Below are 115,343 nucleotides of genomic sequence, written 5' to 3' on the forward strand. Positions count from 1 at the left end.
TCAATTTGGGTGGAACCGCGGAAGCTAATTACAAGCTCTCGTCCCTTGCATACGCAAGGGGTGGGAGCTTTTTTGTATTTCCGTTGAACTGAAACAGACGAGAGGGGTTTACTAATGAAGTTTAAAGTGCCAAGAGGAACACAAGACATTCTGCCTTCCGAATCATGGAAGTGGCAAAAAGTAGAGCAACTGATCCGCGAAGCGTGTGAAGTGTATCGCTATTCAGAAATACGTACACCGATGTTTGAGCAGACTGAACTTTTCCAAAGAGCGGTTGGCGATACAACAGATATCGTGTCGAAAGAGATGTATACATTTAAAGATCGCGGAGATCGTTCCATGACTTTGCGTCCTGAAGGAACAGCACCAGTCGTTCGCTCGTTTGTTGAACATAAGATGTTTGGCTGGGTAGACCAGCCTGTCAAATTGTACTACATTGAGCCGATGTTCCGATACGAACGTCAACAAGCAGGACGGTATCGCCAATTTGTTCAATTTGGAACAGAAGCAATCGGCAGTGCTGATCCAGCAATCGATGCTGAAGTAATTGCCCTGGCACTCGAGGTATATAAACGTGCAGGCTTGAAAGACATCAAACTGGTATTGAATTCTCTAGGGGATAAAGATTCGCGCACAGCACATAGAGATGCATTAGTTGCACACTTCACACCCCATATTGATGAGTTTTGCGGTGATTGCCAAACTCGCTTAGAAAAAAATCCTTTGCGAATTCTGGATTGTAAAGTAGACCGCGATCACCCGCTCATGAAAACAGCACCATCGCTAACAGACTATTTAAATGATGAATCCCGTGCATATTTTGAAGCGCTGAAGGAATTGTTAACGAAAGCGGGCATCTCCTATGAATTAGATCCAAATCTAGTACGCGGCCTTGATTATTACAATCACACTGCTTTTGAAATCATGAGCACCGCTGAAGGTTTCGGCGCAATTACAACGCTATGCGGCGGCGGCAGATATAATGGACTTTCTGAAGAAATTGGAGGTCCGTCAGCTCCGGGTATTGGCTTTGGAATGAGTATCGAGCGTTTACTGTTAGCACTTGAAGCGGAACAAGTTCCGCTGACAAATGATGACGCACTGGATGTGTATGTCGTGACACTTGGTGAAGCAGCGAAGAAAGAAGGATTCCAAGTCCTTCAGCAATTACGCACAGCAGGTATCCGTGCAGATATGGACTATCTCGACCGGAAGATGAAAGCGCAAATGAAGTCCGCGGACCGATTACAATCCAAATGGGTTACTGTTATCGGGGAAGAGGAAGTCGAACAACAGATTGTCCAGCTTAAAAACATGGCGGAAGGTACACAGCAATCCGTTACCATCACCGAACTAATCGAACTTATTAAAGGCTAATTGAAGAGAGGCAGTGTTGAATGATGCAGCGAACACAATATTGTGGAGAACTAAATGAGCAACATATCGGTCAAGAAGTAACGTTAAAAGGATGGGTTCAAAAACGTCGTGACCTCGGGGGACTAATTTTCGTGGATATGCGTGACCGCACAGGAATCGTACAAGCGGTTTTCAACCCTGCAATTTCTGAAGAAGCACTAGCAATTGCAGAAAAGTTACGTAGCGAATTCGTCATTTCAATTACGGGTAACGTAGTAGAACGCGAAGAACGGACAAAGAACAAGAATTTGAAAACGGGAGCTATCGAAGTCCAAGTGACCGATCTCACAATAATCAATGAAGCGAAGAATCCTCCATTCTTAATCGAAGATGACACAGATGTCAGTGAAGAGCTGCGTTTGAAATATCGATATCTAGATCTTCGTCGTCCACAATTAGCACGTACATTCAAAATGCGTTCGGACATTACGAAGACAGTCCGTAACTTCTTGGATGGAGAAGGCTTCCTAGAAGTTGAGACACCAATCCTAACAAAGTCGACACCTGAAGGCGCACGTGACTATCTCGTACCAAGCCGTGTCCATGATGGTGAGTTCTATGCACTTCCACAATCACCTCAGCTCTTTAAACAGATGTTGATGGTATCCGGTTTTGATCGCTATTTCCAAATTGCACGTTGTTTCCGTGATGAAGACTTGCGCGCAGACCGTCAGCCGGAATTCACTCAAATTGATATGGAAATGAGTTTCATGTCTATAGAAGAAATTATTGAATTAAACGAACGCTTGATGCAAAAAGTTATGAAAGATGTGAAAAATACTACAATCGATGGACCATTTAAACGGATTACGTATACAGATGCAATGGCTCGTTACGGTTCGGACAAGCCGGATACTCGTTTCGCGATGGAACTTATCGACGTTTCAGAAATAGTTAAGGAAACAGCATTTAAAGTGTTCACTGGTGCTTTGGAAGCTGGCGGGCAAGTGAAATTGATCAACGTAAAAGGCGCTGCTGCTGATTACTCACGTAAAGATATCGATGGCTTCGGTGAATTTGCAGCGGTTTACGGCGCAAAAGGATTAGCATGGTTGAAATGTGAGGAAGATGGTCTCAAAGGACCGATTTCCAAGTTCTTTGAAGGCGAAACTGCTGAAGCACTTAAAACAGCTGCAGATGCACAACCAGGCGACTTGTTATTATTCGCTGCTGATAAAAAATCTGTGGTCGCAGACACGCTTGGCGCACTCCGTATGAAGTTCGGTCGCGAACGAGGACTAATCGACGAAACTCTTTATAACTTCCTATGGGTTACAGATTGGCCATTGTTTGAATACGACGAGGAAGATGGACGTTATTATGCAGCCCACCATCCATTCACAATGCCAGCTGACGTTGAGGAACTTGTGTCTAGTCCAGAAACAGTCAAAGCGTTAGCGTATGACTTAGTGTTGAATGGATATGAATTAGGTGGTGGTTCACTCCGCATTTACGAACGCGATGTTCAGGAAAAAATGTTCAAAGCACTTGGATTTACAGATGAACAAGCGCGCGAACAATTTGGATTCCTACTCGATGCGTTCGAATACGGAACGCCACCACACGGCGGAATTGCATTCGGTCTAGACCGTCTTGTCATGTTGCTTTCTGGTTCCACTAACCTACGTGACACAATTGCATTCCCGAAAACAGCAAGTGCAACAGACTTGCTAACAGCAGCTCCAGACGTCGTCGACCCTAAACAACTGAAGGAATTGCACATCCAATTGGCGGACGAACAAAAATAGGAAATTAGGACTTTTCTGAATTATACAGGTAATTTCATAAGCAAATTATTGAATCTCAAGAAGTCGTATGATATGATACATCTAACAACAAATCCTGAGGTGTTCGTTATTTGCCAGACAGTTTTGACCGAACACTTTAATCGTCGGGAGTCTAGATTCTTCTTATGATGACACGCCTGTCATGGGACCTCAGAAGTAAGAAGATCGGACACCCACCTGCACCGTGCGGGTTCAAAACGATATTACAAAGACGGCACATTTGGGATTTGTTTCTTATGTGAAAGTTCACCTCTCGGCAGTCTTGCTGAGGGGTTTTTATATGTGAATTCCGAAAAAGAAAGGTCGTTAGAAAATGCTAAATCAGTTTTCAAGAAACGAATTGTCCATAGGTAAAGAAGGTGTTAAGCGAATGTCCGACACGACAGTTGCGATTTTAGGAGTTGGAGGAGTCGGTTCTTTCGCTGCTGAAGCATGCGCACGTAGCGGCGTTGGTAAAATTATTTTAGTAGATAAAGATGATGTAGATATTACCAATATCAATCGCCAATTAGTAGCCTATTTATCTACAGTTGGACGTTCAAAAGTGGAAGTGATGGTCGAACGTATTCAAGATATTAATGAGAATTGTGAAATTGTGCCACTCCATATGTTTTATACAGAAGAGACTGCAGAGCGCTTTTTCGACCAAAAGCCGGATTATGTGATCGATGCATCCGATACGATTAGTTACAAAATTCACTTGATTGAACAATGTCAAAAGCGTGGTATTAAAATCATTTCAAGTATGGGTGCAGCGAACAAAATCGATCCAACTCGATTCCAAATTGCCGATATCTCAAAAACACATACCGATCCAATTGCAAAAGTGATTCGTACGCGACTGCGTAAACTAGGGATCCATAAAGGAGTACCTGTTGTGTTTTCAGATGAAAGCCCAATCATTGTTCGTCCGGATGTCGTAGAGACGGTTGGAAAGCCTGACGCTGAAATCCGAAAAGCGAAAATGCCACCCGCATCGAATTCCTATTGCCCATCTGTAGCGGGGCTTGTCTGTGCTAGTTGGGTATTGAATGACATCACAGCAGATATCCCATTGGAACGAGTGAGTGACGCAAAGAAGTAATGTGAAGGCGGGGGAGTATTGACAAGTGATCATAAATCATGAGATCTACTCATAAGTCCATTCAGCGTATCCAATGAATTGCTCTAGCTATATTGCCTAAGCAATAGCCTGAAAGAAACAAGCGAAGCGCCACCAACTAATCCCTTAAAAAGGAAGAATGGTGGAACGCTATCGTTGGTTTCTACTAGATGAAAAAGATATTAAAAGATTTGATTGGTTAAGTGCACTTTGCTAGGGAAGTCTCGTATTTTCTAGTCCGCATATTGCCCAACCTGCCAACTTACTGGCAGGTTTTTGATTTCGCCTATCAAAAATAGTTTGGAATGATCATAAATCAATGGATTTGCTCATAAAAAATGAAACGTGATCATAAATCGTGGAATGTGATCATAAACTCTCAAAAGTGCTCATAACCCCTCAAAACTGATCATAAACACAAAAATATGCTCATAACCTAAACAATCCACCTAACAAAAAAGCATGCGCGCCTAGAAGAAGTCCAACGACTCTCTGAGGTGTGCATGCTTTCCTTATTATTTCTTCATATATTCCCGCTTCCAAGTCAACACTTTCTCAAATGCCTCGTCCACAGTGTCCGCTTCAATCGCTACTTTCAAGTCATCATCCACTTTTCCAGTTGAATGTTGATAGCGGGGATCATAGTAATGCTCAAGTAGCAGTAGAGTAGCCGTCTCAAAATCACCAGTTTCCAACGCGATTTCGATTTCCTTCGCAATCGGAACGTGTATCCTACGCCGGATTTGTTCGAAAGCAGCTTTGAACTCTTCAGGTCGCTCCGTTGGTTTGTAGTCTTCCAACGTAATTCTTACACGCTCTTCAATCGGTAGTTTGATGATCAACTGTCGACTGTGTTCTTTTTTATCGAACAAGAACCCAGGCATCGTCACTTTACCGATACGTTTACTTTCACCTTCAATGAACACAACTTTTTCATCCTTAGTCCGTTTCAAATCATGTAAAAGTAACGACTCAAAGTTTTTCTGATTACTGCCAGCTAAACCAATCTGACCGAAAATTGACCCTCGGTGACCTGCGAGATGTTCTAAGTCTACTATAGGTTCATCCGCTTCTGCTAACTTATGCAAAATAACTGTTTTGCCTGAACCAGTATAGCCATTTAACACAATCAGCTCAGGTGTATACTCTATATTATTAAGCTCTTCCACAACCCATTGGCGGTACGTGCGAATGCCACCAGTCAGCCTGTGAGCATGTATTCCCATTAGATCGAGAACCGTCGCTGCGGTTTTACTGCGCATTCCTCCACGCCAACAAAATACCGTCATGGATGTATCGATTTTTTCAAACTCAGCAATGAATGCAGGAAGCTTTTCTGCAAATATGGCAAGTCCTCTTTTTTTCGCTTCTGCCTGACCGATTTGCTTATAAATCGTCCCGACTTCTGCGCGTTCTTCATCATTAAATAGAGGAATATTCAAGGCTCCTGGAATACTTGCCTCTGCAAATTCTTTAGGAGATCGGACATCGATCATTGTATGGGGCTCTTTTGCGTGGAGCCCCATTAAATCCCTTAGCGTTATATCTCGAAACATACATGCACCTTCTTATAGGACAGAAATGTGTCCAGGATTGTCAGACGTAACTGTACCAATTTGTTTTGCGTCCACACCATTCTTCTGGAGTGAAGCGAGGAGCTCATCGGCTTCGTCAGGGGAAACAGCGATCAGTAAGCCGCCTGAAGTGACAGCGTCGCACAAAATCCATTGATCAATTTGGTCTAAGTGACTCGCAAATGTGACATCATTTTCAAGGTGTGCAAAGTTATTTTTCGTACCACCTGGAACACGACCACCTTCTGCTAATTCTTTAGCACGAGGGAGGACTGGAACAGCACTAGCCTCTATTGTGATGCCCGCGTTACTGCCTTTTGCCATCTCAGAAGTATGCCCAAGTAGACCAAATCCAGTCACATCTGTAACTGCATGAACGTCGAAATCAGCCATTGTCTCAGCAGCCGTTTTGTTCAATGTTGTCATGATTGACGTAACGTGCTTGATTTCTTCATCAGATAATTCACCGTGTTTCAGTGAAGTTGTATAGATGCCAACTCCGATTGGTTTCGTAAGAAGGAGTACATCCCCAGGCAGAGCCCCTGCATTTGGTCGGATTTTGTCAGGATGAACAGTACCTGTAACGGCAAGGCCAAACTTCGGTTCTTGGTCGTCAATTGAGTGTCCACCAACGAGTGCTACACCTGCTTCTTTCAATTTGTCACCAGCGCCACGAAGAATTTCTGTCAAAATTGTTTTGTCTAGTGCCGCAATAGGGAATGCAACTATATTAAGGGCAGTTATTGGAGTCCCTCCCATAGCGTAGACATCACTGATTGCGTTTGTCGCAGCAATTTGACCGAAGTCGTACGGATCATCTACGATTGGTGTGAAGAAATCCAGTGTTTGCACGATTGCAAGATCATCTGTTAACTTGTAAACACCAGCATCATCGCTTGTATCCAATCCTACTAATAGGTTCGGATTTGGTGTTGCGGTAGGGAGTGTGCGCAAAACTTCAGCTAAATCCGCTGGTCCAATTTTGCAGCCACAGCCGCCTTTTTTTGTAAGTGTCGTCAGTTTAACTGTTGTTTCCATATATTCGTCGCCTCACAATTCTTGTTTTGTTCAGTAAGCCGAAAAAGCTTGCTATCGTTCAGTTTATCACAAAACACGTAGTTATCTGTTGTGAAGCATTCAAAAAATGACAACAACCGACAAAACTTATTTATATTCCACCTCAAGTGAGGACTCAAAATGATAAGTAACATCGATACTGAAGGAGGAATTTTTAATGGAAAGCTATGAAATGATTATTGGAAAACAAGACTTCGGTGAAAAACTAGAAAAAATCCCTGTCGTCAATCCATTTACACAAGAAGAGATTGCGGACGTACCTAATGGTGGAGAAGTCGAAGCCACTCGAGCTGTCGATGAAGCCTATAAGGCTTTCCCTGAATGGGCTGCACTTTCTGCATATGAACGTAGTGAATTGATCATGAAATGGCATGATCTAATTGAACGCGACAAAGAGAATCTAGCGAAAACGATGACGCTGGAACAAGGGAAACCGACGAAAGAAGCTGTTGGTGAAATCGATTATGCGAATGGTTTTAATAAATGGTATGCAGAAGAAGGGAAGCGTCTCTATGGGGAAACGATTCCTGCCACTCAACAAAATAAGCGTATGTTTGTCATCAAACAACCGATTGGTGTCGTCGTGGCTATTACACCGTGGAACTTCCCAGCAGCGATGATTACACGAAAAGTGGCACCTGCGCTTGCTACGGGATGTACAGTTGTTATAAAACCATCCCGTCAAACACCTCTCACGGCTATCAAGCTCGGGAGACTTGCTTTAGAAGCAGGGATTCCTCCGGGAGTAGTAAATGTCGTAACTGGTGACTCCAAAACGATTAGTGATGCATGGCTTGAAGATGGACGTGTAAAAAAGATCACGTTCACTGGTTCTACAGAAGTGGGTCGAGGACTCATGAAGAAGGCGTCAGATACTGTGAAAAAGGTATCGCTTGAACTGGGTGGATTAGCTCCAGCAATTGTGATGGAAGACAGTGACCTCGAGAAAGCGGCGGATGGTGTCATTGCTACGAAATTTAGAAATGCTGGACAAACATGTGTCTGTGCGAATCGGATCTATGTCCAGGAATCGATTGTCGAGGAGTTCTCGAAAATATTCACTAACAAAGTAAAAGCTTTAAAAGCAGGAGATGGTCTCGAATATGGTACTCAAATCGGACCATTGATTGATGAAAAAGCGGTTGAAAAGGTGGAGATGCATGTACAAGATGCTCTCAAGAAAGGAGCGAAAGTGGCGACAGGAGGTCAAAAGTTAGAGGGACTCATCTATGAACCGACTGTGCTAACAGGTGTAACTGAAGATATGTTGTGTATGAACGAAGAAACATTTGGGCCAGTCGCACCGATTTCCACTTTTAAAACGGAAGAGGAAGCGATTCAACGGGCGAACGATACGATTTATGGTCTAGCAGCCTATCTATTTACCGAAAACCTTAGCAGAGGAATCCGAATGAGTGAACAGCTTGAATATGGCATTGTTGGTCTGAACGACGGTTCTCCATCTTCACCACAAGCACCATTTGGAGGATTCAAGCAAAGTGGTTTAGGTCGAGAAGGCGGTCACCATGGTATCGACGAATTTGTAGAAGTTAAATATATTTCAGTCGGATTGTGAGACCCGAAAAAACAGGCAGAGCCAAAAGGGCTTTGCCTGTTTTTGTTCCGTTAAATCAATAAATCGAACAACGTACTGTCATTATTCACTTCAGTAAACGAGAACCCGTTCGAACGCATCCGATCCAGCAATCCGCCATAATCCTCAGGAAGCTTCAGTTCGATACCAACGAGTCCTGGACCGTTCTCTTTGTTATTCTTCTTCGTGTATTCGAAAGTTGTAATATCATCATTTGGACCGAGCACGTTATCTAGGAATTGTCGTAACGCACCCGCACGCTGCGGGAAATTCACAATGAAATAATACAATAGTCCCTGATGGATTAAAGACTTTTCTTTGATTTCCTGCATTCTCCCAATATCATTATTTCCTCCACTAATGACGACGACAATTGATTTCCCTTTAATTTCTTCCTTATAAAAATCGAGTGCTGCAATTGGGAGTGCGCCAGCCGGCTCTGCAATGATTGCGTGCTTATTATACAATTCGAGAATGGCTGTACATACCTTACCTTCAGGAACTGCTACTATGTCTTCGACCAATTCAAAACAAATATCAAAAGTCTTCTGACCCGGGCACTTCACCGCCGCTCCGTCAACAAACTTATCGATTGTAGGTAACGATGTTAACTTTCCCTTTTCAAAGGAAGCTTTCATGCTAGCCGCACCAGCGGGTTCCACTCCAATCATGCGGGTTAACGGAGACAGGTTTTTAATATACATGCTCATACCAGAAAGGAGTCCACCGCCGCCAACGCTTGAAAATACAAAGTCAATGGGCTCTTCAATGTCATTCATAATTTCAACAGCGACCGTAGCTTGACCAGCGATAATATCAAAATCATCAAATGGATGAATGAAGATTCGATCTTCTTCATCTGTACAAAGCATGGCACTTGCAAAAGAATCGTCAAATGTATCTCCTGTCAATAAAATCTCAACAAAGCCTTTACCGAACATTTTCACTTGGTCAACCTTTTGTTTAGGTGTGGTTAACGGCATGAAAATCTTCCCGTCAATTCCAAGTTGCGCACACGCGAATGCCACGCCTTGAGCATGATTACCAGCACTGGCACAAACAATACCCTTATCCAATGCGTCGGATTCAATCCGCTTGATTTTGTAATAGGCGCCTCTTAACTTGAAAGATCGAACGTGTTGCAAATCTTCTCGTTTAATGTAAACCGTACATCCATATTCTTCTGACAACCGTTCGTTTTTTTGAAGAGGTGTATGTGCCACGATATCTTTTAATACCTGATTCGCAATTAAAATGTCTTCAATACCTAAATTTTTCTTTTCTACTTCTTGAACGTTTGTCAATGGGTCGACCTCCTCAACACTAGCATTTTTCAATACTAACACGTGTTGAAGGAGAAACACAACCACTAAGTCTAAATAGTTAGAACATTTAGTTCGAGAATTATATGTAAGCGTTTTCTTTATGAAAATATATATTATTCACTTGTGTCTACAAGTTTTAGCGCTTCTGATTGTAATCGAATTGTAAAATGCGGGGCATGGATAGGTTCGCCATCTAATATGAGCAAGATGTTCCTATTTGCTTCTAATGTAATAGTAGTACCTGTTAAATAAGTGATTGAAGGACTGTGAATCAGATTTCCTTGAAGAAGTTTAGGAAACAAACGAAGTAGAAGGGAAGGCAGATTTGCTGTATGAGCAACGGTGATATGCATCAACCCATCATTTGTAAGTGCTTCCGGACAGACTCGCAGGCCACCCCCATAAGAGGGGGTATTGCCGACAGCAATCAGCCATGTGCGCTGCCAGAAATACGGTTCATCATCGATAGACAAATTCACTTCGAATGGTGTAAAGGTGCTTATTGTATGGATAGCTGCAAATGGGTAGGCAAGCCCGCCTAATCCAATTTTGTTGAGCAGTGATTTGTAAAAAGAGTGGTTGGCTTTGTCTCCGATTTCTGCATCTACACCAGCAGCAGCAATGGTAATTCCGAGTTTTCCATCCACATCCAGTAAATCGACTTGTTGGGTAGAAAAATCTCTGAGTCTCTCTACGAAAACAAGGGGATCATGGGTAAGGCGAAAAGCTCTCGCGGCATCATTTCCAGACCCTGCGGGCAGAATGGCGAGAGGGATGGACTGTTCTGCTGCAAGTTGAACGATAGATCCCGTCGTTCCGTCACCACCGATGACTACAACCGCTGAGAGTTTCCTGCTTCCCAACAGATTTTCAAGGAACTGATTAGACGCTTCTGTTGAATCGCTTAGCAGTGCTTCGTATGGCATATTATGCTGGATCAGCAATTGTTCGACTCGTTGAAATAGCTGAGTTGCTTTTCCACGACCAGAAGAAGGATTGACAATGATTGCATACATAAATCACACCCCATCCCAATAGTTTAGTTCGAAGGTTTTGTAAGTGCTTCATCAAGCTTTTTATAAATCACTAACATAGCTTGCTGTTCTTCCGGTGAAATGTGTGAAAACAACTCTCGACGCACTTCAATTCCATCATTATAAGCTTTTTCGACAAGCACTTTACCTGCTTCAGTAATGGATAAATACTTAGTTCTTTTGTCTTCTTCAGCTTGTCTTCTTTCAATTAAACCTTGTTTTGTAAGCTTCATTGAGAGGTGAGTAAGTGAAGCTGGGGTGAAATTCAGTGTCTTAGCAATATCTGAAGGTCTGCTTTCTCCCTCGTTCAATAATTCTTGAAGAACGAGGATATGGGAAATACCCAGATCGTTATCAGAGCGCTGTTGCCATTTGACAATCATTTGATAGCTAACTTTTTCAATCGTGTGGAGCAGTTCGAAAATATTCTTATCATCATTATTATTAGTCATATTGGGAAACCTCCGGTGGTAATAAACTTGCTAAGGAAACGATTGCAAGTTATTAAAAGTAAAAGACTATTTTATCATACCTCAACGATGATGAAAAATAGAGAAAAATGACTTCGAAATATAGAATTTAGGTCGATATATAAATGTGCGACCAGAGTGAAGTTTGTGTGACAGATTATGTTTGTATAGTTTTTTACTCAAATCTAAGGTAAGGTTATAGGTAGTAAAGTCCTTATTAAAAGAAATCGAAAAGAGGTATTATGTATCATGAAGGTAAGAAAGTCATTAACATTTCAATTAGGTAGTTTGATTATTGGAATTCTTGTTGTCATGCTTGCTATCACGTCCGTAGCTACTTACAAAACGGCATATGACAAACTCTTCGAAGCAGCTGGTATCGAAGCGTATGGTTGTGCAAATATTACTACCGGTCTTATTTTACCGGAAGATATGAACAAAGCACTGGCAGGAGACACTTCCACACAAGACAAAGTAGGAGAACAACTTAACTGGACAACTGCTCATAAAGACATCTTTGAAACACAATACATTGTCGAGTTAGACGGAACTTTAGTGGCTGTTGATGATAATCTTAAAGCTAAAGGATTCAAGCCAGGAGATAAGTTCAAAGTGGATGATGAAGCGATTGCTATGCTTGCTGACATGAAACATCCTACCTACTCTAAAGCGTATAACTTTGCAGGCATGAAACGTCTGTCAGGATATGCCCCGATTTTTAAAGATCAGGATCCAACTAAAGAAGTTATCGCCGTTAGTGTAATTGACTTCGACGCAGGAATTGTCACTTCACGCACATGGGGAGTTGTTCGAAACGGTATTTTAATTAGTATCGTTCCATTACTGCTCGCAGCGCTGTTGACGATTTTCTTACTTCGTAAAAAAACTAAACCTATTTCGAAGCTCATCGAGCATTCCAAACAGTTGGCTTCTGGTAACTTAGGGATTGCGGATGTACAGGTTTCTAGTAAGGATGAGGTTGGAGATCTAGGGACAACATTAAACACACTCGCTTCAAATTTACGGAATATGATTGGGACCGTCAAAACGTCTTCATCCAAATTAACAATAAGTATGACACAAACAGTGGACTCCTTAGAAGAAATGGAAGGCGCCGCTCATATGGTTTCTGAAAATATTAATGAAGCTGCGAGCTCCGTAGTGGATGGGAACGCGAGTGTGGAGCAAGTTGCTCAACTTATCCAGGATTTAGCACATGATCTTCATCAAGCGGATGAGCGTGCAAAAAAAGCTACATCTATCTCATCAAACACGATGGTATTAGCAGAAGAAGGTAGAGAACGGGCAATATCTCTTAATGAGGATATGAAAAAGATATCAGTCTCCTCATCGAGTACGAAATCTGCGATTCAAGGGCTTATCAATTCTGCGAAAAAAATCCAGATGATTACTGAATCGATTTCTGATATTGCAGGCCAAACCAACTTACTAGCATTGAATGCTTCCATTGAAGCGGCTAGGGCCGGTGAACATGGTAAAGGATTTGCAGTCGTTGCTGATGAAGTACGTCGTCTTGCAGAACAATCCAACCAAGACGTTCAGGAAGTGGGGCAACTGATTAAAGATATATCTTCTAGTATTGCAGACGTGGTGTATTCAACTGAAGAGAGTGGCAAACTGATTGAAATGGGATCAGAGACAGTAAGCCAAACCGCTCTAACATTAAGTGGTATTTCCGCAGCTGTTGAAGATACAGTTGCTGAGGTTTCGGCAATCTCAGAAAGTCTGATGCGTGAGGCGCAGAAGTCAGAGGAAGCAGAGCGTTATATTCGAATGTTAGCAGATGCACTTCGTTCTTTGGAGGAAATGACTTCGAACATATCAGCATCAGGTGAAGAAACGTCAGCTACGATTAGTGATGTCGCAGAACAATCCAATGATTTGAAACGACTTGCAGAAGACTTAGATGGAAGTGTTCAACTCTTCCAATTGACTGAAGAAGAAGGAGACTCCTCTTCACGCGTAAGACCTCGTGAACAGAGCTAAGGTTACTGTGGAGCGTATCTCTTTTCACGTGTCAGATCATGTTGTATTCGTGCGATATATGATATAATGAAGTGGTGAAAAATTTTAGTTCTGAGGAGTTATCGACATGCTAAAAGATTTATTTATGGGCCTCTCCCAAAACCAGACATTAAACAGCGCAGCGAAAAAATACGGTCTAAAGCTGGGAGCTCAAAACGTAGTAGCGGGGACGAATGTTCCTGAAACAATTGAAAGTATTAAGGAACTGAATGCGCACGGTATTTCTTGTACTGTCGACAATCTTGGTGAGTTTGTTTACAATCGAGAAGAAGCAACTGCTGCAAAAAAACAAATTTTAAGCGTAGTTGAAGCAATTCATGAAAACGGCGTCGATGCGACGATTTCACTGAAGCCTTCTCAACTCGGACTGGATATCGATCCAAGCTTCTGTGAAGAGAATTTGCGAGAAATCGTAAGTAAAGCTAATGAATACGATATTTTTGTTAACTTTGATATGGAAGACTATGATCGCTTGAAGCCTTCATTCGATTTACTTGATGATTTATCAAAAACATATAAAAATGTCGGAACTGTCATCCAAGCATACTTCTTCGAAGCGGAAGACTATATGAAGCAACATAAAGATTTCCGTCTACGCATTGTAAAAGGGGCATATAAAGAGTCTCCTGCTGTTGCGTATCAGGACAAAGCGGATATCGATGAAAACTTTGTTAAATTAATTGAATGGCATTTGTTAAACGGAAAGTTCACTTCAATTGCGACGCATGATCACCATGTGATTAACCACGTAAAGCAATTTGTGAAAGAAAATGATATTTCTTATGATAAGTTCGAGTTCCAAATGCTTTACGGATTCCGTAAAGATATGCAATTAGAGCTTGCGAAGGAAGGCTACAACTTCACAACTTACGTTCCGTTTGGTGAAGACTGGTATGGATACTTCATGCGCCGTCTCGCAGAGCGTCCACAGAATATGAACTTGATAGTAAAACAAGTGTTCAACAAAAAGACGAATACATTTATCGGATTGGCTGCGGGTGCATTTGCCCTAGGTCGCATGACGAAGCGAAATAAATAAAAGATACAAAGGCTGCTCAAAACTTCAGTGAATACTGAAGCCTGAGCAGCCTTTTTTTGATTGTAGTTTGTAAAGTATTAATGTTTTGTTACTCAGTTGCTTTCTTATTAGTAAACAACAACAAAAAAGTAAACAATCATCGCGATTAGTCCGAAGGGGAAGCCGAAGCGAGCCCATTCCTTGCTAGTGATGGACAGTTTGCCAGCAGCAATAATATTTGGAATGTTACCTGGAATCAGCATCCCTCCGCTAATTAATAAGCCCATAAGAATAGCGCGTATGGTTGGTTCATCCATGGTTGGGCCAAGTTCGATTGAAGCAAGTGTGGCGTTATCTAAGACAGCTGATATCATGTTGGTCCAATAGAGGAAAGTAGGGCTTTTCCCTTCTAAAGCAGGACTCAATAACGGTTCAAATCCAGTCCCTAGAAGAGAGAGAGCCATGACAAATATGTATACTTTAACACTTCTGATGATAATAGCAGTCCAAGATTCTTTCTCTAATTTCTTTTCTTTCCCGCGTTTTACGTGAGGGGGGGCTATGACAATTCCTGTTATAATGCCAAGAAGAAGAATTGCAGTGATGACATCGCTTCCTAACAAATTGAATAAGTAGAAAAATGATTCGTCTAATCGACTGGTTGCAATTGTCGATAAAGGCTCACCAAGTGGGGTCAGGACTGCCCCCAACCCGATAGCGTAGCAAGATAGAATAACTAGGCGGATTTGAGTCCGTCTGTCATAATCGAGCAAACTAATGATTGAGACGAGTAAAACTGCAGCAATGATGGCTGTTATGAAACTAGCTACTAATCCGATACTGATTACAATTAGTGCAACAAAAACCCTGGATGGCATGAGGCGCTCTGCAAAGCTGATCGACTGACTGAATGGTTGTTGAAATACACGAAATAGCCACCCTGCGAGTAGTACCGCGCACGTTATTGCAATAGGGTCAGTAACTACAGTATGAAGCAACGCTTTGTTCCAATTACCGGCTATGAAAACTGCACCGATTCCTAATGTGAAAAGATAGAGTTCCAATTGTCGCTCTGCGAAAGAAAATAGAAACGGTCCTAACAAAACAGCGAAAAGCAAAATCAGCAACAAAACTGTCATTTAACATCCCTCACTTCAAATAACTCATCTAGTTATTTAAGTTATGCAACGACGTTCCGTGAAATCACAGCACACAAAAAGCGGTTTTCTCGAGGGAGACCGCTCAGACTGTAGACAAAAGGGTTGGGAATCAATTTGAATTCCATCCCTGTTTTCTTTTTGCATCGTTTTCTCAGAAAATGAAGGATAACAACAGGTCGTTGATCTCCGTTCCGGACGGGCGCTTTCCGGGGGCTTACCCTCAGCCTCCTCGTCGCTTCGAAAGCAAAGATGTGCTCCCAACGTTTCACTTATGCTCGCAAAAGCCGTTCTTCGTTACGGCTTTTCCTGCGGGGTCTTCAAAAACACGTGCTCCTAACGCTTCGCTTTTACTCGCAAAAGCTGTTCTTCGTGACAGCTTTCGCTGATCCCCAGGAGTCGCCGTCCTGCACTTCAATCAACTGAATGTCCTTTGACACATTCACATCATTCAAGCAGAGAATGCAATTGGAGAACTCCATGTCCAGCTGGCAAGACTAACTAGATGTAGCGGAAGATTTGGAACACCGATATGAAATTAAAGAAGTCTATAAAAGTAAGGAGGCAGTTGAACGCGTCTTTGTCGATGCCAAGGAAAAGCATAGCGTCCGCTCGCAGCGTAAATTAACTTTTCATAGTTAAACCTATTGTAAAAGAAAAAAGACTGTAGGCAACCCCAAAGATTACTGGAGTTTGTCTACAGTCTTGAGCGGTTTCAATCTAAGGAAACCGCTTTTTACTGATAGAATTAATGAACACCCTTCATATAACGAGAAATGATAGGGGAGATAAAGAACACAATGATAGAAAGCACGATTGCAACCCCACCGATAATTCCGAAATAGAGCATTTCAGTATCAGCAGAATAGAATTTAACAAGCTGTGCATTCAATGCCTGTGCTGCCGCATTCGACAAGAACCAAAGGCTCATCGTCTGTGCAGTAAACGCTGAAGGCGCAAGTTTCGTTGTAGCTGATAATCCGACTGGTGAAATACACAATTCACCGAGTACGAGCGTAAAGATACTTAATGCCAGCCAAATTGGGCTTACTAATGCATCTGTACCACTCATAACGCCAGGAAGCAGGATGACAATAAATGAAATACCGGCAAACAGCAATCCAAGCGAGAACTTGTGAGGGATTGAAGGCTGGCGGTCACCAAGCTTAACCCAAAGCCATGCAAAGACTGGTGCGAAAATGATGATGAATAATGGGTTCAGTGATTGGAACCATGCAGGCGAAATGTGAATTCCTAAGAAATCCAAGTTCGTTCTTTTATCTGCATACAAAGCTAAAATCGTTGATCCTTGCTCTGCAATGGACCAGAACATAACAGCTGCTAAGAACAGCGGAATGTAAGCGAGTACGCGTGATTTTTCAACAGATGTTGTTTTAGGACTGCGATACATGACAACGAAATACGTTGCAGGAATGGCGAATCCGAGAATACCGACTAAAGCTGTGAATGAATTCAAAGTTAGATATCCAGTTGGAATTGCGATTGCAACTAGAATTGCTAATATAATAACTGCAATTCCGACAATTTTGATCGTTGTTTTCTTCTCAGCAGGAGATAATGGGTTTGCGACATAGGTTCCTGCAAGACCTAAGTTCTTTTTCTTAGTGATTACAAACATAACAAGACCAAGGAACATACCAAATGCAGCTACACTAAATCCTAGATGGAAATTGTATTCTGTTCCGATTGTTCCGGCAGTAAGTGGTGCAATGAAGCTACCTAGGTTGATTCCCATATAGAAGATACTGAATCCAGCATCTTGACGATTGTCACCTTCAGGGTAAATATCTCCAACCATGCTTGAAACGTTAGGCTTGAGTAAACCTGTACCAATGACGATTAATGCCATTGAGAAGAAGAGCATTCCAAGATTTCCAGGGAAAGAAAGTACAATGTGCCCGAGCATTATGAAAATTCCGCCTATAAAGACAGAACGTGAGGTGCCGAACACTCGGTCCGCCAACCAGCCACCAATGACCCCTGACATGTAGACGAGGGAACCATATAGCGAAACAATAGCAAGTGCGGTTCCTTGTTCAATTCCTAGACCGCCTTCTGATACTTCGTAATACATATAGAAAACGAGAATAGCTCGCATCCCGTAGTAAGAAAAGCGCTCCCAGAATTCTGTGAAGAACAACGAGAACAATCCTTTTGGATGACCGAAGAAGCCTTTTTGTGGAACGCTTTCAACGATTTCCTTTTTTGACAGCTGTGACATGATAAATCCTCCTTTTATCTATGAAGAACATAGTACCACTTTTAGTGGTAGTCTGAAAATAATATATTCTAAAATAAAATAAGTCTTATAATGCTGATTTACTTGACTTTTATGTTTGTTTGAATAGGCTGAATTAATTTTGAAGGTATTTTTAGATAATAAATACTTCAAATTATGCACAGTCAACTTATGTACCCTTAAAAGAATCAGTTGTAACACTTGAACAATAAGGCTTTTCCTACAAAAAGGTACGAAGATAAGGTATTATGAAAACAGCAGGTTATAGAATGGAAGTGTTATCATGAGTCAAATGATTATAGAAAACCTCACAAAAACGGTTGGCGAGAAAACATTATTTCGCGCAATAGATTTCACCATTACGTCAGGAGAAAAAACTGGCTTGCTTGGCATAAATGGAACGGGAAAGTCGACACTGCTCTCTATTATCGCCGGTACCGAAGATGCAGATACAATATCAAAGGATCATCCAAATAATTATCGAATCGCTTATCTGCCACAAGATCCGATAATCGATCCCTCTTTAACCGTAATGGAAGCCGTATTCCAAAGTGATGCTTCCATCATTAGGTTGAACTTGAATTATGAGTATGCTCTACAAGCACTCACTGAAAATCCAGATTCAGAAGAAAACCAAGCACATTTTGCAAAGTATCAAACACAGATGGACGAGCAAAATGCATGGGATATTAATACACAAGCAAGAATGATTCTATCTAAGCTCGGAATTGAGACGTATGACAAAAATATGAGCGAACTTTCTGGTGGCCAACGAAAGCGTGTGATGCTTGCGAAAACCCTCATTGAACCAGCTGACCTCTTACTCCTAGATGAGCCTACCAACCATTTGGATGTAGCTTCAATCACCTGGTTGCAAGACTTCATCAAGAATTTGTCTGGCGCTGTATTATTCGTCACACACGATCGGTATTTCTTGGATGCAATTTCTACTTCTATTTTCGAACTTGCGGATAAGACGCTTTATGCCCATAAAGGCAACTACGGAGATTATATTGAAGCGAAAGCACTTCGTGAGGAAATGAATGCTGCAACAGAAGATAAGCTTAAAAACCGTTATCGTTCCGAGCTGAAATGGATTCGACGCGGCGCTAAGGCACGTTCTACAAAACAGAAAGCGCGGATTGGAAGATTTGAAGAACTTGAACAGAAAGTGAAAAGTGGGACCGTCAAAGAAGAGATGGACGCTGGGCTTAAAACTTCACGCTTAGGAAAAAAAGTACTTGAAGCGAAAGATATTTCCAAATCGTTCAACGGCAAAACAGTGATCCATCAGTTTTCTGCGCTTCTTCAATCAGGAGACCGTATTGCAATTGTAGGTCCTAATGGTGCTGGGAAAACAACGTTAGTCAATATGTTTGACGGCTTATTGGAACCTGATGAAGGAATCATCGAACGAGGAACGACGGTTAAAATTGCTTATTTCAAACAACATTTACCAGAAATGCAAGAAAAGCAACGCATCATTGAATACATTCGGGAGACTTCAAATGATATCGAAGATGGAGAGGGCAACCGGATTTCTGCTTCCCAAATGTTGGAACGCTTTTTATTCCCCGCATCTGCTCACGGAACACCTATTGGTAAACTTTCAGGAGGCGAGCGAAAGCGCTTGTATTTACTGAAGTTACTCATGGAACAACCAAATGTCCTGTTATTGGATGAACCGACAAACGATTTGGATTTGGAAACGCTTTCGGTTCTTGAAACGTTTATAGATACTTTTCCCGGAGTCGTTTTGACGATTTCCCACGACAGGTTCTTCTTGGACCGAACGTCAACGAAACTTTGGGTACTTGACGGGAAAGGTAATATAGAGACCGTTTTCATGTCGTACACGGATTATTTAGAGAACGCACGTTTCAAGGAAACTCCAAAACAGGTCACTGAACCAGTTGTGACTGAGGAGAAACCGACTGAACACGTAAAAGAAACATCCGTTAAGAAGAAACCGACCTATAAAGAAAAACGCGAATGGGAAACCATTGAAAAAGAAATTGAAGAAACTGAGGTAGCAATCGGTACAACGGAAACGGAAATGAGTACGTGTGGTGCGGATTATGATAAGTTAAATGATCTGACAAAAAAACTGGACGCACTGAATGAAAGATCAGAAAATTTAATTGAACGATGGTCTATTTTAGAAGAATTGATGGAACCCTAAAGGAGGTCGCAAGTTATGAATATTGTATCGATCGAACCGACACCAAGCCCAAATTCCATGAAAATTGTGTTGGATACGGAACTCCCGATGTTGGAAACGCACAATTATAAAAAAGAAGATGCTGCAACAGCTCCAGAACCTGTGGCTCAATTATTACAGGTTAAGGGTATTAAAGGGATTTATCACGTTATGAACTTCATGGCAATTGAACGCGCAGGTAATGTCCAATGGGAAACAATCTTAGCGGAAGTTCGAAATGTATTCAGTAAGGGAATTTCCGAACAGACTGAAGTTGAGTCAGAAGCTACGGAACATTACGGCGAAGTCTATGTCCATGTCCAAACTTATAAGGAGATTCCGCTTCAGGTCAAAGTTTTCGACAGCGACAGTGAACAGCGGTTTCCGTTAAGTGAACGATTCGAAGTAGCTATGGAGAAAGTTCATAGCGCTGAAGTCGAGAATTATATCCTTCTTCGCAAGTGGGCGGATTACGGAATCCGCTATGGCAGCAAAGAAGAAATAGGAGAAACCGTGGTGAACGAAGTCGAAGCCGCGTATCCTGAGGAGCGTTTGTCTGCAATTGTAAATAGCTCGCTTCAAGGGACTACGCAAAGTAGACATGAGCGTAAAAAGGTTTCGTTAGCAGACTTTGAAACAGATGAGTGGGAAACACGTTTCCGGTTACTCGACCAAATGGAAGATCCGACGATTGGCGACTTACCATTGCTCGATTGTGCATTAACAGATGAAAAGATGTCAATCCGACGACTAGCGGCTGTTTACTTAGGAATGATCGAGTCACTTGAAGTCGTTCCATATATTGAGAAAGCATTACAGGACAATAGCTGGGCCGTACGACGGACAGCAGGGGATTGTATGAGTGATTTGGGTTTCCCCGAATTTGAACATGCAGCAATAGAGCTGTTAAAGGACAAAAATAAACTCGTGCGCTGGCGTGCGGCGATGTTCTTGTATGAAACAGGAACTGAGGAATCATTACCTGCACTCCTGGAAGCAGCTGAAGACCTTGAGTTTGAAGTGAAATTGCAAATCAAAATGGCAATTGAGCGTATTGAAGAAGGTGAAGATGCAAAAGGTTCCATTTGGAAGCAGATGACGGAATTGAGAAGCTCTCCGAAGTAAAGGGTGTTAGCTTAAGAAGTACTCAGGATCAATTACATCTTGATAATCAGATTGCCAATAAGCAAGCTACAAGCGATTCAATAAAAAAACAGTGCCGACTGATTAAGATTCAGTAGGCACTGCTTTTTTTATACATGTGATGGTATTTCCGGGAATGTTACGATAAGTTTGCCTTCGTTTGAGACGATTTCTGCAATTGTTGTTTCAAACAGGTACGGACTGTCAGCATCATCTTGCTTCTGAACATTTTCATACTCGTTTTTAACAGCGAGTATCGGGAATGTGACAGGAACGGAGCGTCCGCGAACAGTTGTCTTAATAGTACCCATTAGGAGGAGCTCTTTATGAGACGCTCCGAAGCATAAACTTCCTGATACGCGACGATTCTTTCCGCTATGAATTTGTATTCCTTGAAGAAGTGAAATTAAACAGAGGAGTACATCACTGACTGCGCCAATCTCCAATTTTTCAAAACCGTTGTCTGTGAAATAATGGTTGAGTCCATTTCGGATTTCCTTGAAGGAAAAAAGAAGTTGGATTTTCTCTTTAGGTCCCCCTGAACCAAGTCGACTAATGACGTCATGGGCTCGATCGAAATAGGGTTTGACAGAGTTCGTATCTGTATCGCGCGTTGTTACAAGTTCCTTTAGTGCAAACAACACTTCAAATTGAGGATCGTTACCAGCTACAGTTAAAAAGCCGAGTACATCTTTTTCGTCAAAATTCCTTTGAGTAAAACGTTGGTAGTAATAAGCATTAAGTTGTTGGTGTTTAATATCCATGAAAATTCTCCTTGCGTGTAAAGTCTGTATGTAGTGTATCACAGGTAGAGTCTTTTCTGGTTTCAAATGCCGTTCGTTTTCATTCGCGAGTTTTCCATGTAGAATAGGAATGAGCGGTGTTTCGCATAGAACACCACTGATCATGAGGGAGGCTATTTACAATGAATGCTTATGAAGAATACATGCAAGGCATTGTTCAACCAATGCGTCAACAATTAGTTGCTACTGGCTTTAGAGAGCTACTAACAGAAGAAGATGTGACATCTGCGATGGATGAACATAAAGGAACTGCACTTGTCGTTATCAATTCGGTTTGCGGATGTGCCGCTGGACTTGCTAGACCTGCTGTACGTGAAGCATTGAGTCAAGTGGATCAGCAACCAGACCACTTATTTACTGTGTTTGCAGGTCAGGAAAAAGAAGCCACGGCTCAAATGCGTAATTACTTTCCTGAAGTGCCACCAAGTTCACCTTCAATAGCAATTGTAAAGAATGGCGAACTTGCATACTTCATACCTCGAGAGCAAATTGAAGGGTTTGAAATGGAACAAGTAAGAGATCACTTGACAGGTGCTCTGAACCAAGTCACCGTGTCGTGAAACGTATACTGATTACAACCGCTGGACGACCGGATGAGGTAACAGAAACTCGTGCTTTGGCTGCGCAACAAGCACTCGGATACGAGCGAATTGCGCGCAACAAACGATCTGTGAAAAATCTAATGGTAACCAATTCGTGTGATCTCCTAGTAGCAGGAAAAGAACGTTATGAGTTGTACAGACAGACAATGAGTGAACCTTTTTTCTTTCACCCGGATACAGCTGCTTTTCGATTGAAACGTTTGCTAAAAGGGGAAACAGATCCACTCGTTGAAATGTGTCAGTTAGAACCGGGGAACTCATTTTTAGATTGCACGCTTGGTTTAGCGACAGATAGTATTGTGGCATCTTTTGCAGTTGGAGCTACAGGTAAAGTAAAGGGGATTGAAGCAGATCCTGATGTCGCATTCATCACGGCAACAGGATTGACACAATTCCAACCTAAATTCCAAGAATTGAAGGACGCGATGCAGAGGATTTCTGTGGTACACGAATCAGCACCCACATTCTTAACAGGATTATCTGATGATACATGGGATGTGGTCTATTTGGATCCTATGTTCTCACAAACCATCTCTGAGTCATCTAGCTTTGCACCATTGCGGCAAGTAGGGGTTCATGGGGGTCTGACAGAGGAGTGGGTTTCCGAAGCAAGGCGTGTTGCTAGAAAACGAGTTGTAGTGAAAGCGCATTTCAACGATCCGGTCTTTGAACAATTTGGTTTTACACAAATTATAAGACCCAATACAAAGTTCCATTTCGGGTTTATAGAAAAATAAAACGCCAATCGGTCTCGTTAGAAACCGATTGGCGTTTTGTGAATTAATGCGTGAAATTAAATGAACTTAAGTATAGGATGAATACTAGCATGCCGATTCCGGCGATTAATTGAAAATCCATCTGAGTAACCTCCTTAAAAAACATACACGTACTCTAAAGTTTATTGTACAATGAAATTAGAAAAGAGGGAACCTTTTCGGTTATTTTTCGTACTGTTCAGAAAGCGGTTGTTTAAAAATACATAAGTGTAGGTGATGGGATATGAAAAAATGGTTACAGCAACTGATGATCATATCAGTCGCATTCGTGACATTTGGTGTCATTTCTCCTTCTCATGAAATCTGGTCGACTCTTCATGAAAAGGAAGATGTAAAAGAAACTGACCAACCTCAGCATACAACTCAGTATGCCGTTGATTTTGACGATTCGTATTTTAATAGACTTGAAGCTACTGAAGATTTTCTTACTGAAGAAGACCTTGTAAATGGGGCACACACACTCGCATTCACAAAATTCGGTTCAAAAATCGGACCTATTATTGAAGATGAATTTGACGAAGTGATTTTCCCTCAAATCGAGCAAGTCATTCGTGAAAAAATTGGTGAACATGTACAAATGAATCGAAAATTAGCTATTTCAGAACAACCTTCTGGCGGAACCGCTGAAAAAATATTTAATATTAAAGATGTAGATGCAGATAAAAATTTGCTTCTTTTCCACGTGAGAACAGAGAAACGTCCGCAAGATGGGTACTTCTTTAACTTCCATTACCATCTACCTGAAGACGACTATCAAACGCATCACACGCTCGGAGATGTTTACTGGTCCAAAAACACACCACCAAGGTGGCTGTCCTAACAGCTGACTGGGTGGTTTTTTGTTGACTTCTTGGAATTTGTAATAGGTAACCTTCACTTGGTATAGTAAGACTAGAGAGTAACAGGAGGGTGTACAATGAAACAATATTTAGAACTTTGCCAGCACGTGCTGGATACAGGCATTCAAAAAGGGGATCGCACAGGGACTGGCACTATGAGTGTATTTGGTTATCAGATGCGATATGACCTACAAAAAGGGTTTCCATTAATGACTACTAAAAAGACGGCGTTTCGCCTGATTGTATCAGAACTTCTATGGTTTTTAAAAGGAGACACAAACATCCGCACATTAGTGGAAGAAAACAATCCGATTTGGGATGAATGGGCGTTTGAAAAATGGGTCAAGAGTGAAGAGTATACTGGACCTGATATGACGGACTTCGGAAGACGTGCTCCAGTTGATGATGAATTCCGTGCAAAGTATGAAGTTGAAATGGCACACTTTAAAAAGCGGATACTTGAAGATCCATCATTTGCTGAAAAATACGGCGACCTTGGTCCTGTATATGGAAAACAGTGGCGAAGCTGGGGGAATGGATCGGCTGAATCTGGACAAAAGCCAATCGACCAGATCGCAAAGTTGATCGAAGGGTTAAAAAATAATCCTGATTCGAGACGACATATTGTGACAGCATGGAATCCGACGGAAATGGAAGACATGGCATTACCACCTTGCCATGCGTTGTTCCAATTTTACGTAGCGGATGGGAAATTGTCGTGCCAACTGTATCAGCGGAGTGCAGATATCTTTATCGGTGTACCTTTTAACATTGCATCGTATGCGCTACTGATTCATTTGATTGCACTAGAAACAGGACTGATCCCAGGAGAATTCATCCATACATTAGGCGACGCTCACATTTATTCGAATCATGTCAACCAAGTAAAAGAGCAATTGAGCAGGGAACCAAGAGAGTTACCAACAATAAGTGTCAACATGGAAGGCAAGTCAATATTCGATCTAACGACATCTGACATTGTCCTATCGAATTACAATCCACATCCAAGGATCAAAGCACCGATTGCTGTTTAAAAAAGGAGGCACACTATGATTTCATTATTGGCAGCGCATGATGAGAATCGTGTTATTGGGGTAGACAACGAAATGCCTTGGCATATCCCAGAGGAGTTAAAATATTTCAAAGAAAAAACGATGGGAAAAGGAATCATTATGGGTAGGAAAACGTTCGAATCTATTGGTAGGCCACTACCTGGACGTCTGAACATCATCCTTACACGTGATCAGGATTACCAAGCTGAAGGTGTCGTCATTGTCCATTCGTTGGAAGAAGCCATTGCGCGTGCTGAAAGCTATGCAGATGAAGTCATGGTAATTGGTGGCGCTCAAATCTTCGAAATGGCAATGCCATACGCTGACCGACTCTACACGACGATTATTCGTCGTACATATAAGGGAGATACGTTTTTCCCACCATATAACATGGGATGGAAACTCATCTCAGAATCCAATGATCATCTCACTGAAGACGGTCTCGCTTACGCTTATCACATTTATGAACGCGAAACAGCAGCATGAAAAAAGGCAGCCTTTTTTGGCTGCCTTCCCTATCTATACAAAGAACAAAACACTAAAATACATGGAAGCGCTGCCAGCTAAAACGAACAGATGCCAAATAGCATGGTTGTATGGGAGACTACGCCATGCATACACTAAAGCACCAAGTGTATACAACACACCGCCCACAACGAGCAGCGCAATTCCAGTTCCTGTGAGTGTATCGTATAATGGTTTTATAGCAATAACGATTAACCATCCCATAACGATATAAAGGATGAGGGATACAATTTCGAAACGATGGATGAAGAATACTTTAAAAAGCGTTCCAAAGATCGCTAACCCCCAAACGATACCGAAGAGCGTCCATCCGAAACTACCGCCGATTGCAAGTAAAACAAATGGGGTATAGGTACCTGCAATTAAAAAATAGATGGCAGAATGATCGAAGATGGAGAAAAGCTTTTTGAACTTTTCCGGTAAACTATGAAGAAGTGTACTCATCGAATACAACAAAATCATGGAGACACCAAAAATAATGTAACTGACGAGCGCGAGTGCATCGCCTTGCTGAACCCCTTTTAAAATGAGGAAGACAAGAGCAGGAATACTTAAGAGTACTCCGATACCGTGCGTTATGGCATTCCATCGCTCCTCTTTACGGGTTTTATAGTCAAATGCGCTTTCCATTGGCGAAAAGCCTCCTTTTCGTTCATTATACTAAAATAGAAACATGGTTTCCACTGACAGAGGAGAGAATGACATGAGCAAAATCAAAATCGTAACAGATTCAACAGCAGATTTATCAGAAGAAGAAATTAAAAAATACGGGATTCAAGTTGTCCCTCTATCCATTCATATTGACGGAGATATCTATCAAGATCAAATCGACATCAAACCACTGGAATTTCTAGAAAAGATGGCGGCGGCAAAAGAGTTGCCAAAGAGCTCTCAACCTTCATCAGGTATCTTTACGGAGTTATACGATGAACTCGGTAAAGATGGGAGTGAAGTGATTTCCATCCATATGACGGGCGGAATGAGTGGAACTGTAAAATCAGCGGAAGCGGCTGCTGAGATGACAGAGACTCCTGTTACAGTCATCGATTCCCGATATATTTCACATGCATTATCTTTTCAAGTGATTGAGGCAGCTAAATTAGCGCAGCTCGGGAAAAAGATGGATGAAATTGTTCAACATTTGAACGAAGTACGATCTAAAACAATGCTTTATGTAGTCGTTGACAAATTAGATAATCTTGTTAAAGGTGGTCGTATTGGTAAGGGGAAAGCTGTCATTGGATCGTTACTTAACATTAAACCAATTGCCTCTCTTCAGGATGGTGTCTATACGCCTGTTGGCAAAGCGAGAAGTCATAAGCAAGTTGCCGCACAACTTTTCACCTCGTTTAAAGAAGATACAGCGGGGAAAATAGTGAAAGGTGTAGGGATTTCCCATGCACACGGTTTAGCAATGGCAGAACCATTGAAACGTCTAATCGAAGAAAGTGGTTTCACTGATATAAGGTTTTCGTTCACTTCACCTATTGTCAGTACGCACACCGGAGCAGGCGCAATCGGTTTTATGTACTACACTGAATGAGAACATGACTCTATTGGTAATTCATGAGTCTGATAATATAAAGGAAATGAGGAAACTTAAAAATGAGAAGAAGAGCATGGATAATTTTACTTGCCTTCTCATTGGTACTAACGGGATGTGATCAGGTGTTCAGAAATAATGCAGAGCCTTTTACCGAAAGACGAGACATAGAGTTCTCCAATTGGGATATCCCAACTAATTTTGTGCCGAAGTCGTTACACGTTGTGGGACTGGGAGATTCATTGACACAAGGTGTAGGAGATGAAATGAAAAAGGGCGGTTATTTTGAACGGGTAGCTTCAGATCTGACTGAATGGGAAGGTATTTCTTTCGTGGAAACGGAAAACTTGGCAAAACGAGGTCGTCGAAGTGACCAGCTTGCCCAACAGCTTGAGGAAGCTGATATTCAGGCTTCAATTGAAGACGCAGACGTAATATTCATTACTATTGGCGGAAATGATATTATGAAAGTATTAAAAGCCAATTTGTTTAAGTTGAAGACAAAACCTTTTTATAAAGAACTCGGCAAGTACGAAGAACGGCTAGATAAGATTTTTGGAACAATTCGAGCCCTCAATCCGGATGCACCTATTGTCATGTCAGGGTTATATAATCCAATATTACTTATTACCGACGAGGTAAAAGAATTTGACGACATCATTGTTGATTGGAATGCGGCAATTGAAACAAGGATCGAATTGGACGGCAATAGCTGTTTTGTACCCGTCGCAGATTTGTTTGAAGAAAATACAAATATTGTCTATCATACAGACTTTTTTCATCCGAATGCTCAAGGCTATACGTTGATGGAAGAACGCTATATGAAATACTTGGAGGATTGTGGTTTGCAAGAACTGTTCCAAGGGGAAATGGACAGGTAGGAGATGATCGCTTGAACCGATGGAAAATTGCTTTTTTCACATTATCAGGAATGGTAGCAGCAGGATTTGCAGGTGTTCTCTTTTTATTAGGTTCTGCGGGGAGCTCAGAGCCGTTACCTGAAGCAGAAGTGATCGAAAAAGGCGATGCTAATATCCTTACAGTCCGTACGACAAAAAAGGATTTTGAAGGAATTGCAAATACGTATATCCGTGAAGCTATGAAAGGTGAAGAATTACCTGTTCAAATGAAAGTGAAGGATGACGTAATCCTTTATTCAGAGCTAACGGTGTTTTCCTTTACGCTACCAGTTATTATGCATTTTGATCCCATCGTGCAAAAAGATGGGAATTTGATATTAAAACAGTCTTCCATGGAATTGGGTCAATTAAACATTCCACCATCAACTGTTTTAAAGGTTTTACGGGATTCCGTAAAATTGCCTTCTTGGATGATGGTTCGACCAAAAGAAGAAGAGCTTTTCATTGATTTATCGAAAGTACCAGTTGCGAAGGATGTATCGGTGCGTGCAAAATCGTTCAACCTAGAAAAGGATGAAATCTTACTTGAAGTATCCATCCTCAAAAAATAAGGAGTGGTTTACGTCATGAAGCAATATGCAACGTTTGCGGGTGGCTGTTTTTGGTGTATGGTAAAGCCGTTTCATAAGTACGATGGTGTCTATTCAGTTGTCTCCGGCTATACTGGCGGAGACGTGCCGAACCCATCTTATGAACTTGTCTGTTCAGAAACAACAGGTCATCGAGAAGCGGTTCAAATTGAATTTGACAACGAAGTCATTTCATATCAAGAATTATTGGATATCTTTTGGCGTCAGATTGACCCCACAGATAGTGGGGGACAATTTTTCGATCGTGGGGAGTCGTACCGAACCGCAATTTTTTATCATTCAGCTGAGCAACAGAAAGAAGCTGAACAATCTAAGCTTGAACTAGAACAGTCAGGAAAATTTTCGAAGTCCATAGCTACTGAAATTCTACCTGCTAAACCGTTTTATTTGGCAGAAGAGGGGCATCAAGATTATTATAAGAAAAATCCAGGACATTATAAGCGCTATTCAGTTGGGTCTGGTAGAGAACGATTTAAATCAGAGAATTGGAGTGAGTGATCATGAAAGAGGATTTGAAAAATCGATTAACCGAAATGCAATATCATGTCACACAGGAACAAGGAACTGAACCTCCATTCCGTAATGAGTTCGACAACCATTTTGAAAATGGAATCTATGTAGACATTGTTTCAGGAGAACCTCTATTCAGTTCAAAAGATAAGTATGATGCGGGATGTGGGTGGCCAAGTTTTACAAAACCTATTGAAAAAGAAGAAGTGACTGAGCACTTCGACACTACACATGGAATGCGTCGAACTGAAGTACGTAGCAAAACAGCAGACTCGCATTTGGGACATGTCTTCCCGGATGGTCCTGGGGAAGCGGGAACTCGTTACTGCATTAACTCAGCAGCGCTTCGTTTTGTACCTGTTGAAAAATTCGAAGAAGAAGGTCTGGGCGACTACAAAGCTCAATTCCAATAAGAAAGGGGGTCCGCGGATGGACCGCTCTTTTTATCAATTTGTTTTATCCTATCGTGGTGGCGAAAAAAACGATCCTCATGCTATTTTTGCTGAAAGCATGTTTAAGGATCAAAGTTTTCCAAGGTATGAACGTTCTTTCGATACGTTATCACGGTATATAGAAGAAAAAGCCGATCCACAAATGCCTTCAGTTCTGTTTGACGAACTGTATCGTCATTTCGAAGATCGATTCCTTTAATCGGGCGGTGGAACCGTTGCAATACCGCCTGTTTAACTGTATGATAAGTACAGAAAATGAAAAAAGAGGTGCTATGTAGAGATGAGTATACATATTAATGCGAAAAAAGGCGATGTCGCCGATACGATCCTACTTCCTGGAGATCCTCTCCGCGCGAAGTATATTGCAGAAACATTCCTTGAAGATGTAGTCCAATACAACGAAGTTCGTAATATGTTCGGTTACACAGGAACGTACAAAGGAAAGCGTATTTCTGTTCAAGGAACTGGAATGGGTGTTCCATCGATCTCAATTTACACGACTGAACTAATGCAAGAATTTGGCGTGAAGAAACTGATTCGCGTTGGAACTTGTGGTGCTATTCAAAAAGACGTGAAAGTACGTGACGTCATCCTTGCTCAAAGTGCGACAACAAATTCTCCAATTAACCGCACGTTCTTCAACGATGTGGACTATGCTCCAACAGCAAACTTCGATTTGCTTTTGAAAGCTTATAACGCAGGTAAAGAGAAAGGTTTACACCTGCAAGTAGGAAATGTTTTCACTGAAGACTTTTTCTACAACGAGCACGCAGAACACGAGAAGCTTGCTTCTTATGGAGTTCTAGCTGTAGAGATGGAAACCGCTGCATTGTATACTCTTGCTGCAAAGCATGGTTGCCAAGCTCTTTCTGTTCTTACAGTAAGCGATCATATTCTGACAGGTGAAGCAACAACTTCTGAAGAACGTCAAACAACGTTCAACGAAATGATAGAAGTTGCTCTAGAAGCCGCTATTCAGGAATAATCCAAATGGGGCCGCCAGCCAGTTAGCGGCCCTTTTTCGACTATATACGTAATAAGAAGTAGAAAGTGGGATCGCGAATGGACGAAAATGAACAAAAAGAGCAAAACCGGCCACCAGAGCCGGAACAACATCCTGCTCACAATCGATATTTTAAGATCAAGCCGTTCTCATTCGTCATGTTGATTTTCACATTAGTCATTCTTACTGCAGGAATTACGTTTTTTGCACTTACGTTTGGTGATGACAAAGTTGTCGAAGTGGTAAGTCCTCAAAAAAACGATCGTCAGGAATTCCAAAAGTTTTATGACGCTTATGACGAAATTAAGAAAAAATATTTTGAAGATATTGACGACAAAGCTGTATTGGATGGTGCGATAAATGGGATGGTAGATGCTTTAGATGATCCGTATTCAGATTACTTGAATACAGAAGAGACTGAACATCTGATGGAGAATATTTCATCCAGCTTCCAAGGTATCGGTGCTGAGATCCAAGAAGCGGACGGCTATATCAAAGTTGTTTCCCCAATAAAAAATTCACCTGCTGAAAAAGAAGGCTTGTTGCCGAACGACCTGATTCAAGCGGTCGATGGTAAAAGCATTCAAGGCATGTCTTCTTCAGAAGCTGTCATGCTCATCCGCGGTGAAAAAGGGACGACCGTTACATTAACGATCAAGCGTGGAGAAAAAGCAGAACCTTTCGAAGTGAAAATAAAACGTGATGACATTCCGGTAGAAACTGTTTATGCAGAAATGCTAGACGGTGGAATTGCGCATATTCGTATGACAACATTCTCGGAGCATACGTACGACGAGTTACTAACAGCATTAGACGATATGGAAGCCAAAGGAATGAAAGGGCTAGTACTCGATGTCCGACAAAATCCCGGCGGTGTCCTAGATGGTGCTCTGAAAATTTCTGATCTATTCTTGGACAAAGGAAAAACAATCCTTCAAACTGAAGAAAAAGGTAAGAAACCAGTACTCTATCCAGCATCTGAAGGTCGAAAAGTAGAAGTTCCTGTTGCTCTGGTTGTCGATGATGGAAGTGCATCGGCATCAGAAATTCTAGCGGGTGCTTTAAAAGAATCCTCAGACACTCCGATTGTAGGAATTAAAACATTTGGTAAAGGTACAGTTCAATCTCCGTTAGATATGAAAGACGGTTCCAATTTGAAAATCACTACTGCAAAATGGTTGACACCGGACGGCAATTGGATCCATAAAAAAGGAATTGAACCAGATGTAAAAGTAGACTATCCTTCTTATGCGGTGTTGCCTTTCCTAGACCCATCTGAAGAAATGAAAGAAGGACGGGTTTCCGCTAATACTGAAACTGCTAAAGAAATGTTGAAAGCAGTTGGGTATGATGTAGGGAAAGTTGATGGCCTATTCGATGCAACAATGACACAAGCTGTAAAAAAACTTCAAGCCGATCTTAAACTTGAGGAAACTGGTGTTTTGACAGGAGATACTGCAATAGGTCTCATGAACAAACTCCGTGAAAAAATCGAAAAAGACGATCCACAGTTGTTGAAAGCAAAACAAGTTGTGGTCGACAAAATCGGTAAATGAGCTGAAGGCGCCCAATCCAACCGGATTGGGCGCCTTCTCTACTAGAAAGGACTGAAGGTAATGATTGATGTGTATCTATATAGCGGTTTCCTAGGGAGCGGTAAAACTTCGCTCCTTCTACATTCAATTGCACAACTAAAAGCGGCTGGAAAAAAACCGGCTGTTTTGATGAATGAATTCGGGGAGTTACCAGTGGACTCAGATTCCGTATCAGCATCTGGGGATGTGCCGTTGAAAGAATTATTGAGTGGTTGCATTTGTTGTACGGGGTCTGAAAAGACAGAGGCGCAATTACAAGCGCTATTGGAAGACTACGAAGGCATTGATGTCATTCTAATTGAAACTACGGGCGCTGCACATCCAGTGGAAGCTCTGGACGCGGTGTATTCACCCTTATTTGCAGATCGACTTCAAGTAAAAGGTATTGTTACAGTGGCAGATGCACCCCGCTGGCTCCATCGTGAAGAGCTTTCACCTAGAATTCACTCATTAATGTTGGAACAAATTCGCCACGCGCATATCATTGCTTTAAACAAGTCTGACTTAGTGACTGAGTCTCAATTAGCAACAATATCTATGGAACTTGCTAACTTAAACACGTCTGCACCTATTGTTCAGACGGTTCAAGGCAAATTGGATTTTTCATTCATCAAAAAAACATTGTCATCTGAAAAATCTACTCAACAACCAATCATCTCAGGTAAGAATTTACCACTTTCATCGAAAGTCATTTCGTTTTCTCGTCCTGTAAAAAAAGAGGATGTAGAAGCATGGACTGTATCACTTCCGGACACCGTTTATCGTATGAAAGGATATATTCCTATTGAAGGTGTCAAAAATCCGATGTTGTTCCAATATGCTTACGGTATGGTTAATTGGATGCCCGAATATGTAAAGATGCCTGAGCGTCTTGTCATGATTGGGGAAGGCATTGAACAGATTGACTGGAACGATTAAATATACGCTTTATAATGGTTTGTCAACACGATATGATATCCAATAATTCATCCGGAATCCATAGATATCCAATGGACTCACTCTTGAACTCTCTTTTCTTAGTCTGCGAGATATGGAGTGGGGATGTCTCCAAGGTATTCCAGTTTTCCATCAGCCTTCTTCGTTTACGATAGTTTCGAAGGGAGGCGTACAAGATGAAAAAATCGATAGCAGTCATCTTACTCGGTTCGGCACTCGTATTGCCGAACACTAGCCAAGCAGAAGCTTCTACTCTAGATTCTGTTCAAGTCAACAAAGTAGTAAAAACAATTACAGTGGAGGGGAATCTACACCAACTCCCAACACAACTCAAATACAACAAGGGGGATCTACAGGCCTATTACAAAGGGTTAGCTAGTTGGTTAAAGAAACATTATGTTAAGCCACAAGAGAAACCTGTAGAAAACCCAGATACGCCTGTAGAAAAACCGGACACACCTGTAGAAAAGCCGGATACGCCAGTTGAAAAACCGGACACACCTGTAGAAAAGCCGGATACGCCAGTTGAAAAACCGGACACACCTGTAGAAAAGCCAGATACGCCAGTTGAAAAACCGGACACACCAGTTGAAAAACCAGATACACCAGTTGAAAAACCGACACCACCAACTAATCCGACACCTGAAGAAAAACCCGATCAGGGTCAAGGACAAGTTTCTGCAAGTCAGATCGAAAAAGCGGTCTTAACGCTTACCAATGCAGAACGTCAAAAAGCAGGTTTGAAACCTCTTCAAATGGATGATAAATTAATGAAGACTGCTCGTGCAAAATCTGCAGACATGGCTTCGAAAAATTACTTTTCTCATACGAGCCCAACATACGGCTCACCGTTTGACCAGATGAAAGCGAACGGTATTACGTACCGTGCTGCTGCTGAAAACATTGCAATGGGACAACGTAGTGCAGAAGAAGTCGTCAAAGGATGGATGAATTCTCCTGGACACCGTCAAAATATCTTGACTCCTGGCTTCACTCACATTGGAATCGGTTACGATGCAAAAGGTAACTATTGGACACAACAATTCATACAAAAATAAAATAAAGGGCTGTCCGGAAAAGTCGAAATATGACTTTCCCGGACAGCCTTTTTATATATGAAGTCGTTCATGTAACTAAAATACTCATTTATTTCACTTGAAGTTCATGTCTTTTCTGAACAACTCTTAGTCTAATACTTAACGCAATTGCTCCAACTGTTAATCCGGCAATTAAACCTACCCAAAATCCAAAGGGTCCAAGATCGGTATAGGTTGCTGATACATATCCAACAGGAAGTCCAATCACCCATAGGGAGATAAAGCCCATCAGGAATGTGGTGTTGACATCCTTGTAACCTCGTAACGCCCCTTGTATTGGTGCTTGAACAGCGTCCGACAACTGAAATAGCGATGCAAATATGAAAAACTGGGAAGCCAATGTAATGATTGACTTGTCTGTCGTGTATAACGAAGCGATTGGTTCGCGGAATCCTAATAATATTGCGATGCCTATAAAGCTAAAAATCACAGCAAAACTAATGCCAAGCAAGCTATACTTCTTCGCATCATTAGATTGACCTGCGCCAATCGACTGTCCGACTAGTATGGTTGCACCCATTGATATACTAAGTGGAATCATATACAACAAGGATGTGAAGTTTAGTGCGACTTGGTGCGCAGAAATCACTTCGGTTGAATAAGAACTCATCAATAACGTAACGACTGAAAAAATACTGGTCTCAATAAAAATGGACATTCCAATCGGTACACCAATGAACAAAATCTCTTTCCAATATGACCAACTTGGCAACTGCCAATGGTTCATAAGCTCATATTTCTGAAAAGGTTTACCAGTCACTGCAACTACTCCGGCGATGGCAAACACAATCCAATATGTAATTCCTGAAGCATACCCAGCGCCAGCTCCACCCAACTCAGGGAAGCCGAAATGTCCGTAGATTAATAAGTAGTTCAATAACACGTTGATGGGAGCAGAAATTAGGATAATGAACATCGACACTCGAGTAGAACCGAGCGCATCGAAGAACGATCGCAATACGGTATATGCGAACAATGGTGCAAGACCGACACTCATCCCTTTTAAATAGTCAATCGCAACAATACTCACTGGTGCTTCGAGTGACATGGTACGGATAATTGGGAAGAATACGAAAAGAATTAATCCAAAAACGACTGCTGCTAATGCAACGGATACATAGATACCTTGTTGAACAGACGGTCGCACATGCTCACTCCGACGAGCTCCGACGTGTTGCGCAATAATCGGGGTAAGCGCCATAAGGATTCCTGCAAGACCTGTATAAACGGGTACCCAGAACGATGAGCCAATCGTTACCCCGGCTAAATGGTATGTATTGTATCTCCCGGTCATAAGGATATCAAAGAATGTTACTAAGTACAGTGCAACCTGTGTGATTAAAATCGGCATGACAATCTTGGCAAAACGGAATGATTTTCTTTCCTGAGGAAGAGAAGATTCCATCGATTTCCCTCCTTTTTTGTTTCAATCCTTATTGTATCATGCTTATTTTGGTATACTATCAAAAGAAACATTTGAGAATGACTTAAATTTTTAACGAATAGTAGAGGTGAACGGCCCCAATGAAACGGCCAGTAATCGTGTTAACAGGTGGAGGAACGGCGGGTCATGTCTCGGTTAACGAAGCAATTATCCCAACATTTATAGAACGAGGATACGAGATACATTACATCGGATCCCATGAAGGAATTGAACGAGACTTAATCGGTAAAGGTCATCCAGAAGTGACTTACCATGCAATTGATAGTGGAAAATTTAGACGTTATTTTTCAATGAAAAATTTCACAGACCCTTTCAGAGTAGGTGCAGGTGTTCTACAAGCCTTTTCGATTTTGCGTAAGTTGAAACCGGAAATCATTTTCTCTAAAGGAGGTTTTGTATCGGTTCCTGTAGTACTTGCGGCTAAAATTGCACGTGTTCCAGTCGTTGCACACGAATCAGATGTATCTCCTGGTTTAGCAAACAAAATCGCACTTCCTTTTGTGAAGCACATATTTACTGTGTTTGAAGAAACACTTTCTTATGTACCCTCAGAGAGATCTTCATGTACAGGAGCCATTATTCGTCCTGAGCTATTTGAAGGGGATCGGAAGACTGGGTTGAGAATGTCCGGATTATCCGAGGGGAAGCCGGTTGTCATTGTAATGGGGGGGAGCCAAGGCTCTGCAGTTCTCAATGATGCATTACGAGGGAACTTACCAACTATTTTAAAGGACTTTCAAATCATTCATCTATGCGGTAAAGGGAATCTAGACGAGTCACTAGACCAAACAGTAGGGTATATTCAGTTTGAGTATGTTACTGAAGGATTACCACACCTGATGGCAGCATCAGATTTAGCACTTTCCCGTGCAGGCTCGAACGCAATATTTGAATTACTTTCCATTCGTATACCGATGCTTCTCGTGCCGCTGTCTGCTGAAAAAAGTCGCGGAGACCAAATATTGAATGCCAAGCACTTTAAGAAACTTGGTTTTGCGCACGTAATTAACGAAGAAGACATCACGGAAGCATCTTTACTATCGGGTCTTATTAGTCTAGCTGATGACAAATCGAATATTGTATCGACTATGGAACAGACAGATGCAACAAAAACTCCCGAAGAAATGGCGAATCTAATTCTCTCTTGTCGAATGAGTGTATAAAACCATTTATCCACAAAATAGACACTTGCCTTTTATAAATTCTTGCATAGAGAGTCTACAAGGTGTAAACTAGTCCGCGGATAATACATGTAGTTACTAGAACGAAACCCTTTCAGTTCAAGTGTTTGCATGGTAACATAGAAATGGATATAAAAATTTGCGCAACATGCCAAAAGGCAAATGTGGAGGTAATAACTCATGTCGAACAGTGTTGGTTCCGAGCGTTCACCGTATGCAACTTTTTCAGGTCCGAACCTTGGCTATGTAATGGAAATGTATGAGCTTTATAAAAATGCACCAGAATCCATCGATCCGGAACTTGCTGAATTCTTTAAGCGAAACGGTAGACCTGAAACGGGAGGCGATAGCTCCTCAAGTTTAGCGACAGCAGATGGAGCTCAAGGAAGTCCAGCTGATTTCCGTAAAGTACTTTCCGCATACAAACTCATGGATGCAATTCGGGCATACGGACACCTAAACGCTGATATTTACCCGCTGAATGACCGTCCAAAAGACGCTTCACGAATTGAACTTTCAGCTTATAATTTATCTGAACGTGACCTAGAAGCAATGCCTGCATCACTCTTCTTAACAGAAGTGCCTGTACAAGTAGAGAATGCGCTGGATGCAGTGAACTATTTAAAATCCCTTTACACGGGCAAAATAGCTTACGAATTCGCTCATTTGATCGAAGTAGAGGAAAAACAATGGATCAAAGACAACATCGAATCTGGTAAATTAGCTGTTTCCCTTACAGCCGATGATAAAAAGCAATTGTTAGATCGTTTAACTAGAATCGAAGGTTTCGAGAAGTTCATTCACAGAACGTTTGTAGGAGCGAAGCGATTCTCGATTGAGGGCCTTGACACGCTTGTCATCTTCCTTGATGAATTGGTGAGACGTTCTGAAGAAGCAGAAACGAAAAAAATGCTAATCGGAATGGCACACAGAGGACGTTTGAACGTTCTTACGCACATTTTAAACAAACCTTATGAAATGATGTTTGCAGAGTTTGCAGGTGTACCATCAGGACCGTTTCTGCCTGAAGATGGTTCAGTTGAAGTGACACGTGGCTGGTTTGGCGATGTGAAGTATCACCTTGGTGCTTTGTACAAAGGTAAAACAGGCATGGATCGTTTCCTAGCGTACAACCCATCCCACTTGGAAGTCGTAAATCCAGTGATTGCAGGGCAAACACGAGCTGCACAAGAGAATACAGATCACCCTGGAATTCCCGTGCAAGACACGAATGCTGCTTATGCGGTCATGGTTCATGGAGATGCTGCGTTCCCTGGTGAAGGAATTACACAGGAAACATTTAACTTCAGCCGTGTTCGCGGATTCCAGACTGGCGGATCCATTCACGTCATTGCGAACAATATGATTGGATTTACAACAGAGTATTACGATTCACGTTCAACACACTATTCTTCAGATATGGCAAAAGGATTCGAAGTACCGATTCTGCACGTGAATGCAGATAGTCCAGAAGATGTTATCGGCGCAGCATTATTCGCGTTTAACTACCGACAGAAATTTGGTAAGGACGTTCTAATCGATCTTCTCGGTTACCGTCGTTACGGTCACAACGAAATGGATGAACCAATGGTTACAAACCCTGTTATGTACCATGACGTGCACAACCATCCGACTGCTCGTCAGTTGTATGGAGAAAAACTAGCGAAAGAAGGCATCTTAACCGCTCAAGACGTTGAGAACTTGGATGCTGACGTATTTGCTGAGATGCAACGTGCTTATGACAAAGTAAAAGAGTCTTCATCGGATACTAGCAATAGTTCCAATGCGACTCCTGATGCTGTACTTGCAGGATATCCAAGAGACCTTCAAACGGGCGTGTCGGAAGAACGTCTTCGTCGCATGAATGAGGAATTGCTCTCTTATCCAGAAAGTTTCAATGTGTTCGGTAAGTTGGATCGTATATTAAAACGACGTCAAGATCCGTTCAATGGAAAAGGAAAAATCGACTGGGCGCATGCAGAACAACTTGCATTCGGTTCAATTCTTCAAGACGGCAAGCCAATTCGGATGTCAGGTCAAGACATTCAGCGCGGTACTTTTGCCCATCGTCATCTTGTGCTTCACGATGAGAAAACAGGTGAAGAATTTGTACCACTTCATCACATCAGTGACTCAAACGCATCATTTGTCGCTTACAACAGTCCGTTGACTGAAGCGGGAGTTGTTGGTTATGAATTCGGTTATAATCTAGAAGAAGAGAAGACCGTTACAGTTTGGGAAGCACAATATGGAGATTTCTCCAATATGGCTCAAGTGATGTATGACCAATTTATCTCTTCTAGTAATGCGAAATGGGGTCAGCAATCTGGTTTGATCATGATGCTGCCACATGGTTACGAAGGGCAAGGTCCTGAACACTCAAGCAGCCGTATCGAGCGTTATTTACAGCTTTGTGCTGAAAACAACTGGACGGTAGCGAATATTTCAAGTGCCGCAAACTACTTCCACGTACTTCGCAGACAAGCGGCAATACTTGGAGATGAAGCAGAACGTCCACTCGTCATTGCAACACCTAAATCACTACTGCGTCATCCACTCGTGGGTGCTGATCTTGCTGATTTGACGGAAGGTCACTTTGAAACAGTACTCGAAGAACCGAATACTGGTAAGAACGTAGACAGCGTGAAGAAAGTAATTATGACTAGTGGTAAAATGGCAATAGACCTAGCAGAAAAAGTGAAAGAGGGAGAAGGATTCGACCACTTGCATATAGCACGCGTGGAACAATTATATCCATTCCCATCTGACAAATTAGCTGCTATCATTCAACGATATCCGAACGCTGAAGAAATCGTTTGGGTACAAGAAGAGCCGAAGAATATGGGCTCATGGTCATTTGCACTACCATATTTGTATGAGATTTCTCAAGGTTTAAAAGTGAATTACGTGGGGCGTATTCATCGTGCAAGTCCTTCAGAAGGAAATGGCACAATGCATAAGCTTGAACAGCAGCGTATCATTGAAGAAGCACTTAAAAACTAATTACAGCAATTCCTAAACGATTGAACGATATTAGAGGAGGAAATTATTGTGGCAGAGATCCGAGTACCTGAACTGGCAGAATCGATTACTGAAGGAACTATTGCAAAGTGGCTAAAACAACCAGGTGAATCAGTAGATAAAGGTGAATTCATCGTTGAACTTGAGACAGACAAAGTAAACGTTGAAGTAATTTCAGAAGAAGCTGGAACAGTTCAAGAACTAATGGCGGCTGAAGGCGACACTGTCGAAGTCGGTCAAGTCATTGCGATTGTTGGAGCAGGTTCTGGAGCACCTGCACAGCAGCCTGCTGCTCCCGCTCAAGCTGCACAAGAACAGCCTGCACCAGCAGCATCTGAACCAGTTGCTGCGCAAGCACCTGCTGAAGAAGCAACTTCAGGAGATCGTTTGATTGCAAGTCCTGCTGCACGTAAACTTGCACGTGAAAAAGGCATTAACTTAGCTGACATTTCACCTGTAGATCCAATGGGCCGTGTACGCGTTCAAGACGTAGAAGCACACGGTACTGCTCCTAAAGCACAACCTGCAGCACCTGCCTCTAAACAAGAAGCAAAAGTGGACGATGGACGCGTAGAACGCGTGAAAATGAGCCGTCGTCGTCAAACGATTGCGAAGCGGTTGCTTGAAGTTAAGCAAAACACAGCAATGCTTACAACGTTCAATGAAATTGATATGACTAACGTGATGGAACTTCGTTCACGTAAAAAAGATGAATTCTTTGATAAGAACGATGTACGCCTAGGCTTTATGTCATTCTTCACTAAAGCAGTAGTCGCTGCACTTAAGAAATACCCTAAAGTCAACTCAGAGCTTGATGGAGATGATTTGATAATGAAAAACTACTTCGACATCGGTATCGCGGTTTCTACAGATGGCGGACTAGTTGTACCAAACGTTGTCGATGCAGACCGTAAAAACTTCGCTGAAATCGAAGCAACTATCGGAGAACTTGCTAAAAAAGCTCGCGACAACAAATTGACGCTTGCTGACATGTCAGGCGGTTCATTCACAATCACGAACGGTGGAGTATTCGGTTCACTTCTATCTACTCCAATCCTTAACGGAACGCAAGTAGGTATTCTTGGAATGCACACAATCCAGAAACGTCCGATTGCTGTCGGTAATAACGTTGAAATCCGTCCGATGATGTATGTGGCTCTATCTTATGACCACCGTGTTATCGATGGTAAAGATTCAGTTGGATTCTTGAAAATGATTAAGGAATTAATTGAAAATCCAGAAGATCTTCTTCTTGGATCTTAATCACTAAATTACACCTCCCGCGTTTTGCGGGGGGATTTACTCTTACACTTTTCTATAGGAAGGGCGGGGTCCTAGAATGTCTTCGTTCAAAGAATGGCTTCACGCACCAGCAATCCGGCAAGTCGTCTGCAAACACGCAGATGCTGAAAAATATTTAGTAACAAACGTCCTCACGCCTGGAAAAACTTATGATGTGAAAAACGAAACGGAAGAATTTCTTTTCGTTGTTGACAACACAGGTAAAGTCGGCGGATATTACAAAACATATTTCGAGTGACATGCAGGTAGCCTTACGTAAACACTGATCCATGAAACGGCCTGATGCTATAATTGCATCAGGCCGTTTTATATAGAAGGAGACAAGAAGTCATGAACCTGTTAATCGAAGAAACTTTAAAAAATCGTGCAAATAGATCGTATACAGAAGAAGAGCAACTACTCATTCAAGTAGGTGGATATGTAAGCCCTACTCCAAACTTGTTCGAGGATATTTTAATTGCCATTTCGTTAAAAAAACCGATTCTTTTGAAAGGACCTTCTGGCAGCGGGAAAACTCGTCTTGCTCAAAGTATATCAGCAATGTTCCAGCAGCCCATGCAAAGCGTCAACTGTTCAGTGGACCTGGATGCTGAAGCGTTACTAGGTTTTAAAACCATTGTGACAAAAGACGGTCAAAGTGTTATTGAATTTGTAGACGGCCCAGTAGTGACTGCTATGAAGCGTGGCCATATTTTATATATAGATGAAATCAATATGGCCAAACCTGAGACGTTGCCAATTTTACATAGTCTATTGGATCATCGGCGCATGCTAACGAATCCTTTTACAGGAGAAGTCATCATAGCACACGAAGATTTTTCCGTCGTCTCAGCTATCAATGAGGGCTATATTGGGACATCACCGATGAACGAAGCACTAAAAAATCGTTTCGTATCATTTTCTATTCCGTACTTAGAAGCAGAGCAATTACGAACGGTATTGGAGAATGCAGTCCCAGAAGCGAAAGCATCTATAGTGGATACGATGATGAATCTATCAGAGGACTTATCTAAACAAGCTGCTAACGGATTGCTTGCTGACGAAGCAGCTTCTGTAAGAAGTCTAATCGATGCCCTCCAACTCGCTGTTCATATGCCTTTAGATCGCGCTGTAATGTATGCAATCGCTGAACTGTTGGAAGATAAAATGGAACGAGATCTCGTGAACGAATTGACAGCTACTTGGGTGAAATGAGGGATCGTGATGGATAAAGTCAGTCGGTTCATACAGTTTAATGATGAATCCGTAGAGACACGAAAAATTTTGCTTTACGAGAGAATTGCACAATCGTTAGCGAACGCTCCATTTGTGAAAATAACAGAGCGTCAGTTAATCGAGTATCAGCCAAAAGATGCAACTCTTGCGATGAGCGTATTTTGGCGACATCGTTCAGAACAGGTAACTCATCTTGGTCGTCTTTCGGATATTTATCTGCTTGCTGCAGGTTTTTATCGACACTTTGACTTAGCGGCCTGGAGAGCTTTCACGTTGGATATGAAGTCTAGCCGACTTCCTAAATTAGCAGGTCAACTATTGATGATGATTGAAGAATTTAGACTAATGGAATCCATTCAAAAGTCTCGCATGGGGACACAGAAAGCTTTTGCAGTGCGCAGTAAAGTCTATGCGGAATTCCATAGAGATCGTCTTCTGTCAAACACACAGCGGGGGTTCTCAGCGGATGCATTAGTTAACCAGCTATTTTTAGATATTCATATGGGGATGACAGCTGCATCTCACGAATCGTTGAATCATCTGCCTATGGATAGGGTTCGGCAAATTGTACAACAGGCTTACGACTTGGAAACCACAAGTCAAAGCGGTTTTCTAGCAAAGCGAATTATAGAACTCGTAGAAGAGCAATTGACTGGGGACATCGTACTTCCCATATACACGTTTGGAGACTACTTCGAAGATGGTACAGAGATGAATACCGATGTACGAGCAATGTCAGATCCGAGTGATTCAGAAGATCAGGAAGTGAAAGAGACAATTGAAGAGGAGTTTCGTACGTGGCACCAGGAGACCGAAGAAGATAAGGGGACTTATCTTGAATTTGAGCTGCAACAAGGAACCCAAGGTGCTGCAGATGCAACGGATGCGAGTCCTGGAGATGACAACGCAGAGGTTCAACAGTTTGGATTGGGAAGCTCGGAAGGTAACGATAAAGAGGGGATGCCGAAACAGGAGGCAGACCTTGGGGGGGACAGGGCAGAGGAGACATCAGCTAAAGCGGGTTCCGATTATGGTCCAGCACATACTCATGTCACGTTTAAAACAACAAAAATGCCAAATACGGAAGAGGCGTCCTCAACAATCCTGCTCAATGAATGGCGAAATAATCATTTACCGATTGTTCGTGCACTTGTTACCGAGATGAAAAAAAGATTAGAGCGAAAAAAACACCATAAGCGTGAGAACTTAACGAAAGGGCGCCTTTCATCAAAGCTAACAACCATGCTGACAGATGAACGGCCAAAACCCTTCTATCGGAAACAAGCACCTTCACCGGAACTCGATGCTGTATTTGGATTACTCGTAGATGGCTCGGCGTCTATGATTGACAAAGTCCAGGAGACAAAAGAAGCAGTTGTTCTTTTTCATGATGTCTTACGGAAACTTAACGTCTCCCATGAAATTACTTCTTATTACGAAGATGCATTTGAAGCAACGAAAGAAGAGCAACCGAATTTTTTCGAAGTCATGCATACGTTCGACGAAACGCATATCGACAGTGGCCCAGCAATTATGAACTTTGAAGCACATGAAGATAACCGTGATGGATTTGCGATCAGATGGATGGCGAATCGCTTGGCGGATCGATCTGAACAGCATAAATTTTTACTCGTATTCTCTGACGGTGAACCATCAGCTTTCGGATACGATCGCAATGGGATAGTTGATACAGCGGAGGCTGTTTGGGAAACAGAGAAGCGGGGGATATCGGTCGTTCATTTATTTTTATCTTCACAACCTCCGACAGAAGAACAGAAAGAACTGTTTGCGACGATGTTTGGGAACAAAACCGCTGCGTCTGATTCAGTGCAAGAATTCGCTAGCCAGACACTGCGTATCCTTAGAAAGTTACTCGCGATAGCAGCCCAATGAAAAACGCAAAACCACCTTATAAAGGGCGGTTTTGCGTTTTTTCGTGGATATTTAGAAGGCGTTGCTTCAATTCTTCTTCCATTCTACCAATTTCTCGTTCTGCTTCTTTTCTCTTAACCCGGCCATCTGCCTGAATCACAAGAGTTTCCTCGATTGTTTGGATTAAGTTTTCTTGAGTCTTTTTCAACGTGTCAATTTCAATGATGCCTCGTTCGTTTTCTTTTGCGGTTTCAATTGAATTCAATTTTAGCATTTCAGAATTACGAAGTAATAAATCATTTGTTGTCTTCGTTACAAGACGTTGAGATTCGACAGCTTTCTTTTGGCGATTCAGAGTTAATGCAATCGCAATTTGGTTTTTCCATAAAGGGATTGACGTCATGATTGATGATTGAATCTTCTCAGCAAGTGTTTGGTTTGTCTGCTGAATCATACGAATTTGAGGAGCACTTTGGATTGTCAATTGACGGGATAATTGTAAATCATATAACCGCTTTTCCAAGCGATCCAAAAACTGACTCATATCATTTACTTCTTGAATTGCCATTTGGTCATTGGAATTTTGAGCATCTGCACGCATCTGAGGAATCGTAATGTTAGCGAGTTCGTCACGTTTTATCTCTGCAGCGGCAATATAGACGTTCAATGCCTGAAAATACGTCTTGTTTTGCTCATATAAATTATCGAGCATGTGGACATCTTCTATCAAACCCCGTTTAGAATGTTCTAACTGGACACCGATACGGTCAATTTGTGTACTTAGTTTTTGATACTTCGTCATCATTTCTTGAATAGAACGGGATGCTTTATTGAAAAGGCGGCTCAAGCCGGTCTTTTTCTTTTCCGAAAGATCGTCAGGATCGATTTCAGATAGCTTCCCCATTAAATCGTTTAAGACATCTCCAACAGGACCAATATCCTTACTTTGAACGTGATCCAACATTTTATGGGAAAAACGGGACAGTTCGTTTTGTGCTGTAGCACCGTAGGTTAAAATCGCTTCATAATCACCAACAGGAATTTGATCGGCAAGTTCCTTAGCTTTTTGCTGTTCCTCAGGTGATAGTCGATCCATTAGTGCTACAGAAGCATTGTTTTCAGTTTGCTCTGTTTGCATTTCTTTCGGGAGCATCGGTTCACTTCTATCAAATGGACTACTGAGTAGATCATCAAAAGATTTCACATCATTATTCATTGGCTGATTTTCGGTCATCTAGCGTTTCCCCTTTCGTGTTCGGCAAGGCTTTTTTACGTGCCATTGTAATATCTACATAGTCGAGTTCAAGTTGCAGGGCTGCTAAATCAGTAGCAAGGGCATCCTGCAAATCACTTTCCAACTGATGGGTGACATCAGTAATAGTTTCTCGAGTATGCTGCAGAGCAATACGAACTTCTTTTTCTTTCAGTTGTTGATTGGCAAGTAGTGCATATTTAGAGGTCAGTTCAACTGCAGAATCCAGATGTGCGTAAAAGAACTGTTCGGTCTGATAAAATTTCTTTGGATCGTTACGTACAATCGCGAGCACTTTTCTAGATAGATTACTCAGCTCATACACTTGACGGAAAGCCTGAACCGAGCGAACCTGTCCATATAGACTATTCAATTTTTTAATTTTTTGCTTGGCTTCATGAAGTTGTAATTCAATATGTCGATACTCAGAACGTGTCATTCCGAGTTCTTTCACTGATGAGCTGATTTGGACTTGTTTAATAGCAAAAGTACCTCCTAGGTACATCGTTATGAGAATCCCCGTTGCTGCCAAAAAAGGAATGCCAGTTCCCAGCAGTAAAAAGAGGTATGTTCCAAAACTGACGGGCGCCACGATGAAGTGCCGCGTAAAAAACTGTTTGACTTTTTTCATCTTCGGTCAGCCCTCCTTATCGTTAGTATATATATCATTATTACGTGTGAATGGCAGTAAAAGTTTCATCGATTCACTAATCTCTCTTTAGTATACCGTATTAGACCCATTCAGACGAACATTTGAAATGCAAATTAGTACAGATTGCTTGGAAAAACTCTAAGTGCTTTGTATAATTGTCAACTGTATAGGAAAAGAGGTTTTAGCATGTACGAGGTTATTTATATGAAAGCAGATTATGAACCTTGGTGGATGTTTGAAGGATGGGAAGAGATGGTTCGTTTAAGAAGGTCGTTTGAAGAAATGGACGAAGCAATAGAATTTGCACACTCGCTTATGGATGAAATGAGAGGCTGCTTTTCAAAAGAAAAAACTCGTAAAGGAGCATTTACCGCTTTTTGGAATCCTGGGGAAAGAACGTATTGTGATGGGTGTGACGATGATATGCAATTGTATCATGGGATCTTTTTATTGAAGGGCAATGAAACTATTTCTTTTATCGAGGAATAATAATTTGAATATTTCATAATGTTTATTTGACATTTAAAAGTGGTATGGTATAGTAGTACTAAGCTTAATAGCAAGCGCTCGCGACGAGAAACGTATTCACGTATTACAAAAAGTGATCGGCGACGTCGGTACTTTTTGTAATACGTGAATTTTCTTTTTTGTAGCAGGTTCATGTATTAGCAATTATTATTTGGAGGTTTTCATTTATGAAACAAGGTACAGTTAAGTGGTTCAACGCAGAAAAAGGTTTCGGTTTCATCGAGGTTGACGGAGAAGACGACGTATTCGTACACTTCTCAGCTATTCAAGGTGAAGGATTCAAATCTTTGGACGAAGGCCAGCAGGTTGAGTTCGAAATCGTAGAAGGTAACCGCGGTCTACAAGCTGCTAACGTTACGAAACTCTAATAACACAAAAAAGGGAACCCGCTTAAATAGTGGGTTCTATTTTTTATGCTTTACGGTTTAGTAACAGACTCCATAGAAGAGGTGACAAGTATATCTGCTTGACCTTTTGCAGTCATAACGGACTCCCGTTTAACTTCTCCGAAACCTTCAACAAAATATTTTCTATTTGTATAATTGTCACCTTTCTCTTCAAGTACAATCGCATGCTCGAACTTTTTATAGGGAGTTTCAACAGTAGCGTCTGTATCCACAATCGTCCATTTCCCAAAAGTAGCACCTTTTTCAAAAGGCTTCTGTAAATAAACACCTGTCACTTCCATCTTTTTAAGTTCGGCAACTGGCGGCACATTTCCTTCCACATCAACTTGTTTCTCTTCTAAAGTTAGAATCCGATCTTTCTCCACTTTGTAAATCTTTCGCAATAGAGCGCCTCCATTGTTCTCATATATCATCACGTATTCCTCGTATGGATGATATACCTGGACATCCAGCTCCGCATACTCATTTCCTTGACCTTCATAATGAGCTTTTGAACTGTCGGGTAGCAAATAGTCGAGCATTGCGGGATCTTTGACTTTGCCATTCGGATCATCCAGTTCCTCATAGCCATCATCATCATGATCCTTGTCTTTTATTTCACCACCGGCATCCGAATCAGCTTTTTCAACGGGACTCTGTTCGCCGCTGTTCCCAGAATTATTAGGTGCAGTAACGTCTTCACCATTCAGTTTGGAGCAAGCGGAGACGACGAGTAGACTTATGAGTAAAAAAAGCACAAATTTAAATTTCTTCATAGTCAACCACTCCTTTTCCAATAGTATTACCGATTTCAAGAAAAGTATGTGCAACTGAAATTCTTAAGATTTATGTAAAGAAATACAAAAAAGCAACCGCTAAAAATAGCAGTTGCCTTTTTTGTAAAACCTACATGTACTGTGAACTTATTTTGAAGATGGTTGTGCTTCTTTCCATTCCAAATACTCATCATAGTTCATCATTTTGTCGAAAATTGTACCGTCATCGTTAATTTCAATAACGCGATTTGCAATTGTCTGTATGAACTGGTGGTCATGTGAGGTGAATAACATAACCCCTTTGTAAGCAATCAGACCGTTGTTCAACGCTTGAATTGATTCGAGATCCAAATGGTTAGTTGGCTCATCTAACAACAAGACGTTTGAATGAGTGAGCATCATTTTAGAAAGCATACAACGAACTTTCTCTCCTCCAGAAAGAACAGATGGCTTTTTGTTTACTTCTTCACCAGAGAAGAGCATTCTACCGAGGAAACCACGTAAGAACGTTTCTGTTTCATCTTCAGGTGAATACGGACGTAACCATTCAACGAGTGATTTCTCGTTACCTTGGAAAAATTCGTTGTTATCGATAGGGAAGTATGCTTGTGAAGTGGTAACGCCCCATTTAACAGTACCGGAATCCGCTTCTTGTTCTTCCGCTAAAATTTCTAGAAAAGCAGTCTTAGCTAATGGATTTCCGATCAAGATGACTTTATCTTCTTTGTTCAATGTGAAAGACGCATCTTTCAATAGTTGAACGCCATCTTGAGCTTTAGATAAGTCACGAACCATGAGGACATCATTTCCGATGTCGCGGCCCATTTGGAAATTAACATAAGGATAACGACGTGATGAAGGTTTGATATCGTCTATGTCGATTTTATCCAATGTTTTCTTACGTGAAGTTGCTTGCTTCGATTTCGAAGCATTCGCACTGAATCGCGCGATGAACGCTTGCAATTCCTTCACTTTTTCTTCTTTTTTCTTATTCTGTTCTTGAGAAAGCTTGAGTGCTAATTGACTAGACTCGTACCAGAAATCATAGTTACCTGCATAAATCTGGATTTTACTGAAGTCCAAGTCCGCTATATGCGTACATACTTTGTTCAAGAAATGACGGTCGTGGGATACGACGATTACAGTATTCTCAAAGTTGATCAAAAATTCTTCTAGCCATTGGATTGCTTTCAAGTCCAAGTGGTTTGTTGGCTCATCCAGTAATAAGACATCCGGTTTACCGAACAGGGCTTGAGCAAGTAAGACTTTCACTTTGTCAGAACCTGTGAGCTCAGACATTTTCATCGCATGCAATTTCTCTGAGATTCCAAGACCTTGCAAGAGGATTGCAGCTTCGGATTCAGCTTCCCATCCGTTTAGCTCTCCAAATTCACCTTCGAGTTCAGCTGCACGCATACCATCCTCATCAGAAAAATCTTCCTTCATATAAATAGCATTCTTTTCGGACATAATATCATAGAGCCTTTTGTGACCCATAATAACAGTCTCAAGAACTTCTACACCTTCAAACTCGAAGTGATCCTGTTTTAATACTGCCAGGCGATCGTCATTATTTAAAATGACATTACCTGTTTGTGGTTCTATTTCACCGGAAAGTATTTTAATGAATGTTGATTTACCGGCACCATTCGCACCGATTAGCCCATAACAATTCCCTGGGTTAAACTGTATATTAACATCTTCAAAAAGTTTCCGGTCTCCAAAACGAAGACTTACATTACTTACTGCTAACATAATTGACCTCCTAAAATTCACACTTTGCCCATTATAGCACGGATTGTCGCTAGGGTGGGGGAAATTACAGTGGTAATAATCAATTTTCAAGCTTACAATACAATCATAAGTCTTTCGACAGTATTTAAAAGAAACTGTTTAGGAACTTTCTCTCTTTTGCAGAGCCTTACGATTTTTATAAGCCGATAAAGTACCGAGTTCTTTATTGATTAGATATTCCATTTGCACATAATGTTTACGAGAAGGTAATTCAATCGAATCCAGACCTTTCATCGTGTAAATGAAGTAGTATCCATTGATTTGCCGGAACACAGCGACTATGTCGGGAAATGAGTCAAATACACTTTTCACTTGATACTTCCGTGTATAGGACCAATGAATTATTTTCATGAAATTTCATCCTTTCACAGAAAATTATACGACCTTAAAAAAACAAACGCAAGTTCGATGAAATATTATTAGAAAGGAATCCTTATGAATTCTATTTCTCTGACTACTAAAAAAACAATGCTTCTGATTTTCGCTATTTTTGCAGTGTCTATAAATATGCGACCTGCTATCACGTCAATTGGTCCGCTATTGGATACAATCCGGGTCCAATTATCATTGACGAATGCACAAGTTAGCTTACTTACTGCGTTGCCTGTTATATGTATGGGAGTGTTCGCTTCACTAGCACCAGTATTAAATCGGCGGTTCGGATTGAATGCAACCATGGTTTTTATGGTTGCAGTTATTGGTGTGATGACAGCTCTCCGTGAATTTGTCCCCACCTATACAATGCTTTTAGTTTCTTCTATTGGAGTCGGGGTTGCGATTGCGGTTACTGGACCATTACTTTCCGCGATGATCAAACAAAACTTTCCGCATCGGGCCGGACCGATCATTGGGATCTATTCGTTCGGGCTCGGGGCAGGCGCTACAGCAAGCACTGGTTTGTCTGCATACTTTTATGAAATGACTGGATCCTATTCGTTTGCACTCAGTATTTGGGCTGTATTAGCTTTGGTAGGTATTGCAGCATGGCTGGTATCAGGAACCGATCAGCTGGTAGTTCATCAGCAGCAAGGAGCGTCATGGAAAGAATCTTCTAAGGCGGTTCGTTCTCCCTGGAAAAACAGTAAAGCATGGTTGATCCTATTGTTCTTTGGACTACAGTCTGCAGGTTTTTTCTCAATTGTTATCTGGCTCGCACCAATCGCGATTGAAAAAGGGATGACACTTGTTCAGGCAGGTACACTGGTGAGTCTTATGACGGCAGTTCAAATTATCTTGAATATTACAATCCCGCTTATGATGGAACGTTATCCGGGTCGTAAAATGTGGCTACTATTTATTCTCTCAATAGGATTAGTTGCAGTTATGCTATTCTGGACAGATAATCTACCATTGCTATGGGTGGGAGCGCTACTTATGGGAGTTCCTTTAGGCGGCATCTTTCCAATTGCGCTCGTTCTGCCTCTGGATGAGACTGCAAATGCGGTAGAAACGAATTCTTGGACAGCGATGATGCAAACTGGTGGATATATCATCGGTGGGATTTTCCCATTAGTCATTGGGGTATTGTACGATGCAACAGGAAACCATCAAGTGACAATTGCGCTATTTGGTTTGTTATTTTTAGGAATGATTGTTTTGGCCTTTTTTATAGGAGATAAAGAAGAGTAGAGGAATTGGAAAAGGGACGCCCGATTGGGCATCCCTTTGTTTTTTTGTATAGCCGATTATTGAATATGAGAAAAAAGTTACTTCTTTTTATAATCAAGAATTGTGTACTTACTCACAACGATCATTGCCGCGGTCGTTGTTCAGCAGTTGTTTCCTAACATAAGCAACGCAAACCCTACCTACTTTTGCGTCCTTGCGGCCCTATAGCCGCGCCAGTTTGAATACGTATAATGGGTAAACATTCCGCAGAATGCCAGTATTCAAGAATCAGCTAACTGGTTATAACCAATTAATCATACCATCACGTTAAGACTATGTCAACAAGAATTTATAGGGAGTTGGAGTGAATAAGCAATCTGGTTCTAAAAGGAAGGATAGTTTCTTACAGTAACCTATAAGCTACAGAGAGGTGGAGAAAGTGTGGAAATTGATGGCGTCTTTTCTGGTGGAGGATTAAAAGGGCTAGCTTTGGTGGGAGCATGTAAAGTATTCGAAGAAAAAGGATACACATTTAAGCGTACTGTAGGAACGAGCGCGGGTGCAATTGTTGCTGCCATGTTAGCCGCAGGGTACACGGCTAATGAAATGGAACAGATTATGCAGCAACAAAACTTCCCAGAACTCCTCGATGCAAGGAAGACATTCATACCGATTCCATTTATGAAGTGGCTTCAACTATATTGGCGCATGGGGCTTTACCAAGGAACGGCTCTGGAAAATTGGTTCAGTGACATTCTAGCTGAAAAAGGAGTATATACTTTTGCAGATTTACCTGAAGGGTCTCTTAAGATTATTGTATCCGACTTAACGAACGGAAAACTAATCGTACTTCCTGATGATTTAGGTGAGTATGGCTTGAGACCAGACTTTTTTCCAGTGGCACGTGCGCTAAGGATGAGCACGTGTATTCCTTTCTTTTTCGAACCAGTCGTTCTTCATTCATTAGCAGGAAACTCTGTGACAGTAGATGGTGGTGTCCTTAGTAATTTTCCTCTATGGGTGTTCAATGAACCCGAAAATGGTGACTCCCGACCAATTGTCGGCATGAAATTGAGTCATAATCCAGCAGATAAGAAAAAAACAGTCATTCGTAATGGATTAGGACTTTATGAAGCGCTATTTACGACAATGAAAGACGCACATGATGAAAAACACGTCTCCAAAAGACTTGAAAAAGACGTTTTATTCATTCCGACTGACGGGATATCCGCTGTCCAATTCGATTTGTCAGACGAGCAAAAAGAGACCCTCGTCATTAGTGGAGAAGTATCAGCTACAAACTTTTTGAAACAGTGGGGCAAGACGTCGATTTTAACTAAAGTTATTTGAATAATAAAGTAAATCTGTATATTGTTTCTTGTCGGAAAATGGTATAATAGTCATAAGGAATTATGACTGTGTCGTTGGAAGGGCGGTGTTCCGTGTGAAGATATCCTTAAAACATTTGCTATTAGCAATCGCTTGGCTTTCAATCGCCTTAACACTCGCTAGTAGTCTTTATGCAGGATACCGTGCTGACCAACAAACACTAGAAAAAACCACTTTGGAAACAAATTTTGCATACGCGCAAAAATTAGCGAAAATGACAGAAGACTACTTTTTGAGGACTGAACGAATCCTGGCATACTCAGCGAGAGAGTTGTCTTTATCATTTAACCATGTCAATCAGGAGCAATTAAATCATGAGGCAGAAAGGTTAGTCGTTCAAGCGGAATCGTTGAGCTCAGTTGTCATTACAGATAATAGAGGAATAATTATAGGTACTTCCTCTGGCATTAGAGCGCTTGCCGGAAAACCTCTTTTGGACGAGGCTGGACTTGAAACATTGACAAAGGGCATGGCCACTATCAGTAAGCCCTACGAAACCCAGACAGGTAGGCTGGTTATCTTTATCGCAGCCCCGATTAAAAATATGGAAGGTAACGTAATTGGACTGATTGGTGGAAGTATCTACCTCAAGGAAGAAAATGTACTGAATGAGCTCCTAGGACAACACTTTTATGAAGATGGATCCTATGTGTATGTGGTTGATGCTGATGGGATGCTGATGTATCACTTGGATCAAGAACGTGTAGGTGAGTATGTGACACAGAATCCAGTAATTGCAGAATTGAGAAAGGGTCACAGCGGAAGTATGAGCCTGTTGAATAGCAAAAATCAAGATATGTTGGCAGGATACGCTTCAATTCCTTTGACCAAATGGGGAGTGGTTTCTCAAAGGCCAACCGAAATAGCATTGGCATCCTCTAAAGAAATGTTGAGTGAAATGATTTTGAAGTCTCTTCCTTTTATTGCTCTATCAGCTCTGATCATTTTGTATTTCGCTTCACAAATTGCTAAACCACTTGAGAAATTAGCAAGTTATGCGACGGACCAATTAGAAAGAGATGGTCATGCACCACTCGAGAGCGGTGCGTGGTATCACGAGGCGATTCAGCTGGATCTAGCTTTAACTGATAGCTTCAGCAGATTTCAGAAAAAAGTCGATCATTTTTATCTAGAATCATCTACAGACCCACTTACAGGCCTATTGAATCGAAGAGCACTTAACGAGCAGGCGAGAATACTTATGGAACAAAAAGTACCCTTTTCATTAGTAATTTTAGACATCGATCGTTTCAAAAGAGTCAACGATACTTATGGCCATAATACGGGAGATGAAGTTCTAAAATATCTCGCGGATAAATTAAAACATCATGTAAAAGCCATAGGAACTTGCTATCGATTTGGAGGGGAAGAGTTCGTTATCTTGTACCCTCAAGTAGAATATGAGCAAGCAACTGAATTTACAGATGAGTTAAGAATTGACGTTGCTTCCGAAAACAGTCCAGTAGGTGAACCAATTACATTTTCAGCAGGTGTCGCCAACATACCAGAGCACGCAGAACATTTCTTACGGGTACTTGAATTAGCAGACGAATGTTTGTATCATGCGAAGGAAACTGGTCGCAACAAGGTCGTCAATGCGAAGGATTGGAACAAGCACGTGTAGGCTAACTTCCATGTATCTTAAAAAAGTGGTAAACTGGACAACAGCTTAAAAAGAAGCAGGTGTTGAAGATGATTGGAAGAAATGATCCGTGCCTTTGCGGCAGCGGTAAGAAATACAAGAAATGTTGTGCAGGCAAAGAAGAACTAACAGTTGAAATTGTACAAGCGGAAGAATTGGAACGGATTCTGCAATCTTTTTACGATGAGTATCCAAAGCAAAAAGACTTCGGTGATTATCGTGAGTTTGCCATCCAATGGAAACTCCCACTCTCCGCAGCATACTCTGAAGAAATGATCGAGGCAATTGCGTTAGACGAATTCTTTTTCCATAATCGAACGGATATTTGGAAAGGCTTTGTGCAAAAGCAATTGAAAAAGACAGTCCGTCCATCTGTTATCAAGGTCCTTGAGAGTTGGTCAGTACCACAAACGCTGCTTGGACAAGTAGTTAAAACGGAGGACTCTTATTTAACTGTGTATGATCGGTTAAATAACCAGACTGTCCTGTTACGCAGAGAGTCTGACAAACCAGTTCCAGAAGATGTTCATCTCTGGTGCTTCACACTTCCGGATGGAGCAGATGGGTTGCTTGCAGTTTCGACGTTAATCTTTTTCCCGGTAGACCAAAGTTCTGTGTTTGATGAATTTGTGACTGAGTTTAGCAATGTCGATCAAGATTCTGAAACGTACATGAAAAATCACTCAGTCACCCTATGGGAAAAACTAGCGGAGAATGGATATAAAGGAGAAGAGTTCACCGATTTTGAACAAGGCGTGCTGGCAAGGGTTGCCTCATTTTTAGAAGCAAATGATCGTAAATCAGATGAGCTTCTGGAATTGATCGAAGATTACTTAGTCGAGGAACAGCCAAATGCGCGGAAAGATGTTGCGATAGCAGCAGGTGCCATCCGTTACGGACAAGAACACGCATTGTTTAAAACTCTTGAGCTCACCGTCAAAGCCATTGCCGATGAATTCGAGGTATCTCCATCCTCTCTGAACCGTTATTACAACGGAATCACGGAATATGCAGAAATGAAAGCGAACGCATAATTATATAGGTAGACCCCATACTCATTTGAGTATGGGGTTTATTTGTCTTTGAAGGGTTTTTTAGATGTTGAATTAGGTAATCAATTGTATGATTTGTAAATTTTGTGATGCGCTCGTAAATTAATTGAACGTGATCATAAACTGCCAAAAGTGCTCATAAAGCTTGGGTTGTGATCATAAAACGAAGAAAGTGCTCATAAAGCTTGAAATGTGATCATAAAACGCAGAAGGTGCTCATAAAACTAGGAAAGTGATCATAAATCGCAGAAAATGCTCATAAAACTAGGAATGCAGCCATATAACGGTATTTGTCGAAGCTTTGTAGGCAGTAACTGGAAGTTTCAAGGGAATATAGGAACTATCTAGAGTAGAATCGGCATTTTTGAGCAGAGAGTCGGCACTAAGAGGAATTTAATCGTCAAAATGGGAAGTTCCAGAAAGATTTAAGTGATTAATTGGTAGCGCTTCGCTTGTTTGGAACGGATACTCAGTTGAAAAAAGGGTCTAACGTTCTCCGACACTTCCTGATGGTTGCCTGACATCGCAGAAGGCTTCTCCATCATTCGAGCGAGTTTCTCGATCACCTCTGCCTATTTCTCCATCACTTAGTAAAGTTTCTCGATAACGGGACACAATCCAACAAGATTTAAGTAATTAATTGGTAGCGCTTCGCTTATTTATTGCACAAATCATGACTCAAATTTCACTTAACTCCATCCAGTGCGAAAAGTGATAGTCATCCATCATATCCCAAACCAAAAAAGCCACCAGATATCAGATAACCTGACATCCAGCAGCTATTTAAGTTCAATTTGTAGCTTTTTCGTTAACTTTAAATTCTACCCAATTACTAATTTCAAAAGTAGGTTTGCTATCTGTTGTATTTTCCAAACCATTTGGGTTATACCAACATGTATCGACTCCAAAGTTGTTGCCACCACGAATATCTGAAGTAAGGGAATCCCCCGTCATCAAAACACGGGACTTATCCGTTACTCCAAGACGATCCAAAGCCTCTTGGAATATTTCAGGACGTGGCTTTTGGAAGCCGGCTTCATCAGAGGACACGATCGTTTCAAAGCGATTATTCAATGAAGAACAAGCAACTCGGGCGATTTGAGCTTTGATGAAACCATTCGTCACAATCGCAAGACGTACATCCCCTAAACTGTCCAACATGTCGATGACACCATCTATTAGGTGAGCTTCTTTACCAAGCAACGTTAAATAAGTTTCAGAAAAGCTAACAGGATCAAGCTCGATACCAAGTTTATCAAACAATTGACTGAACCGACTAACGTTCAGTTGTTCCATAGTCGTTGAGCCTTCTTCCAATTGTCTCCATAGAACTTTGCTGATGGCTCTATATTCAGTTCGATAGGCATCCAGTCCCTCAACAAGTCCGGCTTCTGTAAAAGCATTGCGAAATGCATTTTGCTCACTTGTATCAAATTCTAAAAGTGTATCATCTAAATCGAAAAGGAAAACATCATAATTCATACTATCATCACCTGTCTGCGATTTTTGTTTGTAAAAGTATAGCATTCACGGCAGTTTTAAAACAAGCATTGAAGCCGTGGTTTGTATACACAAAAAGCTGAAGAGATTCAACTTAATATTCAATTTTATTCAGTTTAACTTTTGGGTGGGAGGGTATCACACATAGAGAAGCAGATCATGAGGAGGTCGAAGCATTAATGACATTAAATGAAGAACTTCAGACTCTGAAAGATTACCATTGCGAGGACCGGTGTGTACTAAGTGTGTATTTAAATACGAATCCAGCTGATCCCGATCAGCAAAAAGGTGCTTGGAAAATCCATTTAAAATCCGGATTAAAGCGTTTGGAAGAATATTTGGAAGCTTCGAATGACAAAGAACTTACAGCATTTAAAAAAGCTAAAGCGCGTGTAACGGAAGAAATCGAAAAAAATCATAACGATTTAAAAAAGGGAGTCGTCATTTTTGCAGCAGACGACCCGGATTTATGGTCGGTCCATTATGTACAAATTGCGGTCAAAACAAGTTTCCATTGGGAAAATCATCCCGTAATTGAAGAATTGAATTACATGCTTAAAGCATATCCTAATTCAGGAATCATCATGCCGAGTATAGGAAGCGTCCGTATTCTAGATACAGCGATGGGATTTGTGGCAGATGATTTGGTCTACAATTTCGACTCTGGATTAGATGTATGGCGTGAACAAAATGACATGAATCCATCAGGAAACAGAGGTACAGGTGGTAGCCAGTCCGATGACTTTGACCAACGAATGAAAGAAAACTTAGAGCGTTTTTATAAATCAATGGCAGCAGACGTGGAAAAAATGAAGAAAGAACGGAATTGGGATGAGATTCATGTCGTAGGTGAAGCAGAGTCCTCACAAACATTTGCATCCGCTCTCAACAAAAAGCCAAATAGTGTTATCCATAAAAATTTGAACAATTCCATCCCGGACAAAGTTCTACACGAAGTATTCGAAAAGTAACGTACATCATAAAACCGTCCTGTTAAAAGGGGCGGTTTTTTCGTCGCAATAGATTGACAAATCGCATTCTGCGTCAATCTGTGGTAGGATTTATAACAAAACTAGATAGGACGTGACATTAATGATTTCTATAACTATTCCTGAAATTGATGTAAAAATTGAACAACGGCTCCAAAAAGTATCTGCAAATATTGTTCCAATCAAACCGATTTGTGGGTTTGTAGATTTGCACGAAATCCCGCGCGACAAAGGCGGAATCATTTTATTCTACAACAAACAAGATGAGTTGCTTTTTGTCGGTAAAGCAAGAAAGCTACGTCCGCGAGTGAAAAAGCACCTAGAAGATAACGTTTCGCCATTAAAACCACATCGCGATGAAGTAAATAAAATTGCTGTAATCGTTGTGGACGATGCAATGGAACGCGAAATATACGAAACGTACATCATTAACACGATGGAAGCTAAATACAATACAGACAAAGTCTTTTTCGAGTAAGTAAAAAGGAGGCGAGCACTTTGGACAAACGAATTGAAGCTGTGCTGGAAGAATTGAAAAAAACGCTGGGACTTCAGCAATATGTTCTTCATACACACTCACTTTCACAAGAAGTGTCTGCATTTGGCGGGTTTGACATCTTGCTAACTGCAGATTTGCTTCCGCCTACAGTGGATTCACAAGAAGATGAAGACATGCTTCCGGATGGTGCTGTCGCAATTTCTTATTCACTACGTTTTGAACAACTGCGTTCGGTTATAACAGTAGGCGATTGTTCAAAAGCTGAATCTATCGGTTCGACTGAAACACAATTCGTTCAGTGGGTAGAAAACCAAACAGGACTACGTATGGGCAATGGGTTCGTCCTGACTAATCGTTCTGAATTCGGAATCGAAGGCACACTCATGCATAACGATATTCCTGTTCAAACCAATAGCTTTTTGGAGATGGAATGGGACGAGCAAGGAAGAATTCTTATGTGCATCTTGCCAATCATTGTATCCGATCAGTTTGAAGAAGGACCTTTTTCACTAACACTCGAAGCGATAGAACCACTTGTACGGCAGCAACTAACTCCAATTCGTCTGCCGATTGAGGACGAAGCGCGTTTTGCAGATTACTATGCAATCGATGAGGTGTTCATCGCACAAGATGGCACTGTTTTACCATATTACACTGAAGAACAGTCAGCGAGATATCCAAGAGCTGTTTTAAAATGGTCATCCGTTTCAAAACAACAATTTGAAAAACAGGCGATTCAGCCATTTGGACCTGATCTAACAGCCGATGATGCCTTTGCTGCTCTCAACCAAACTTTTAGCGGAGTTACTGAGGAAGTACTTCAGTGCTGTATACAATCTGCGACCGCATTTTTGTCTTCGGAGCTACCAGAAGAATCGGGCGAATGGGAAGTTTATCGGATTATGCAACAACCGGAAATTATTGAAGTTGTTTGTCGCAAAGTAGGCGAAATTGCAGGTCCACTTCGCAGGAAGCTTTTAATCATGCTTAACAAAGATACATATGAAGTGATGAATTTCATGGATTCAAACGAAATGGCACAACTTTTTGAAGGATTTAAACAACCTCGTGTAGAAACGGTTTCTCAGGAAGAAGCCTTTGAAAAAATGGTTTCGTTTATTACACTCGAACCTAAGTACGTATACCATCAAGGTTCGCGGACATACAAACTTTGTGGTTTGCTAGATTCTGAGGAATGTGTAGATGCCGTGACAGGCGAACTGAAACAACTAAATGATTTGTAAACTTTTTGGTTTGCTTGAAACGGGGTTTGGAGATGAAGGAACGGGAACAATGGACATCTAAAATTGGATTTATATTAGCAGCAGCCGGAAGTGCAATTGGTCTGGGTGCTATTTGGAAATTCCCTTATATGGCGGGCATGAATGGCGGTAGCGTGTTTGTGCTGTTGTTCATAGTGAGCACACTGTTGATTGGATTACCGATTTTACTAGCGGAATTTCTCATTGGTAGACGTGGACAGGCAGATGTCGTTACGTCGCTTGAGAAGTTGTCAAAAGGAAAGAACTGGAACTGGGTTGGATGGATGGGGCTTATTGCATCGTTCATCATTTTATCATTTTATAGCGTTGTTGGCGGCTGGATCTTATCGTATCTCATTCGTTCATTGACGGGTGGTCTTACTGGTGCCGACTATGGCGGATTATTTAACGAGATTATTGCAGATCCAATAGAAGTGCTGATCGCGCAAGCAGCGTTCCTTGCGATTACGGTCTGGATTGTACAGAGTGGAATAAGAGGTGGAATTGAGCGTGCAAGTCGTTGGATGATGCCATTACTGTTCATCTTTTTCATTTTACTCGCAGTACGTTCTTTGACGCTTGATGGTGCAATGGAAGGGATTCGCTTCCTGTTCGTTCCAGATTGGAGCTACTTAACAGGCAAAACGATTCTCATGGCACTCGGTCAAGCATTTTTCTCGCTGAGTGTAGGTGTAACAGCAATGATGACCTACGCTTCGTATTTGAAAAAAGAAGAGCGTCTTGGTCAATCTGCTCTGAATGTGTCGATATTGAATATCGTCATTTCTTTACTCGCAGGAATCGTTATTTTCCCGGCAGTGTTTGCCCTTGGTCAATCACCGACTGAAGGTCCTGGTCTCATTTTCGTTGTACTGCCAGCAATTTTCAATGAAATTCCATTTGGTGGATTTTTCTTAATCGTATTCTTTATTTTGATGTTGTTTGCGACGTTGACGTCAGCAATTGCAATGCTTGAAATAGTCGTTTCGACAGGAATCCGTAAGAAACACGATCGACGCAGACGTGCAGCATGGACATTTGGTGGATTGATTTTCTTAGTTGGAATTCCGAGTGCATTATCATTCGGCGTTCTCGGGGATATTAAAATCTTTGGCAGCTCCATATTCGATTTCGCTGATCTGCTTACAAGTCGAATTGCCATGCCTCTTGGTGCACTTGCAGTCTCGATTTTCGCAGGATATGTGCTTAGTCAAAAAGACACTGCAGATGAATTAAATATGAATCCTACTCTCCATAAAATATGGAAAAATCTTGTGCGATATATTGTTCCAGCAGCCATTGTCATCATTTTTGTGACTTGGGTTGTTGAATTATAAAAAACAAGCCGTGTGCTAAATTTAGCGCATGGCTTGTTTTTTGTTTCAAAGCATAGAAAATTGAAACTAATTTCACAATATTACGTACATATATCTAAAGGAACTAATTTACATTCGCGTTACATACAAAACGAGAGAGAGGGTTTATGATGAAAAGTCAACTCACTTATAAAAGAATAGGGTTATTTACACTCGCAGCATTAGCTTGTGTTTCTCTTATGGGGTGTACACCAACAAGTGAGGCAATTGAAAAGAGAGAAACAAAAACGGAAACTGTCCCAACAGCAGAATCAGCAGTTGAAATGCATATCAAAACAATCGAAGCTGTTTTGAAAGAAGAACTCAATGGTCCAGATATTGAATACGGTCAATTAGCAGATGCTGCTATGGGTGGAAATAACGACCCAAATAGTGTAAAGCAAAAAGAAAATGTAGTGAGATTAAATAGTTATGTCAAAGAAAGATATCAACAATATTTCACTGAGGAAGGCTTGAAAGAATTCCAATCTAGTGGTTTAAAGAGTTATCATAGTTATTACGATACCGAGTTCGAAATTAGACTTGTGGAATCAGAAATAAAGCAGAGCGACATTGACACAGCAAGTAATCAATATCACATTAAGTCAATAGTTGAGTTAACATCACCTGGCGAAGAACCCTCTCTACACGAAGTAGAAGGTCAAGTAATCTTCTCTACGAAAGAAGGGAAAATTGGAAGATTCTCTCTTGGTCAAAAAGATCCCACACTTTCAGATAAGATAGATGAACTTAGTAAGAGGGATTGAAACATCTTGTATTGAGAACATAGCAGATTTCATTCACGTTTAATAGATTATCACGAGAGAAGGTTTTTGATGAAAGGTCAATTCACTAATAATAAAATAGGGTTATTTACACTCGCAGTATTGGCTTGTGTGATTGCTACAGGATGTACACAACAAGACGCAGCAATTGAAGGGGAAGAAAGTGAAGCTGCAGCTGAAACAGAAACCGTATCAAATGAGGAAAAGTATATTCAAATTGTTGAATCAGTACTGAAAGAAGAACTCAATGGTCCTGATGAAAAATATGTTCAATTAGCAAAAGCTGCTATGTATGGGACAGAAGATCCTAATAGTGTGAAGCAAAAAGAAAATGACATGAAACTAGCCAGTTATATAAAAGAGAAGTACCTACCTTATTTCACTGAAGACGGTTTAACAAAAGTGCAAAGCATAGGTATGTTATATCAATACCAATCTATGTTCTATTTTGATGCAGAGTATACATTAAGACTTGTTGATTCAGAAGTGAAGCAAAGTGATATAGATACAGCGAGTAATCAATATCATATGAAAGCTACAGTTGAATTAACAGCACCTGGTGAAGTGCCTTCACTGCACGAATTAAGAGGCAAAGCGATTTTTTCCACGAAAGAAGGAAAGATTGGAGACTTCCAACTTAGCCAGAAAGATTCTACACTGTCCAATAAACTATTCGAACTTGCTGAGAAGGACTAAAATACAGTAGATTATAAAGACAAAAGACAAAAGACAAATAGAAATGGAATGCTAGGCATCTTTTAGACCGCCAGTATTCCATTTTTATAACGAATTGTGTATGCTTTCTCAAAATAGAGAGAGATTCTCAAGTTGATCTCTAAGCAGAAAAGCTAGATTGTTAGCTAGAATGATAATTTGAGAAGAAAAAAGATATTGATTGGTCTTATTTTTATCATCTTTGCAGGGACTGTTCGATTTGAAATAAGATTCTGGTTATAAGCACGAAGCATTGAAAAAGTCTTTCTAGAGTCTCCAATCAGCTCAAGCACTTCAAGTTTTTTCTTTACTAATAGTCCTGCATCAATGTAACTATAATTTGTTGTTGTTCATTGAATACGTTGTGAGAGGTCCATGCATCAAGTTACAATACTCTCAAAGAGAACCAATGATGAGTTTAAAAATCAAAATCTATTATGAAAATTACGTTGATGGTAAGATGACTGGTCTTGCAATTAGGTAAAAACATATTCTGAATATGGAGATTGCAAATTTCACGACATCACAAATCCAGACTACCTATCTGAAGCTAACTAGATACAAATATATGGTACAAACTTGGTGGGAAACTGATTAAAATTAAGAGTAACTTAGGATCTGGGGGAATAACAAATGACAGCAACTCAATTAAATGAACAAACAACCGATTTTTTTAACGAACATAAACTATACGAAAATGATGAAATCCAACAAATCCAATTGCAACATCGTTTGAGCCTTGTGGAAGCATTCAACCTACCTAGTGGAGGAAGAATCTTAGAAATAGGATGTGGGCAAGGCGATACAACAATGGCAATTGCTCATGCAATAGGTGAAAAGGGACAGGTAATCGGAATCGACAACGCCAGCCGAGATTACGGAGCACCATTCACGCTAGGCGAAGCAACGGACTACATTTTGAAATCCTCTTTAGGAGAACGAATTACATTTCACTTAGACACAGATTTTAATGATTTTGAAGTTACAGTTCCTTTCGATGTTGCTGTATTCTCTCACTGCTCCTGGTACTTTAAAGATCCCCATGAGCTTCTTACCTTCCTCAAAAGACTTCGCGGAATGGCAAAACGAATTTGTTTTGCAGAATGGGATATTCAATTTACAGAAATGCCACAGCGAACTCATTTCATTGCTGTATCGATACTCGCCCTCTACTCACAATTTGTAGAGAATGAGAGTAATGTTCAAAATCTATTTGACACCTCCCAAATCCGAAAGTTGCTTGAACAAGCAGGTTTTCAAATTGAAAAGCAAATGACTGTGGATGCAACATTTTTGCCAGATGCAAAGTGGGAAAAGGGATATGCAAATAGTATCCGTACAGAGTTCGTACAAGCTGCACCACGAATGGAATCACTTTTAACAAGTTATTATGAGTTAATGAATGATCCTCAAGCTGAAGAACTTTCATTGAACAGTTTTGTTGTCACTGCAATATAACTTTATTCAAAAACCCCTTTTTATATAAGCTTATATAGAGACAAAAAAGTCGCCCCTTAGGTCAGCTTTTCTGTCTCAATTCCTTATGTGTGAATGGACATTTTCCTTGAATCGGCTCACTGTCGTCGCCGATAAAGAACTGTTTCCACTCATTATGCTTCGGATCTCCAAAGTGGCTAATATCGGGATGTTTCGGCAAATGATCCCATGCTTCAACTCGTTCCCGGACTTTGTCTCGTGACATAATCCCGCCTTTTTCAGTTCCTTTTAATCCTTCGAAAATTTTGCGTGGTTGAAATCCAATCACCATCGCATTCCCTAGGTCACGGGTCTTTCGTTGTTTGTAAGCGGGTGTATTGCCGAATGCGAAAATGGGTTCGCCATTGAATCGGAAATCCCACAAATGATGGTCCGGATCACGTGGACTTTCGATAGGCCACTTGATTTCATCGACTTCGTGTAAGTATTGAAGGATTTCCCAAAACTGTTCTCGATAATCTTCAAGTGTTCGTTCTGTTGCAAAAGGTTCAACAAAAACAAACAATCCGTGCCTCTTATGCTTCGGGTCTTCAAAGAGAGCTAAGAAATCAATGAGTGCCAGTGGAAGATTACTCCAATCCTTCTGTGTAATATAGGCATAACGCAATTCACCTTTCAGCTGACCATTGATGCCGAAATAGCAAGGAAACGTCTTATCTGTTACTGTGTTCTTGAACGTTTCATACTCACTCAGCAACCACTCCGGTAAATCCTTCCTCTTGTCAAAATCTTCTTTTGTTAATAAAGCACTTTTTGTATGAATCAATCTATGCCTTCCTCTCCTCACAGTTCTCACTTTAACAATACGTTTCAAAATTTGTTACTATGATTATGTATAAATCGTTGAATCATCTCACATACTAGTAATCACAGAGTCGCGGCACCACTCTGTCCCGCGCCAGGGGCACTTTCGGCAGAAGGTGGAAAAGAATACTCAGCCTATTCCGACTAGGGATTGCCTAGTAGTGCCGCAGTTTACATAGATGTACTCAGTAAAAAAGTACCTTTTCTTCCGAATGAAAACTCGGAGAGGAAGGTACATTTTTGCTGTTTAATGGAACATAATATGCTTTTTTCAATTTAGTTCAGCATACATCCTACTATTTACAATCATCCCTCAAGTAACGCATGGTATTCAATCAATTCTCCATCGAGTTCAACAACTAAGATGTAGATGGTGTCCTCACGATTATAATCCCCGTTAGAGGAAAACACTTCAGTTCCTTCTGGCAATTGACTTGCATAGAAGTTCTGGAAAAACAAGGTGCTATTCGTTCGTTTCTTTATTTCGCCTATCTTCATGCCTTTAATCAGTTCAGAGGCAGATTGCGGGCTCCCTTTTGAATAAACCAAATCGCCCACTTGAATAATATCTGCTGAATTATCCTCCTTTAAAATGTCTTTTGCAGTTGGATTACCTGAATCTAATCCACTACACCCAGCAAGGACAACTAAAATTCCTGTGATCACCATGAATTGGAGCAGCTTCATTCTAAAAACTCCTCCTTCACTTTGATAATTCGAGAGTACTTCAATTATTTATATATAGTTAAGGATAACATGAATTAGTTTGTATGTTCAGTCTTCTGCGAAGGTGAGATGAGATACTAAGAGATATTGAAGGTATACACAAAATAGTACCACGGTTACCAAATTCTCGAATACATACTGAAATTCATTCTCCTGTATACTTATTAAGAGATTGAAATGAACTGAGGGTAATAGAATGAAAAAAATAAAAATGAATTGGAAGAAGTTCCTGCTGATAGCGGTCATTCTATTTTTGAGTCTACAAGTTATAGGTGGTTTCTTTTTCTATGAGCTCGCCATTAAGAGGGGACCAAAAGAATTCCTTCAGAACAATGCAGATTTAGAAGTAGCCGACGATACGATGGATCTTTATACCAACGGGGATTGGACGAAATGGGTAGATGATCAAAACTTTGAAACACTTACCTTAACTTCACGTGATGGATTGGAATTATCGGGGTATTACTTGCAAGCTGAAAAACCTACGAACAAACTCGTCATTTTAACACATGGCTATTTGGGGCACGCGAAGCAAATGGGATTGTTCGGGATCTTTTACTATCAAGAATTAGGATATAATATTTTCATGCCTGACGCACGAGGACACGGGAAAAGTGAAGGGAATTATTATGGATTTGGATGGCCAGATCGAATGGATTTGATCGACTGGACGGACTTACTGGTTGATAAATTAGGGAAAGACACGGAAGTCATCTATCATGGGTTATCAATGGGGGCAGCAACTGTCCTGATGGCCAGTGGGGAAGCGGAGTTGCCGTCAGAGGTGAAAGCAATCGTTGCAGACAGTCCTTATGGTTCGGTCTATCAACTATTCGCTTATCAGATGAAGCGCATGTTCCACCTGCCTGCATTTCCTTTGCTCGATAGTACCAGTCTTGTTACAAAGGCGCGCGCCGGATACTTGTTTAGAGAAGCGAGTGCGTTGAAAGAAGTGCAACGTACAGATGTCCCGATTCTCTACATCCATGGGAAGGCAGACACTTTTGTTCCAGTTAAAAATGCGATTGAATTGTACGAGAAAACCTCAAGTAGCACTGAGCTCTTCTTAGTAGACGAGGCAAACCATGGAGAATCCTACGCAAAAGCACCTGAAGCATACAAGAAAAAAGTACAACAGTTTCTTCAACATACGGTGAAATGAAAAGAGTGTTTGCTCATAAAGGAATTCATCTATAAAGAAAACCTGAAGAATGAGCTGCTTCCTTATATAATTGAGAATGGATCTTCACGTTTGACAAAGGTTATCGAGAATTTTCAAAAGCGAGGAGAACTCGTCGATAAACCTTCAGAATTCATCTTAAAAACATTAGGTACAGTTATTTCAGGATTCTTCATTTCTCGCTTTGTCTTGTTAAACAGACAGTCCATAAGTGATGAGGAAATTGATGAGGTTGTTTTTTTGATCGTTAAAGGTATCGGACAGTAGTCAAAAGTAAATGTGAAAGTAACAGGATTGAATGTATTTTTGAAGGAGGTGCTTAAAGTTGGATAATGTACGACGATTATCTGATACGATCCACACTCATGCAAAGCCAGTAGTTAGAAAGGCGATACTTTGTATGGGGCGGTTGAGTTAATTTTATCGCTAGAGTTTTTCTAATCAATTGGCTTTGCTCCCTTATTCGAATTTAAAATAAGGAGCGAGTGAAATTGACGTATGTGAACGCACACAATGTTTTACCTGAAGAATTGATAAAAGAAATCCAAAAGTATGTACAAGGTGAAACACTTTATATTCCTAAGCACGAAGATACATTTAAAAAGTGGGGAGTAGCTAGTGGCAGCAGAAAGAGATTGGATCTGCGTAATGAAAAAATACGTGAGTGTTTTACCAATGGTTTAACTATTGATGAATTAGCGGAGTCCAACTATCTCTCTGTTGAAACTATAAAAAAGATTGTCTACTCTCATAACTAGAATGAAGTATGAACCCCTATGCGTGATGGTACTCGCATAGGGGTTATATGTATAAAATCACTCAAACTGATTCTCACCCTAGCGGATCGGTTTTTATTCCATTAGAATAACTCTATAGAGATAGCAGCTAGTAGTGAGGAGCGATGAAAAATGACTGAAAGATTTATTAAAAATGAACAATTTAACTATATCCATAGGCAGGTGTCATTCATAAGAGAAAGCGTAAGGCAACATATACCTCCTGGTGTACTAGCTTCAGTTTATGAATTATCAAATGAAAAAATCAGGAATTGCATTCCTGACATAACTGCAGAACAAAGAGACATTTTGGATTTTTCTAGCTTGAAAGCAGTAGAAGAATACGACCAGGCAATTGTGGAATTAGATTCATATCGCCTTCCATTCCCTACTATAACCGAGCAACAACTGAAAAAGCTCTTTCCAAAAACTAAAAAGCTGAAGCTGCCGGATTTATCAATCATAGACTTAAAACAGATTACGTATTTAAGTTGGAATGATAGCAGATCCAATCGCAAGTACATATTGTATGAGCTGGATGGCAAACTAGTAGGGATTGAATGCTCGTTTTCACCTAATTCGTCGAATAATACGTGTTCGATTTGCCATGGTCAGGGACCTGTCACTTTTTTTACTACAATTACAAAAGAGAAAAAGCAAAATAATCCAGATTATTTCAGAACGATCGGCAATCTGATTTGTGTAGACAGTCATGAATGTAATAGGAACATTACGGATGTCACTTATTTGGAGAATTTGTTACGAGACTCTTTACGAAAGTGAATAGTATTACTGAGGGTTGATATGATACTATTATCGGCTCCAAAGTGATACAAATCTACTTTGTAAAATAAATAGTGTCGTGGTAAAGGTTAAACCAGTTGTTCTAATTATGAGTTTTCCTTAATTCAAAAGTGTATTATGAAGAGTCTTCAATACAAAATCCGATTACTTTAAAAGTCAATTGATATCCAAGTTATTTTGAGCAAGGCAGTCCAGCCACAATAGAGCTTAAGCAAGCATGAAAAAACCAACCTGCAAACACGCGGCAAGTTGGTTTTTGTTTGACTTAAGCTTTTTTCGCAATCAAACCTTTAGGCAGACGCTTTACTAAATAGTAACCAAAAACAGCCAATGTGATGAGAGATGGTCCTAGCAAATGTCCGCTTAGGCTTTCGATAGATGCTGAAGTCATCCAAGAAAGTGCATAACTGAAAGTGAAAAACAAACCGAGAATCTGTATATGATTCACCACAAACGAAAATAATGTATTTGAATTTTGGGTGAAGACCATCAATGCATAGAGTCCTATCAATGCGATTAAGGCAGTTTCAATAATGGCCGAATAACTAAAAAGAGTATCCAGTTTTACGAATTCAGATTTAGTGATTTTTCCCGTGGCAAGAAATGGCTGACTGACTTTTGATTTGTACATCTCAATAGCGAGATAGGCGACATTGATTGCTGTGAGAAGAAGTATGTAGAATTGAAAAAGCCGACTAGTTGTATTACGAGTTGTTTTATTCTCAGTTGCAGTCTTCATGTAATCACCATTCCATTCATGTAGTAAATTCTAAAGTCAAAAAAAGGAATCCATTAGACAACTATAAGGTATAATGTATATGAATAGTCTAATTATACAGATTTCTTTTTAGATTTCAAGATATTTTTATTTGATGTAGTCGTTACTTGGAATGGTTTACGAAATACTCACTGAAATGAGGAATTATATGGCGACTATCGTAATAGCATTACTCGTTCTGTATAGTATGATTCTTTTCCGAAATGGGATTCAAATGCATGATGTCATGATAGAATACACAGTTCTCTTCTTACTTTGCTCTTTTTTGATAGTAGTCTTGTGGAAAGTATGGAGAAATCTGTCCAAATCCATAAAAGTAGTATTTACCACTTTGCTGGTCTTGCAAGTTTCTTTCATTAGTTATGAAGCCTATGTGACCGAACCTAAGTATCTGTCAAATGAACAAAATACGTTACTATTACTATTAGCGGGATCACCTGATTATCAGCAACTAAACTTGACGGCTGTGGATCTGAAAACTGTTCAAGTTATAGGAGACTCAAAACAAGGAAGTTTTCACCACCCTGACGATTATATTGTAGAAATTACAACATCGAACAACAATGAAGTATATCAATTTATGTGCAAAGGGAGCGGACCAACCTGTGAAGAGTTGGGATTTAGAGAGCAAGTACTCAGAGAGAGATGAATAACACCAATATAAAAGGAAGAAGAGAACCCGTCATGATTGGAGTTCTCTTCTTATAATGCATGAATGAAATTAAGGTTTTTTCCAGGATTTCCGCAGGAGGTTGAATCGGTACTTTTGTTTGTTTTCCTTGAGAGTCTAACAAAAGTGTATCAAGTTGACTAGAGATCTCTTTTTGGACTGCAATCACAAAACTTCTCGGGCTTAGGTCAGCAGTACACGCGTCAGCCAACGAAGAAAAATTGATTGTTAACTCTTTTGTTCCAGGTTCTGCATCCATGGTGTCAATTTCATATGGACAGCTGCTGGATTCGAACATCCCGATAAATAATAGATCATTTTCCTTTAAATCTACTTCAGGAATCTCTCCATCGAGTTGAAACTTCTGCCACATTGCTTCATAATCCTCCTGATTAGTAACAAGAACAGCAAAATGGTTTTTGGGATCTTGCACTTCAGCGATACTTTCAAATCCACTCGGCAACGTCTTTTCAGAAGCAACTAAATTGGAGCTTTCCGGTGATTGCTGCTCTTTTTCCTTTGAAGTACAACCTGCAACAATTAACGCTAAGAACGTCATCATAAAAATTAGGGTTTTTTTCATACAATTCCTCCTCGTGAAAGTTTAACTAAAGAGTTGATAGATGTTTGTAATTCAACACCTGTTAATTCTCATGAATAAAATCGTAAAGCTTTTCTAAGTACACAGAGGACAAGGTATAAATTTTATTACGATCTTTTTGATTCAAAATGGTTCCGTTATCCTCTGTTAGCCAGAGTGAATAGGATTCTTCACCAAGCCTGAAGTTATAGTGTGGTTTTGTCATATTAACTATACCTGGAACCTGGGTAGAATCTTTAATCGCTGTCCTGAAAATGTCGATTTCGTGTGGATGAGTTATCTCAATTATTTCCGTCGTAGCAACAGGACTATTGTTGACCGTTTGCATTTTACTTTCTTGTTCCTCTTTTGTAGAACAACCAAACAGAAAAATCCCAATTAAAGTGTACTGAACGAACATATATTTCAAGTCCTCACCCCTATTACACTATAGACGGACAATCGAATTTAAACGTTACATATTAAATTAGGCATTCACTAAATTTTTAGGACTAGTTAGAGGTCAGGCCAGTTGTTTCATACATATTTTTTACGGATAATGCTACACCAAAGGGTAGGATGAAGTGAATTGGACAGTCGAGAAATACATCACCCTTGTCGATTCCTTATTGTTCGGTTTTATACTTGTCCTTACATGCATCTGTAAACGAAAAATAGCTTCCTTTCGACAAAGTATATCCTGAGACTGGATACAAATAGACGAAGGAAGCGCTGACAGAATTTGACGATCATTTTCATCGAAAACTAGAACTACTCATTACTTTGAAATCTATTTCCGTTTGGCGATAGTAAGTTCTGATTTCAAATAAAAAACATCCTTCTCTATTCGGAAACTCAAGAAGGATGCTTAAAATTAGTAGTAATGCTCAGTTATCATTTGTAATGATGTTTTTATTTCAGCCAAAACACGTGAAATTATACAAAGAAGGCAACGAGCAAGATGAGAAGTAGTGGCACGAATATGATGAGATAGCCGATGGGATTCCCGAAATTGATACTCCAACCGACTCCGAATCGTTTCTCTACGAAGATGGTAGGGTCCTGTTTATTCACATAAAAGACACCTAACTTCCAATGAGCATCGTTATCTTCATCTGTGACTCCTATATTTTCTTCTTCCGCAACAGATACAGCAATACGCGAACCACCTTGACCAACTTTGAATGCATAGACGGCAGAGGAGATCAGTATGACCAAGAGGAAACCGAGTGGCAATCCCATCATCAAGGAAACGTTTTGAAAACCTACATGTATTGTAGTGAGTTGCAGGAACCCGAAAAGAATTGTCAATAGAATCGTCGTCATCAGTAAAAACCAGCTCGTATATTTACGGAATGCAAGTTGTTGAATTTGGGAAGATTTCTTTTTGCTGGAATTCAATTTAATTCCTGACTGTTTTGTTGCGATATTGATCCCTAGCATCATCACTTGCATAACCAAAAGGATAATTAATAAAGCAATTGAGGAAAATGGAGTTTTTGGACTGAATGCATCTGGTTGACCATTGGCACCCCAATGCGTAGGGATCATGTCAGGTAACAAACTATATTGGGTTACGGTGTAAATAACTAGACCAATCGTTACGAGCATTGGCAGTACATACATAGACGATGGGAGCATGGCATCTTTCGCGTGACTCTGTAAGTCGGCAACACGAATTTGTTTTAAGGAGGTGCCCCATTTGTTGGCCTGTTTCAATTCCGTTGTTTTTGCATGAAAGTAAAGGTACAGCGCCATGCTTAGTAGTAGAAGGCCAGATTGTATTGCTAATCCTATCCAAACAAGTTGTTCCTCGGTTGCATGAGTAGTAGTTGACCAAACTAGAAAGGCAATGAATGCGATGATTCCTGTCATAAAAATAATGCTAGAAAACCTGCGTCGATAAGAAGCAAGTGATGGATCCATTGCAAACTTTTCGGGAATTGTAACGCCGAAAACAAGCGTTCTTTTCAACAAAAATGGCATAGCGGATTGCAATACAATCATGAAAGCAAGCGTGACTAGAAAAATAGCTAATGACATAGATTATTCCTCCTTTAAATGAGTAAGAATGGATGAAACAAGTTTTTGTATTTCTTCCGGGTCCATGCCAAGTACAAGTGATTCAGCAAGAATAGGTTTAATTTGCTCGATAATTCTTCGTCGATTATCACTGGTAATCCCATCCTGAACGATGGGATTAATGACGGCACCAGACTTTGGCACGATGCGTATGATCCCTTTATGCTCAAGCTCATGATATGACTTGTTGACGGTGTGCATATTCACGCTTAGGTCAGAAGCTAATGCTCTCACAGAAGGTAACGTATCTCCCCCTTGTAACTGCCCACGTGCAATCAGTTCAATCACCTGATTGGCTAATTGAGTATAAATCGGGATATCGGATGTTGGTTCGATTTGGATGAACAACTGGTCACCTCCTAACTGCTCTATTATTAGTATAACAGAACTGTTCTAATATATGTATAACAAACGATGCTAAACAATAAGAAATTGTGATTTGCACTGAACCGTGTTAATATCCGAAGTAACACTAAAAGGTGTTACTTATATTTAGGAGGAAAGAAAACATGAATGTAAAAGATAAACTACCTGAAATCCGTAAAACCATTATTTTAAACGCGCCAATTGAAAAAGTATGGAAAGCTGTTTCTACGTCGGAAGGGCTGGATGCATGGTGGATGCCCAATACATTTGAAGCGTTTTTAGGAAAAGAGTTTGTCCTTCATGCAGGACCTTATGGTGATTCACCTTGTACTGTAACGGAGCTAGAACCACCACATCGTTTGGGGTTTGACTGGGATAAAGGCTGGCATCTAACGTTTGAATTAAAAGAGCTAGATGGACAACAAACAGAATTTACTCTTATCCATTCGGGATGGAATGCAGAACAGGGAACTGTACGCGAAACCATGAATGGCGGTTGGGAAAGCATTGTAAAAGTGAAACTACCTGCTTATATCGAAGGTTAATATGTCTGAGCAAAGAAAGCACGATGTGTTCCAAGCGATTTCAGATTCTACCAGACGCACCTTATTAAAATTACTTGCAGAGAGGGAAATGTCGATTGTAGAAGTAGCGGAGCATTTTCCAATTAGTCGTACTGCTGTCAACAAGCATCTTCATATACTTTCTAATGCAGGTATAGTAAAAAGTCGTAAAGTGGGACGGGAAACCCGATATATTCTTGAAGCGAAACCCCTTATTGAAATACAAGATTTTCTAACATTCTTTGAAACATACTGGGAGGATCAGCTGGCTGGTCTTAAAAAATTTGTAGAGGAAGATAGCCACTAGTTAAGGATGAATACAGGATTCAAGGAATAGCATCGGTCAAACTAAAGCGTTAGCCAGGAGTGTTTTTACAGGAACTGTAGAAATGCTTGAGTATTTTAAAAGGTTGCAAAAGGATTTGACGCGACACTAATTAGTGTCCTATAATGATTAGGACACTAATTGGTGTCGTTCTGATTTTCACAAAGTATAACTATTGTAGTTAAAGGGATAATTATAAAAGGAGGAGGGTGATTTTGCGCGAAAAAGATTCAACAGGAGACGTTTATGGCGCAGTTGCTGATCCAACCAGGCGAAAATTGATGCGCCTGCTGGCAGATGTGGAAGAATTGCCTCTCCATGAGATTACGACACATTTTCAAATGGGACGCACAGCAGTTTCAAAACATTTGGCAATTCTAAAAGAAGCGGATCTCGTATGCGCGCGAAAAGTTGGCAGGGAAACGAGGTACCGGCTGAATGCGGAACCATTGAAAGAAATTCAAGATTGGGTCTCATTCTACGAAGGATTTTGGAAAACCCGATTTGCAAAACTAAACAAGCTATTGGAGGAAGAATTATGAAACCTGATGTATCGTTAGATTTTCAATATAAAAGTTCGATTGATAAAGTTTGGAATGCGTTAACGGATTCCGAAAAGCTTGCAAAATGGATTTGGGATAACGACTTTAAACCACTCGTAGGACATAAATTTCAATTCCGTGCAGTACCAAACGAATGGTGGAATGGGATTGTAGAAAGTGAAGTATTAGTAGTAGAAGAGCCCCATACGCTTTCTTATACGTGGGTCAGTGCTGGTGAAGCGACTACTGTTACTTGGACATTGAAAGAGAGTGTAGATGGAGGAACTAATCTGCATTTTGAACAAACAGGATTTAGTGAAGAAACAAAAGCACGCCAAGGCGCTATCGAGGGTGCTAAATATTCCTGGACAAAAATGGGCGAAGAGCTCGAAAAATTATTGGCAGCACTGTAAAGGGATTTCTGGTATCCAACTCCTGCAGATTAGATTGGACTAATAACTTTTTGAAGTGTAAAAAGCTTATGAAGCGCAGTTGACCACGAGGATAATAGTGTTATAAGAAACCATCTCAACTACTAAGACAGGTAGTAGAGGTGGTTACTTTTATAGCACAACAGCTGTTATTTTTCCGTTAAGAACATGCCAAATTGAAATAACTTAAACTAAGTGAAATGACAAGTTGAAGGAATATATACTTTTAGCTTCTATATTTTCTTTAATTACTATTATTCACGATTTCCCCATAAGCGTCTAATAATTACTTGATCACCATCAAGCTGGAGTAAATAAATATCAGGATTACTTAGTTTCTTCCAAGCCGAAAATCCAAAAGCCTGATCATAATACTTTAACGCTAGTGATAATAAATTACCATGAGTCACTATGATAGATGTTTTCACTTCACTCCTTTTAATCTCCTCAAACAGCTCAATAATTCGGTTCGATGCTTCCAGGCTGGATTCACCACCATCGTATCGGAGTTCCATATCCTCGTAACTTGCTTTCAATTTCTCTAACCAATCCTCAAGATTTTCGTTGCTTAACACTCGTTCTTTCAAACGTTCATCAGTTGCAATTGGAATTCCAGTCTTTTGTGCAAAAGGGAAGATGGACTGAATCGCACGCTCGAAAGGACTAGAAATGATTTGATCGACTTTTAGAGTCGAGAAGAATTCAGTTAACTTTCCAGCTTGTTGCGTGCCTTGTACAGTCAATGGTGCTTCAGAGGCTTGTCCTGTCGCTTCACAATGCCTCACTATATATAAGCTGCTCAACATTCATCACTCCTATCGTATTTACTCTTATAGATCCATATTCTTTTCAAGCTTAAGGAAAATCTCTTCTTTTTCATCATTATGACCGTCGACTTAGCATCAGTTCGCTACTACTTTTTGGAGTTGTGGCTGTGAATTTTAAATTGTATTACACAACATTCGCTTTAATGAACCCCTCAAGGTTTACGGGGCATCTAGAATTAGTTGTCCAAAGGCATATCTTCCTCTACTAATTGATAAAGACGCTTCAAAATCCAATCAATGAAAAATTGGAACCAATACTTGTACTCGGGTAAGCAATACTTCTCCTAAATCTAGCAATTCCCTTTATAGAAAATCAAAAATCAAAAAAAGATGCTTCTGAATGAAACATTTCTTTTGATCATTCCGCTTAGAGGGACTAGGTTATTTTCGAACGGCAGAAGATATATATATTCTTAGATTGTGCTAAGTCCACAAGCTAACTTCTTTGCAAAGGATTTGATGAAGCGGATTTAGTGGTATCAATCCGGGAGATTCGGATTTTCCTTAAGACGTATTAGGCGGAAAAAGCGTCATTGACAAAGTTAGGGCATGTGAAGGCAGAAACGGATAGTGATGGTAAGTTGGTTATTCCTTCGAATGAATTAGTCGTTTAAAGATTCGATGTAGCAGGAACATACAACTGGACAGTTCCCGATAGAGTTACGCATGTCCGTGTAACTACGATGGGTGCGGCAGGTGGCGGCGGCGGAGGCGGTGGTGCAGGCAACGGCACTGGCAATCCCGGTTCCAGAGGAGGAAATGGCGAAACAGGCTGGGTGACGAGTTTCGGATTGTACCTTAGTGCGACTGGCAGCGGTGGCGGTTTTGGAGGGAATGTAGGCGGTCTAGGAGGGGGTGCTCTAGCCGGCGGTGATGGAGGTCGTGGCGGTGCAGATCCAATGTACATCGATTCAATTGAAAATCAAGGTAATAAAGCCAGTTCAGTCAGTGCCAGTTCTCCTTCGACAGATGGCGCAGCTGCGGCTAAAACTTCCTTTCAAACTAGTGCGGCTGGAGGTAAAGGAGGGGGGAACGCAAATGTTTCTCTGAGAGGTTCTGGTGGAGGTAGCAGTGGCATTGCCCAGATGCGTAAAGATTTTCTTTTTGAAGTTATCCCTGGCACTATCATTCGGCTAGTCGTTGGGAAGGGTGGAACCGGATGTAATGGTGGTAATGGAGGTACCGGACTAGAATCGGGTACGAAAGGAAGTAATGGTACAGACGGTCTCATGGTTATTGAATATATCAAATAAGAGGTGAAGTCATGTTGTTCGCTCAAATATTGAGAAAAAAAGCACATTGGATATTCGAAGCAGACAGGCAACCTCAGTTTGCACCGGACATTGTCCTAGTAGATATTACAGATAAACCAGAAGTTCAGGAGGGATGGGACTATGATCACACTACAGGTTTTTTTACAGAACCAGTACCAACTGAAGCTCCGTTCCCAGAACTCACTGAAATAGAATTATTACAACAAGAAAACTTATTACTAAAAGCACAAAAGCAAGCCTTAACCGAACGAGCGGAATTCATTGAGGACGTTGTTGCCGAAATGGCGGCACAAGTCTATCAATGATTACCCGCTTTTTGTTTTGGTTTTGGCTTTTACTCAAACTGGAGGGAGGTGATACCATGATGGCGATGTTTTTTGCACAGCGTGTGATTCTTGGGAAGACTGCTTACTCGGAGGTGCCGACTACCTTGCAGCCGGGAGTGAAGGATATTCTGGTTGATAGTGGGTTGGATTTCTTGATTACTGGTGATAGTAGTATTTTGTAAGAATTAAAAGAGACTTTGTTGTCACTCAAAGTCTCTCTCTTTTCTTCGGTTTATTAAAATGGAGAGAAGGTTAGTAGAGGTGAGTTTTTTTTGATAGACCTTCAATTCATTTTCTATGTTGTTTAATCGTTCGTTCTGAATTAGTTGGATCTCGTCATTAGACTTAATGGTTGATTTCAAATCATTTATGACAGAAACTAATTCGGAAATAGACTCGTTCAATTGTCTACTTTCAACATGTCCACGTTGATAGAAAAATACCGCTAATGCAAGAGATGCAACCCCTAAAAGTATGCCCGTCCATGTAATGAAGTTTCTTTCGCCGGACAGACCGAAAGCAGCATAGATAGTCGCGAGTAAAATAACAATAAATAGTATTACTGCTACTAAGCCATATGTAGACATAAAGTTTTTCAACTTGTTGATTTTCTTCATCCCCCTTTTTTTGTTTTCAAAAGTATGTTACCAACTTATAAAGAATTGTAAAGAGGGAGATTGCATATAGACAGATTTGGACAATAACGTGTCGTAACAGCACCTTAGTATGAGGTGTTTTTTTAATTACTCTAAATTGGGTGATTATGGTATGATGGGATAAATAGATTTTGTTCCGCAATCGGGCCATTTAGGGTTAAAGCGTAACTTGAAAAATGGAATACTCTTGTATTGATGAGGAGGCTTGAAAGTTTGAAAAAACTTTTATTAAGTTTAATTATTATTATGATTATGATTATGATTTTTTTATACTCTTATCAATATCCAATAATGAGTAATGAGGAAGCGATAGCCAGCGCTAAAAAATACTTGCAATTACAGGAAGAAGAAAAGAGTAAGTCATTAGAAAAAACGGATTGGAATAATACTCCGTCAGAAAATATCAGTGTATCGTTACATCAAAAGATCGGGTTTTGGAATAAACTTACAAATAAAATGGAGTGGGAAGTAACATTAACCTATCAAAAACAGTACCCAATGGTTGTTATAGACGCCTATACAGGTAAACTTATTGGAATTTATGGACCGTCAAATTGAGTAAATTCAGGAGTACAATCAATAAACGATAGCTTTAAGTGAATTAAATTTGTACTTCAATCGGGCCAGATAAAAGATTAATTGTTGTATTCAAGTTCGGGCTTTAATACTAAATTTAAGAAGGAGGAGAAGAAAATTATTGGTTTAATAGTATTATTATTTCTCTTATTACTAATCTCTTTAAATATTGGATCCTTCTTATTGTTGAAAAGAGAAAATCTTAGTTTAGTTATTATTTTAGGAATTATTATGATGATGCTTTTCGATGTTCTTGGTATTAAAGGTGGAGAATTATTTCTTCGTTTCGGAGGAGGAGAAGGCCATGGTTATTTTGCAGCAATGTGTGCTGTGTTTACTTTCGTTAATGGATTTCTACTTGTAACGACCGTAATTATCATGTTTATTATCAGAGTAATAAGAAATAAAAAAAGAATTTCCTCGTAATACAATCGGGGGCGTTGACTGAACAACTAATACGCACCAAACGGGCCAGATTTAGTAAAAGAGAGGCTTCGCATATGAATAACAAGTGGTACGGGGTATATGCCATGATATTAGGTATTGTATCTTTTTTTACAGGTGAAATTGTCACTTTCATAATGCTTGGTTTTATATTAATAGCTTTAATTAACATCAACACAACCTTGAAAGTATATTTCAAAAAAGACAATGAACAGAAAGAGAAAGATGAATAAATCGCTTTCAAAATGCTTTCATTCGTTCAGTTATCGGGGGCGTTTGTTGAACAACAAGAGATCGTCTATTGACGGTCTTTTTTATGTCGTATTTGGACCATGATGTGTAGTAGCGAGACTTTTAAAAGGAAAGGTCCGTTAAGTGGTTAATTATGGTATTATCATACTGATTAGTTTTTCAACTATCATTAAGGACTTTTAAGGGCGGTTCAGAATCTTCATTGCTCGATAGGGTTGAATAACTGATTGAGTAATGTTAATTATTAATTTTTAAGGTGGTTCATCTATGAGATTAAAAAATTTATTTGGAACATTACTTGGCTTTACCATAGCACTTTTAATACTTGGGTTTTGGCGAGTATGATTGGAGTTTATGGATTATATGTTTGATAGGTGCAACAATTGGTCATTTTGCAATTGCTTTTATCTCGAAAATCAACTAAAAAAATAAGTAAAAGTAAAAGTGTAAATGGTTTATTCGGTTTTTTTAAGCAAAAGGTTGCGTTTATTGAAAAAGTCAACATACTAATTGTTGGCTTTTTTATCTCGCAGTGGGACGATAACGTGTCGTAACAATACCTTATATGAGATGTTTTTTAAATAACTCCCAATTGGTAGAAGCCTATTTTGATTCTGAAGGAAATTCATACGTCTTCAGATGAATGTGATTTATCAATTTGACTGTAGGTCCTGAAGAAATCTCATAGGTCATTCGGTCTTTCCCTATGGGAATCCAGTGTCCACCATCGGTAGGCTCGATTTCAAATGTAATTTGCAATTGAAAGCCCCGAAAGTCATTAACTCTTCTTGTTTCTATCACCTCAATATCCCAAGGAGCTACATGAGGTGAAAAATCCTTAACAATCTTCGGATGATAAAAGATATTTAAGTCATTTTCAATATAAGGAGTAAGCATAACCATGAGCATGTCCTGTAACCTAAGCTCTTCAGAGTCTTGAGTTGGTTCAGCTGATGAAACGATTGTTGTCTGATTAGAAGTAGTTAGAACTAGGGTTAAGATAAAAACAAGGGATAGGATAAAAGCGATCAACATCTTTCTCATTCTCATTAATCCACCTCTTTACGACTTTATCTAATCAGTTATATTGTTACCATTTTCCGAATGAAGTATGCGCTTATTGAAACTATGAGGGGGGCGTTAGTTGAATAACATGAAATCGGAAATTGATATTTTTCTTTATGTCGCATTCAGGACGATAACGTGTCGTATGAACACCTTATATGAGATGTTTTTTTATTACTCAGAATTTGGTGATTATGGTACGATGGAATAAATAGATATTGTTCCGCTAACGTGCCAGAAGAAGTAGATATTTATCTGTTTAAATTTTAATGTCAAAATTATATCAAACTAAGGTGGATGGTTAAACATGATAAAGTATCCAATCCTAGAAAAGGATGCAATGATAGGCGTAACTGCACCATCATCTGGAGTACCGAGTGAATTACATGGATTATTAAACTCTGCATTTAAAAGTATGGAAAAGAAAGGTTTCCACATAATTAGTGATGAAACCGCTTGGACTCAGGATAAGGCAAAATCTGCGTCGGCTAAAAAACGTGCGGAAGAGTTTAATAAAATGATGATTGATGAAGAGATACAACTAATTATTCCACCTTGGGGTGGAGACCTACTTATTGAGACTCTTGAGTATATTGACTTTGAAAACATACAGAATAAATGGATATTGGGTTATTCCGACATTAGTACCCTACTGTTAGCAATCACATTAAAAACTGGGGTTGCTACTGCTCATGGAACAAATTTAGTGGATTTAAGGGGAGAGTATTCTGATGATACAACAGCCATGTGGCAATCTGTTTTATCCACTAAAATGGGTGAATCGATTCTCCAACATTCATCGGAAAAATATCAGAAAGAATGGCAACATGATAACCCTACTCCTAATATTTTCAATCTAACAGAACAAACTTACTGGAAATCAACTGAAAATAAAAAGGTTAAGGTGCAGGGCCGTTTACTTGGCGGATGTATTGACACAATTAGGCATTTAGTTGGCACACCATATGGCGATGTACAGAATTTCAAGAAAAATTATATTGAGGGAGATTCTATCATTTGGTATCTCGAGGGTTGCGAGTTATCAACCACTGACTTACGTAGATCACTCGTACAAATGAAATTCGCTGGTTGGTTTGAGAATTGTACTTGTATTATGTTTGGTAGAAGTCCTGCCAATACACCTGTTGAAAATTATACAGTTGAAGATGTCTATAATGAACTTTCAAAAGAGCTTCAGATTCCTCTCTTATACGATATTGATTGCGGTCATGTTCCACCACAAATCACCTTCATAAATGGAGCATACGCTCAAGTTGAATCAGATAATGGTCAAGGTACTATATTACAAACCCTTAAATAAAATTGTCCGGATATTAAATAACCAATGTGAACCTAACGGGAGCGTTTGTCGAATTCATATATTCCACAATCAGGCACGTTTACGTGTAGAGGAATATTATAAGAATAATTATTATTTGAACTTATAAAGAGGGAATTATTATTTTAATTTTGTTTGGTCTCTTAATTTCTTTTGTTACGGTAATTATATTTTTGATATTATCGGTTAAGATTATAATCTCATTTATTAAAAAGAAACCATTTCCTAAAAAATTATTGTTTGCAATGTTATTTGGGGTTATATTGGTATCCTCAATCTATGTATATAAGGTGTATTCTTTTACATTTGATAATATTGATAAAGAATTCATCCAAAACGGACCTGGTCCTGTTTTATCGCCTACTGAGGAATATACGGCAAATGCTTATTATGAACCATATGGTGGTGCAGCAGGAGGAGTTAATGTGTGGGTAGAAATAACAAAACATCATGAAAATAACAATAAGAAAATAATTTATTATAGTGATGCAAATGACAATACTCTTCTGGACTGGGTAGATGAAAAAACGTTATTCATAACCAACTCAGGACCTTATAACAACAGTATTAAATTAGATGTGGAAACAGAGATTTATCATGATAGAGGATTAGCATGTCGGAGTTGGTTAATGAAGGATGAGTATGAAACTTGTCATCAAAAATAGTCTTTTATTGTAAAACTAACGGGGGCAATAAACAAATAAGTCCCGTGCGCAATCTGGCCATTTTGTTGCATAAATGAATTTCACGGTGGAGGGGAATGATTAAAATGGAACTAGAAAAACTTTTATCAAAGATGGCAATAGAAGGTGTGATTCATGGCGGTTCAGAGATTAATGAGGCAATGGGTGCAGTATCAGATGAAACGAGATCATTATGTGCACAAATGAATAATGGTGTTTATACTAACGATCAAATTAGACAACAAGTTTCTAAAATTATAGGTCGAGATTTAGATGAAGGTTTTTCTTTGTTTTTACCCTTTACAGCAGACTTTGGAAAGAATATTAAAGTTGGAAAAAATGTATTTATTAATTCTGGGTGTCGGTTCCAAGATCAAGGTCAAATCATTATTGGAGACCAATGTTTGATTGGTCATAATGTGGTTTTGGCAACAATAAATCATGATTATAACCCATTAAATAGAGGAACCCTGCATCTAAAACCAATTGTATTGAAAGAGAACACTTGGATTGGTTCCAGTTCAACTATACTTCCCGGCGTTACAGTCGGTGAAAACTCAATAGTTGCTGCTGGATCAGTAGTTACTAGAGATGTCGCCCCTAACACAATTGTCGGCGGAAATCCTGCAAAATTCATATCAAATTTAGAGGATAAAATAAAATAATAATCACTTCAAATACAAATAATTCCGATTACTATTTATGAATACTCGATTGACCGGCTTATCTACTGAAATCGCGTGCGATGGCTTCACAAGTAATCACCCCCAATACCGCAATCGGGGGCTGATTGCTGAATGAGTTTTACTGAAGTCAACATACTAATTGTTGGCTTTTTTATGTCGCATCCGGACTCTAATGTGTAGAGAGATATTATTAACGAAATCCCTCTAAAATTCGGATTATGTTACCACCATAATCAAGTTCTACAACTACCATGAAGTTTGGTTGTAAGGTCCTGTTTGATCTTTGTTTTTCAAATGAATTAGGAACTGAATCTATAAATTTTATTATCAGACAAGAACAGGAAAGTGAGTATGCATCAACTGAGAAGATTGTAGAGATTGTATTTGCATCTGCGGTTCAATATGATCAAAATGAACATAAGATGGTTTCACGAATCAGACAAATAGATTCATTCATACCAGAAGTTTCAAATTGAATTTAAAAGGATTATCATTACAAATTTTCACTCTTTGATCTGTAATATTCCGGAAATATCTTTTGTGAAAATATCCAACTCAAGACCGAATTGCCAGTCCAACAACGGTATATAAAGTAACCACCCTGCTTACTGTGCAGTTAGCGGAGGGTGGTTACTTTTTTCTTTTGGTGTGTAGCGCAGTTACAACAGTTGCTGTCACTGCTCTATCGATTCCACTTTTCTCAAATTCATAAAATGATCAGCTCATTCTATAATAATTGGTTGTCGGATCTCTGTTTCATTTTTTCAAATCAAATTAAGAAGCAATCCAACCAGCGTTTATCACAAGTTAACCAATACCGAAAAACATCGGAACAAATGCATTGATTCTACACAGACTTTTTCAACAGAGACATCAGAGAACTTCCTCATTGGTATTCCATGACTAAGAACCATACCAGTTTAATAGTTAGAATACCAACCTAAGTGCTTTACCTAGAGTTGAACCAACGTTCTTAGAGTCAAAAGTGGTTTTGGCGCTCTAAGAAAGGGAAGTCTGATGGCAATTTTCTAGGAACCCAAAAAGCACAATGTTTTAGCTAAGAAAGTTGCTCACTCCAAGAACTATAGAATCAGCTATGGAATTCTATCAATTTGTTTTTTTATCGAAATGAAGAAAATTACTAATACATACAGTTGTTCAGCACTCTTCAAACGTCTAAATACGAACATTTTTGTTCAATTCAACTAAAAGTGTTCGCCTTTTCTGTTGACGTTATGTTAATCGATTGTTAAGATGATTACGAACTTACTTATATCTCTCATATATCCCGGGAATATGGCCCGAACGTTTCTACCCGATAACCGTAAATTATCGGACTATGAGAGAAAGTGCACCCTTTACTTAGGATAGGTCTGTCCTTTTTTGTAAAAGGCTACTTATCTAGGGCAGGGAACTTTCTCTTTTTCGAGAAAGTTCCCTGTCCGTTTTTTTATTTCTACAAATCATCTATGTATGCAAATGTGGGAGGGAAGACAGTGAACGCACAAGTTGGAGTCATTATGGGAAGTGTTTCCGATTGGGAAACGATGAAACATGCGTGTGAATCATTGGATCAAGTCGGGATTCCTTATGAAAAGCAAGTAGTTTCCGCACACCGTACACCTGAATTGTTATTTGAGTACGCAGAATCTGCACGAGAACGAGGCTTGAAGGTCATTATCGCCGGGGCTGGCGGGGCTGCTCATCTACCTGGTATGACGGCGGCTAAGACAACATTGCCTGTTATTGGAGTTCCTGTTCAATCAAAAGCGTTAAATGGAATGGACTCATTGCTTTCAATTGTCCAAATGCCTGGCGGAGTACCTGTTGCGACTGTTGCAATTGGAAAAGCTGGTGCCACCAATGCAGGTTTATTAGCAGCTCAAATTCTCGGCAGTTGTAATGCTGAAGTTGCCGATAGATTAGAAACAATCCGAAATGAAACGAAAGTAAAGGTGTTAAAAAGCAATGACCAACTTACCTAACGTAATTTTACCAGGACAAACAATTGGCATCATCGGCGGCGGCCAGCTGGGAAGAATGATGGCTTTGTCTGCGAAGGCTATGGGTTTTCGTATTGCAGTATTAGATCCAACAAAGGACTGTCCATGCGGGCAAATTGCTGATATTGAAATTAATGGCGCCTATGACGACTTAGATGCGATCCAACAACTTGCTGAAGTGAGCGATGTCATTACGTATGAATTCGAGAATGTAAGTTTTGAAGCATTAGCGTGGTTAGAAGAGCATAGTTACTTGCCACAAGGAGCAGAACTTTTAAAATCTACACAGAATCGAATCACAGAAAAAGACGCAATCACGAAAGCAGGAGCTCAGGTTGCACCATACGGAATCGTGAAAAATGTAACGGACATTCATGAGAACATCAATACGTTAGGGTATCCATGTGTGATGAAAACAACTCGTGGAGGATACGATGGAAAAGGACAACTTGTGATTCAATCAGAGTCTGATATTGCACAAGCTTCGGACCTTCTGAAAAACGGTACATGTGTCATTGAAAAATGGATTCCATTTACAAAAGAAATCTCTGTAATCGTCACTCGAAAAACAACTGGTGAAATGAAATGTTTCCCTGTTGCAGAAAATATCCATCATGAGAACATTTTGCACAAAAGTATTGTTCCTGCACGAATTAGTGGGGATACCTCGCGCAAAGCGACAGAGCTTGCGAAGCAATTAGCGGAGCGGCTAAATCTTGTCGGTACGTTAGGTGTTGAAATGTTTGTAACCGAACAGGAAGAGATTCTCATAAATGAATTGGCACCGCGCCCTCATAACTCAGGTCATTATACGATGGAAGCATGTCAGACATCGCAATTTGAACAACATATTCGGGCAGTGTGCAATTGGTCTTTAGGGAAAACGGATTTAATGAGCCCTGTTGTGATGGTCAATATTCTCGGCGAGCATGTGGAGGACCTTCTAAGGGTGATTCCTGAAGCAAAGAATTGGAAAGTTCATCTATATGGCAAGAAAGATGCGATTACGAAACGTAAAATGGGTCATGTAAATGTATTACGAAACTCAGTGGAACAAGCACTCGCTGAGATTGAACAAAGTAGAATTTGGAATCACTAATTGAGTCAAGACGTTTAGAATCTATCTATAAAAAAACATTATTCTTTACTGCGGAGGTTCTTCAGATGGAAAAGCGAGAATTGCTATATGAAGGCAAGGCCAAAAGAATTTATGCAACAGAGGATCAGAACGTTGTATGGGCAGAATACAAGGATTTTGCAACAGCCCTCAATGGTGAGAAAAAAGAAGAAATCGCTGGTAAAGGTGTATTGACGAACGGCATTACTAGCCTTCTATTTTTAAAGCTTCATGAGGCAGGAATTCCAAGTCATTTTATTAAACAGATTTCCGAAACTGAGCAACTCATCAAGAAAGTCACGATCATTCCTCTTGAAGTGGTAACCCGCAATATTGTTGCTGGTAGCCTGTCCAAACGACTTGGAGTAGAAGAAGGTCAGCCGTTAAAACAACCAATTGTTGAATTTTATTACAAAGATGATGCGCTTGGAGATCCTTTGTTAACCGAAGCACATATTCAAGAATTAAACCTCGCAACTGAAGAGGAAGTACTGCTTTTGAAACAAAAAGCCTTGGAAGTGAATACAATTTTATCAAGCCTTTTTGCTGAAATAGGAGTTCGTTTAATAGACTTCAAGTTAGAGTTTGGAAAACTTGCTGATGGTGAAATTCTTTTAGCAGATGAAATTTCTCCAGATACGTGCCGATTGTGGGACGCTGAAACAGAAGAAAAGCTCGATAAGGATGTATTCCGTCGTGATCTAGGAAATTTAGTTGATGGTTATCAAACAATCTATTCAAAACTAGGAGGGCGTCAATATGTATAAAGTAAAGGTATTTATCACGTTAAGAGAAAATGTTTTGGATCCCCAAGGTACAGCCGTGGAATCTGCTTTACACAGTATGGCGTTTGAGGCCGTTCGTGACGTCCGGATTGGCAAATACATGGAGTTGACCATTGAAAAAACCGATCAAAATATCGACGACGCAATTAAAGAAATGTGTGAGCGCCTTTTAGCCAATACAGTTATTGAAGATTATCGCTATGAAATCGAGGAGGTTGTCGCGCTGTGAAATTTGCTGTGATCGTATTTCCGGGCTCCAACTGTGATATCGATATGTTTCATGCCATTCAGGACGAATTAGGTGAAGAAGTAGAATACGTACCGCATACAGCGGATAGCTTAGAGGGATTTGATGGGATACTTTTGCCTGGCGGTTTCTCCTATGGAGATTATCTCCGCACAGGCGCAATTGCTCGCTTCTCAAAAATAATGGCGGAAGTGGTAAAAGCGTCGGCTGCAGGAGTTCCAATACTAGGCGTATGTAATGGTTTTCAGATCTTATTGGAAGCTGGATTATTACCGGGAGCGATGCGGAAAAACCGTGATCTAGCATTCATTTGTAAACAAACACAGCTAAAAGTAGAAAATAATACGACGATGTTTACGACTAGCTACGAAAAGGGAGAAACGATTACTCTACCAATTGCTCACGGTGAAGGCAATTACTATTGCGATGAAGAAACGTTGTCACAGTTAAAGGAAAACAATCAAATTGCATTTACGTATGATGTGGATAATCCAAATGGCAGCTTAGAGAATATTGCAGGAATCGTAAATGAAAACGGAAACGTATTAGGAATGATGCCTCATCCGGAACGTGCCGTCGATCGTTTACTTGGAAGTGAAGACGGATTAAAGCTATTTCAATCAATCGTAAGAAATTGGAGGGAAAGTTATGTCGTTAATGCTTGAGCCAAGTCCGGAAATGATTAAATCACAACGTGAATATGCAGCTATGGGTCTTACAGATGAAGAGTTTGTAATGGTTGAAAACATGCTAGGACGCACACCGAACTATACCGAAACAGGTTTGTTTTCTGTTATGTGGTCAGAGCACTGTTCCTATAAAAATTCCAAGCCTATTTTAAAAAGGTTTCCAACCTCTGGGGAACACGTGCTTCAAGGACCTGGGGAAGGTGCAGGAATTGTCGACATTGGTGATGGGCAAGCGGTCGTTTTCAAAATCGAGAGCCACAATCACCCATCTGCAATCGAGCCTTATCAAGGTGCAGCAACTGGAGTTGGCGGGATTATCCGCGATGTGTTTTCAATGGGTGCTCGTCCAATCGCCGTATTAAATTCACTACGTTTCGGTGAATTGGAAAATGCTCGAGTAAAGTATTTGTTCAAAGAAGTGGTTGCGGGAATTGGCGGATACGGGAATTGTATTGGTATCCCAACAGTCGGCGGCGAAATTCAATTCGATCCTTCCTACGAGGGGAATCCACTGGTCAATGCCATGTGCGTCGGTTTGATCAACCATGAAGATATTCAAAAAGGACAAGCCCACGGAGCCGGCAATAGTGTCATGCACGTCGGAGCAAAAACGGGTCGTGATGGCATTCACGGAGCAACTTTTGCATCAGAAGAATTGACGGATTCGTCTGAAGGGAATCGTCCAGCAGTTCAAGTTGGAGATCCTTTCTTGGAGAAACTGCTAATGGAAGCTTGCCTTGAGCTAATTCAGCATGATGCACTTGTTGGGATCCAGGATATGGGAGCAGCAGGCCTTGCAAGCTCATCAGCGGAGATGGCGTGTAAAGCAGGTATGGGAATTGAGATGAATCTTGACCTTGTCCCTCAGCGTGAACCCGGAATGACCGCTTATGAAATGATGCTATCAGAATCTCAAGAGCGAATGCTCATTGTCGTTAAAAAGGGCAGCGAACAAGAAATTGCAAAACTATTTGCGAAGTATAATCTTGAAGCAGTAGCTGTCGGATCTGTTACGGAAGAGAAAATGCTGAAACTTACCCATAAAGGCGAAGTTGTTGCGAACGTTCCAGTTGATGCTTTGGTAGAAGAAGCACCCGTTTATTACAAACCATCTAGTGAACCACAATATTTCCGTGACTTTCAAGCAATGACAAACGTAGCTCCTGTTATTGATGACTATAAAGAAACGTTGGTTGGTTTACTTTCACAGCCCACAATTGCAAGTAAAGAGTGGGTTTATAATCAGTTCGACACTATGGTGAGGACGAATACAGTTGTCCCTCCAGGTTCCGACGCTGCTGTTGTAAGAATTCGCGAAACGAACAAGGCGTTAGCCATGACTACAGATTGTAATGCCCGTTATCTTCACCTGGATCCAGAAGTTGGAGGGAAAATTGCTGTAGCTGAAGCTGCTCGCAATATCGTATGTTCAGGAGCTGAACCATTAGCGGTTACGGATAACTTGAACTTTGGAAATCCTGAAAAACCGGAGATTTTCTGGCAAATCGAGAAAGCGGCAGATGGAATTAGTGAAGCTTGCAAAATCTTGAGTACACCTGTTATTGGTGGCAATGTATCCCTTTATAACGAGACAAATGGTGAGGCGATTTATCCGACACCTGTTATCGGAATGGTAGGTCTTATCAAAGATCTAGCCCATATCACAACGCAGGAATTCAAAAATTCAGGTGACCTGATATATGTCATTGGGGATGCGAAAACAGAATTCGGAGGCAGTGAGCTGCAAAAAATGACGGAAGGAAAAATCTTCGGTAAGTCTCCTTCTATCAACTTGGAACTAGAAATGCTGCGCCAGCAACAGCTGTTAAGAGCCATTCAAAATGGATGTGTTGCTTCTGCTCATGATCTCTCAGAAGGCGGTCTTGCAGTTGCTTTGTCAGAATCACTTTTCGGAACAAATTTAGGTGCCCGTATTATTGTTCATATGGAAGCAGTTACAGAATTATTTAGTGAAACTCAATCTAGATTTGTTGTATCGGTTGCCCCTGAACAACGTGTTGCTTTTGAAAGCATTGTTCAAGATGCAAGGTGTATAGGTACGGTCACGAATAATAAAATTTTAACCATTTCCCATGAGCAAGACGGTTTGTTAATCGATACAAGTGTTCAATCATTAGAGCAGGCTTGGAAAGGTGCGATTCCATGCTTGCTGAACTAAAGGGATTAAATGAGGAGTGTGGCTTGTTTGGCATCTGGGGACACCCGGATGCTGCGCAAGTAACCTATTACGGATTACACAGCCTGCAGCATCGCGGTCAAGAAGGAACAGGGATGGTTTTGGCGAAAGACGGAAAGCTGTCTAGTGTAAAAGGTGAAGGATTAGTAACGGAAGTCCTCACTGCAGAGAAGATGCAGACTTTGTCTGGAAATGCAGCAATTGGCCATGTCCGCTATACAACGGCGGGCGGAGGCGGTTATGAAAATGTCCAGCCTCTGTTATTTAACTTTCAAAATGAATCGATGGCGATGGCTCACAATGGAAATATCGTGAATGCGGATCAGTTGAAATCAGAATTGGAAGCACAAGGCAGTATTTTTCATAGCACATCTGACACTGAAGTACTCGCACATTTGATTCGAAAAGGCGGTTCTTCAGAGTTGAAAAGTCGTATTACAAATGGACTTAACTCATTAAAAGGCGCGTATGCGTATTTAATCATGACGGATACAGAAATGTTCGTCGCAATGGATCCGAACGGACTTAGACCTTTATCACTTGGGCTGCTAGGTGACGCTTATGTTGTCGCATCTGAAACGTGTGCGCTGGATATAGTAGGAGCGGATTTCCTCCGAGATATTGAACCAGGAGAACTGCTGATCATCAATGATGAGGGAATCACGAGTGAACGGTTCGCTGTTTGCAAACAACGGTCCATGTGTACGATGGAGTATGTGTACTTTTCTCGTCCTGATAGCAACATTGATGGCATTAATGTTCATACAGCACGCAAAAATCTCGGCAAGCAGCTCGCAATTGAAAAATTAATTGAGGCGGATGTTGTGACCGGTGTTCCTGACTCCGGCAATTCAGCAGCAATTGGATATGCGGAAGCGAGTGGCATTCCTTATGAAATGGGATTACTGAAAAATCGTTATGTCGGCCGGACGTTCATTCAACCTTCTCAATCGTTAAGAGAACAAGGTGTGAAAATGAAACTGTCTCCTGTTCGCGGGGTTGTTGAAGGAAAAAGAGTCGTTATGGTAGACGATTCGATTGTCCGCGGCACGACCAGCAAAAGGATTGTACAAATGTTGAAAGAGGCGGGCGCGACAGAAGTCCATGTCCTCATCAGCTCGCCTCCTATTAAAAATCCATGTTTTTACGGGATTGACACATCCGATAAAGACGAGTTGATTGCCGCTAAAAAATCAGTTGAAGAAATTCGTGAACTTATTGGCGCGGACTCTCTCACATTTTTAAGTGTTGAAGGCACAGTTGAAGCAATCGGAAGACCATTTGAAGGTGAGAACCGAGGACAGTGTCTCGCTTGCTTTAACGGAAAGTATCCTACTGAGATCTATTCCGATCAAGAAATAGATTTCATAAAATGCTGAGTGAAGGAGACCTCAATCCATGTCAAATGCATACAAATCGGCGGGAGTAGATATTGAAGCAGGATACGAAGCTGTCTCTCGCATGAAAAAACATGTACAGAAAACGATGCGGCCGCAAGTACTAAACGGACTTGGCGGATTCGGCGGGATGTTTGATTTATCCCACCTAGACTTACGTGAACCGGTACTTGTCTCAGGTACAGATGGAGTAGGAACGAAGCTTTTACTTGCGATGATGATGGATCAGCACGAAAGTATCGGCATCGACTGTGTAGCTATGTGCGTGAACGATATTATCGTACAAGGTGCAGAACCTCTGTATTTTTTAGACTACATTGCTTGTGGAAAAGCAGATCCTGAAAAGATTGAAAGTATCGTAAAAGGTGTCTCGGATGGTTGTGTCCAAGCAGGTTGTGCATTAATCGGGGGCGAGACGGCTGAAATGCCGGGTCTGTATAGCGAGGAAGAGTATGACTTAGCAGGTTTTACAGTAGGTGCTTGTGAAAAACAGGATTTGATAACTGGGGAAAACATTCAAGCAGGCGATTGCATTATCGGATTAGCTTCAAGTGGCATTCACAGTAACGGGTATTCACTCGTACGCAAAATTTTGTTAGAAGATGCAGCAATGGATCTAGCTGAATTCATTCCTGAACTTGGGTGTGACCTCGGAGAAGAACTCTTAAAGCCTACGAAGATTTACGTAAAGTCTATTTTAGCTGCATTGAAAGAGTATGAAATTAAAGGAATGGCTCATATAACGGGGGGTGGATTCATAGAAAACCTCCCTAGAATGATGCCAGGAGATTTAGGTGTGGAAATCCAGTCTGGTACTTGGGAAATCCATCCTATATTTAGTCTTATAGAGGAGACTGGGAGTATCCCACGAGAGGATATGTACAATATCTTTAATATGGGGATAGGAATGGCGCTTGTAGTGAATGAGGCATCAGCCGATGAACTCGTTTCTTCTTTTGAAAAGCATGGCGAACAAGCCTATCGAATTGGGAAAGTTGTCAATCAACCCGGTGTCTCTTTTATAGGTGAAGCATGAAGAAAATTGCAGTATTTGCATCAGGGAGCGGCAGTAACTTCCAAGCAATTGTGGATGCAGTAAACGCAGGAACACTAGATGCAGAAATTCGTTTGTTAGTGTGTGATCAACCATCAGCGGCTGTTTTACAAAGAGCTCAACAAGCTAGAATCGATAGGTTTTGCAAATCCCCTAAAGATTTCGTTGACAAAACAGCGTTTGAAAAGGAAATTGTTCAGCAGCTTAAATCACGTGATATTGAGTTCATCGTGCTCGCTGGATATATGCGACTGATTGGGACTGCGATTCTGAAGGAATATCCGGAGTCGATTGTTAATATCCATCCTTCGTTATTGCCGGATTTTCCAGGGAAAGATGCTATTGGACAAGCAATGGATGCTGGTGTTCAAGTAAGTGGTATGACTATACATTATGTCGATGCAGGTATGGATACAGGTCCTATTATTGCTCAAACCGAAATTCAGATACATGCAAATGATTCAAGAGATGACGTACAAAAACGAATTCAACAGGCAGAGCATATTTGCTACCCAAAAGTACTTCAGGAGCTGTTCACCAAAGAAACAACAAATACTGCTCCTTGATTTGTTGGGAAAGTATTTTAATCAGTAATGGATAGATGACATACTCGCGCATATATGGGGAGGAAAATTCGGATGAAACGTGCATTGCTTAGTGTTTCAGATAAAACAGGAATTGTTGAGTTTGCGAAAGGTCTGAAAGAGACAGGATTTGAAATCGTGTCTACTGGAGGAACAAAAAAAACACTCGCTGAACATGGAATTGAAGTGATCGGGATCGAGGAAGTAACGAAATTTCCTGAAATTATGGACGGCAGAGTGAAAACATTGCATCCTAACGTTCATGGAGGGTTATTGGCAAGAAGAAATGATGACGCACATCTTGCTCAATTAGCTGAGCATCATATTCAGCCAATCGATTTAGTTTGTGTCAATTTATATCCATTCCAACATACAATCGCAAAACCTGACGTTACTCCCGAAGAAGCGATTGAAAACATCGATATTGGCGGTCCGACAATGCTTCGTTCTGCTGCGAAAAACCACGAATTCGTGACAGTAGTTGTAGATCCGTCAGATTATGACATCGTGCTCGCTCAGTTTTCGGAAAACGGCGAAGTCTCTGGGCAAAAGAAACGCCAGCTTGCAGCAAAAGTATTCCGTCATACAGCTGCCTATGATGCAGTAATCTCCGAGTATATGACTCAGCTTGCAGAAGAAGAGAACCCTGAAAGTGTAACGCTTACGTATAATTTAAAACAATCTCTTCGTTACGGTGAAAATCCCCATCAGAACGCTTCTTTTTATCAAAAACCATTAGGCTCTACGTTTTCTGTAGCCTATGGCACGCAATTACATGGTAAGGAGTTATCTTACAACAATATCAATGATGCAGACGCAGCGTTACTCATTGTCCGTGACTTTGAACAACCAGCGGCAGTTGCTGTAAAGCATATGAACCCATGTGGAGTAGGTGTCGGTGAAACCCTTGCTGAAGCATTCAGAAAAGCTTACGAAGCAGACTCGACTTCGATTTTCGGAGGAATCATCGCGTTGAATCGTGAAGTGGATTTAGAAACGTCAATGATGCTAAAAGATATCTTTCTAGAAATCATCATTGCACCTTCATTTACGAAGGATGCATTAGATGTTTTAACAGCTAAAAAGAATATTCGATTGTTGACTGTCGATTTTAAAGGAGAACGTAAAAACGAGCAAAAAACGACATCGATCCAAGGTGGATTACTTGTTCAGGATTTAGACACGTACGGGTTCGATCAGGCAACGATTTCCATCCCGACAAAGCGTGAACCTTCTGAAGAAGAATGGGCTGCACTAAAGTTAGGTTGGAAAGTTGTGAAACATGTGAAATCCAATGCAATTGTCGTTAGCGGAGAACAGATGACATATGGAATTGGCGCAGGACAAATGAACCGCGTTGGTGCAGCAAATATCGCGCTTGCGCAAGCAGGTGACAAGGCAACTGGTGCTGCACTCGCATCCGATGCATTTTTCCCAATGGATGACACAGTCGAAGCGGCAGCCAAAGCTGGGATTACTGCGATTATCCAGCCAGGCGGATCTGTCCGTGATGAGGATTCCATTAAAAAAGCAGACGAATACGGTATTGCAATGGTCTTTACAGGCGTTCGCCATTTTAAACACTAAGTTTTGAATGCTAAAACAACGTACATATTTTCATTAAACCTAGAGGTGATTCCATGAACGTATTAGTGATTGGCAGAGGCGGTCGCGAGCATGCGCTGGCGAAGAAACTATCGATGAGTAACGGTGTGCAAACAGTATTTGTAGCTCCAGGCAATCCTGGGATGGAAGATGTGGCAGAACTTGTTCCAATTCCTGAAGAAAATCATAAAGATCTCATTGCTTTCGCTAAAGAACGAAACGTTTCATTGACGATCGTAGGACCCGAAACACCATTGGTCAATGGCATTGTGGACGATTTCAAAGCGGCAGGACTACGCGTATTCGGTCCTGACAAACGGTCTGCCATTATTGAAGGAAGTAAAACCTTCGCTAAAGAGCTAATGAAGATGTATAGAATTCCAACTGCTGCTTATGAAACATTTACAGATTTTGAAACTGCGATGAAATACTTAGATGTAGTTGGCGTACCAATTGTGATAAAAGCAGATGGACTTGCTGCTGGAAAAGGTGTCGTCGTTGCTCAAACGAATGAAGAAGCGGTTGAAGCACTACAAGACATGCTCGTGCAATCGAAATTCGGAAAAGCTTCAGCATCTGTTATTATGGAAGAATTTTTGGAAGGCGAAGAGTTTTCATTAATGGCTTTTGTGAATGGTAAGAATGTCTATCCAATGGTGATTTCTCAAGACCATAAGCGGGCATTTGACGGTGACACCGGACCGAATACAGGAGGAATGGGTGCTTATTCTCCAGTGCCGCAAATTCCTCAACGAGTTATTTCTGATGCCATCGAACTAATCTTGGAGCCTACTGCGTATGCGATGGTAGCAGAAGATCGCTCTTTTACTGGCGTTCTCTATGCAGGAGTTATCGTAACTAAGAAAGGACCGAAAGTAATAGAATTCAATGCCCGCTTCGGCGACCCAGAAACACAAGTCGTATTGCCCCGATTGAAAAACGATTTAGTTGAAACGTTGCTCGCTGTTCTCGATCGTCAGTCTTACGAACTTGAATGGGACGAAGCATCTGTAGTGGGAGTAGTGGTCGCAGCTGAAGGTTATCCAGGGGAATTCGTCAAAGGAACTCCGTTAGTTGGTTTGAATTCGATTAGTGCAGTTGTAGATATTTTTCACGCAGGTACTTCGAAGAATGAAAACGGGGACTATGTGACGAATGGTGGCAGAGTGTTGCTTGCAACTGCGAAGGGAAAAGATCTTCTTGAAGCGAGCGAGTTGGTTTATAAAGAGTTAGAGAAGATTCATGAAGAGGGAGTATTTTGGAGAAGTGATATTGGACATCGCGCTATTGAATATGATTTTAAGTGAAATTTTTTGTCCAGAGTGAGATTCTAGAAATATTGTGAATCAAGAGGGAAGAGAGTTTTAAATTTCACCTTTAGGAACTCATTATTCTGAAAACCCACACCTAGATCTATTTACTAGGTGTGGGTTTTTGTCATTACTCTTATAAGCTAAAAATTGTTTCACACATTGTCATTAACCTTAAGGTATGAAATCTATTATTCAAATAAATTCTGATAATTGACTGGAGGTTTGGTATAATATAGTAGATATATTAAATTCGGAAATTCAACAACCGGACTAAACTGTCTGTGAAGACTGTTGTTTTCCGCTTCAGACTGCACGTTTTCCAAGGGGCGTGGCTTGAGCCTACTCGATCGCGAAAATTACTTGCCCTCGGGATCTCAAGACGCACGATGATCCATTCGGAGTCGGCCGTCTTCCGCTACAAGCAACAGAGCATATTAATATCAATAGCTTCTTTTTCAAACGGTCCAATTTTCAAAGGTAAATTAAATAAGTGAGGTGATAGTATGAATGCATTTATGTTAGAAGGATGGACGCCTATATTACTTTCGGGGATTTTGTTTATGGTAATCGTTTTCTTCATTTCTCGAAAAGTATCAAAAAGAGCTTTATATTCACTGGCGTTAGTATTGAGTTTAATCTGTATTGGCGTAGTTATTTTGAGTATGACGGTTGTTGGTGGTTGGGAAGGTATGGGAATAGCGATTGTTGCGATTAGTATTCTCATAGGAATATGGATAGGCACCATAATTGGTATTGCGAACAGAAAAGTAAGTATATAAATTATCCAGAAACGGGGGTAGTTATGTAACAAGCGCTGCTGGATTAATCGGTCTAAATAATCAATACAGTAAATGAATCAATGTAAGTTTGAAACAGGTCAATCAAATGTATAAGTGATCATCTAAAAGCTGTAAATTTTCGGTCGTCCAATAATAGACTAAATCAAAGTTAGGTGGAGAAAATATGATTTGGTTGCTTTTGCTGTTATATGCAATATTTATTTATTACTTCATTTTGAAGTGTGATTCTAAAACCTCTTCGACAATATTTTCTCTATTATCAGGGATATTTTTAATTTTGACAATCGCTCCTTTGTGGAGTGATAAACTTTTTACGATTTTTATAAATATAAGTGCGTTCTTTCCATTTGTCCTTGGAGCACTAGGCATTATATTGGGTTGGTTTGGAATTAAAGGTGGGGTTAGAGGAATCTTATTAGTTACAAATATCCTAGCAATATTCTTTTATCTTATCGTATTTCTAATAGGGACAGTGGGTTTTCAAGAACCATAACTTGGAAGTCTTTGTTTAATTCCTAAATCAGGCCATTTAGTTGCCGGATATCATTATTAATTTTTGAAACCTTCACCAATAGTTAATGTCAAATTTACGTATGGAGAATTGTTGTAGAATGTGCAACTTATTTTGAAAGGGGAATTTAGAAGCGGTGAAAAAAGCTATGTTTTCAGGAATTTTATTTTGTTCAATCTTGTTAGTTGGATGTAATACAACCGAGGTATTAGAAAGCGAGCAGGAATTAATGGTTTCTCAGAAAAACTTGGAGGATGATGGTATATCAAATTTAATATCTGAATTACATAATGAAATAATAAAATCTATTACAGAGCAAACGGAACTTGAAAGTGATTCACTATTACTAATGATAGATGGTGGTACTGATGAATTAACAGTTGCAGTAGGTTTCCCGAAGGATGCAAAAATTGATGATACATTGATACAACAAATAGTTGAAGATTCTATTAAGAATGTTTCAGAAACAGAAACAGTTACCGAAGAAAAAATAAAGATAAATATAAAGATTGAAAAATACAAAAAATAAAGTTCTTAAAGGATACAAACAGCCTTAAAAATAAAGTAGTTTATAAGTATGTGAAAAAATGTATTTAAACTAACGGAGGCATTATCGGCAGAAGGTTAGTTCCTTAATCGGGCCATTATCTAGCTTGCAGATTGTTGCTTTATGCTCCAGACGGAACGCTTACCGAGGGGCGTGGCTTGAGCCTCCTCAGTCGCAAAAAACGCTCCCTGCGGGGTCTCAAGGCGCACGCTGATCCCTTCGGAGTCGTCCGTCTTCCGTTCCAAGCAACGGAGTGTAGTTATTATAAAGCTTGCATTCAAGAATAGGGCCATTTTGAAGCATATATATAAGCGTCTGTGTAGTTGAATTGCGGAATAGAAAAAGGGGATATTGGATGACTACCATAGGTTTAATTAGGCACGGGATAACTGATTGGAATGATCTTGGTAAATCACAAGGTACATCGGATAATCCCTTAAACAAATTAGGTAGAAAGCAAGCTATTACTGTTGGCGATAGGCTTTTAGAAGAAGGTAAATGGGATATGATTATATCCAGCGACTTATCAAGGGCAATTGAAACTGCAGAAATCATTGGAAGTAGAATAAACTTAGCTATTAGCTGTTTTGACAAGAGGATTAGAGAAATAGATTGTGGAGAAATTGAAGGAACTACAGAAGAAGTCCGGGTGGCAATATGGGGTAGCAACTGGCGTGAAATAGACTTAGGAATGGAAAGCTTTGAAGATGTAGGTAAAAGAGGTATGGAATTCATTGAAGAACTAGCCCATACATATAACGGCAAGCGAATATTAATAGTGAGTCACGGGGCCTTAATCGGTTTGACCTTACAACGTTTACTCCCTACAATGTTCCAAACAACTTATATAGATAATACCTCGCTAACAGTATTGAATAATACAAATGGAAATTGGGATTGTATTCTATACAATTGTACGAGGCATTTGATATGAGTGTTAATTACCGCAATCGGGGGCTTTTCATTGACACCACTATGTCGCAATGGAACCATTTAACTTAATCAAAGACAGGAGAAATAATAATGAGTGGAGCTATTATACTTTGGTTAGTAGGTTTATTTATTCTGTATTTCGTAATTCGTACAGCAGTAAAAGATGGAATCAACATTTCCATTGTTGGTCAACTTATTGAGAAAAAATACGATTACAAGGAAGATGAAAAACCGTTTATAAAAACCGATTTAGATGATTAAAGAAAGTGAATTATTGTTCTAGTATTAATAATGGCTGTTGTAGTATATGGGGTTTCATCCAGAATCGGGTGCGTTTGCGTGATAAGGACAGTGCATCAAACGGCCCAGATTTTTAAATAGATTCTTAAATACGTTAGTAGGTGAATTTAGATGGAAAAGTTTTTAGTTAAAACAGGTGTGTATACGTTTATTATTTCTTTTTTATTGCTATTTATAGTTATACCCAGAGAAAAAAACACGACGGATTTGAATGGAATGAGTTCAGTTGTTGAAACCTCTTATCCAGAATTTTTCTTTAATCTCGCGTGTTATTCCATAATAATTTCAATCATTGCGGTTGTAGTTATGTATTTTGTTAAGTTTAGAAATAAATAGTAAAAGTTATGTCATTGCGAAGTAATTGTGGGCGTCTGTTTTATTATCAGATGCCCCAATACTGCAATCTGTATAGCCCTGGAAATAGTATCTTGGTTGAGGATAATGAATTAGGTCTAACATGGGTTGCACTACATGAAAATGATGACATCAAAGATTATGAAGAAGGACATGAAGTGGCTGTTTGGGTAGATGGTGGAATAGACACTTCTTCACCTGCATTTACTCAAGCATTAAATATTGAAATTATAAACTCGAAACAATGATAATTCCGTTCCGTAAACGGGGGCAATTCTGAAATAAGGATTATGTCGTTAAAGGGCCAAGTTGTTGAAGATAAAGTATGAATTTCAGGAGGATATTTTATGTTTGTAGTAAATGTAGAAGGGGCTATCCATCGCAATAATAAATGGCTTTTAATCCGCAGAAGTGAAAAGGAGGAACATGCTGGAGGGGATCTTTCATTAGTTGGCGGAAAGTGTGAAATCGAAGGAAAATCATCTGATATTCTTGAACGGACCTTAAAAAGAGAAGTTTTCGAAGAAGTAGGCTGTGAAGTGACGGCCATCAAATATGTAAATAGTTCTTCTTTCGTTACTGAATCAGGGATAAATGTAATTGACGTCGTTTTTTTATGTCATCATAAATCAGGAGAACCATATGCTAAAAGCACTGAAGAAGTTGATGATGTTATTTGGATGACCACTTCAGAAATTCTTGATCATACGGATCTTCCTGTATATCTAAAGGAGAATGTTAAACTAGCGGCGAATGTGCTACAAGATAGTTTGCATGTACTATAAAAGGATTGATTTTGGAGTGATTCAGTTGAAAAGAGTTTATGTAGTACGGCATTGTGTAGCCGAGGGGCAGTCACCTGAATCGTCACTAACTGCATCAGGCTGTAGACAGGCGAATGAATTATCTATCTTTTTTGATAATGTTAAAGTTGAACGGATTATATCGAGTCCGTACAAGCGTGCCATTCAAACTATACAGCCACTTGCAAAAAGGCTAAATATTGAGATTGAAATGAAAAGCAAATTAGAATAACGAGTACTAAGTACAGAACCGTTACCAGATTGGTTTGAAAGTTTAAGAAAAACATTCGATAATCCCGACTTGAAATTTGATGGTGGAGAGTCTAGTGAAGAGGCTGCAAACCGAATTGTGGAAGTTGTCGAAGATGTTTTTAAAAGCGAGTTTGAACATACAATAATTGTGACACACGGGAATTTAATGGCTTTACTTTTGAATCATTACAACAAAGAGTTTGATTTCGATCAATGGGCAAACCTTAGTAATCCTGACATATACCTTTTAAATGCAGATAGCAGTTGTGTAACTTTTGAAAGAAAATGGAATTAACTAACAGAATAAAGACAATATTTTCATGTACCGCAATAGTTGGCGTTTGTTGAATTCATATGTACCACAATCGGACCAATTTCTGATTCTGTTATTCAAAGGATGTTCATGATGATAAAAGCTAGTGCGAAGTTTACTGTATTCTTATTTGTAGTACTAATAGTTGCACAATGGGTTTTTAGGTCGAGAATCGATTGGTTAGAAGTCATGTCTTTTTCTATACTAGGTTTTCTTTTTCATTATTTATTTGAGTGGATCGATAGGAAAGAAATATACTAAGTTTATAATTATCGGTCATAGCTGTTGCATAATGTTTGTGCTTCAATCGGTCAATTTTTTTGAAGAAGATTGACTTTGTGAATTGTAAATGATTGGGGTGGAGATTTTATGAAAGAATTTAATTATCATATTCTCGTTGCTATCGTAAATATTATACTATTGGTATTGATATGTCTTTTTTTGCTAATCGCTAGTTTTAGTGTTAGCGCACCTATAGATGATCCTATCGATAAAGTATCTCGAAACATTTCTACTGGTTTTATGTTCGTCTTGTGGGCAGTTAATTATTGGCTCCAATACAAATCCAATAAGAAAAAATGGTATCTGCCATTAACTGGAGCTGTTCTTTACGTTGCCATCGTTTTTATTGCCTTGGGGTATGTTTCCCCATTCATACGCGAGTTGCTTATTAAATAATCGTTTCCATAATCGGGAGGTTATGTAGCGTATCTCAACCAGCTGAATTAGTTGATTCAATTAAACAATATTATGAAAAACTAACTTATAAAAGCAGCGAAGCAACAAATAATGTTTGAAGGTGAAAATGATGAGAAAAGAATTAGAACGTGCTATCGTGATACGAAAAAGTGGCAATCATAAAGAATCTAACGAATTGCTTATGAAATTGGTGCAGGATTTTCCCGATAATGCGTCGATTAACTATCATTGTGCTTGGAGTTTTGATTTATTAGGGAAAGAATCTGAGGCAGTAGCTTTTTATGAAGATGCAATCAGATTAGGGTTGTCTCCCGATGAACTAGAGGGTGCTCTTTTGGGGTTGGGTAGCACATATAGAACATTAGGAGAATATGAAAAGTCAAAAAGGATATTTCAAAAAGCAATTGAGTCATTTCCAGATAATAAAGCTATTCAAACGTTCTATGCGATTACCTTGTACAACTTGAAAGAGCATAGTAAAGCTATGGAGTTGTTACTCAAATGCTTGATTGAGACAACATCTGATGATGAAATTATAAGTTATAAAAATGCTATTGAATTCTATTCTAATAAATTAGATGAAATCTGGAAGTGATTGTGAGTACTAAAATAAAAGTGGATTCACTATGAATAACAAAATAAGATATTCCAGATTCGGGGGCATTTCTCGTATAAGGTTTATGCTTCAATCGGATCAAAGAGATTGATAATGAAAAATGATTGGGGTGATAAGTATGGTGTTAAAAAAAGTTTCTTTACGAATGATATGGCCAATCCTTTTTTTACTTGTACTTGCTTTGAACTTAGCTTTATATCGCACTTCATTAGGAATTAGCATATTGCCAGTCAATACTCAACCTGTGGTTCTGGGTTCTCTTATCGACCTAACTATTGTGGCTCCCGTATTATTTTTAGCTTGGCAACGAAAAATAAGTTGGAAGTATCTTCTAACATTGATGGCCGGAGGATTAATTGTCGCTCGCTTTATGATCCCATCGCAATATTTAACTCCATTTAAGACACTTACACTAATGGGCTTTGTAGTGGAAGCTGCGTTCGTTTTGCTTGAGATACTAATATTGTTATCTCTCTTTAAATATTTGCCTGAAATCATCCAAAGTGTAAAGAAGAGCACTATACCATATTTATTTTCTTTCTCAAATGCAGTAGATCTAAAAGTAAGAAAACATCCGATTATACAAGTAATCTGTTCAGAAATGCTGATGTTCTATTATGCTTTTTGCCTTTTGAAAAAAGAGCCTGCACATAAAGAAAATACTTTTACACTTCATCAGAAATCAAGCCTGATTCCATTTTACGTGATGATGATTCATGCAATTGTAGTCGAAACTTTGGGAGTGCATTGGTGGTTATATGATAAGTCATTGATCTTATCGTTGCTATTGTTAGTTGTAAATATCTATTCAATTGCTCTATTTTTAGGAGATATCCAGGCTATACGATTTAACCCTCTGCAAATTGATAATGATCGTATGTATGTTTCTTTGGGATTAATGAAACGCATGGAGATAAGGTGGGAAGATATTGACGAGATCATAGAAGACCGTTCCACATTAGAAAAAAAGCTCACTAAGAGCACTATAGATTTTGTAGCCCGCGATTTTGAGAAAGCTTATCCGGACGTAATAATAAGATTAAAACATCCACAAGAAGCTACTTTACTTATGGGAATGAAGAAAAATTATGAGCAAGTTGCTATTCGAGTAGATGAACCAGAAAGGTTTAAAGAATTATTGAAATCTAAACTTTGATTACAAAATAATCACATGCTTGTGCACAACATAATTTAGAATCTGTAAAACTTTTTTGTTCAATCAACGAGGGCAATTCTGGAACAAGGATTTATTCCCGTTAATTAATAGGCACAGATAGAAGAAGTAGTTATTTATCTGTTTAATTTTTATTGTCGAAAGTATATCAAACTAAGGGGGATGGTTAAGCATGATAAAGTATCCAATCCTAGAAAAGGATGCAATGATAGGCGTAACTGCACCATCATCTGGAGTACCAAGTGAATTACATGGATTGTTATACTCTGCATTTAAAAGTATGGAAAAGAAAGGTTTCCACATAATTAGTGATGAAACCGCTTGGACTCAGGATAAGGCTAAATCTGCGTCTGCTAAAAAGCGTGCAGAAGAGTTTAATAAAATGATGATTGATGAAGAGATACAACTAATTATTCCACCTTGGGGTGGAGACCTACTTATTGAGACTCTTGAGTATATTGACTTTGAAAACATACAGAATAAATGGATATTGGGTTATTCCGACATTAGTACCCTACTGTTAGCAATCACATTAAAAACTGGGGTTGCTACTGCTCATGGAACAAATTTAGTGGATTTAAGGGGAGAGTATTCTGATGATACAACAGCCATGTGGCAATCTGTTTTATCCACTAAAATGGGTGAATCGATTCTCCAACATTCATCGGAAAAATATCAGAAAGAATGGCAACATGATAACCCTACTCCTAATATTTTCAATCTAACAGAACAAACTTACTGGAAATCAACTGAAAATAAAAAGGTTAAGGTGCAGGGCCGTTTACTTGGCGGATGTATTGACACAATTAGGCATTTAGTTGGCACACCATATGGCGATGTACAGAATTTCAAGAAAAATTATATTGAGGGAGATTCTATCATTTGGTATCTCGAGGGTTGCGAGTTATCAACCACTGACTTACGTAGATCACTCGTACAAATGAAATTCGCTGGTTGGTTTGAGAATTGTACTTGTATTATGTTTGGTAGAAGTCCTGCCAATACACCTGTTGAAAATTATACAGTTGAAGATGTCTATAATGAACTTTCAAAAGAGCTTCAGATTCCTCTCTTATACGATATTGATTGCGGTCATGTTCCACCACAAATCACCTTCATAAATGGAGCATACGCTCAAGTTGAATCAGATAATGGTCAAGGTACTATTTTACAAACCCTTAAATAAAATTGTCCGGATATTAAATAACCATTGTGAAGCTAACGCGGGCAGTTGTCGCATAAGGTTTGTGGTGCTTCAATCGGTCCAAAATAACGCACAAATACGTAGCAAAAAAAGAAATGAGGCGGATCAATGGCAGACCTGAAATTCCAATTAATAGAGATTAAAAAAAATGACTACAATTTCACTGGTTATGATCTCAATAAGTTAATTTCCGAAATGTTAAAGGACATTGGATCAACAGACAGTGAACTTCGTGATGAATTGATTTACATAACATTCGGGCAAATGATCGTGGCAAATAATATTCTAAACAAGGACCAGATAAAACAACTATTAGATATTTGTGTTGATGATCAACATCTATTTTATAGGTTAGGAGAAAATGAAACTGATTCCGTATTTGTAAGGTCATTCTCAGTATTGATTTTACCTTTTATTCTGAATGTAGATCAGCGCGACCCTTTTTTGTCCGAAAGTGAAATAAAGTACGTACGAAAACGACTTTTCACTTATGTCAGGGAAGAAAAAGATGTAAGAGGATATGTAGATGGTAAAGGATGGGCACATTCTATGGCTCACGCTGCCGATGCATTGGGGGAGATTGCCAATCATCCCTACATAAAGGAAGATGATTTAATAGAGTTATTGGAAGTTATTAATGCTAAAGTGCTATTTCCTAATTCTATTTATACTCACAATGAAGATGAGCGAATGGCACTCGCAGCTTTTAATACAATCGATAGAGGGTTATTAAATGAACAACAAATTTTAAATTGGATTAACAATATAAAAATCCAATTGGACACTCAAAAGAAACTTGTATCTGACCTTAACAGCTTATATCTTAAGCTTAATGTACGTAACTTTCTATACAATTTATATTTTCGCCTTCGCTATAACAATGTGGGTCTTACTCTCCAAAAAGAGATTGAAAAACTACTAGATTCGATTCGAGATTTTTAAATGAGCATTGTAGCAAGCAAACAGGGCTTTAAAGGAAGAAGGAGAATTTGAATGACAGTCGCGGTATCTTCAAAAAAAGTCCGAATGATGATATATGGAGGGTTAAGCCAATTAAAAAGGATTAATGAAACTAAGAAGATTTTCCGTTAACGGCGACAATTCATGCATAAGTGCTGCCAACAATCGGTTCATTTTGAAGTGTAGGGAAGAAAACGGAGGTCCTACTATGCAATTGATTTTTAACAAAATAACGCTTTACAGCTTAGTTTTTATCATTTTGATTAATAGTAATAGGATTCATATTACGAGCTATATTTTTCCCTATACAAGATAGAAATCTTGTAAGTAGTAAAGAGCTATTGGAACTTCAAAAAGAATATGCGATCAAATACCCCATCGGAAGAGGGTTACTCTACTTAGGTCTGTTTCTAATAATTGTAATTATCACTCTATTCGTTACTAAGTTAATAAGATCAAAAAGGTAATAAGTATTCCTTAATTTGGAGCAGTTGTGGAATAAGCACTGTGTCGGAATTCGGCCAAATTCTTGATGAGGATTTGTGCCTTTTTCAGCAATAGGATAAATTCAATGGTAAAAATGATATAAAGGAGTTTGCTATGAATTAAAAGATTGTATTTTTCGACGTTGATGGAACTCTTGTAAATTATGAAGATGGATGTATTTCTACAAGTACAAAGAGCGCTCTACAAATATTGAAAAGTAAGGGCATTAGATTAGTGGCAGCTACAGGTAGGCCATTATCGATGTGTCAAGATTTAAAAGATTTAGGAATAGACACGTTTATCACTGCTAATGGCGCCTATACTAAACACCAAGATCTAGTAATACACAAAATAGTATTGCCAAAACATATAGTTCATTCTGTAAAAAACGTTGCATATGAAAATAAACAAAGTCTTTCATTTTTCACAGAAGAGTTAACGATGAACAGAATACAGAATCCGACTACTTTTCAAGCAATGAATGAAACTCTTTCATTACTAGAATACCCTAAGTTCAATGAAAAAATATTTGATGGAGAAGTATACTTAATGTGTTTATATGTAGGAGATGAAACCATTCCAAAATATAAAATGCAGTTTCCTGATTTAATTTTTCAACGGTGGCATCCGAATATCGTAAATGTTTTACATGAGGAAGTGTCAAAGTCAATTGCTATTAAAGAAGTATTGAAGTATTTTGATATAGATTCTAGTGAAGCAATAGCATTTGGTGATGGGGATAATGATATCGATATGTTAGGGATAGTAGGATATGGTATTTCAATGGGTAATGGTAGTGACAAATTAAAAAAGAGTGCCAACTACGTAACGAAAAAATCAAGTGATGATGGTATTGAATTTGCTTTACAACATCTTCATTTAATCTAATTTGAGGGGATGTATTTATAATGTTTTATGAAATGTTTAATTATAACTGGCAAGTTAGAGAGGAATGGATTGAATGGTGCGATAGGCTCTCCAAAGAAGAACTCAATAAGAGGCGAACTGGCGGTATGGGAAGTATACTTCATAACTTGTTTCATGTTATCGATTGTGAGCAACTATGGATTAACCAACTACAAGAAACAGTAATTACGCAAAAAAATATGAAAGCTATAACAAATTCGGATGAAATTAAAGAGTTTTCTAATTCAACGAAAAAGGTAAGTAAGAGGTTTATTAGAGAGTATGAGAAAAGCAATGAGAATAATATATTTACTTATACTTCTAAAAGTGGTGAGAAAAAGCAATGGACATACAACAAGGTTCTTTATCACATCATTACTCATGAAATACATCATATTGGTCAATTATCTATCTGGGCTAGAGAAATTGGAAAAGAACCAATTTCATCAGATCTGATTTTTAAAGATATTGAATTGTAACGTTTATCTGGTTCAAAGAAATTTCAGATTTTCTACTTTAGCTAAATAACAAAGGTTTCATATTTTCGTATTCCACTACACAGCAATTTAGCCATTTGATTGTTAAATGTGTTTTATCAATTTCTAAAAGATATCCATTTTAATTGCTGCGGAAGAATAAAATTCAATAACTGAGGTGCTAATTAATATGACCCTACAAGTAGAACCAACACATGAACAAATAGATTTTTGGATTGAAAATTATGTCCCCCAAAAAGATTTCTTTTTTGTAGAGGAAAACAGCTTAAGTACTTTAAAAGGTTATTTGAATGAAGTAATGGTTATACCACGAGCGGAGTTTTTCGATCATTCTTCTTATAATCAAATCCAGTTTGTGAATAGCTATATGTACTGGACTTTATCGAATAGAATTGACTATATTATCGTTGCGAAGGGTAGTTGGATCACAGAGTTACCACTTCATTTGAGAAAGCGCATACTTGAAGTTCAACTTGAAATGGGAACAGGGTTAACTATCCCTGCTTCATTGTTCCAATCTACAGGTATTATTCCAGCTGAATATATAGTAAAAAGAAATAATAATATAAATAAATATTTCAATGATAATATTACAGCCCACGAAAAGGAATTCATTGTTTTCCGATCAAGTATGTGGAATGAACTACCTCGAATGGTACAGGCAAACATCGTAAAAGCATATGCTATGAAAATTGACGAGTGGACATGCAATAATATTCCAGAAAAAACGCCAACACATCTTAAAGCGTATGCGAATACTTTTTCAACTGTGGCTGGTAGTAATTGTCTAGCCTCAACATTATTTGCAATCACGGGAGAAGCTTGGATTCTCGATGAATGGGTGCATCCCGAAACATTTTTAAAGGGATTATTTATTAACAATTATTATATGGTAGATGATGACATTCAAGAAGGTGATGTGGTGACGTGGATAAATTCGAATAATATTATCCAACACGCTTCCTATCACATTGAAAATGATGTTTATTTTAATAAAAGCGGGCAAACTTTCTTTGAGCCATTAAAAATTACTCAGTTTGAACAAATAAATCGAACTTGGGAAGATTACGAAATAAATGTTTACCGGAAAAAATAATTTGACATTTGTCTTGCGACCGTATTAAAGAATTGGGGGCTATTTTACATGCTTCAATCGCTTCATTTAAAGGGTATATATGAAACTTTATTTAAGTGATCGCGACTAACTTGGATAAAGCAGTATTAACCTCAATACACGTGCATTTGAAAGGAACGAATATATGAAAAAATGTTTAGTTATAGCAATCTTTCTTTTTGTTCTCATCCCAACACTAAGCGGTTGTAGCAATGGTATTAAAGCGGTTAAGGAAGTAAATGTTTATGAGATGGAAAGCTTTGCTGAAGTTAAAAAAGATTCATTAGTCACTTTTACAGATGAAAAAGCAATTAAACGATTTAAAAAGGCTTTTAGCAGTGCTAAGAAACAACCAGGAGTAGTGGATATGGCAGACCCAGATTACAAAGTCGAATTGGGTGAGAAATCATTCTTTCTTTGGTTAGGTCAAGAATACGGAACTATAATGGATGTTAGTGATACGAATACTATCTACTCATTATCGACAAAGTCAGTTGATAAAATTAATGATCAATTAAATTAACGGGGCCAATAACAGAAGAAGGTTTTGCTTCAAACGGACCAGATTGTTAGTTAATTAGGAGGATTGAGCACTTGAATGATCATATTGAAATTCATAATTTAGTACCTAAGTTTTTGCAGTTTTATAAAAAGGCAACTACTAAAGATATTGATTGTGAAGAGAGATGGGAACTATGGAAAAAATACTATAATTTTGCTGCTGTTCCTCCAGGTGAGAATGGTGAGGAGATAGCTAAGAAATTATTGAATGAAGCATGGGATAAATATTCTGATTATATTAGCCTTATAGAAAATTGGGAACCTGATGAATCTCTTGTATTAGGGTATCTGACAGAAGTTAAAAAGGTATTGGGTTACGACAGAGCCGTTAACTTCATTATAATTTATTTCGTAGGAGGATTTGAAAATAATCCATTTGTTGCTCCATACGATCAAGAAAGAATTGCGTTATGTTTACCAGTTGAGTGTGATACCTCAGATATAATTCTTTCACACGAACTCACTCACATTGTACATTCAAAAACCGCTAATTTAAAGTCCGAATGGGAAAGAACTATAGGATCTGCAATATTACAAGAAGGTCTTGCAACACGTGTTAGCAAATATTTAGTGCCTGGTAAACAGGACGAACAATACATTGAGTACACAAAAGGTTGGCTAAAGTCATGTGAAGCAAAGAAGAAAGAAATAGTAAAAGGTATACTTCCATATTTAGATGACTCTTCATCAGAAGCAATCACTAAATTTACATTTGGGACCGGAACCACTGGAAATGAAAGAGAGCTATACTTTGTTGGCTGGGAGATAGTGAAAATATTACAGAAGCAAGGTATAACTTTTAAACAGATTGCAAGTATTGAAGAAAAGGAAATTCCAAATTATTTACGTGAAGTATTTCCCTTATTACTTGAAGAATAATCGCCATAAAAGATCTGATTATAACTCAACATCCAGGGTTTTAGTAAAAGAACGGATAGCGCCTTTTTCTACTACAACCAAATGGACGATTTGTTCAAAAAGGTATTTTCTTAATGTTGAATAATAGTTTTGAATAAAAAATGGAGTAATAGAGGAGCATACTATTGGAAATTAATTTCAACAATTTTTTTGAAGACGAATTAACAATTGAGGATATACAAGTAGCTATAGAAAGTGGAGAAGTAACCTCCAAAGAGTTGGTTATGTATTATCTTCACAGAATAGCGGAGTATGACCAAGATGGTCCTAAAATAAATTCTATTCTTGAAATAAATCCTGACGCAATATTCATTGCTGAAGCATTAGATTATGAAAGAAAAATAAAGGGGGTTAGAGGTCCTTTGCACGGTATTCCTGTTGTTCTTAAAGACAATATTGAAACGAATGATTCAATGCATACAAGTGCAGGAACACTTGCATTAGAGACGCATATTAGTAATTACGATGCTTTTCTTGTCGAAAAGCTCCGTAACGCGGGTGCAGTCATATTAGGCAAGACAAATATGACCGAACTAGCTAATGGGATGTCAAATACGATGTGGGCAGGCTATAGTTCCAGAGGTGGACAAGTATTAAATCCATATGGAGATGCTAATCTTTTTGTAGGTGGCTCCAGTTCAGGTTCCGCAGTGGCTGTAGCTGCAAATTTCTCCGTTTTATCCGTAGGAACTGAAACAGATGCATCCATTCTTAGTCCTGCTATCCAAAACTCGGTAGTCGGCATTAAACCCACTGTTGGTTTAATAAGCCGAAAAGGTATAATCCCTTTTACATATTCTCAGGATACGGCAGGACCAATGGCAAGAACTGTTAAGGACGCATCTATTTTATTGGGAGCTTTAGTTGGTGTTGACAAACATGACCCCGCTACCTATAAAAGTGAAGGAATATTACAACCGGATTATTCGAAATTTTTGGACCCTACGGGATTGAAAGGTGCGAAAATTGGTGTATTCAAAGATGGTACTAAAACGTTTTATGAATCCGTAGAATATGACGAGGAATTGTTTGAGGATGTCATACAGACCTTAAAGGAAGAAAGTGCCTTGGTCATTGAAGATATAGAAATCCCTTCTTATCATAGAGAGTGGAAAAGGGAAGTACTACTATCGGAGTTGAAACATAGCCTAGAAAATTATCTTTCCAAACTCCCTTCACATTTACCTATACATTCAATAAGTGATCTGATTCAGTTTAACAAGAGGAATGCAGATAGAGCATTGAAATACGGACAGAATAAGTTGGAGGAAATTGTGGTACTACCCAATACGTTAAGTAATCCTGACTATTTGAATGCAAAACTAGAGGATTTATATTTTTCCCAAACTGGGATTGATTATACCTTGAAAAAGCATGACCTTGATGCAATTCTTTTCCCTTCATATATAGGTTCGACAATCTGTGCCAAAGCCGGGTATCCATCGATAGCTCTACCTGCTGGATACAAAGAAAGTGGAAGACCATTTGGTATAACTTTTGCAGGTAGCGCCTTTAGTGAAGGTATATTAATAAAGTTTGCATATGCTTTTGAACAAGCTACTAAACATCGGAAAAGTCCAAAAATAATCTAGAAGACAAATGTAATTTAGCCCAAAAACAATTACGCACCCTAAAAAACTTTCGCTTCAAATATTAAATCTATTAATAAGTAAATCAACAAACAGGCCCAATTCTTGTAAAAAGATTTGTGCTTTTTCAACAATAGGACCAAATCGTGGAATAAAATAACGTCTTAGGAGTTGAAAGAGCAGTGATTTATAAGATTACAGGAATTGTATTTATTGCTATGGCAGGATTGATTTATATATACTTTGGAAAGAGGATTCTCTTTGCTTTCTACGAGTGTAATTCAAGCAGGCTTTTTCTCTGGACAAATGAATGGTGAAGTTCCGGACATTGAAGTTAATGGATTCTTTGCCAATTTGTTTGTTCCAGTGTTCTTAATTCTAGGAATCATATTCTTAATTTATGGGTTCAGTAAAATTGTGAAAAATAAATAATCCGCAATTGGGGCATTTGTGTTATAAGTGATTTCGTCTATATCGTAAAAAAGCAAGAATCTTTAAATAACACTAAACTGATGAGGGAGTGAAATTGGTGAAAAAATTATTTTTAATAATGTTCTCTGCTCTTGCAATCTTATCTCTACCAGCATGTACACAGAAAAAATTAAGCTTTGACGAAGTGGATACTGTTCCTAAAAAAGTAACAGAAGCAATAAACCCTGATGATCAACTTCAAATGATTAATAAAAATGGTAAAGTGACTTACATTGTTTTTCAATCAAAACAAGATGTTAAAGCCAGTTTGGAATCAGTGGATAAGACAGCACTTATCAAGTTAGATGAAGTGGATGCGAACGATAATGAACTAAAGCAATATATATACACGTTAACAATAGATGAGTCTCATGACACAATTGAAATCAAAGTTAATGGTGAATCAACGCCTTATCCTATGACTATTATAGACTAACGCGGGTTTTAATGGCACAATGCTTGTGCTTCAAATGGGGGCTTTATTTGAACGCAAGGACGCTACAATAGAATTTATTAATTGAATGGAGTGTTTTTATGAACCAGTTTAATGAATCCTATAATACGATGGTTATTACACTAAATGCAATTTTGAATGGGGAAAAACCTGTCCTTCATGTATCCCATGACGAAGAAGATGGGATGTGGCAATTTCTTGATGGGTCAAAGGCACTTGATACAGACAATGCAAGAATAGTTATTCTTGAAGAAATTTTAAAGATAGATGAATCACTTTCTTCACTATGGGATTTACCTAGGGGATGGATAGCAGAAAGAGTTAATGCTGAGGCATTATGGAGTAGATATGAAAATACATAATTCCATTTTAATTTAATCAACTGGCGCAATTATGGAAAAAGAAGTTGTGCCTATTAAACAATAGGACCATTTGGTTGAATTAAAGTTAAATGTAACTTTTATCTAAATACTACGTATGTATTTAAAAGAAGGGAGGGAATATAGTGTGGATTTTCTGGGGTTTCTTCGTAGCTGTGATTGTAGGTGCCTATCTCGTGGATTTATTGTCTGGACGAAAACGCAATTTTGAAGAACAGGAAAAGTCATTGAATCAGAACTCAGCAGGAAGCGATGCTTTACGGGAAGTGGGAAGGATTGACCAAAACACTGGTCCTTTTTAATATTTCAACCTTCGGGGGCATTTCATGCATAAGTGCTGCCAATAATTGAGCCGGAAAATATCATAACTGAGGTTAAAAGCCTTTGTACATTCATATATTTAAAGTAAAGAACAGGGAGTGTACAAAGTGACCAAAGGGAAAATGATTATGATCGGAACCATTGTGATTATATTTGTTGTAACCTTTTTATTTATCAATAACTCCTTAACAAAAGGAGAGTCATCTGAATTACCGCTGTCAATGAGTCCCGAAATACAAGCAGTATCTGAAAAGAATCTAAGAGAAGTAGAAGAAATTTCAAGCCACCTCTATCAAAAGAATGGATTTTTTGAACAAGTAAACGCCAAAATAGAGGCAAAAGGTTATTCTTTTCAAATGATGGTTGCAATTTATTCGAAAAATGATATTCGGGTAAAGTATGTGTTAGTAAATAAGGATGCGACTGAATTCGCCCAGGAAGACGTTAAATCCACTTTTTATGAGTCCGTTGAAAATAACAATTTAGATACCAGTTTATTTAATCTGAAAATAGGTGACAGTAGTGATGGACCAAATTGGTAAAGAAGGTCGTATACCTTTAACGGGGCATTCCTGGCATAAGGATGTGCACTCTTTTCAGTAATAGGGCAAAGACTATAGTAAATACTTTACGGTACGTCAATCTTAAATGAACAGATAAGCATTCTCGCTTTAGAGAGTGCTTTTTTGCACTTCGATGTACTCATTTTCTGAAAAATGAATGCCCTTATACAAGCCCGTTTGAGTAGCTGCATATTGCACATAAAATTCATTAGTGTACCCTACTATAAACAAGATAGGGAGTTCTTTCTTCCAGATACTATGTTTTACCAATCATAAGGATAAATGAAGACAACTGTTATACTCTGTTGCCTTTTTAAGATCCTTGATTGTCATTTCAAGTGATTAATTGCATCAATTTTAGGCTTTATTTTTCTCAGCGGGCTACCACTAACACTTCGGAAATTTTATACGCTAAGCCAGTTTTGGAAATATTTAGATGCATATTATTTTTAATAGTGAGAAAATAAATTATAGTTAATTTTTATGAAGTGACAAGTAATTCAACAACCTTTAATCGAGGTATTTCAATTTCTAATACAAAAGAAGCGGATTAAGGGGGGATTAACCATTTCAAACAAGAAAAGAGGAGCAAAAGAATGGAAAACATACAAATTATACATTCAAGAGAACAGCTTAAGGCAATAAGCGATCCGTTGAGGGTCCAGCTATTAATATTACTCATTGAGAAGGAATATACTGGGCAACAACTATCTGAGGTTTTAGAAATCCCACGTTCAAAGGTTCATTATCACTTAAAGGCATTAAAAAAGGTGAATTTTATACAACTTATACGTGAAGAGGTAAAAGGCGGAACTGTTCAAAAGTTTTATAGAGCTGTTGCATTATCTTTCCTTCCAGGTATAGAATTGTTCCCCTATGCTGATGAAATAAGTCAGGCTAATAGAATGGCGCTAATAAAAACAATAGATAGAGTAAAAGAACGAGTATTTAATGCACCGAGTACAGCATTTTTTGAAGATGATAAATATAGCACATCTATGATTCAAGCGGAGGTTAACCTAACTAAAGATCAATTTGAAAAGATATCTAATAAGATAAATGAATTGTTTGATGAAGTTGTTTTAATGGAGAAAGAAAATAAGTCTAACCCAAACACGAGAATGTTTTATTTAGGCAACTTTGGTTTTGAAATATCAAATGCTTTTTGGGAATGATATTTTTTTAGGTAGACGGTTTAATTTTTTAACTCGGTTTATTTTTTTAAACAACATCACTAATAATATAGTCTGAAATTGAGATGAGGATGAATGAATGATTAAGTTATTTAAAAACCGTAATTTCGCAGCGCTCTTTTTTGGAAGAACCATTGCTAATTTCGGTGATAGCTTATATGCTATTGCCGCAATATGGTTGGTATATGAATTAGGAGGGTCAACTTTTTATACCGGATTGGCAGGTTTCTTAACTATGGCTCCTCATATGTTGCAATTTTTAATTGGACCTATAGTAGACAGGGTTTCTTTAAAAAAATTACTGGTAGTTACACAATTAATTCAATTCATTTTTGTTCTAAGTATTCCACTTTTACATTACATTGGAATTTTAAATGTAACGTTATTACTTATAATAATGCCAATTTTAACTTGTATAAATCAATTTATTTTCCCGGCCCAATCCGCTGCACTACCCAGAATAGTAGAAACTGATGATTTAGTTGGTGCAAATTCGCTTTTCAGTTTTGCTAATTCG

General features: G+C 39.5%; 123 protein-coding genes, 1 other RNA gene, 1 pseudogene, 1 riboswitch and 1 other annotated feature (2 of these 127 only partly in view). Of the genes and pseudogenes, 99 read left to right on the plus strand and 26 right to left on the minus strand.

Annotated features, from left to right (window positions below):
* Nucleotides 1-49: a binding site (T-box leader), on the plus strand; it begins 187 nt to the left of the window's first position.
* Nucleotides 50-114: 65 nt separating this feature from the next.
* From hisS to ACR65F_RS05465, 4 genes are all read left to right on the plus strand, one after another.
* Nucleotides 115-1,377: a histidine--tRNA ligase gene (gene hisS, locus ACR65F_RS05450; protein WP_440503554.1), complete on the plus strand. Its 1,263-nt coding sequence runs from the start codon at nt 115-117 to the stop codon at nt 1,375-1,377.
* A 20-nt stretch (nt 1,378-1,397) separates the two neighbouring features.
* Nucleotides 1,398-3,164, plus strand: coding sequence for an aspartate--tRNA ligase (gene aspS / locus ACR65F_RS05455; protein WP_440503555.1), 1,767 nt, complete (start codon nt 1,398-1,400; stop codon nt 3,162-3,164).
* A gap of 88 nt (nt 3,165-3,252) precedes the next feature.
* Nucleotides 3,253-3,434: non-coding RNA, 6S RNA (gene ssrS / locus ACR65F_RS05460), on the plus strand.
* 82 nt (nt 3,435-3,516) lie between these two features.
* The gene (locus ACR65F_RS05465; RefSeq protein ID WP_025783551.1) at nt 3,517-4,287 is read left to right on the plus strand and encodes a tRNA threonylcarbamoyladenosine dehydratase; all 771 of its coding nucleotides are present in this window, start codon (nt 3,517-3,519) and stop codon (nt 4,285-4,287) included.
* A 533-nt stretch (nt 4,288-4,820) separates the two neighbouring features.
* Here the strand turns inward: ACR65F_RS05465 and mnmH are convergent.
* On the minus strand, nt 4,821-5,861 hold the full coding sequence (mnmH, locus tag ACR65F_RS05470; protein ID WP_440503556.1) for a tRNA 2-selenouridine(34) synthase MnmH: 1,041 nt from the start codon (nt 5,859-5,861) through the stop codon (nt 4,821-4,823).
* Between the two features lie 12 nt (nt 5,862-5,873).
* Nucleotides 5,874-6,917 carry a selenide, water dikinase SelD gene (gene selD / locus ACR65F_RS05475; RefSeq protein ID WP_039043006.1) on the minus strand — a complete coding sequence of 348 codons (1,044 nt, stop codon included), beginning with the start codon at nt 6,915-6,917 and terminating at the stop codon, nt 5,874-5,876.
* 196 nt (nt 6,918-7,113) lie between these two features.
* Here selD and ACR65F_RS05480 point away from each other — a divergent pair, with 196 nt between their 5' ends.
* On the plus strand, nt 7,114-8,532 hold the full coding sequence (locus ACR65F_RS05480) for an NAD-dependent succinate-semialdehyde dehydrogenase (protein ID WP_440503557.1): 1,419 nt from the start codon (nt 7,114-7,116) through the stop codon (nt 8,530-8,532).
* Nucleotides 8,533-8,582: 50 nt separating this feature from the next.
* On the opposite strand, the gene ilvA is transcribed toward ACR65F_RS05480, so the two are convergent.
* The 3 genes from ilvA to ACR65F_RS05495 form a co-directional block, all read right to left on the minus strand.
* Complete coding sequence (gene ilvA / locus ACR65F_RS05485) at nt 8,583-9,854, minus strand: threonine ammonia-lyase IlvA (protein ID WP_440503558.1); 1,272 nt, start codon at nt 9,852-9,854, stop codon at nt 8,583-8,585.
* Between the two features lie 134 nt (nt 9,855-9,988).
* Nucleotides 9,989-10,891 carry a diacylglycerol/lipid kinase family protein gene (locus tag ACR65F_RS05490; protein ID WP_440503559.1) on the minus strand — a complete coding sequence of 301 codons (903 nt, stop codon included), beginning with the start codon at nt 10,889-10,891 and terminating at the stop codon, nt 9,989-9,991.
* 23 nt (nt 10,892-10,914) lie between these two features.
* On the minus strand, nt 10,915-11,361 hold the full coding sequence (locus tag ACR65F_RS05495) for a MarR family winged helix-turn-helix transcriptional regulator (RefSeq protein ID WP_440503560.1): 447 nt from the start codon (nt 11,359-11,361) through the stop codon (nt 10,915-10,917).
* Between the two features lie 267 nt (nt 11,362-11,628).
* Between ACR65F_RS05495 and ACR65F_RS05500 the strand changes: the two genes are divergently transcribed.
* Nucleotides 11,629-13,386, plus strand: coding sequence for a methyl-accepting chemotaxis protein (locus tag ACR65F_RS05500; RefSeq protein WP_440503561.1), 1,758 nt, complete (start codon nt 11,629-11,631; stop codon nt 13,384-13,386).
* Between the two features lie 106 nt (nt 13,387-13,492).
* Nucleotides 13,493-14,464: a proline dehydrogenase family protein gene (locus ACR65F_RS05505; protein WP_440503562.1), complete on the plus strand. Its 972-nt coding sequence runs from the start codon at nt 13,493-13,495 to the stop codon at nt 14,462-14,464.
* A 107-nt stretch (nt 14,465-14,571) separates the two neighbouring features.
* Here the strand turns inward: ACR65F_RS05505 and ACR65F_RS05510 are convergent, their stop codons facing one another.
* Both ACR65F_RS05510 and ACR65F_RS05515 read right to left on the minus strand, forming a co-directional pair.
* Nucleotides 14,572-15,582 (minus strand): DUF1646 family protein, encoded by a 1,011-nt coding sequence (locus ACR65F_RS05510; protein ID WP_440503563.1) that lies wholly within the window; start codon nt 15,580-15,582, stop codon nt 14,572-14,574.
* Between the two features lie 766 nt (nt 15,583-16,348).
* A complete protein-coding gene (locus tag ACR65F_RS05515) occupies nt 16,349-17,842 on the minus strand; it encodes a peptide MFS transporter (RefSeq protein WP_039044243.1) in 1,494 nt (497 codons plus the stop codon).
* A 301-nt stretch (nt 17,843-18,143) separates the two neighbouring features.
* On the opposite strand from ACR65F_RS05515, the gene ACR65F_RS05520 reads away from it, so the two are divergent.
* Both ACR65F_RS05520 and ACR65F_RS05525 read left to right on the plus strand, forming a co-directional pair.
* A complete protein-coding gene (locus tag ACR65F_RS05520) occupies nt 18,144-20,042 on the plus strand; it encodes an ABC-F family ATP-binding cassette domain-containing protein (RefSeq protein WP_440503564.1) in 1,899 nt (632 codons plus the stop codon).
* 15 nt (nt 20,043-20,057) lie between these two features.
* A complete protein-coding gene (locus ACR65F_RS05525; RefSeq protein WP_440503565.1) occupies nt 20,058-21,185 on the plus strand; it encodes a virulence factor in 1,128 nt (375 codons plus the stop codon).
* Nucleotides 21,186-21,313: 128 nt separating this feature from the next.
* On the opposite strand, the gene ACR65F_RS05530 is transcribed toward ACR65F_RS05525, so the two are convergent.
* Nucleotides 21,314-21,967 carry a hypothetical protein gene (locus ACR65F_RS05530; protein ID WP_039044240.1) on the minus strand — a complete coding sequence of 218 codons (654 nt, stop codon included), beginning with the start codon at nt 21,965-21,967 and terminating at the stop codon, nt 21,314-21,316.
* 161 nt (nt 21,968-22,128) lie between these two features.
* On the opposite strand from ACR65F_RS05530, the gene ACR65F_RS05535 reads away from it, so the two are divergent.
* The 5 genes from ACR65F_RS05535 to ACR65F_RS05555 all read left to right on the plus strand — a co-directional run bounded on the left by ACR65F_RS05535 (nt 22,129) and on the right by ACR65F_RS05555 (nt 25,761).
* On the plus strand, nt 22,129-22,566 hold the full coding sequence (locus tag ACR65F_RS05535) for a BrxA/BrxB family bacilliredoxin (RefSeq protein ID WP_440503566.1): 438 nt from the start codon (nt 22,129-22,131) through the stop codon (nt 22,564-22,566).
* Nucleotides 22,563-23,345, plus strand: coding sequence for a class I SAM-dependent methyltransferase (locus ACR65F_RS05540; RefSeq protein WP_440503567.1), 783 nt, complete (start codon nt 22,563-22,565; stop codon nt 23,343-23,345). The genes ACR65F_RS05535 and ACR65F_RS05540 overlap by 4 nt, the downstream gene beginning before the upstream one ends.
* 262 nt (nt 23,346-23,607) lie before the next feature.
* Nucleotides 23,608-24,204, plus strand: coding sequence for a YpjP family protein (locus tag ACR65F_RS05545; protein WP_039044237.1), 597 nt, complete (start codon nt 23,608-23,610; stop codon nt 24,202-24,204).
* A gap of 96 nt (nt 24,205-24,300) precedes the next feature.
* A complete protein-coding gene (locus ACR65F_RS05550) occupies nt 24,301-25,257 on the plus strand; it encodes a thymidylate synthase (protein WP_039044236.1) in 957 nt (318 codons plus the stop codon).
* 15 nt (nt 25,258-25,272) lie between these two features.
* On the plus strand, nt 25,273-25,761 hold the full coding sequence (locus tag ACR65F_RS05555; RefSeq protein WP_039044235.1) for a dihydrofolate reductase: 489 nt from the start codon (nt 25,273-25,275) through the stop codon (nt 25,759-25,761).
* 33 nt (nt 25,762-25,794) lie between these two features.
* On the opposite strand, the gene trhA is transcribed toward ACR65F_RS05555, so the two are convergent.
* Nucleotides 25,795-26,430, minus strand: a complete 636-nt coding sequence (gene trhA / locus ACR65F_RS05560) for a PAQR family membrane homeostasis protein TrhA (protein ID WP_039044234.1) — start codon at nt 26,428-26,430, stop codon at nt 25,795-25,797.
* Between the two features lie 73 nt (nt 26,431-26,503).
* Here trhA and ACR65F_RS05565 point away from each other — a divergent pair, with 73 nt between their 5' ends.
* The 10 genes from ACR65F_RS05565 (at nt 26,504) to ACR65F_RS05610 (ending at nt 34,407) form a co-directional block, all read left to right on the plus strand.
* Entirely contained in the window at nt 26,504-27,343 is an 840-nt protein-coding gene (locus tag ACR65F_RS05565; protein ID WP_039044233.1) for a DegV family protein, read from the plus strand.
* Nucleotides 27,344-27,405: 62 nt separating this feature from the next.
* Complete coding sequence (locus ACR65F_RS05570) at nt 27,406-28,224, plus strand: SGNH/GDSL hydrolase family protein (protein ID WP_440503568.1); 819 nt, start codon at nt 27,406-27,408, stop codon at nt 28,222-28,224.
* Between the two features lie 11 nt (nt 28,225-28,235).
* Complete coding sequence (locus tag ACR65F_RS05575; protein ID WP_039044231.1) at nt 28,236-28,814, plus strand: YpmS family protein; 579 nt, start codon at nt 28,236-28,238, stop codon at nt 28,812-28,814.
* 15 nt (nt 28,815-28,829) lie between these two features.
* Complete coding sequence (gene msrA, locus ACR65F_RS05580; protein WP_440503569.1) at nt 28,830-29,351, plus strand: peptide-methionine (S)-S-oxide reductase MsrA; 522 nt, start codon at nt 28,830-28,832, stop codon at nt 29,349-29,351.
* Between the two features lie 2 nt (nt 29,352-29,353).
* Complete coding sequence (msrB, locus tag ACR65F_RS05585; RefSeq protein WP_039044229.1) at nt 29,354-29,776, plus strand: peptide-methionine (R)-S-oxide reductase MsrB; 423 nt, start codon at nt 29,354-29,356, stop codon at nt 29,774-29,776.
* Nucleotides 29,777-29,792: 16 nt separating this feature from the next.
* Entirely contained in the window at nt 29,793-30,014 is a 222-nt protein-coding gene (locus ACR65F_RS05590; protein WP_125101529.1) for a YozE family protein, read from the plus strand.
* A gap of 81 nt (nt 30,015-30,095) precedes the next feature.
* Nucleotides 30,096-30,800 carry a purine-nucleoside phosphorylase gene (gene deoD / locus ACR65F_RS05595; RefSeq protein WP_039044227.1) on the plus strand — a complete coding sequence of 235 codons (705 nt, stop codon included), beginning with the start codon at nt 30,096-30,098 and terminating at the stop codon, nt 30,798-30,800.
* 77 nt (nt 30,801-30,877) lie between these two features.
* On the plus strand, nt 30,878-32,374 hold the full coding sequence (locus ACR65F_RS05600; protein ID WP_440503570.1) for a lmo1851 family serine protease: 1,497 nt from the start codon (nt 30,878-30,880) through the stop codon (nt 32,372-32,374).
* A gap of 60 nt (nt 32,375-32,434) precedes the next feature.
* On the plus strand, nt 32,435-33,331 hold the full coding sequence (locus ACR65F_RS05605; RefSeq protein WP_440503571.1) for a CobW family GTP-binding protein: 897 nt from the start codon (nt 32,435-32,437) through the stop codon (nt 33,329-33,331).
* Between the two features lie 194 nt (nt 33,332-33,525).
* On the plus strand, nt 33,526-34,407 hold the full coding sequence (locus ACR65F_RS05610) for a CAP domain-containing protein (RefSeq protein ID WP_440503572.1): 882 nt from the start codon (nt 33,526-33,528) through the stop codon (nt 34,405-34,407).
* A gap of 88 nt (nt 34,408-34,495) precedes the next feature.
* Here the strand turns inward: ACR65F_RS05610 and ACR65F_RS05615 are convergent, their stop codons facing one another.
* Complete coding sequence (locus tag ACR65F_RS05615; protein WP_440503573.1) at nt 34,496-35,851, minus strand: MATE family efflux transporter; 1,356 nt, start codon at nt 35,849-35,851, stop codon at nt 34,496-34,498.
* A gap of 119 nt (nt 35,852-35,970) precedes the next feature.
* Here ACR65F_RS05615 and murG point away from each other — a divergent pair, with 119 nt between their 5' ends.
* The 6 genes from murG (at nt 35,971) to ACR65F_RS05645 (ending at nt 44,502) form a co-directional block, all read left to right on the plus strand.
* Nucleotides 35,971-37,053, plus strand: a complete 1,083-nt coding sequence (murG, locus tag ACR65F_RS05620; protein ID WP_440503574.1) for an undecaprenyldiphospho-muramoylpentapeptide beta-N-acetylglucosaminyltransferase — start codon at nt 35,971-35,973, stop codon at nt 37,051-37,053.
* A 198-nt stretch (nt 37,054-37,251) separates the two neighbouring features.
* Nucleotides 37,252-40,074 carry a 2-oxoglutarate dehydrogenase E1 component gene (locus ACR65F_RS05625; protein WP_440503575.1) on the plus strand — a complete coding sequence of 941 codons (2,823 nt, stop codon included), beginning with the start codon at nt 37,252-37,254 and terminating at the stop codon, nt 40,072-40,074.
* 48 nt (nt 40,075-40,122) lie between these two features.
* Entirely contained in the window at nt 40,123-41,355 is a 1,233-nt protein-coding gene (odhB, locus tag ACR65F_RS05630; RefSeq protein WP_440503576.1) for a 2-oxoglutarate dehydrogenase complex dihydrolipoyllysine-residue succinyltransferase, read from the plus strand.
* 76 nt (nt 41,356-41,431) lie between these two features.
* A complete protein-coding gene (locus ACR65F_RS05635) occupies nt 41,432-41,632 on the plus strand; it encodes a DUF6501 family protein (RefSeq protein ID WP_025784293.1) in 201 nt (66 codons plus the stop codon).
* 92 nt (nt 41,633-41,724) lie between these two features.
* Nucleotides 41,725-42,588 carry an ATP-binding protein gene (locus ACR65F_RS05640; protein ID WP_440503577.1) on the plus strand — a complete coding sequence of 288 codons (864 nt, stop codon included), beginning with the start codon at nt 41,725-41,727 and terminating at the stop codon, nt 42,586-42,588.
* 9 nt (nt 42,589-42,597) lie between these two features.
* Nucleotides 42,598-44,502 carry a vWA domain-containing protein gene (locus ACR65F_RS05645; RefSeq protein WP_440503578.1) on the plus strand — a complete coding sequence of 635 codons (1,905 nt, stop codon included), beginning with the start codon at nt 42,598-42,600 and terminating at the stop codon, nt 44,500-44,502.
* 16 nt (nt 44,503-44,518) lie between these two features.
* On the opposite strand, the gene ACR65F_RS05650 is transcribed toward ACR65F_RS05645, so the two are convergent.
* Both ACR65F_RS05650 and ACR65F_RS05655 read right to left on the minus strand, forming a co-directional pair.
* Nucleotides 44,519-45,715 (minus strand): toxic anion resistance protein, encoded by a 1,197-nt coding sequence (locus ACR65F_RS05650; RefSeq protein WP_039044218.1) that lies wholly within the window; start codon nt 45,713-45,715, stop codon nt 44,519-44,521.
* The gene (locus ACR65F_RS05655) at nt 45,690-46,364 is read right to left on the minus strand and encodes a 5-bromo-4-chloroindolyl phosphate hydrolysis family protein (protein WP_039044217.1); all 675 of its coding nucleotides are present in this window, start codon (nt 46,362-46,364) and stop codon (nt 45,690-45,692) included. The genes ACR65F_RS05650 and ACR65F_RS05655 overlap by 26 nt, the downstream gene beginning before the upstream one ends.
* A 207-nt stretch (nt 46,365-46,571) precedes the next feature.
* Here ACR65F_RS05655 and ACR65F_RS05660 point away from each other — a divergent pair, with 207 nt between their 5' ends.
* Together ACR65F_RS05660 and ACR65F_RS05665 are read left to right on the plus strand one after the other, a co-directional pair.
* Nucleotides 46,572-46,874 (plus strand): DUF1033 family protein, encoded by a 303-nt coding sequence (locus tag ACR65F_RS05660; protein ID WP_039044216.1) that lies wholly within the window; start codon nt 46,572-46,574, stop codon nt 46,872-46,874.
* A gap of 206 nt (nt 46,875-47,080) precedes the next feature.
* Nucleotides 47,081-47,281, plus strand: a complete 201-nt coding sequence (locus ACR65F_RS05665; protein WP_025784299.1) for a cold-shock protein — start codon at nt 47,081-47,083, stop codon at nt 47,279-47,281.
* Nucleotides 47,282-47,331: 50 nt separating this feature from the next.
* Here the strand turns inward: ACR65F_RS05665 and ACR65F_RS05670 are convergent, their stop codons facing one another.
* The 3 genes from ACR65F_RS05670 to ACR65F_RS05680 form a co-directional block, all read right to left on the minus strand.
* Nucleotides 47,332-48,075 (minus strand): hypothetical protein, encoded by a 744-nt coding sequence (locus ACR65F_RS05670; RefSeq protein ID WP_440503579.1) that lies wholly within the window; start codon nt 48,073-48,075, stop codon nt 47,332-47,334.
* A 147-nt stretch (nt 48,076-48,222) separates the two neighbouring features.
* Entirely contained in the window at nt 48,223-49,830 is a 1,608-nt protein-coding gene (locus tag ACR65F_RS05675) for an ABC-F family ATP-binding cassette domain-containing protein (protein ID WP_440503580.1), read from the minus strand.
* A 138-nt stretch (nt 49,831-49,968) separates the two neighbouring features.
* A complete protein-coding gene (locus ACR65F_RS05680; protein WP_039044213.1) occupies nt 49,969-50,220 on the minus strand; it encodes a protein YuzH in 252 nt (83 codons plus the stop codon).
* An 84-nt stretch (nt 50,221-50,304) separates the two neighbouring features.
* Here ACR65F_RS05680 and ACR65F_RS05685 point away from each other — a divergent pair, with 84 nt between their 5' ends.
* From ACR65F_RS05685 to ACR65F_RS05700, 4 genes are all read left to right on the plus strand, one after another.
* A complete protein-coding gene (locus tag ACR65F_RS05685; protein ID WP_440503581.1) occupies nt 50,305-51,498 on the plus strand; it encodes an MFS transporter in 1,194 nt (397 codons plus the stop codon).
* Nucleotides 51,499-51,918: 420 nt separating this feature from the next.
* A complete protein-coding gene (locus ACR65F_RS05690) occupies nt 51,919-52,827 on the plus strand; it encodes a patatin-like phospholipase family protein (protein ID WP_440503582.1) in 909 nt (302 codons plus the stop codon).
* A 94-nt stretch (nt 52,828-52,921) separates the two neighbouring features.
* A complete protein-coding gene (locus tag ACR65F_RS05695; RefSeq protein ID WP_440503583.1) occupies nt 52,922-54,490 on the plus strand; it encodes a sensor domain-containing diguanylate cyclase in 1,569 nt (522 codons plus the stop codon).
* Between the two features lie 68 nt (nt 54,491-54,558).
* Entirely contained in the window at nt 54,559-55,542 is a 984-nt protein-coding gene (locus tag ACR65F_RS05700; protein WP_440503584.1) for a YecA family protein, read from the plus strand.
* Nucleotides 55,543-56,349: 807 nt separating this feature from the next.
* Here ACR65F_RS05700 and ACR65F_RS05705 read toward each other — a convergent pair.
* Nucleotides 56,350-57,042: a YjjG family noncanonical pyrimidine nucleotidase gene (locus ACR65F_RS05705; RefSeq protein ID WP_440503585.1), complete on the minus strand. Its 693-nt coding sequence runs from the start codon at nt 57,040-57,042 to the stop codon at nt 56,350-56,352.
* Nucleotides 57,043-57,239: 197 nt separating this feature from the next.
* Here ACR65F_RS05705 and ACR65F_RS05710 point away from each other — a divergent pair, with 197 nt between their 5' ends.
* The 7 genes from ACR65F_RS05710 to ACR65F_RS05740 all read left to right on the plus strand — a co-directional run bounded on the left by ACR65F_RS05710 (nt 57,240) and on the right by ACR65F_RS05740 (nt 64,122).
* On the plus strand, nt 57,240-58,031 hold the full coding sequence (locus tag ACR65F_RS05710; RefSeq protein ID WP_440503586.1) for a VLRF1 family aeRF1-type release factor: 792 nt from the start codon (nt 57,240-57,242) through the stop codon (nt 58,029-58,031).
* A 121-nt stretch (nt 58,032-58,152) separates the two neighbouring features.
* Entirely contained in the window at nt 58,153-58,527 is a 375-nt protein-coding gene (locus ACR65F_RS05715; protein ID WP_039044206.1) for a nucleotide excision repair endonuclease, read from the plus strand.
* Nucleotides 58,528-58,547: 20 nt separating this feature from the next.
* On the plus strand, nt 58,548-59,792 hold the full coding sequence (locus ACR65F_RS05720) for a hypothetical protein (RefSeq protein WP_440503587.1): 1,245 nt from the start codon (nt 58,548-58,550) through the stop codon (nt 59,790-59,792).
* Nucleotides 59,793-59,824: 32 nt separating this feature from the next.
* Nucleotides 59,825-61,147 carry a sodium-dependent transporter gene (locus ACR65F_RS05725; RefSeq protein ID WP_039044204.1) on the plus strand — a complete coding sequence of 441 codons (1,323 nt, stop codon included), beginning with the start codon at nt 59,825-59,827 and terminating at the stop codon, nt 61,145-61,147.
* A 146-nt stretch (nt 61,148-61,293) separates the two neighbouring features.
* Nucleotides 61,294-61,932, plus strand: coding sequence for a hypothetical protein (locus ACR65F_RS05730; RefSeq protein ID WP_440503588.1), 639 nt, complete (start codon nt 61,294-61,296; stop codon nt 61,930-61,932).
* 69 nt (nt 61,933-62,001) lie between these two features.
* Entirely contained in the window at nt 62,002-62,646 is a 645-nt protein-coding gene (locus ACR65F_RS05735) for a hypothetical protein (RefSeq protein ID WP_039044202.1), read from the plus strand.
* 651 nt (nt 62,647-63,297) lie between these two features.
* Nucleotides 63,298-64,122 carry a class I SAM-dependent methyltransferase gene (locus ACR65F_RS05740; RefSeq protein ID WP_440503589.1) on the plus strand — a complete coding sequence of 275 codons (825 nt, stop codon included), beginning with the start codon at nt 63,298-63,300 and terminating at the stop codon, nt 64,120-64,122.
* 61 nt (nt 64,123-64,183) lie between these two features.
* Here ACR65F_RS05740 and ACR65F_RS05745 read toward each other — a convergent pair whose 3' ends face one another.
* Together ACR65F_RS05745 and ACR65F_RS05750 are read right to left on the minus strand one after the other, a co-directional pair.
* Complete coding sequence (locus ACR65F_RS05745; RefSeq protein WP_440503590.1) at nt 64,184-64,927, minus strand: YqcI/YcgG family protein; 744 nt, start codon at nt 64,925-64,927, stop codon at nt 64,184-64,186.
* Between the two features lie 344 nt (nt 64,928-65,271).
* The gene (locus ACR65F_RS05750; protein ID WP_440503591.1) at nt 65,272-65,652 is read right to left on the minus strand and encodes a hypothetical protein; all 381 of its coding nucleotides are present in this window, start codon (nt 65,650-65,652) and stop codon (nt 65,272-65,274) included.
* Between the two features lie 235 nt (nt 65,653-65,887).
* Between ACR65F_RS05750 and ACR65F_RS05755 the strand changes: the two genes are divergently transcribed.
* From ACR65F_RS05755 to ACR65F_RS05770, 4 genes are all read left to right on the plus strand, one after another.
* Complete coding sequence (locus tag ACR65F_RS05755) at nt 65,888-66,853, plus strand: alpha/beta hydrolase (RefSeq protein WP_440503592.1); 966 nt, start codon at nt 65,888-65,890, stop codon at nt 66,851-66,853.
* 90 nt (nt 66,854-66,943) lie between these two features.
* Nucleotides 66,944-67,138, plus strand: a complete 195-nt coding sequence (locus ACR65F_RS05760; protein WP_440503593.1) for a hypothetical protein — start codon at nt 66,944-66,946, stop codon at nt 67,136-67,138.
* A gap of 224 nt (nt 67,139-67,362) precedes the next feature.
* The gene (locus tag ACR65F_RS05765; protein ID WP_039044197.1) at nt 67,363-67,629 is read left to right on the plus strand and encodes a CD3324 family protein; all 267 of its coding nucleotides are present in this window, start codon (nt 67,363-67,365) and stop codon (nt 67,627-67,629) included.
* A 150-nt stretch (nt 67,630-67,779) separates the two neighbouring features.
* Complete coding sequence (locus ACR65F_RS05770) at nt 67,780-68,430, plus strand: FusB/FusC family EF-G-binding protein (RefSeq protein ID WP_440503594.1); 651 nt, start codon at nt 67,780-67,782, stop codon at nt 68,428-68,430.
* A gap of 286 nt (nt 68,431-68,716) precedes the next feature.
* Here the strand turns inward: ACR65F_RS05770 and ACR65F_RS05775 are convergent, their stop codons facing one another.
* Nucleotides 68,717-69,190 (minus strand): hypothetical protein, encoded by a 474-nt coding sequence (locus ACR65F_RS05775; RefSeq protein WP_440503595.1) that lies wholly within the window; start codon nt 69,188-69,190, stop codon nt 68,717-68,719.
* 187 nt (nt 69,191-69,377) lie between these two features.
* Between ACR65F_RS05775 and ACR65F_RS05780 the strand changes: the two genes are divergently transcribed.
* A complete protein-coding gene (locus tag ACR65F_RS05780; RefSeq protein ID WP_440503596.1) occupies nt 69,378-69,878 on the plus strand; it encodes a hypothetical protein in 501 nt (166 codons plus the stop codon).
* Here ACR65F_RS05780 and ACR65F_RS05785 read toward each other — a convergent pair.
* The 4 genes from ACR65F_RS05785 to ACR65F_RS05800 form a co-directional block, all read right to left on the minus strand.
* A complete protein-coding gene (locus ACR65F_RS05785) occupies nt 69,865-70,482 on the minus strand; it encodes a hypothetical protein (protein WP_440503597.1) in 618 nt (205 codons plus the stop codon). The genes ACR65F_RS05780 and ACR65F_RS05785 overlap by 14 nt on opposite strands.
* 61 nt (nt 70,483-70,543) lie before the next feature.
* Entirely contained in the window at nt 70,544-70,900 is a 357-nt protein-coding gene (locus ACR65F_RS05790) for a YhfM domain-containing protein (protein ID WP_495160519.1), read from the minus strand.
* 515 nt (nt 70,901-71,415) lie between these two features.
* Nucleotides 71,416-72,522, minus strand: coding sequence for a DUF1648 domain-containing protein (locus tag ACR65F_RS05795; protein ID WP_440503599.1), 1,107 nt, complete (start codon nt 72,520-72,522; stop codon nt 71,416-71,418).
* Between the two features lie 3 nt (nt 72,523-72,525).
* A complete protein-coding gene (locus ACR65F_RS05800) occupies nt 72,526-72,909 on the minus strand; it encodes a GntR family transcriptional regulator (protein WP_039044190.1) in 384 nt (127 codons plus the stop codon).
* Between the two features lie 161 nt (nt 72,910-73,070).
* On the opposite strand from ACR65F_RS05800, the gene ACR65F_RS05805 reads away from it, so the two are divergent.
* From ACR65F_RS05805 to ACR65F_RS05820, 4 genes are all read left to right on the plus strand, one after another.
* Nucleotides 73,071-73,472 (plus strand): SRPBCC family protein, encoded by a 402-nt coding sequence (locus ACR65F_RS05805; RefSeq protein WP_440503600.1) that lies wholly within the window; start codon nt 73,071-73,073, stop codon nt 73,470-73,472.
* Between the two features lies 1 nt (nt 73,473).
* Nucleotides 73,474-73,797 (plus strand): ArsR/SmtB family transcription factor, encoded by a 324-nt coding sequence (locus tag ACR65F_RS05810; RefSeq protein WP_440503601.1) that lies wholly within the window; start codon nt 73,474-73,476, stop codon nt 73,795-73,797.
* A gap of 233 nt (nt 73,798-74,030) precedes the next feature.
* Nucleotides 74,031-74,357 carry an ArsR/SmtB family transcription factor gene (locus ACR65F_RS05815; protein ID WP_039044187.1) on the plus strand — a complete coding sequence of 109 codons (327 nt, stop codon included), beginning with the start codon at nt 74,031-74,033 and terminating at the stop codon, nt 74,355-74,357.
* A complete protein-coding gene (locus ACR65F_RS05820) occupies nt 74,354-74,770 on the plus strand; it encodes an SRPBCC family protein (protein ID WP_440503602.1) in 417 nt (138 codons plus the stop codon). The genes ACR65F_RS05815 and ACR65F_RS05820 overlap by 4 nt, the downstream gene beginning before the upstream one ends.
* A 272-nt stretch (nt 74,771-75,042) precedes the next feature.
* Here ACR65F_RS05820 and ACR65F_RS05825 read toward each other — a convergent pair whose 3' ends face one another.
* Complete coding sequence (locus ACR65F_RS05825) at nt 75,043-75,594, minus strand: histidine phosphatase family protein (RefSeq protein ID WP_440503603.1); 552 nt, start codon at nt 75,592-75,594, stop codon at nt 75,043-75,045.
* A 704-nt stretch (nt 75,595-76,298) separates the two neighbouring features.
* Between ACR65F_RS05825 and ACR65F_RS05830 the strand changes: the two genes are divergently transcribed.
* From ACR65F_RS05830 to ACR65F_RS05840, 3 genes are read left to right on the plus strand one after another with little or no spacing between them, the layout of a single operon-like run.
* Entirely contained in the window at nt 76,299-76,868 is a 570-nt protein-coding gene (locus tag ACR65F_RS05830; protein ID WP_440503604.1) for a hypothetical protein, read from the plus strand.
* A gap of 11 nt (nt 76,869-76,879) precedes the next feature.
* Nucleotides 76,880-77,194, plus strand: a complete 315-nt coding sequence (locus tag ACR65F_RS05835) for a hypothetical protein (protein ID WP_440503605.1) — start codon at nt 76,880-76,882, stop codon at nt 77,192-77,194.
* Between the two features lie 56 nt (nt 77,195-77,250).
* On the plus strand, nt 77,251-77,397 hold the full coding sequence (locus tag ACR65F_RS05840) for a CD1375 family protein (RefSeq protein ID WP_440503606.1): 147 nt from the start codon (nt 77,251-77,253) through the stop codon (nt 77,395-77,397).
* 21 nt (nt 77,398-77,418) lie between these two features.
* Here the strand turns inward: ACR65F_RS05840 and ACR65F_RS05845 are convergent, their stop codons facing one another.
* On the minus strand, nt 77,419-77,832 hold the full coding sequence (locus tag ACR65F_RS05845; RefSeq protein WP_440503607.1) for a hypothetical protein: 414 nt from the start codon (nt 77,830-77,832) through the stop codon (nt 77,419-77,421).
* A 252-nt stretch (nt 77,833-78,084) separates the two neighbouring features.
* On the opposite strand from ACR65F_RS05845, the gene ACR65F_RS05850 reads away from it, so the two are divergent.
* From ACR65F_RS05850 to ACR65F_RS05860, 3 genes are all read left to right on the plus strand, one after another.
* Nucleotides 78,085-78,429 carry a hypothetical protein gene (locus tag ACR65F_RS05850; protein ID WP_440503608.1) on the plus strand — a complete coding sequence of 115 codons (345 nt, stop codon included), beginning with the start codon at nt 78,085-78,087 and terminating at the stop codon, nt 78,427-78,429.
* A 201-nt stretch (nt 78,430-78,630) separates the two neighbouring features.
* The gene (locus tag ACR65F_RS05855; protein WP_440503609.1) at nt 78,631-78,873 is read left to right on the plus strand and encodes a hypothetical protein; all 243 of its coding nucleotides are present in this window, start codon (nt 78,631-78,633) and stop codon (nt 78,871-78,873) included.
* A 74-nt stretch (nt 78,874-78,947) separates the two neighbouring features.
* Entirely contained in the window at nt 78,948-79,124 is a 177-nt protein-coding gene (locus ACR65F_RS05860; protein WP_440503610.1) for a hypothetical protein, read from the plus strand.
* Between the two features lie 622 nt (nt 79,125-79,746).
* Here the strand turns inward: ACR65F_RS05860 and ACR65F_RS05865 are convergent.
* Nucleotides 79,747-80,187 carry a DUF3888 domain-containing protein gene (locus ACR65F_RS05865; protein WP_440503611.1) on the minus strand — a complete coding sequence of 147 codons (441 nt, stop codon included), beginning with the start codon at nt 80,185-80,187 and terminating at the stop codon, nt 79,747-79,749.
* A gap of 100 nt (nt 80,188-80,287) precedes the next feature.
* Here ACR65F_RS05865 and ACR65F_RS05870 point away from each other — a divergent pair, with 100 nt between their 5' ends.
* The 41 genes and pseudogenes from ACR65F_RS05870 to ACR65F_RS06070 all read left to right on the plus strand — a co-directional run.
* The gene (locus ACR65F_RS05870) at nt 80,288-80,419 is read left to right on the plus strand and encodes a hypothetical protein (protein ID WP_440503612.1); all 132 of its coding nucleotides are present in this window, start codon (nt 80,288-80,290) and stop codon (nt 80,417-80,419) included.
* 96 nt (nt 80,420-80,515) lie between these two features.
* A complete protein-coding gene (locus ACR65F_RS05875; protein ID WP_039044565.1) occupies nt 80,516-81,529 on the plus strand; it encodes a S66 family peptidase in 1,014 nt (337 codons plus the stop codon).
* Between the two features lie 149 nt (nt 81,530-81,678).
* Nucleotides 81,679-82,212, plus strand: coding sequence for a DUF5412 family protein (locus ACR65F_RS05880; protein WP_440503613.1), 534 nt, complete (start codon nt 81,679-81,681; stop codon nt 82,210-82,212).
* 104 nt (nt 82,213-82,316) lie between these two features.
* Nucleotides 82,317-82,895: a DapH/DapD/GlmU-related protein gene (locus ACR65F_RS05885; protein ID WP_440503614.1), complete on the plus strand. Its 579-nt coding sequence runs from the start codon at nt 82,317-82,319 to the stop codon at nt 82,893-82,895.
* 1,280 nt (nt 82,896-84,175) lie between these two features.
* A riboswitch (purine riboswitch) is annotated at nt 84,176-84,276 on the plus strand.
* A 109-nt stretch (nt 84,277-84,385) separates the two neighbouring features.
* A complete protein-coding gene (gene purE / locus ACR65F_RS05890; protein WP_440503615.1) occupies nt 84,386-84,901 on the plus strand; it encodes a 5-(carboxyamino)imidazole ribonucleotide mutase in 516 nt (171 codons plus the stop codon).
* Nucleotides 84,885-86,018, plus strand: coding sequence for a 5-(carboxyamino)imidazole ribonucleotide synthase (purK, locus tag ACR65F_RS05895; RefSeq protein ID WP_039044562.1), 1,134 nt, complete (start codon nt 84,885-84,887; stop codon nt 86,016-86,018). Before purE ends, purK begins: the two co-directional genes overlap by 17 nt.
* Before the next feature lie 65 nt (nt 86,019-86,083).
* Nucleotides 86,084-86,803 (plus strand): phosphoribosylaminoimidazolesuccinocarboxamide synthase, encoded by a 720-nt coding sequence (gene purC, locus ACR65F_RS05900; protein ID WP_039044561.1) that lies wholly within the window; start codon nt 86,084-86,086, stop codon nt 86,801-86,803.
* Nucleotides 86,796-87,050, plus strand: a complete 255-nt coding sequence (gene purS / locus ACR65F_RS05905; protein ID WP_025784384.1) for a phosphoribosylformylglycinamidine synthase subunit PurS — start codon at nt 86,796-86,798, stop codon at nt 87,048-87,050. The genes purC and purS overlap by 8 nt, the downstream gene beginning before the upstream one ends.
* Entirely contained in the window at nt 87,047-87,733 is a 687-nt protein-coding gene (purQ, locus tag ACR65F_RS05910) for a phosphoribosylformylglycinamidine synthase subunit PurQ (RefSeq protein ID WP_440503616.1), read from the plus strand. The genes purS and purQ overlap by 4 nt, the downstream gene beginning before the upstream one ends.
* Complete coding sequence (purL, locus tag ACR65F_RS05915) at nt 87,717-89,936, plus strand: phosphoribosylformylglycinamidine synthase subunit PurL (protein ID WP_440503617.1); 2,220 nt, start codon at nt 87,717-87,719, stop codon at nt 89,934-89,936. Before purQ ends, purL begins: the two co-directional genes overlap by 17 nt.
* Nucleotides 89,921-91,333 carry an amidophosphoribosyltransferase gene (purF, locus tag ACR65F_RS05920; RefSeq protein ID WP_440503618.1) on the plus strand — a complete coding sequence of 471 codons (1,413 nt, stop codon included), beginning with the start codon at nt 89,921-89,923 and terminating at the stop codon, nt 91,331-91,333. The genes purL and purF overlap by 16 nt, the downstream gene beginning before the upstream one ends.
* Nucleotides 91,334-91,352: 19 nt before the next feature.
* Nucleotides 91,353-92,387 carry a phosphoribosylformylglycinamidine cyclo-ligase gene (gene purM, locus ACR65F_RS05925; protein WP_440503619.1) on the plus strand — a complete coding sequence of 345 codons (1,035 nt, stop codon included), beginning with the start codon at nt 91,353-91,355 and terminating at the stop codon, nt 92,385-92,387.
* Entirely contained in the window at nt 92,384-92,971 is a 588-nt protein-coding gene (purN, locus tag ACR65F_RS05930; RefSeq protein WP_440503620.1) for a phosphoribosylglycinamide formyltransferase, read from the plus strand. Before purM ends, purN begins: the two co-directional genes overlap by 4 nt.
* A 72-nt stretch (nt 92,972-93,043) precedes the next feature.
* The gene (gene purH / locus ACR65F_RS05935) at nt 93,044-94,576 is read left to right on the plus strand and encodes a bifunctional phosphoribosylaminoimidazolecarboxamide formyltransferase/IMP cyclohydrolase (protein ID WP_440503621.1); all 1,533 of its coding nucleotides are present in this window, start codon (nt 93,044-93,046) and stop codon (nt 94,574-94,576) included.
* Between the two features lie 53 nt (nt 94,577-94,629).
* Nucleotides 94,630-95,901, plus strand: a complete 1,272-nt coding sequence (purD, locus tag ACR65F_RS05940) for a phosphoribosylamine--glycine ligase (RefSeq protein WP_440503622.1) — start codon at nt 94,630-94,632, stop codon at nt 95,899-95,901.
* A gap of 509 nt (nt 95,902-96,410) precedes the next feature.
* Nucleotides 96,411-96,686, plus strand: a complete 276-nt coding sequence (locus ACR65F_RS05945) for a YesK family protein (protein ID WP_039044553.1) — start codon at nt 96,411-96,413, stop codon at nt 96,684-96,686.
* 184 nt (nt 96,687-96,870) lie between these two features.
* The gene (locus tag ACR65F_RS05950; RefSeq protein WP_440503623.1) at nt 96,871-97,200 is read left to right on the plus strand and encodes a hypothetical protein; all 330 of its coding nucleotides are present in this window, start codon (nt 96,871-96,873) and stop codon (nt 97,198-97,200) included.
* 154 nt (nt 97,201-97,354) lie between these two features.
* The gene (locus ACR65F_RS05955) at nt 97,355-97,747 is read left to right on the plus strand and encodes a topoisomerase (protein ID WP_440503624.1); all 393 of its coding nucleotides are present in this window, start codon (nt 97,355-97,357) and stop codon (nt 97,745-97,747) included.
* A 373-nt stretch (nt 97,748-98,120) separates the two neighbouring features.
* Nucleotides 98,121-98,699: a histidine phosphatase family protein gene (locus ACR65F_RS05960; protein WP_440503625.1), complete on the plus strand. Its 579-nt coding sequence runs from the start codon at nt 98,121-98,123 to the stop codon at nt 98,697-98,699.
* A gap of 89 nt (nt 98,700-98,788) precedes the next feature.
* Nucleotides 98,789-98,959, plus strand: coding sequence for a hypothetical protein (locus ACR65F_RS05965; protein ID WP_440503626.1), 171 nt, complete (start codon nt 98,789-98,791; stop codon nt 98,957-98,959).
* Between the two features lie 467 nt (nt 98,960-99,426).
* The gene (locus tag ACR65F_RS05970; RefSeq protein ID WP_440503627.1) at nt 99,427-99,600 is read left to right on the plus strand and encodes a DUF3221 domain-containing protein; all 174 of its coding nucleotides are present in this window, start codon (nt 99,427-99,429) and stop codon (nt 99,598-99,600) included.
* A gap of 99 nt (nt 99,601-99,699) precedes the next feature.
* Nucleotides 99,700-100,137, plus strand: a complete 438-nt coding sequence (locus ACR65F_RS05975) for an NUDIX hydrolase (RefSeq protein WP_440503628.1) — start codon at nt 99,700-99,702, stop codon at nt 100,135-100,137.
* Between the two features lie 25 nt (nt 100,138-100,162).
* A pseudogene (locus tag ACR65F_RS05980) lies at nt 100,163-100,702 on the plus strand (histidine phosphatase family protein).
* A 387-nt stretch (nt 100,703-101,089) separates the two neighbouring features.
* Nucleotides 101,090-101,398, plus strand: a complete 309-nt coding sequence (locus tag ACR65F_RS05985) for a hypothetical protein (protein ID WP_440503629.1) — start codon at nt 101,090-101,092, stop codon at nt 101,396-101,398.
* A 130-nt stretch (nt 101,399-101,528) separates the two neighbouring features.
* Nucleotides 101,529-102,014: a tetratricopeptide repeat protein gene (locus tag ACR65F_RS05990; RefSeq protein WP_440503692.1), complete on the plus strand. Its 486-nt coding sequence runs from the start codon at nt 101,529-101,531 to the stop codon at nt 102,012-102,014.
* A 139-nt stretch (nt 102,015-102,153) separates the two neighbouring features.
* Nucleotides 102,154-103,191 (plus strand): beta-carotene 15,15'-monooxygenase, encoded by a 1,038-nt coding sequence (locus tag ACR65F_RS05995; protein WP_440503630.1) that lies wholly within the window; start codon nt 102,154-102,156, stop codon nt 103,189-103,191.
* A gap of 190 nt (nt 103,192-103,381) precedes the next feature.
* Nucleotides 103,382-104,395 carry a S66 family peptidase gene (locus ACR65F_RS06000; protein ID WP_440503631.1) on the plus strand — a complete coding sequence of 338 codons (1,014 nt, stop codon included), beginning with the start codon at nt 103,382-103,384 and terminating at the stop codon, nt 104,393-104,395.
* 126 nt (nt 104,396-104,521) lie between these two features.
* Nucleotides 104,522-105,355 carry a DUF2785 domain-containing protein gene (locus ACR65F_RS06005; protein WP_440503632.1) on the plus strand — a complete coding sequence of 278 codons (834 nt, stop codon included), beginning with the start codon at nt 104,522-104,524 and terminating at the stop codon, nt 105,353-105,355.
* Nucleotides 105,356-105,985: 630 nt separating this feature from the next.
* Nucleotides 105,986-106,747, plus strand: a complete 762-nt coding sequence (locus ACR65F_RS06010; RefSeq protein WP_440503693.1) for a Cof-type HAD-IIB family hydrolase — start codon at nt 105,986-105,988, stop codon at nt 106,745-106,747.
* 20 nt (nt 106,748-106,767) lie between these two features.
* Nucleotides 106,768-107,244, plus strand: coding sequence for a DinB family protein (locus tag ACR65F_RS06015; protein ID WP_039044375.1), 477 nt, complete (start codon nt 106,768-106,770; stop codon nt 107,242-107,244).
* Between the two features lie 187 nt (nt 107,245-107,431).
* Nucleotides 107,432-108,358 carry a hypothetical protein gene (locus ACR65F_RS06020; protein ID WP_052246009.1) on the plus strand — a complete coding sequence of 309 codons (927 nt, stop codon included), beginning with the start codon at nt 107,432-107,434 and terminating at the stop codon, nt 108,356-108,358.
* 163 nt (nt 108,359-108,521) lie between these two features.
* Nucleotides 108,522-108,899: a YhfM domain-containing protein gene (locus ACR65F_RS06025; RefSeq protein WP_440503633.1), complete on the plus strand. Its 378-nt coding sequence runs from the start codon at nt 108,522-108,524 to the stop codon at nt 108,897-108,899.
* Nucleotides 108,900-108,970: 71 nt separating this feature from the next.
* On the plus strand, nt 108,971-109,816 hold the full coding sequence (locus ACR65F_RS06030; protein WP_440503634.1) for a DUF2268 domain-containing putative Zn-dependent protease: 846 nt from the start codon (nt 108,971-108,973) through the stop codon (nt 109,814-109,816).
* Between the two features lie 164 nt (nt 109,817-109,980).
* A complete protein-coding gene (locus tag ACR65F_RS06035) occupies nt 109,981-111,447 on the plus strand; it encodes an amidase family protein (protein ID WP_440503635.1) in 1,467 nt (488 codons plus the stop codon).
* A gap of 258 nt (nt 111,448-111,705) precedes the next feature.
* Nucleotides 111,706-111,876: a hypothetical protein gene (locus ACR65F_RS06040; protein WP_440503636.1), complete on the plus strand. Its 171-nt coding sequence runs from the start codon at nt 111,706-111,708 to the stop codon at nt 111,874-111,876.
* 97 nt (nt 111,877-111,973) lie between these two features.
* Nucleotides 111,974-112,351 (plus strand): peptidylprolyl isomerase, encoded by a 378-nt coding sequence (locus tag ACR65F_RS06045; RefSeq protein WP_440503637.1) that lies wholly within the window; start codon nt 111,974-111,976, stop codon nt 112,349-112,351.
* A gap of 98 nt (nt 112,352-112,449) precedes the next feature.
* Entirely contained in the window at nt 112,450-112,731 is a 282-nt protein-coding gene (locus ACR65F_RS06050) for a hypothetical protein (RefSeq protein ID WP_440503638.1), read from the plus strand.
* A gap of 143 nt (nt 112,732-112,874) precedes the next feature.
* Nucleotides 112,875-113,051 carry a hypothetical protein gene (locus tag ACR65F_RS06055; RefSeq protein ID WP_440503639.1) on the plus strand — a complete coding sequence of 59 codons (177 nt, stop codon included), beginning with the start codon at nt 112,875-112,877 and terminating at the stop codon, nt 113,049-113,051.
* Nucleotides 113,052-113,177: 126 nt separating this feature from the next.
* Nucleotides 113,178-113,612, plus strand: coding sequence for a hypothetical protein (locus ACR65F_RS06060; protein WP_440503640.1), 435 nt, complete (start codon nt 113,178-113,180; stop codon nt 113,610-113,612).
* A 617-nt stretch (nt 113,613-114,229) separates the two neighbouring features.
* Entirely contained in the window at nt 114,230-114,808 is a 579-nt protein-coding gene (locus ACR65F_RS06065) for an ArsR/SmtB family transcription factor (protein WP_440503641.1), read from the plus strand.
* 97 nt (nt 114,809-114,905) lie between these two features.
* Nucleotides 114,906-115,343, plus strand: the start of a protein-coding gene (locus ACR65F_RS06070) for an MFS transporter (protein ID WP_440503642.1). It continues 828 nt past the right edge of the window; the window shows 438 of its 1,266 coding nt (coding positions 1-438); the start codon lies at nt 114,906-114,908; its stop codon lies off the right edge, out of view.

This window comes from Sporosarcina sp. SAFN-010, assembly GCF_059415065.1.

Bases quoted from the DNA above. Each gene is read 5' to 3' on its own strand.
- ACR65F_RS05740 (WP_440503589.1), top strand. From the start codon at position 63,298: ATGACAGCAACTCAATTAAATGAACAAACAACCGATTTTTTTAACGAA.
- ACR65F_RS05670 (WP_440503579.1), bottom strand. From the start codon at position 48,075: ATGAAGAAATTTAAATTTGTGCTTTTTTTACTCATAAGTCTACTCGTC.
- ACR65F_RS05715 (WP_039044206.1), top strand. From the start codon at position 58,153: ATGATTTCTATAACTATTCCTGAAATTGATGTAAAAATTGAACAACGG.
- mnmH (WP_440503556.1), bottom strand. From the start codon at position 5,861: ATGTTTCGAGATATAACGCTAAGGGATTTAATGGGGCTCCACGCAAAA.
- ACR65F_RS05655 (WP_039044217.1), bottom strand. From the start codon at position 46,364: ATGAAAAAAGTCAAACAGTTTTTTACGCGGCACTTCATCGTGGCGCCC.
- ACR65F_RS05990 (WP_440503692.1), top strand. From the start codon at position 101,529: ATGAGAAAAGAATTAGAACGTGCTATCGTGATACGAAAAAGTGGCAAT.
- ACR65F_RS05465 (WP_025783551.1), top strand. From the start codon at position 3,517: ATGCTAAATCAGTTTTCAAGAAACGAATTGTCCATAGGTAAAGAAGGT.
- ACR65F_RS05975 (WP_440503628.1), top strand. From the start codon at position 99,700: ATGTTTGTAGTAAATGTAGAAGGGGCTATCCATCGCAATAATAAATGG.
- ACR65F_RS05830 (WP_440503604.1), top strand. From the start codon at position 76,299: ATGGGTGCGGCAGGTGGCGGCGGCGGAGGCGGTGGTGCAGGCAACGGC.
- purE (WP_440503615.1), top strand. From the start codon at position 84,386: ATGTATGCAAATGTGGGAGGGAAGACAGTGAACGCACAAGTTGGAGTC.
- purS (WP_025784384.1), top strand. From the start codon at position 86,796: ATGTATAAAGTAAAGGTATTTATCACGTTAAGAGAAAATGTTTTGGAT.
- ACR65F_RS05665 (WP_025784299.1), top strand. From the start codon at position 47,081: ATGAAACAAGGTACAGTTAAGTGGTTCAACGCAGAAAAAGGTTTCGGT.
- ACR65F_RS05495 (WP_440503560.1), bottom strand. From the start codon at position 11,361: ATGACTAATAATAATGATGATAAGAATATTTTCGAACTGCTCCACACG.
- ACR65F_RS05995 (WP_440503630.1), top strand. From the start codon at position 102,154: ATGGTGTTAAAAAAAGTTTCTTTACGAATGATATGGCCAATCCTTTTT.
- ACR65F_RS05950 (WP_440503623.1), top strand. From the start codon at position 96,871: ATGATTTGGTTGCTTTTGCTGTTATATGCAATATTTATTTATTACTTC.
- ACR65F_RS05780 (WP_440503596.1), top strand. From the start codon at position 69,378: ATGGCGACTATCGTAATAGCATTACTCGTTCTGTATAGTATGATTCTT.
- ACR65F_RS05570 (WP_440503568.1), top strand. From the start codon at position 27,406: ATGAGAAGAAGAGCATGGATAATTTTACTTGCCTTCTCATTGGTACTA.
- ACR65F_RS05985 (WP_440503629.1), top strand. From the start codon at position 101,090: ATGAAAGAATTTAATTATCATATTCTCGTTGCTATCGTAAATATTATA.
- ACR65F_RS06025 (WP_440503633.1), top strand. From the start codon at position 108,522: ATGAAAAAATGTTTAGTTATAGCAATCTTTCTTTTTGTTCTCATCCCA.
- ACR65F_RS05725 (WP_039044204.1), top strand. From the start codon at position 59,825: ATGAAGGAACGGGAACAATGGACATCTAAAATTGGATTTATATTAGCA.
- ACR65F_RS05865 (WP_440503611.1), bottom strand. From the start codon at position 80,187: ATGAGAAAGATGTTGATCGCTTTTATCCTATCCCTTGTTTTTATCTTA.
- purN (WP_440503620.1), top strand. From the start codon at position 92,384: ATGAAGAAAATTGCAGTATTTGCATCAGGGAGCGGCAGTAACTTCCAA.
- selD (WP_039043006.1), bottom strand. From the start codon at position 6,917: ATGGAAACAACAGTTAAACTGACGACACTTACAAAAAAAGGCGGCTGT.
- ACR65F_RS05600 (WP_440503570.1), top strand. From the start codon at position 30,878: ATGGACGAAAATGAACAAAAAGAGCAAAACCGGCCACCAGAGCCGGAA.
- ACR65F_RS05960 (WP_440503625.1), top strand. From the start codon at position 98,121: ATGACTACCATAGGTTTAATTAGGCACGGGATAACTGATTGGAATGAT.
- ACR65F_RS05845 (WP_440503607.1), bottom strand. From the start codon at position 77,832: ATGAAGAAAATCAACAAGTTGAAAAACTTTATGTCTACATATGGCTTA.
- ACR65F_RS05885 (WP_440503614.1), top strand. From the start codon at position 82,317: ATGGAACTAGAAAAACTTTTATCAAAGATGGCAATAGAAGGTGTGATT.
- ACR65F_RS05545 (WP_039044237.1), top strand. From the start codon at position 23,608: ATGAAAAAATGGTTACAGCAACTGATGATCATATCAGTCGCATTCGTG.
- ACR65F_RS05480 (WP_440503557.1), top strand. From the start codon at position 7,114: ATGGAAAGCTATGAAATGATTATTGGAAAACAAGACTTCGGTGAAAAA.
- ACR65F_RS05490 (WP_440503559.1), bottom strand. From the start codon at position 10,891: ATGTATGCAATCATTGTCAATCCTTCTTCTGGTCGTGGAAAAGCAACT.
- purF (WP_440503618.1), top strand. From the start codon at position 89,921: ATGCTTGCTGAACTAAAGGGATTAAATGAGGAGTGTGGCTTGTTTGGC.
- ACR65F_RS05675 (WP_440503580.1), bottom strand. From the start codon at position 49,830: ATGTTAGCAGTAAGTAATGTAAGTCTTCGTTTTGGAGACCGGAAACTT.
- ACR65F_RS06065 (WP_440503641.1), top strand. From the start codon at position 114,230: ATGGAAAACATACAAATTATACATTCAAGAGAACAGCTTAAGGCAATA.
- ACR65F_RS05520 (WP_440503564.1), top strand. From the start codon at position 18,144: ATGAGTCAAATGATTATAGAAAACCTCACAAAAACGGTTGGCGAGAAA.
- ACR65F_RS05820 (WP_440503602.1), top strand. From the start codon at position 74,354: ATGAAACCTGATGTATCGTTAGATTTTCAATATAAAAGTTCGATTGAT.
- ACR65F_RS05650 (WP_039044218.1), bottom strand. From the start codon at position 45,715: ATGACCGAAAATCAGCCAATGAATAATGATGTGAAATCTTTTGATGAT.
- ACR65F_RS06005 (WP_440503632.1), top strand. From the start codon at position 104,522: ATGGCAGACCTGAAATTCCAATTAATAGAGATTAAAAAAAATGACTAC.
- trhA (WP_039044234.1), bottom strand. From the start codon at position 26,430: ATGGAAAGCGCATTTGACTATAAAACCCGTAAAGAGGAGCGATGGAAT.
- ACR65F_RS05660 (WP_039044216.1), top strand. From the start codon at position 46,572: ATGTACGAGGTTATTTATATGAAAGCAGATTATGAACCTTGGTGGATG.
- ACR65F_RS05610 (WP_440503572.1), top strand. From the start codon at position 33,526: ATGAAAAAATCGATAGCAGTCATCTTACTCGGTTCGGCACTCGTATTG.
- ACR65F_RS06000 (WP_440503631.1), top strand. From the start codon at position 103,382: ATGATAAAGTATCCAATCCTAGAAAAGGATGCAATGATAGGCGTAACT.
- msrA (WP_440503569.1), top strand. From the start codon at position 28,830: ATGAAGCAATATGCAACGTTTGCGGGTGGCTGTTTTTGGTGTATGGTA.
- ACR65F_RS05805 (WP_440503600.1), top strand. From the start codon at position 73,071: ATGAATGTAAAAGATAAACTACCTGAAATCCGTAAAACCATTATTTTA.
- ACR65F_RS05860 (WP_440503610.1), top strand. From the start codon at position 78,948: ATGAATAACAAGTGGTACGGGGTATATGCCATGATATTAGGTATTGTA.
- deoD (WP_039044227.1), top strand. From the start codon at position 30,096: ATGAGTATACATATTAATGCGAAAAAAGGCGATGTCGCCGATACGATC.
- ACR65F_RS05775 (WP_440503595.1), bottom strand. From the start codon at position 69,190: ATGAAGACTGCAACTGAGAATAAAACAACTCGTAATACAACTAGTCGG.
- purL (WP_440503617.1), top strand. From the start codon at position 87,717: ATGTCGTTAATGCTTGAGCCAAGTCCGGAAATGATTAAATCACAACGT.
- ACR65F_RS06020 (WP_052246009.1), top strand. From the start codon at position 107,432: ATGACCCTACAAGTAGAACCAACACATGAACAAATAGATTTTTGGATT.
- ACR65F_RS05510 (WP_440503563.1), bottom strand. From the start codon at position 15,582: ATGACAGTTTTGTTGCTGATTTTGCTTTTCGCTGTTTTGTTAGGACCG.
- purM (WP_440503619.1), top strand. From the start codon at position 91,353: ATGTCAAATGCATACAAATCGGCGGGAGTAGATATTGAAGCAGGATAC.
- purK (WP_039044562.1), top strand. From the start codon at position 84,885: ATGACCAACTTACCTAACGTAATTTTACCAGGACAAACAATTGGCATC.
- ACR65F_RS05590 (WP_125101529.1), top strand. From the start codon at position 29,793: ATGGACCGCTCTTTTTATCAATTTGTTTTATCCTATCGTGGTGGCGAA.
- ACR65F_RS05515 (WP_039044243.1), bottom strand. From the start codon at position 17,842: ATGTCACAGCTGTCAAAAAAGGAAATCGTTGAAAGCGTTCCACAAAAA.
- murG (WP_440503574.1), top strand. From the start codon at position 35,971: ATGAAACGGCCAGTAATCGTGTTAACAGGTGGAGGAACGGCGGGTCAT.
- msrB (WP_039044229.1), top strand. From the start codon at position 29,354: ATGAAAGAGGATTTGAAAAATCGATTAACCGAAATGCAATATCATGTC.
- ACR65F_RS05840 (WP_440503606.1), top strand. From the start codon at position 77,251: ATGATGGCGATGTTTTTTGCACAGCGTGTGATTCTTGGGAAGACTGCT.
- ACR65F_RS05825 (WP_440503603.1), bottom strand. From the start codon at position 75,594: ATGTTGAGCAGCTTATATATAGTGAGGCATTGTGAAGCGACAGGACAA.
- ACR65F_RS05835 (WP_440503605.1), top strand. From the start codon at position 76,880: ATGTTGTTCGCTCAAATATTGAGAAAAAAAGCACATTGGATATTCGAA.
- ACR65F_RS06050 (WP_440503638.1), top strand. From the start codon at position 112,450: ATGAACCAGTTTAATGAATCCTATAATACGATGGTTATTACACTAAAT.
- ACR65F_RS05750 (WP_440503591.1), bottom strand. From the start codon at position 65,652: ATGAAGCTGCTCCAATTCATGGTGATCACAGGAATTTTAGTTGTCCTT.
- ACR65F_RS05525 (WP_440503565.1), top strand. From the start codon at position 20,058: ATGAATATTGTATCGATCGAACCGACACCAAGCCCAAATTCCATGAAA.
- ACR65F_RS05550 (WP_039044236.1), top strand. From the start codon at position 24,301: ATGAAACAATATTTAGAACTTTGCCAGCACGTGCTGGATACAGGCATT.
- ACR65F_RS05945 (WP_039044553.1), top strand. From the start codon at position 96,411: ATGAATGCATTTATGTTAGAAGGATGGACGCCTATATTACTTTCGGGG.
- ACR65F_RS05640 (WP_440503577.1), top strand. From the start codon at position 41,725: ATGAACCTGTTAATCGAAGAAACTTTAAAAAATCGTGCAAATAGATCG.
- ACR65F_RS05965 (WP_440503626.1), top strand. From the start codon at position 98,789: ATGAGTGGAGCTATTATACTTTGGTTAGTAGGTTTATTTATTCTGTAT.
- purH (WP_440503621.1), top strand. From the start codon at position 93,044: ATGAAACGTGCATTGCTTAGTGTTTCAGATAAAACAGGAATTGTTGAG.
- hisS (WP_440503554.1), top strand. From the start codon at position 115: ATGAAGTTTAAAGTGCCAAGAGGAACACAAGACATTCTGCCTTCCGAA.
- ACR65F_RS05795 (WP_440503599.1), bottom strand. From the start codon at position 72,522: ATGTCATTAGCTATTTTTCTAGTCACGCTTGCTTTCATGATTGTATTG.
- ACR65F_RS05530 (WP_039044240.1), bottom strand. From the start codon at position 21,967: ATGGATATTAAACACCAACAACTTAATGCTTATTACTACCAACGTTTT.
- ACR65F_RS05710 (WP_440503586.1), top strand. From the start codon at position 57,240: ATGACATTAAATGAAGAACTTCAGACTCTGAAAGATTACCATTGCGAG.
- ACR65F_RS05810 (WP_440503601.1), top strand. From the start codon at position 73,474: ATGTCTGAGCAAAGAAAGCACGATGTGTTCCAAGCGATTTCAGATTCT.
- ACR65F_RS05875 (WP_039044565.1), top strand. From the start codon at position 80,516: ATGATAAAGTATCCAATCCTAGAAAAGGATGCAATGATAGGCGTAACT.
- ACR65F_RS05635 (WP_025784293.1), top strand. From the start codon at position 41,432: ATGTCTTCGTTCAAAGAATGGCTTCACGCACCAGCAATCCGGCAAGTC.
- ACR65F_RS05555 (WP_039044235.1), top strand. From the start codon at position 25,273: ATGATTTCATTATTGGCAGCGCATGATGAGAATCGTGTTATTGGGGTA.
- ACR65F_RS05535 (WP_440503566.1), top strand. From the start codon at position 22,129: ATGAATGCTTATGAAGAATACATGCAAGGCATTGTTCAACCAATGCGT.
- ACR65F_RS05605 (WP_440503571.1), top strand. From the start codon at position 32,435: ATGATTGATGTGTATCTATATAGCGGTTTCCTAGGGAGCGGTAAAACT.
- ACR65F_RS05770 (WP_440503594.1), top strand. From the start codon at position 67,780: ATGACTGAAAGATTTATTAAAAATGAACAATTTAACTATATCCATAGG.
- ACR65F_RS06015 (WP_039044375.1), top strand. From the start codon at position 106,768: ATGTTTTATGAAATGTTTAATTATAACTGGCAAGTTAGAGAGGAATGG.
- ACR65F_RS05645 (WP_440503578.1), top strand. From the start codon at position 42,598: ATGGATAAAGTCAGTCGGTTCATACAGTTTAATGATGAATCCGTAGAG.
- purC (WP_039044561.1), top strand. From the start codon at position 86,084: ATGGAAAAGCGAGAATTGCTATATGAAGGCAAGGCCAAAAGAATTTAT.
- ACR65F_RS05785 (WP_440503597.1), bottom strand. From the start codon at position 70,482: ATGAAAAAAACCCTAATTTTTATGATGACGTTCTTAGCGTTAATTGTT.
- ACR65F_RS05680 (WP_039044213.1), bottom strand. From the start codon at position 50,220: ATGAAAATAATTCATTGGTCCTATACACGGAAGTATCAAGTGAAAAGT.
- ACR65F_RS05700 (WP_440503584.1), top strand. From the start codon at position 54,559: ATGATTGGAAGAAATGATCCGTGCCTTTGCGGCAGCGGTAAGAAATAC.
- ACR65F_RS05685 (WP_440503581.1), top strand. From the start codon at position 50,305: ATGAATTCTATTTCTCTGACTACTAAAAAAACAATGCTTCTGATTTTC.
- ACR65F_RS05755 (WP_440503592.1), top strand. From the start codon at position 65,888: ATGAAAAAAATAAAAATGAATTGGAAGAAGTTCCTGCTGATAGCGGTC.
- ACR65F_RS05615 (WP_440503573.1), bottom strand. From the start codon at position 35,851: ATGGAATCTTCTCTTCCTCAGGAAAGAAAATCATTCCGTTTTGCCAAG.
- ACR65F_RS05505 (WP_440503562.1), top strand. From the start codon at position 13,493: ATGCTAAAAGATTTATTTATGGGCCTCTCCCAAAACCAGACATTAAAC.
- ACR65F_RS05705 (WP_440503585.1), bottom strand. From the start codon at position 57,042: ATGAATTATGATGTTTTCCTTTTCGATTTAGATGATACACTTTTAGAA.
- ACR65F_RS05730 (WP_440503588.1), top strand. From the start codon at position 61,294: ATGATGAAAAGTCAACTCACTTATAAAAGAATAGGGTTATTTACACTC.
- ACR65F_RS05565 (WP_039044233.1), top strand. From the start codon at position 26,504: ATGAGCAAAATCAAAATCGTAACAGATTCAACAGCAGATTTATCAGAA.
- aspS (WP_440503555.1), top strand. From the start codon at position 1,398: ATGATGCAGCGAACACAATATTGTGGAGAACTAAATGAGCAACATATC.
- ACR65F_RS05625 (WP_440503575.1), top strand. From the start codon at position 37,252: ATGTCGAACAGTGTTGGTTCCGAGCGTTCACCGTATGCAACTTTTTCA.
- ACR65F_RS05735 (WP_039044202.1), top strand. From the start codon at position 62,002: ATGAAAGGTCAATTCACTAATAATAAAATAGGGTTATTTACACTCGCA.
- purD (WP_440503622.1), top strand. From the start codon at position 94,630: ATGAACGTATTAGTGATTGGCAGAGGCGGTCGCGAGCATGCGCTGGCG.
- ACR65F_RS05790 (WP_495160519.1), bottom strand. From the start codon at position 70,900: ATGTTCGTTCAGTACACTTTAATTGGGATTTTTCTGTTTGGTTGTTCT.
- ACR65F_RS05500 (WP_440503561.1), top strand. From the start codon at position 11,629: ATGAAGGTAAGAAAGTCATTAACATTTCAATTAGGTAGTTTGATTATT.